Genomic DNA, 112,415 nt, shown 5'->3' with positions numbered 1-112,415 from the left:
CATCAACTTCAATCATTAGTGGGTTAGATATTGGCTCAATAAATAGGGCGCGTGTATTGTCGTTAATATTTTGAGCTACTTCTTCATAATTTAGAAAATCAACGTATTTAAAGCGAATGCCATATTGTTGTTCATAAAAATCAAATAATCTAAACGTGCCACCGTATAAATCAAATGAAACTAAAATCTCATCGCCTGGTTTGAAAATATTACAAACGAGTTGAATTGCTGCCATGCCACTTGATGTAGCAAATGATGCAAGCCCTCTCTCTAATTTGGCAAATGATTCTTCGAAGGCTGTACGTGTTGGATTTTTAGTACGTGTGTAATCATAACCTGTTGATTGTCCTAAGTGTGGGTGTTGATAAGCCGTTGCTAAATAGATAGGGTTAGCTAACGCACCAGTATGATCTTCCGTCAATGCGATTTGAGCAAGTTCTGTATTTTTCATCATCGATAACCTCCTTGTAAAATAAAAAAGCTTCCGTCCTTTAAACCCGAATAAATCGGATGTAAAGGACGAAAGCTTGCTTCGTGGTACCACCTTAATTTGTTATTTTATTGCTAAAATAACCTTATCCAGTACGCTATTTGTTAAATAGAAATTGTGAATTGGAATGTGTTCGAGAAGTAAAAATCGTATAAAAAAAGCTCACCTTATAATGTATAAAATGAGTATTAACGAAATTGACGACGTAGCGAATGATTCCAGTACGGCATTTAACAAATGTTAATACTGTAGCGCTATAACGGGCGCGCCCGGTGACACCTCATATTGGCATCAACACTCAAAGGCCATTTTCAAACTTTCTTTCTGTGTCTTCTTTCAGCAAATGAAGACTCTCTGTGTCAGTAGTGTAAGTTCTACTTTCCTTATTACTGTGTTTGTTGCGTATGAATTTCTTAAGTGATATTTCATAGATTACACATTATAAAAAGCTTTGTCAACAACTTTTCTGAAAATTATGATTAAACAAAATAATCTAACTATAACAAAACGTGATTGAATGCTTTATTGACGATACTTATATTACTTGTTCTACAGTTATAATTTACTTAAAATAAAATGAAGACATTTTATAAAGTAGGTGATGAACATCGTAAAGTCTGCAGATGAAAGACTACAGCTAGATGATGGTTCTGCAATACAACAAATAGCGACCGATCAAATTAAACCGAATCCATATCAACCTCGAAAAACATTTGATGATGATAAACTTGATGATTTATCGCGTTCGATTCAACAACATGGCATTTTACAACCTATCGTATTACGTACAACAATAACTGGTTATCATATCGTAGTTGGGGAAAGACGTTTTCGTGCAGCAAAACGTGCTGAACTGACGCAAGTGCCAGCAATTGTAAAGTCATTATCTGATGAAGATATGATGGAACTGGCTATTATTGAAAATTTACAACGTGAGGATTTGAATGTAATAGAAGAAGCCGAAAGTTATAGGAAACTTATGGATGATTTGCAACTAACACAACAACAAGTGGCACAGCGATTAAGTAAATCACGACCTTACATTGCTAATATGTTACGTTTACTTCATTTACCATCAACGGTTATGCGCATGATTCAACAGGGGGAATTGTCGGGAGCCCATGGTCGCACGTTATTAGCATTAAAAAGCACTGCTGAAATTACAAAATTAGCTAAACGTGCACATCGTGAAGCATGGAGTGTTAGATATTTAGAACAATATATAAGCGACAATAAATCACCGCGAGAAAATCATAAACAACAAGATACGAACACGAAACCTAAGTTTATAAAGCAACAAGAACGACAATTGAAAGAACAATATGGAACAAACGTCGCCATAACTACTAAGAAAAATAAAGGACAAATCACATTTGAATTTACTTCAGAAGCGGAATTTAAAAGATTAGTACAGCAACTCAATGACAAATACAAAAATTAACGCGTAATCAAAATTCGCTCAATGTTGATTAACAAGATCATTTTATAGCGGGAGATAGACCATTAAAAGATGGTCTATTTTTATGTTAAGTAACACTTTTTGTACTAAGGTAGAAATATGTTGTAGTTGAAAAGTCGAATGGACGGAAAATAAAAAGTGACAAGGATTATAGTAGGTCCTTGCCACCGAAATATAAATTGAATTTTAGTATAACTTCTAGCTAGTTATATAGTCGCCACCGTTAATGTGTATGACTTGGCCAGTAATATATGAACTATCTGCGTCACTTGCTAAAAATACATAGGCAGGTGCTAATTCGGCTGGTTGGCCACGACGGCCCATCGGTGTTTCGCCACCTTGGTTTTCTACTTTGTCTTCTGAAAAAGTAGCAGGAATGAGTGGTGTATATATTGGGCCTGGCGCCACTGCATTCACACGAATTCCTTTTTCATTTAAACTAGTAGCGATGGAACGAGTGAAGGAAACGATTGCGCCTTTTGTAGCAGAATAATCAATTAAATGTCCTGATCCACGATAAGCCGTTACACTCGTAGTGTTAACAATTGCATCACCTTTAGAAAGGTGTGGTTCTGCTGCTTGAGTTAGGAACATCATACCGAAAATATTCGTTTCAAAAGTCTCTTTAATTTGTTCTGGTGTTATATCCGCAAAACTATCTTGTGGGAATTGTACGCCACCATTGTTAACTAGAATATTTAATTGACCAAAATCGGCTACGACATCTTTGACTAATTGTTGTGAGTCTTCGACTTTTTTTAAGTCATGGGCATAAGCTTTTGCTCGTACACCTAAAGATTTGACACGTTCTACGACATTTTGGGCATCTTCATGTTCGTCATAGTAACCTATCGCAATATTAGCGCCTTCCTTAGCGAATAATATTGCCACAGCGCGTCCAATGCCTGAATCGCCACCTGTAACGAGCGCCACTTTACCTTTTAATTTGCCACCTGCAGCATAATCATCTAGTTCTGTAATAGGTTTTGGTTTCATATCTTTTTCAATACCGGGTTGTCTATCTTGTGTATATCCTTTTATTTGTTTATGAAAATCTAATAAATTCACACATATTCCTCCTTAAAGATATCGCTAAAATTGACGGGGTTCATTTATATGTTAGTCATTAATCTAACTGACTTTGTTATGGGTAACATAGGAAGCTCTTCCATAATGTATTATTGCCGTTAAAAATATATTTAAACAAATAATATTTTGGGATACTTAATAATTTTTATGTTTTTGAAAAAGGTTGCTTCTATAACAGTGCAAGTTTAAAGATAAAGGGAAAAACGCTTATATATTGATTTTATGGCATTTTAAGACGTCTAGGTCACTGAGGTTACTAAGAGGGAAGTCTGACCTGTAAAAGTATATGACGTTAAATAAGCCCGTTATCAATAAAAGATACTGGGCTTATAGTGAATATATTAAGTTGAAAGTATGCAAAATTTGATATTAGGAAAATTAAAATAATAACGTTAACTTAATAAAATAATAAGATAAATAAGGGAATGAGAATCGAACTTAGGATTGCCGTTAAAATCATGCCGATTGAACTATAGGCACCAGATTCGAAATCATATTCTAATGCTTTAGCCGTTCCAAATCCATGTGCAGCATTACCATAGGATAAACCTCTGGCAATAGATGATTTGAATTTCGCAAGGCTGATTAAATATTCGCCTGCCATACTACCTAATAACCCCGTAGCCATAATAAACAATACAGTTAACGTTTCGTTGCCGCCTAATTGCTCTGATACTTGAATACCTACGGCAGCGGTGATAGATCTTGGTAACATGGTAATAATAGTTAATTTAGAAAATCCTAATATCTTTAAAGCGCCATATACGATAAAAAAGTTAATACAGACAGCCGTAAGTACACTGGTGAAAATGACTGGGGCATGTTTCATAATCTTATGGCGATGTTGGTATAATGGCATAGCTAAACTGACGACAGAACAACTTAATAAGTAATTAATCCATTTACCACCAAGCATGTAATCATCATAGTTTTGTCCAAATAATAGCAGCACAATAATTATAAATAGCGCTGTTATTAAAGCGGGATTGAGTAATGGGTTTCTAACACGAGCTTGTAGTTTTGTGGATAAAAAGAAAACGACAATCGTTAGAATAATCATTAATATAGTTTTCAACAGTATCATTTCGTATATTCATCTCCATCCTCAGTTTTGGCAATCATTTTCTCTGCAATATAACCAGAAATTAAAGCGACACAACAAGTACCAACAACAATTACAATGATAAATGCCACGAATTTTATGCTTATGACAGACCCGATATTCATTGCCCCTACGACAGAAGGTACGAAGTAAAAAATCATAGTGGAAAGTAAGAAACTTGCTGCCCCTTCAACGATGCGAACTGGAATAATTTTAAATTGTAATAGTAAGAAAAATAAAATCAATCCAACGATGCTGCTCGCTATAGGGATATGTAGTGCTTTTTGGATAACGTTACCTATGTATGTAATAACAATAATGAGTATAAATTGTAATAAGATAATTAGCGCTCTTTGTATATATTTCATAAACAACCCTCCTACAAGACGTGCGCTATTTTAAGTAAATTATTATTTAATGATAGCAAAGATTAGAAAGTAGTAGTGGCTTTACGCATTAGAAAATTCAAAATTTTTCAACTTTTAAACCTCGAATTATTTCCATGGAAATGTTTTAAGCAATTTGTAAAGCTATAGGGATTGTATGTTAACGTAGTGGTAATAATTGGTAATGGAGGCTGTTGTTAAAGTGGATAATTTTATCGCAATTAGTGCGCTCGCCTATGGCATTCTCTTTAGTGTATGCTTTTTATATCTAAAAAGTAACGCATCTGAGCGCCTGAGTGAAGGGAAAAGAGAAACAATTTGGACGTACTTACTTGCAGTAACAAGTCTAATATTAGTAATATTTGCTGTTATAGCTATAGCTGATATTTTTGGATGGATAAAAAATGGTCAACCGCTATTATTGTTTGGCATTGCGATGTTTCAACTTTGTAGTATTGAAACTGACTATGGTAAATATAAATTTAGATTTGTTTATTTGTTAATAGGACTATTAATACTTGTAGGTAATTTATTGCTTGTAGTAATTTAACCCTCATTACTTGGTTGTGCCAAGTATGAGGGCTTTTTTATGAATTATGAATTGTTGCCATACGTTCATTGAATGTGTTGAAGGAAATTTTATTTTTAGAGAACAAAGCAAATTGGACGTACAATTGCTCATTCTTAGTAAGTTTGCGGTCATATATTTGCGCAACACGTTGTTGTTCATTTACTAAAGGTTTTACAATGTTATGTCTGTTACTAAATGCGTCATAATACCGTACGCCAAAAATACGTTGTGATTTAGCATTGATATGAATACCGTCAGGATTAGCTTGTAGGCCTATGCCAGTAGCATAGTAACAATTAGACAAACTCGTGCAAATTTCTTCGAATATTTTATTGAGTTCAGCATATTCAGGTGCAGACTTTCCAAACCCCGTTTTGCCTAAATAATCACCTAGTCCACCGATAACAAATGGTAATGTTTCGTTGTGGAGTTCATTGCGAAAATGATATATCAAAGTAATAAGCTTATCTTTATATTGCTTAAAGTTACCGTTGTTACTATCAGATTCACCTTGATGCCATAAAATACCAATTATTTCACTTGTTTCCATAGCGAATTTCGCCTCAGAAATAGCATGTCTCGTTAGAGGCTGGTTGGTAGACCAATCTTCTATTGAAGTTCCACCGTCTGCACAGGGAATCAAGCCCAATGTTTCGTTTGGATGTGCTGCAATCCATTCCGCTGCAAATGATGCAGAAGGACCTACGCCGGCTACTGAACGATCACTATGTATAGGCTCATCCATAAATTGCCAACGTCCGTTTTTAAGTACTTTAATATTTTCGTTTATAATCGGTTCTACATCATCTAAGAAGCCTCTGCCAGCCATATTGGATTGACCTATTAATAAAATAGATTTCATTTGTCTGAACTCCTTTCGTGAACGTCAAAATTTGTTGATTAATAGCGTATATTATACGCAAATTATAAATTTAAATAAAGTTTATTTATTGTGTCATTATACATTATGTAAACATAACTCTTGAATTATTTATAAAGAGTAATATAATGAAATTGTAACGTGAAGAAATTGCTTTTAACTTCTTAAACGAAGTAGGTGAGCCACATAGAAATGCAAAAGAAAGAACAAGCATTTGCGAATCTTGTACGTTCCTATCGTAAAAAGCATGTCGGTAAAGGTCCTGAAAAAGTTGAAGTAACTTTTAAAGGAAGTTGGGCAATTGCTTATATGACGGGGGCTTTAAGTAAAGTCGATAACTTTTACTTAAAAGACGAACGTAATGAAGAGATGTTACGTTATGCACGTACAGAAGTAATCAAACAATTATATGCCGAGATAAATCCAGATGATATGGAAGAACTTGTCGGCGCAAAATTTATTAAATTATTTACAGATGTTGATTTAGCTGACGATGAAGTTGTATCAATATTTGTTTTCGATAAATCAATAGAATAAGCTAGCTGGTGTAAGGTACCTGGTGCTGTTTGCTATCTACGCTTTGAATAGAACACTATTCAAGGAGGTGGTATGTGCAAACGGCGTCAGGTATTTTTTAATGCGCGATTTTTTACGCATTAAACGTAAACGTTATAAGTGCTCTAGAATAAAAAAATAATTTATAGGAGTGAAGATAATGAAAATAGTAGCATTATTCCCAGAATCAGTTGAAGGAGAAGAAAACCAAATCCTTAACACGAAAAAAGCGATTGGTTTAAAACCATTTTTAGAAGAAAAAGGACATGAATTAGTTATATTAGCAGATAACGAAGCAGATTTAGATAAACACTTAGCAGATATGGATGTAGTGATCAGTGCACCATTCTATCCAGCATATATGACAAGAGAACGTATTGAAAAAGCACCTAACTTAAAATTAGCAATCACAGCTGGGGTAGGTTCTGACCACGTTGATTTACAAGCAGCAGGTGAACACAATGTTGGTGTTGTTGAAGTAACTGGTAGTAATACAGTAAGTGTTGCTGAACACGCAGTAATGGACTTGCTTATTTTATTACGTAACTATGAAGAAGGTCATAGACAATCTGAAGCAGGTGAATGGAACCTTTCTAAAGTAGGAAATGACGCAAGAGAACTACAAAATAAAACAATTGGTATCTTTGGCTTTGGTAGAATTGGACAACTTGTCGCAGAACGTTTAGCACCATTTAACGTTACAATTCAGCACTATGATCCAATAAACCAAAAAGATAATGAACATTCTAAGTTTGTAGAATTTGAACAACTTGTAGCCACAAGTGACGCTATTACAATTCATGCACCACTAACTCCAGATACAGATGATTTATTCAATTATAACGTTTTAAGTAAAATGAAAGACGGTAGCTATTTAGTAAACACAGCACGCGGTAAAATTGTTAATACAGATGACTTAGTAGAACTATTAGAAGCTAAACATATCCAAGGTTATGCAGGAGATGTGTGGTTCCCTCAACCAGCACAAGCTGATCATCCATGGAGAACAATGCCAAGAAATGCTATGACTGTGCACTATTCAGGTATGACGCTAGAAGCACAACAACGTATTGAAGATGGCGTGAAAGATATCTTAAGTCGTTTCTTCAATAACGAACCATTCCAAGATAAAGACATTATCGTAGATGGTGGCCAAATCACTAGTAAAAGTTATAAAACTAAATAACATATAGAAAATAAAATGCCCGGCAAAGCTATGCTTTGTCGGGTTATTTTTTAGCTTAACGCCAAATTGCCATCTTTCATATGATATATCATATCGCAGTACGTTGTGAGGCGTTCGTCATGCGTAACGATAATACATGTCTTATCACGTTTCTTAGTTTGTTCTTGTAGAATTTTCATGACTTCCATTGCATTTTCAGTATCAAGCGAAGCGGTTGGCTCGTCCGCTAATATAATTGATGGATTAGTATAAAGTGCTTTGGCAATCGCCACGCGTTGTTTTTGACCGCCAGAAATTGCATTAGGTAATTTGTTTTGAATATCTGATAACCCTAATTGTGATAATAATTCTTGCAATGCTTGGTCGGACATGACATCTTTTTTACGCTTTTTCAATAACTTAAATTGTTGTTTCACGGTTAAGAATGGAACTAAATTCGTTGCTTGTAAAATAAAACCAATTTCGCTCATTCGTGTCTGTGCTAGTTGCTTTTGTTTCATCGTCGACAAGGCTGTATCATTGATATAAACTTCGCCTGATGTCGGTGTTTGTAGTGCACCTGCTATCGTTAAAAAGGTACTTTTACCAGAACCTGAAGGACCTACAATTGCCACTAACTGCCCCTTATCAAACTTTAAATTTGTTGGCTTCACTGCTTCTATAATGTGATTACCATCTTTAAAATCTTTCGTCACGTTTTTAAAAGTTAACATTTCATTCACCTCTCTAGCCTATTGCTTGCAATGGATCGATTTTTCTAATGGTTAAGACGGAAAATAGACTTCCTAGCATGGATATGATGATTAGGACTACACCGAAAATGAGTAACGTCGCATAATTAAAGACTATCGGTACCGCACTTGGTAAGAATAGACTCGTTAATAACGTTAATGCTAATCCAATAACGGTTCCGATTAACGATAGTATAAAGGTTTGCGATAACACGACTTTTGCTAAATAACCATTTGTAAAACCTTGGGCTTTTAAGACGCCGAACAAATTAATTTTTTGTAAGGTCATGACGTATAAAAAGATACCAATTACTGTTGCTGAAATGATAAATAAAAATGAAATCATAAAGTTTAATGTTAAATTTTGAGCCTTATAGCCAGGTAAATTTTCTACAAATTTGTTAATACCAACGGCTTCTAATTTATTGTCTAATGATTTATTTTTCCAATGTTTATCTTTTACTACAACGGCATTCGTTTTGTCTTTAGTTAACATAGGATTCACTTTGGCAATCGTATTATTATTCGTAAATAATACTGGCGAAGCGTTATATTTTGCGCTACTACTAAATCCTACAATTTTTAATGTTTCGTCAGATTGAGAAAGTGATAGTTTATCTCCTAAATGAAATCCTTTATCTTTTAATGTTTCGTCTGCCACGACTTCATTATCTTTCTTAAACTTATGTCCAGCTATCAATTGTGGCATTAAAAATGAATTTTTTGTTACGCCAAAAAGCAATGCATTTTCTTCATTTTTACTGTTAGAAACAATAACGCCGCTTTGTTTGAGTGAAGCTTGTTTTTTATAGTCATTTGGGACTTTATTTAAATTGAAGTTAGATTGCTCGACGGTTTGGTTAGCGTCTTTTTTAAGTATGATAGCATCGGCATGCCATTTATCAATGCCTTCTCTATTCATGTTAATTAACCCATTTGCTAAACCAGATAGTAAAAAAAGCAAATAACTAATCATGATTAACACGCCGATAATTAGGCTGAATTTTAACTTATTACGCTTTATTTCGTTCCAGGCTAAAAACATGTATATTCCTCCAAAAAAATCTCTTAATTTAACTTAGTGTCTATTGTAGCACTTTAAAAATAATATATATATCATGCTATATACTTTGAAACTCAAAATTGTTCTATTAAAAAAACGGTACTTAGTTGTACCGTTACTTTTAATGATTTATGAGATTGTGTGCATTATCATAAAAGAATTTTTGGCGTTGCTCGTTCGTTAATAGCGATGAACTTTCTAAATCATCGTTTAATAACTTAACGACATTATCTGTCGTATAGGGTGCATCTGCGCCATAAACAATTTTATTTTCATCTACCATAGTTAAAAGTGTAGGTAATTGATGAGGTAAAACTTTACCAGCCAAATCAAAATATAAAGAATGGAGCACTTGGTTTAAATCGTCAGGTTGCGTCTCGACATCAAACATTTTATTACCCATATCTACACGTTGTGCAATAACAGGTAAAAGTGCGCCACTATGAGGGACAATCCATTTAATATTTGGGAACCGACTGAAAACATTATTTTGATTCATAAAAATGATAGTTCTTGTTGTATCAAAGAAAAACTCCATCAATGGTGTTAAGACTTCTTCCTTTATCGTGTCGTTAAGTGGTTTAGGTTCATTTGGGTGGATAGCAACTGTAGCATGACGTTGATTTAATTTAGCTAAAATCTCATCTAAATGAGCATCGCCTAAATAAATTCCTCGTGCGTTTGTCGGTAATGTGAACCCTTGAGCCTTTTGCTCATCTAAAGCATAATCTATCATTTTAATACTATCTTCAACTAACGGTAGCGGTAATGAGGCGAAAAAGCCAATTTTATCGTGATAATCTTTGGCTAAATGCGCACCATAATTATTAACCTCTTCCGTTAGTCTAAGCATTTCTACGTCAGGAGCGGCACTTAAATGAGGACTAGAAATGGAAAGTATACCGTAATCAATATCTGTCTCCTTCATTAATGATAAATAATTATCTATTGAAAAAGCTGGTGTGGGTACGCCGTCTCCTTTACCATCAAAATAATCATCTAAAAATTGTGCGAAACCTGGTGAAATGTAGTGAGAATGCATATCTATTTTATTCAAAATTAACAGCTTCTTTCTATTTAAGTGAATGTGAATGATAAGTTAACCAATCATCTAAGCGTTGATAGAATGTTTGAAGTGAATCAGGGCGATCAATACCTTGTAATTCGTGATTCACTTCATATCCTAAGTAATTAAGACAGTAAGATAGACAAGCATAACTAGAACGATAGGGTTCAAAGTCGTGTTGAGAAAGTGTAATACTTGTTGGAAATACAGGTGTCAGACTGTCTTGTTCATAAACACATTCCATATGTTGGATATACCAAGTATTTGTTGTTTTGGTTAAACAATATATGATTTTTGCATCAGAATTTAATTGCATTTGTACACCTTGTATTGGAACGCGTGTTTGAATCGTTGCTTGCATAATTGCTACCGCACGTTCGTCATTAATCCAAATTTGTGAATTATGGATTTGGTGTGGGGCATAACGGTTCATAGCTTTTGAAGATTCGATAAATGCTTCACCACTACCATTAAACCATGAAATATTAACATGAGAATTATTTGCAAAGCACTGACGCATACTCTCCCATAAACTATTATCTCGACTAAAGCGTTCGAAAGTTATGAGTTCTTGAATGTCTGCTTTAGCTAATAAACTTTCCGTTGTATAAGGATGATTACGTTCAAAAAGCATCAGTCGACCTCCCTATGTCCACGTATTTAGTAGTACTTCTGCAAAGCCATCTGGTTTTTGAACATAGCCTAGATGACCGCCGGGAATGTCTAAAAGTCGAATGCCAGTTTCTTCGTTAATATAAAAGTTTACATCTTGTGGAAATGAACCTTTTGAATCTGTACCGTTAAATAGTACTGTTTTATCTTTATATTGTGCTAAGTCTGATAATTTAATATCTGAATGTGTATACTGTCTTATTTCGTATTCAACCCAAAACATCATACGTTCATATTGAACTTTTTGATCCTCGTCATTTTCTGATACGGGTTGTGACATGCTTTTGGCATCTAATGGTGCGATGTTTAATGTTTTACCAAAATATTGCATCGCTTTTTGTAGGCCTTCAGTTAAAGCCATATTTACGATCTCGTCATTTTTTTCTTTCCAATAGTTACTGTCGGGTAAAAATGTATTGATAGGCGGTTCGTGAAAAGCAATTTCTTTTACGACGTCAGGATGTTCTTTTAACACATGCATAGCGACAATTGCGCCTGAACTTGAACCTAAAACATAGACTGGTTCAGCGCTTAATTGTTGTGCGAGTGTTGCAACATCTTGGGCGTCTCTTTTAACACGATAGTCACTATCAGGGTTACTTGCTACTTCAGGTAGTGGTTTTGTTAATTCGCTTTTACCATAATCTCTTCTATCTATTGCGACAACTGTGAAATGTTCTTTTAGTCGTTCGGCTAATGGTAAAAAGATGTCACCCGTTCCATTTGCGCCTGGAATCAGTATTAGAACAGGGCCTTTTCCGACTTTATGGTAGCGAAGATTAGCCCCCGGTAAGTCTAATGTATACATATAAATACCTCCATTTTAATTTTATTTAAGCTTTAATAAACGTTCTGCGTTTTTATAATTTATTTTATCCTGTTCTTCGGCAGTTAATCCTAGTTCGTTTAAAAATGTGCCTAAATTTTCGGGTTGGACATAAGGGTAGTCGGCAGCGTATAAAATGTGGTCAATGCCAACTGCATTTTTAACCATATCGAATTGTGGTTTCGTCAACATACCACTTGGTGTGATATAAAAGTTGTTTTTAAAATAATAACTTGGCTTATTATTTAAATGGGGTGCGTGAATAATATCGTCCATACGTTCATAGAAAAATGGTGTAAATTCGCCCCAATGACCGATAATCATAGACAAATTAGGGTGACGATCGAATAAACCACTTAACACAAGGCGCATGGCATGAATACCAACGTCGATGTGCCAACCATAACCGAAACTAGCAAATGTAGCGGCGGTAGCATCTGAATAATTATCGCTTTGATAATAAGCTTGATATGCGTCATCACTTATTGGCGCGGGATGTAAATAAATTGGAACTTCTAGTTGTTCTGCCGTTTCAAAAATAACCTCAAATTCAGGGTTGTCTAAGAACTTACCTTGCGGATGCCCGAAAATAAGTGCGCCTTTAAAATCGAGTTCATTAATACAACGTTTTAATTCAGTAGCTGCTGCTTCTGGTTCATTGATTGGTAACGTTGCAAAGCCTAAGAAGCGGTTTGGATATGCGTCGATATATTGTTTTAAACGGTCATTAGCATATTGGCATAACTCGACCGCTTTATCTCCAGAGAGTAGGGAAGGTGAACCATTGCCATAAGATAAAACTTGCATTTGTACATCTTGTTCATTCATAAAATTAATGCGTTGCTCATGATGACTTAATTCATCTTCGTTCGTAAATCCAGTTTCTTTTTCTAATGCTTCTAACATAGCTTTCAATGGCACGCCATTCGGGGATGGTTTTAATGCCTCTCCCATTTGTTGTTGCACTTCTTTTAAGACAAAATGTTCTTCAAAAGTAATACTGTTCATTTAGCTTCGCCTCCATTATTTTTCCACGAAATATATCTTTGAATTAGGTAAAAGTTATTACCAAGGCATTGGGCCATTACCATCGATAAATGTACCAGTTGGACCATCTTTATCGATGGTTGCTAGTTTAACGATAGGTTTGATGCCCTCAGTTGCTGGCTTAGCATTGTTACTTGCATCTCCAACTAAATCAGTGTTCGTGGATCCTGGATCTGCGGCGTTAACTTGCATGTGTGTTAAGTCATTAGCATATTGAACAGTTAACATTGTCACTGCAGATTTAGATGAGCAATAAGCAAGTGAATTTACTTTTGATTCATCTTTGCTAGCGTCTGTTACCATGCCAAATGAACCTAAACCACTGCTTACGTTGACGATGACAGGTTGGTCTGACTTTTCAAGTAAAGGAATGAAATGATTCGTCACGCGGACTAAACCAAATACATTCGTGTTATAAACCTCTTCCATATCATTAGCTGTAATATCACGAGGTTTTGTAAAACCACCGGAAATCCCAGCATTATTAATTAATACATCTAAGCGGCCTTCTTGCTGTTTGATTGTAGCAACGGCGTTATTCACAGAATTATCGTCGGTAACATCTAACACAACATAATCAACACCAAGTTGTTGTGCAGCTTGTTGACCACGTTGTTCATTACGTGAACCAATATATACTTTATGTCCTTGTTCTTTTAAGACGCGTGCGGTTTCAAAACCTAATCCTTTGTTACCACCTGTTATTAAAGTGATTTTCATAATTATTCCTCCTAATTGTGATCGAAAAATATTGTGACAAGTTGATCACGTATTTGTTTATTTGTTAAACCGCGACCATCGTGTTGAAATTCATAATTTTGTGTAGACAATGTATTTAACAAAGCGTCTACTTTAAATTTAGCTAACATTTCATCTAAGTCATGTCCTACTAATGGTAAATAGTAATTAAAAAGAGTTTGATAAATATCAGTTTCTTTAAAACTCCATTTTTTTGTGGTATTTTCAACACAACTTAATATCGCTTGATTGGCCAATTTGAAGTTCAGGAAAAGGTCGATTGAGTGAATGAATATTTCTCTTTTGGAAGCTTCAACTTGGGCAATACGTTGCATGTCTTCAATTAATAAATAGAAATCAGTATGGGTTATTTGATAACACAATGACCCTTTGTCGCCGAAATGGCGATAGAGCGTCCCGATTCCCATTCCTAAAGCATTAGCGATTTGATTCATACTTACCTGTGTTACCCCATAGGTTTGGAATAATTCGTGTGCTTTTCTTTCGATTCTTTGTTTATTGTTTTGGGCATCTTTCCTCATTAGTGCACCATCCTCGTTTTATTAATCACAGAAATGGATACGTCTCCGATTATTATAAAAATAAATTATTTTAGACACAATAAATTTAAACCGACGATGATTACGAGGAGTTATTAATGGTTATAACAATAACCATGCTATAATGAAACATGAAAAAATATAGTAGAGGTTTGTAATCCTTAGCATAATGAAAGTGTGGCTATCCCGCTATAACTATGGAGGTAAATAATAAATGACAAAAAGTATACTTGTTATTGGAGCGACTGGAAAGCAAGGCTATGCAGTAGTTCAACAATTACTAGATGAAGGTTGGCATGTACGTGCTTTAACGCGTAATGCAAATAATGAAAAGTTATCAGCATTAAATCACACTAATTTAGAAATTTTTGAAGGCGATTTAAGTAATAAAGAAGCATTAGAACAAGCAATGGCAGGGCAATACGGAGTTTATAGCGTTCAACCTATTATTAAAGATGACGTTGAAGAAGAATTACGACAAGGTAAAAGTATTATAGAGACGGCAAAACAGCAAAATATAGACTATGTTGTATATAGTACGGCTGGCGGTGTAAACCGTAATCGTAAGGGCCCGCATTTTGAGGCATTAGCTGAAATTGAAAATACGTTAGCATCATCATCATTAAATTATACAATTATTAAACCGTCATTTTTTATGGATAATTTTTTAAGAATTACGACTGTCGAAGAAGGTCGTATTTATATACCAGAATTTATTTCGCCAGATATTAAATTCGCAATGATTTCAACTGAGGATATAGCTAAAATAGCCGTAAATATTTTTAATGACGCACCACAATATAATCATCAAGCAATCGAAATAGCATCTGACGAATTATCATTAAATGAAGTGATAGAAATATTCTCATCTGCTACTTCTAAACCAGCAATGATACAAGGTTCATTTACAAGTGGGACGGCAGAAAGATCATGGTTAGAAGATAAAGGATACGAGGTTAATTTTGACCAAATGGATCAACTTAACCCGGGACGATTACATTTAAATGATTGGATATTGAAACAACAATTTTAACGTCAAAATAATTTTTAGATATATGGCTTTGGTGCATATCAAAGACTCAGACTGTCGACAAAGTCACTGGCTTTGTTGGCATTTTTTTATACATGTTTTGCTTTGGCTAAGGTTGCTTCTAAAATCACTATAACCATTTTGCGGAGTAGTATAACTTATATTCTAAATCATACTAAAAAAGAGATTAAACAACGTATTTACATTGCTTAATCTCTTGAATATAGTTCAATAGCACATGTGCAAAGAACTTTTTAATTGGTCTTTGAAGTCAAAATATTACAGCGTTTTGTGCCTTGGGTAATTTACCATCATTCGTACTTAAGCTTTAGCGTCTATGACACATCTAAAGCCCATGTTGCCAGTAGAGCTATCAGGTGTATTGGAAGAACGTGCCGCAACCCGATAACGATTACAATAAGAACGGTGACATAGATAAGAACCTCCACGAACGACTTTACTATCACCACTTTGAGGTCCTTTTGGATTTACTTTACCGCCTTTTTTATGAAGGTTCGTAGTAAACCAGTCACTACACCATTCCCATACATTTCCTGCAACATTATAAAGACCGTATCCATTTTCTGGAAATGATTTTACTGGTGCTGTACCTAAATAACCATCATCTAGTGTATTTACCTTTGGAAATTGTCCTTGCCAAATATTACACATGTGTTTGTCATTTGGCAGCAACTCGTCACCCCACGGATATTTCTTCTGGCTTAAGCCACCTCTTGCAGCATACTCCCATTCTGCTTCAGTCGGTAACCGTTTGCCTGCCCATTCACAATAAGCATTCGCATCATTCCATGAAATATGTACCACAGGATGCTCCATGCGATTGTTAATAGTAGTTCCTTGACCTTCTGGTTGATACCAGTACGCATTTGGAACGACACACCACCAAGGCGTTTGTGGCAGACGTTGAGGTACTTTATTCATTATATTGGAAGATAATAACTGATAAAATACAAAGGACCAACCATATTTTTCAGCGTCAGTTTTATAACCCGTGTCATCAACAAAAGCTTTAAATTGTGCATTAGTAACTGCACATGCATCTATATAAAAAGCGTTTAATTCAACTTTACGGATAGGGCCTTCACCATCAGATTTAAAACCTTCTTTACTATTCGTGCCCATTAGAAAGTTACCAGCTGGAATCAATACCATCGATTCCGTGGAACCATAATGTGTTGCCTTTTTTTCAGTAAACTGCACAGATTCAGAACCTTTTGAACTATCAAATTTTCTATTAGGTGTACAACAATCTTTAGCCACTTGAAATTCATCTTCCTTTATAATTAAATTTATCTATTGTACCAACCAGTTGGATTTTTTTTAGTGATAGGATGCAAATAATGATTATCTTTAGGATATAACATATCATCCATCGTGTTTCTATTTTTATATGTTGCATTCGAATAGGTACTTCTTAAAATGTCTTGAAGTAGGTCCATTTTTAATTCTTGTTTTATTTGTTTATAGTTGTCATCATTGAACAGATTATTTAATTCATTCGGATCATTCGTTAAGTCATAAAGTTCGCCATCATCTTCTTGGAAAGTATAATTCACAAGTTTATATGATTTATTACGTATCATTGTTAAATAATTGTCTTCACATATAATATGTTTACGATGTGGCTCACCGTTAGCGTCATAAAGTTTATTTAAAAATGAATGTCCATCTAAATACTCAGGGACCTTAATGCCAACAGACTCAAGTATTGTGGGTCCAATATCAATTAATGATATAAGATCGTCATTTTTTGAAAGTTGTTCTTTTCTAGTATCCCATACAATTAATGGCACTTTCACTGCGGCATCATACATCAACCATTTATATGGTAATTTATGGTCACCAAGCATGTCCCCATGATCAGATGTGAAAATAACGATAGCATTATCTAAATAACCTTTTGCTTCCAAATCTTCCATTATTTCTCCAATTTTTTCATCTATAGTACTAATTTTTGCGAAATAGTGACGTCTTAAATGCTGAATATCTTTTTCAGAAGCATTAGCCATATCGACTTGTGCATCGCCATCAGCTCTTCTGAAATATTCTTGATGGGCATAATGTTGCGGCGGCTTTTCAGATAGTTCATCTTCTTTCCAGACTGCATCGGGCATTTTTTTATCTGCATAGTGGTCTAATTGTCTTGGTAATGGATCGTACACTTCATGTGGGCCGGTAAAGCCAATTTGTAAGAATACGGGTTGCGTTTGTTTATGTCTGTTAATCCAAGCTAAAGCCGAATTACCGATAAACACATCTGAGTGTAAATGTTCCGCTAACTCCCAAGGAACCCCTTGATATTTAGACATCCAGTCAGGATCAGTTAATTGTTGATTTAGTGGTCTTTCCGTGTCATAAAAAGATAAATAGCGTCCCCATTCATCCTCTCGACCATCGGCTTTAGCCAATTCATTTTGTGGATTTTCTACTACAAAACGTTCATGGAAGCCCATGCTATCGTAGGTAGGCGCCACATGCATTTTCCCTATGTTTACACAATGATAACCATTTTCTGCCAAGTCATGTACCCATGAACGTTGATGCCCCCATGAGTTAAACAAGTTATAAACACCCGTGTTATGAGGATACATTCCAGTAAATATGGCTGCTCGGCTTGGCACACAAGTTGCCCCAGGGCAAAAAGACTGTTCAAAAGTAGTGCCATTTTTGACAAGTTGATCCATATTTGGTGTATGCATCTGTTCGAAACCTAATTCTGATATAGTATCAAAACGTTGTTGGTCAGTCATTATCATTATGATATTAGGTTGCGTTTGGTCGTTATTAGTCATAAAAAATTCCCCTTTATCTAATCAATTTAATTGATACTTTTGTATATTTAACAATGTAATCGTAATATAAAAATCTACAATCTTCACTTACTCTCAACTTTTTCATTCGCTATGTCTTCATCCCATTTTCCACCATTATTCCAATAAGCTTGTATTTCTTCAAATGTGCGTCCGTTTGTTTCGGGAGCTAATTTAAATACAAAAATCCAAGAAATAATTGCGAGAATACCAAAAATAAGGAAAATCACTTGGCCGCCAAAATTTTCAAACATTGTTAAGAAGAACATAGATACAATTAAATTAGCGACAAGGTTTGCAGTTAACATTAATGAAGAGCCGATTGAACGCAAACGTGATGGTAACGTTTCAGATGCGTAAACCCACACAAGTGAACCAAATCCAAATGAATATCCAACTCTAAATAGGAAAATAATAATTACAGATAAGTACATCATCCAAGATGAAATAAAGCCTATTAAGAAAAGTAATGCTAAGACAATATTAGCAATAATCATAAAACTAATACCCATCAGTAATGATTTTCTACGTCCCCACTTATCTATAATAAGAGATGACGTCACTTCCGCAATTAAGGCAATCAATTGGGTAATACCAGTTATTAAAATACCATTTGAAAAACTAGCAAATCCAACCTTTTGGAAGATGATAGGTCCATAATAAACAATAGCATTTATACCAGTTATTTGAACAAAGATACCCAATCCTAAGATGAATATTGTTCCTTTAATATATTTAGTCTTAAATAACTCTGAAAATTTACCACTTTCATTTTGGTGTACTTCTTGATCAATTTTTGCCAATTCACTTTGTACTTTTTCAGGTGCTTCTAATTTTTGTAACGTTTTAATGCCTCTTTCTCTATGCCCTTTCATGATATACCATGTTGGTGTATCTGGAAATCGTAAGATAGCTATGACTAGTACAAAAGCTATAATTGCAGAAACGCCAAGCATTGCACGCCAATTTCCAGTTTGTGAAAAATAAAGATTTATAAATGATGCTAATGAAATACCAATTGTAGTAGCAATTTGGAACGTAACTAACATAGCACCTCTAATTTTATATGGTGATATTTCTGCGATGAAAACTGGAGCAACTACGATAGTAACCCCTATTGATAAACCAAGAATAAAACGTACGACGATTAAAAACCACACATTAGGTGGGAAAGCACTAAGTATTGCAAGAATTACGAAAGCCGCTGATACAAAAATCATGGTATTTTTTCTACCAATTTTATTTGATAATTTCCCGCCAAACATTGCTCCCAAAATAGAACCTGCAACCACAGCAGAGCTTACTAACTCAGCCATTCTAGTGGACAATCCCATCTCTTGTTTTAAATACGGTAATGCACCACTTATATTACCTGTATCGTAGCCGTAGACTGCCCCTAATGCAGCTACAGTGATTGCTATAAATATAGCATAGTGACTATTATATTTATTTGTTTTGTTATCTTTCAAAAAAACACTTCCTTTAAGTATAATCCATTATATAAAGCGCTTACATTAACTTTAAAAAATATATACATTGACTACGTCAATGTATGGTAGGAGTCAACATTTCAATACATGGGTTAGATAAAGAACATTTTTATTCCCATAATAATTAAAACCACAGATAATAATTTCATAATTAAATTTTCTGGAATTTTCTTTGCAATATAGAGTCCTATATTTGCACCTATGGAAATACCAATTCCACCAATAATGATAATAATCCAATTGATATTACCTTCAATAATTTGAGTGGTTGCACCGACTGTCGTATATATTAGTAATGAATATACGGAAGTAGAAGCAGCTTGTTTCGGTGACATTTTAAATATATAAATTAAAATTGGAACGATCAGCCATCCACCGCCAATACCCAAATAATTTGATAAGATACCCATCATAAATCCTAGCGATATATACCAATATTTGTAACTGGATTTTTCAACATATGTTGTACGTATATTGGGATTTTTGGATTTTTTGGAAATGCTTTTAACTAATAGAAAAACACCCATTCCTGCCAAAAGTATTGAAAAGCTTAGATAAAAAAATCAGAATGATAGTTTTTTAAAAGATATGACCCTATAAATGTGCCCGGTATAGCACTAATTCCCATTATTGTGCCTTCTTTAAAGGCAATATTGTGTTGTTTAAAATAACCTAATGTACCAATTAAGGAGTTAACAACAACGATCACTAACCCTGAACCTGCTGCTATTTCAGGTGAAACTTTAAATAATATCAATAAAAATGGTACAAATATAAATCCGCCACCAGCTCCAATGATTGTTCCATAAGCTCCGGCAAAAATACTAATGCATAGCATAAAAATGATAGCGCTTAAACTCACTATTCTCCCTCCTTTTGCTTACTATAATTTTTGCACGAGATAGCGTGATACTCAAATTCTGATTGTGTATAGGCTATTACTAAATGGAATACCTATAATAGAGATGAGATGTGGTAAAATTTAAATAATAATATGGGGGTTTATTATGGATATTAATAATTTGAAAGTATTTTGTGACATTGCTGAAAATGTAAGCTTTACTGAAACGGCACAAAAGCATTTCATTTCACAATCAGCTGTAACAAAGCAAATTAGAAAATTAGAAGACTTTTATAGGAGTACATTTTTTTACAGAAATAGCGGAGTTACTACATTAACAGAGGCTGGCAGTATATTTTATCCATACGCCAAAGAATTAGTGAGGCTCAATGATTTAGCGTATGATGAAATCCAAATGCAAAATAGTCAAAAAAGCCCAGTATTAACTGTAGGTGCTAGCTTTACAATCGGTGAGTATTCTTTACCTAATTTAGTCATTGAATTAAAAAAACAACATCCTAATGTACAGATAAATTTAAAAATTGGTAATACACCAACCATCATAAAAAAATTAGAACATAATGAAATTGATATTGCATTGGTAGAAAGTGAATTTGACCAAAAGAATTTTAGCGTATTTAACTTTGAAAAAGATATTATAGTACCTGTTTGTTCCAACAAAAATGACTTAAGTAAATTGGAAAAAGTTACTGTAAATGATCTTTATAAAGAGCAAATGATTGTACGAGAATCAGGATCAGGTATGAGAACAGCAATAGATAATCATTTAAACCAATATGAATTTTTAGAGAAAAGTAAAGTGATGGAATTAGGCAGTATTCAAGCGATTAAGAGTGCTATAGAAGCTGATTTGGGAATTAGCTTTTTGCCAAAAATTTCAATACAAAAAGAATTAAAATTGGATACTTTAAAAATTATAAATGTCGAAGAACTAAATATTTCAAGAGACTTTTGGTGTGTTCAAAAGCCGACACGCTTTAAAAAAAGAATCGTCATAGAGTTTTTAAATTTATTAAAACAGTCTAGTTAATTTAACGCTAATTAGACAAGTGTGATACGTATGCCACACTTTAAATGACTTGAAAATTTATTGAAAAGCTTTCAACCTTTATCTAGTTAAAATTTCAGTCGGTTACGACATTTATATTTACCGTGACGTCTCTATATTCTATGACTTTGGTATATACCAAAGTCTTTTTTTATTTTAATAGTTGGTTGCGTGAGAGTGCACTCTAAGGTTTATGGTTGAACCATAACATTAAAGGAGGTTTCACGTATGGGGAAATTTAATAATCTTAATGGAAAAGTTATCGTTATTTCAGGTGGCGCAAAAAATTTAGGGGGCTTATTAAGCACTACTTATGCTGAACAAGGAGCTAGATTAGTCATTCATCATCACGATGATAACTCTTTGGATGAAGCTAAAAGTACATTGGCTAAAGTGCAGCAAGTCGGCGGGGAGGCTACGCTCTTTAAAGGTGACCTAACAAAGATAGAAAATATTAAAGCACTATTTCAACATGCAGAATCTACTTTCGGTAAAGTGGATATCGCAGTTAATACTGTAGGCAAAGTATTGAAAAAACCAATAGCAGATGTTTCTGAAGAAGATTTTGATCAAATGCAAGATATTAACGCCAAAGTGGCTTACTTTTTTATCAAATACGCAGAGCAGCATATGAATGAAAACGGTAAGATTATTACTTTAGCGACATCATTACTTGCAGCATACACTGGTTTTTATAGTACGTATGCCGGTGAAAAAGCGCCCGTGGAACATTATACAAGAGCAGCTTCAAAAGAATTTATGGATAGAGGCATTTCCGTTAATGCGGTAGCGCCTGGCCCAATGGACACACCATTCTTTTATCCTCAAGAAGAAGATGAGGCCGTAGCATTTCATAAATCTCAAGCACTCCATAATCAATTAACACAAATCGAAGACATTGTGCCAATCATTACATTCTTAACGTTGGACGGTTGGTGGATTAACGGTCAAACACTATTTGCTAATGGTGGTTATACGACACGCTAATCATCGCTATGTAGAAAACGACAGTATAGAAAAATGTGAGTTATAGGAAGTTGAAATATGGACTTTCTATAGCTCCTTTTATGTCTTAGCTCGTTGAAGAAGGGTATGAATAAAAGTATTATCACGTATAGTAGGAGGGGATTTTATGCGTGTAAAACAAGTAGCAGAAAATTTAGGGATTAGTGAACATACGATTCGCTATTATGATAAAGCAGGTCTTTTTCCTTTCGTTGCTCGCGACGATAATGGTTATAGAGATTTTTCAGAAGATGATTTATTTTGGATAGAATTTATCAAATGTATGCGTCAAACACACATGCCTGTATCACAATTAAAAGAAGTAGCAGAATTATATGACCAAGGTAGTGCAACTAAGTCTCAGCGACAAGCAATATTTGCACGTCACAAAGAAAATTTATTGCATCAAAAAGCATTAATAGAAGAAGGTCTAGCTACATTGGAGAATAAATTTAAAATTTTAGAAAATGAATAACATCGAGAGGTGAAAACATGGAGAAGAAAGAAGTCAGTATGACGGAATTGTTTTTCGATTTGATTTTCGTCTATATTTTATCGACGATTAATCATACGATTGAAGGTCTATCACATAACTTAATGTCGCCAGAGGGTTTGGGTAAAAGTTTTATGCTATTCCTAGTATTTTATTCGATTTGGATTTATCGTACTTTGCTCGTGAATAGACTGTTTAATAAAAAGTGGTATCAATATTTGTTTGTTTTTGTAGACATGTTTTTAATAATTATATTATCGAAAGCAATTAATGGAGACTTTCAACATACATTTAAGCCATTTGTATTAACTTCAGCGCTTATATATTTCAGTATCATTATTCAATATTTTATAAATTATAAGTTGAGTGACTCTAAAGTAGATATACGGCTGGTAAAAGTATATACGACTGGTAAAAGTATATACGACTGGCTTATCACTGACTGTAATTATTGCGTTGATTTCTACTTTATTACCGTCACAAATTAACTTTTGGGTCTATTTTATCTGTATATTTATTGTGGCGGTTTATCCACTATTGTTCTATAAAGTTTCGGAAGAGAATGCCATTTTCTTTAATCATTTAACAGAACGTTTAAGTTTATTAATTATATTATTGTTTGGTGAAGGGCTTGTATTATTAATTCAAAATATTGAATTAAGCCATGTAAATATTACAGATGCATTATATTTTGTCTTTATCGTTATATTATTTGTGGTTTATACATTGCATTATAAATCCACTGATAAAAATACGCAGTCAAAGACAGGATTTATGACAATGTACTTGCATTTATTTTTAATTTATTCGCTAGACGTCATATTTTTATTGATGAATAAGATGTTAGCGGAGCATCATTTAAATACTGGAGAAATATATGGTTTTGTGATCTTTATTATTCTCTTCTTCGCTTTTGTTTTTGGCAATGTGACGGCCCACAAAACGAAGACGACGCATTAGTTAAACGCTATGAATTGCTAAGTATATGAATGATGTGTAATTATGAATATAAAATTTTGATAGTGTCATAACGTAGTCAATGCTAGGAGTGAAATAATGAAAACTGATATGCAAGCGATGGTTATTCACAAATATGGCAATCACCCCGTACAACAAGAAACTATGCCGTTACCGAGTATGAACCCTTATGAAGTTAGGGTGAAAATAAAAGCGGCCAGTATTAATCCAATAGATTATAAAATTCGCGATGGTGGCTTAAAATTATTATTAAAATTTCAATTTCCTTTAATCTTAGGGAATGACTTTTCTGGCGTCATTACTGAAGTAGGCAGTAAGGTAAAAAACTTTAAAGTCGGCGATGAAGTATACGGAAGACCAAGAAAAGAAAAAATAGGCACATTTGCTGAATATATTGCGATAGATGCCAGTGAGATTGCACTAAAACCAGAACAATTATCTTTTGAAGAAGCGGCGAGTATTCCGTTAGTAGGCTTAACTGCTTATCAAGCATTGAATGACATCATGCATTTGAAAGCTGGAAATAAAGTGTTGATTCAAGCAGGCGCTGGAGGTGTAGGAACCTTCGCAATTCAATTAGCCAAAGCAATGGGTCTATATGTTGCCACTACGGCAAGTGAGCGTGGTTATGAACTTGTAAAAGCATTAGGTGCTGACGAAGTAATTAATTATAAGGCCGAAGATTTCTCACAACGCTTAAGTAATTATGATGGCGTTTTTGATACGCTAGGTGGTGAAAGTTTAGATAAATCATTTGAAATATTAAAACCACATGGCACAATTGCTTCAGTTTCCGGTATTCCGACAATTAAATTGGCAAAACGTTTAAAACTGAATAAATTCAAACAATTATTATTACGCGTTGCCTCTGCCAAATTAGTAAAACGCGCTAAAAAGTATAATGTAAATTATGAATTTTTATTTATGCAGCCGAGCGGTGAACAGTTAAATATTATTAGTAACCTCATAAATGAAGGCAAAATTACGCCAATCATTGATAAAGTGTATGCATTTGAACAAACACAAGACGCGATAGCATATTCAAGTAGTGGTAAAGCTAAAGGCAAGATTATTATTTCTATGGATAAATAATGACTAAAGGTTTGTGATTAAAATGAAAAAATTATGATTGTTAATACAAGTTCAGATTTTTTTGGCGCACATTACAAGAAGACGGGACTTTGGTTAGGCGAATTGGTTCATTTTTATAATTATTTCAATGATAGCAACTATGAAATAGATCTATATAACATAAGTGGAGGCAATACGCCCATTGACCCCGTTAGTCTTAGCCCGGCAATGTTAGACAAAACTACAAAAGCGTATTATAAAGATTCAAACTTTATGAGTTTATTGCAATATGCCCAACCTATCAGTGAAGCCAATCCAAACGATTATGATTGTATCTACTTCACTGGTGGCCATGGAGTAATGTATGATTTTACGGATAATCAGTATATTCAAGAAGCAGTTAAACAGATTTACGATAATGGCGGTATTGTGGCAGCAGTTTGTCATGGTATTGCTGCATTAGTAAATGTTAAAAATGATAACGGTAGATTTTTCATCGATAATAGAGAAATAACAGGTTTTTCCAATACAGAAGAATTGCTAGCCAAACGTAACAAATACGTTCCTTACAAATTAGAAACAAAATTAAAAAGTCGTGGCGCTCAATATAGTAAAGCTACGTTGCCATTTAGACCTTACGTTAAAGTAAGTGACAGGTTAGTAACGGGTCAAAACCCACAATCTCCAAAACAAGTAGCACAAGCGATCGAAGCATTATGGGGTTAAGACTGAAGGTAGTCTGAAAATTGAATTATAAAGTAACCGCGCACACTGATTTAATATTTTTTGTGAATATAGTGCTTATGAAAATTTAATAACTTTATCTTGCTAAACCTCTTTCAAATACCATCTTATTTGAGGGAGGTTTTCATGTGTTCATTTAGATAATAAGTACAAAATAATTTGCTTTATCGTGATGTGAATTATTGCTATAATAGGCGAGTATGTTCAGATATAGATATTGCGTAGGCTACAATTCGAAGTGTTAAATTGTATATTTAAAGCTTAGGTTGGAGTTGTATAAAAAAATAACAATGTATAATGAACTTTTAGATTAGCAACGAGGAGGATATATTGTTGAATCAATTAAAATCAATTCTAGGTTCACTTATCGAACCTTTAACGAAACCCGAAACTTATCAGGCGCTCTTATCAAATCTAATTATGATTATCGTATACATCATCGTCGCGTTCATCGTAATACGCATTGCCAACAAAGTTATTGAACAATTCTTCAAAGTTCAAAATAAAGGCAGAAAAGCTAACAAGAAGCGTTCACAAACATTGGTTTCTCTCGTGCAAAACGTCGTGACGTATGTCGTTTGGTTTATCGTTGTAACAACGATTCTTAGCAGATTAGGTATTAAAGTTGAAGGCATAATTGCCAGCGCAGGCGTAGTCGGTTTAGCAGTTGGTTTTGGTGCTCAAACTGTCGTGAAAGATATCATTACAGGATTCTTTATTATCTTTGAAAATCAATTTGATGTAGGTGACTATGTTAAAATAAATAGTGGTGGTACTACAGTAGCAGAAGGTACCGTTAAATCAATTGGATTAAGATCAACACGCGTTAATACTATAAGTGGTGAGTTGACTGTCTTACCTAATGGTAGCATGGGCGAAATCACTAACTACTCAGTAACTAATGGTGCAGCAATCGTAGCAATACCTATTGCAGTTAGTGAAAATGTTGATAAAGTAGAAGAACAGTTAAAAGAATTATTCACTGCTATGCGTTCAAAATATTATTTATTTATTACTACGCCAGAATTTATAGGTGTTGATTCATTCACAAGAGATGAACTTATTTTACGTATTTCTGCCGAGACAATTCCAGGTGAAGGTGCATCGGGTGCACGTATATTACGCAGAGAGATTCAACATTTCTTTAACGTAAAAGGCATTGAGGTACCGCAGCCAACTATGGTACAAAACGATGCTAATAATCAGTAATTCATTGTAGCTCATGGTGGAGGTGTAAAGAATGACATCACAGTACAACCTTAATGATATTGTAGAGATGAAAAAACAACATGCATGTGGCACAAATCGTTTTAAAATTATTCGTATGGGCGCAGACATCCGTATAAAATGTGAAAATTGTCAGCGCAGTATTATGATTCCAAGACAGACATTCAATAAAAAATTAAAAAAAGTACTTGTATCTAATCAAGTAGCGGAAGATAAGGAGAATAACTAATGGCTTTAACAGCAGGTATCGTAGGTTTACCGAACGTAGGGAAGTCTACACTTTTTAATGCAATTACAAAAGCAGGTGCGCTAGCAGCAAACTATCCATTCGCGACAATCGATCCTAACGTAGGTATTGTTGAAGTACCAGATAGCAGATTAAATGTCTTAACAGATATGGTTCAACCGAAAAAGACCATCCCAACTACATTCGAGTTTACAGATATAGCGGGTATCGTAAAGGGTGCTTCTAAAGGGGAAGGTCTAGGTAATAAATTCCTTTCACATATTCGTGAAGTAGACGCAATTTGCCAAGTAGTGCGTGCGTTTGACGATGACAACGTAACACACGTATCTGGTCGCGTTAATCCTATTGAAGACATCGAAGTTATCAATATGGAACTTGTATTAGCAGACTTAGAATCTGTAGAAAAACGTTTGCCTAAGGTAGAAAAAATGGCACGACAAAAAGATAAAGATGCGGTCAACGAAGTACGTATCTTAACAACAATTAAAGAAGCATTAGAAGAAGGTAAACCAGTGCGCAGTATCGAGTTTAATGATGAAGATCAAAAATTTGTAAACCAAGCGCAACTATTAACTTCTAAAGATATGTTATACATCGCTAACGTCGGTGAAGATGAAATCAACGATGACGAAAATGATAAAGTAAAAGCGATTCGTGAATATGCCGAAAAAGAAGATTCAGAAGTTATCGTGATAAGTGCTAAAATCGAAGAAGAAATTGCTGTCTTAGATGAAGACGATAAGGCAATGTTCTTAGAAGATTTAGGTATTGAAGAACCAGGTCTAAACCGTTTAATCCGTACAACATATGATTTATTAGGCTTAGCAACATACTTTACAGCTGGTGTCGAAGAAGTGCGTGCTTGGACATTTACAAAAGGTATGACTGCCCCACAATGTGCTGGTATTATTCACACTGACTTTGAACGTGGTTTTATACGTGCAGAGGTAACATCTTATGATGATTACGTAGAACACAATGGTGAGCACGGTGCTAAAGAAGCTGGTAAACAACGTTTAGAAGGTAAAGAATATATCATGAAAGACGGAGACGTCGTTCACTTTAGATTTAACGTGTAATATTATAAAGTTTGTTGAACACTTCCTTAAAATAAGGGAGTGTTTTTTTATGTTGTAAATAAAGTAATGTGAGCAGTAAAAATAAATGTTGTTTGCCTTAACTCAATTTTAGTTCCTAATATTAAAGGCGCTAACAGTTATAAAGCGATACGTTGAGGCACTTAGTTTCTATATATAATAATCCCTATAAAAAAGAAGGGAGCATAATATGTATAGAAAATTACGCAACAAAACTATCGCAAGCATATTAACTTTGGTTTTAACATTGTCAGCAGTTGGATACTTCGCCAACGAAGATCATCAATATATAAAAAGCGCAAATGTACAACAAATAAATGAGTACAATCCATTGTCTAACACCGCCGATGCGCGTGGCAAACGTAAACAAGGTGGCGAAATGAAAAATAAGGCGCGAAAAGGTAGTAAGTGGAAAGGTAAATCTAACCCGAGAAGTAATAATACTAAAAAGCATACACCGAGTAAAAAACATAAAGGTGGTAAAAAGACGAAAGGATCTAATAAAAAGAAAAGATAAGGAAGCGTTAAAATGAATCCAGTAATTTTTAAGTACGATAATATAACGCAGCAGATAGAAACGATGTTGCGTTCATTTCACAGTTGGTTAAAAGACTATTACATAACGACTAAGCCCGTTTTAGTAACCTTCACAAAGGACACACTTTATGTGAATGATTGCGTTGAAGACACAATCGTTTTCGAGGATAGTCACAAAATATTATATTCACTTAACGATATTGAAGACTACCGACTCCCGGAAAGTTATTACTCGAAAAGCATTACTGCCGATGACAACGTAGTATTAACGGTTTTATATGATATTTGTCGGGAGTTAGCCATTTTTTATATTGCAGATCGACGACAACAAAACTATGGTGAAATTGTACAGTTTGATAGAGATGAACAAACGATAGCATTTTTACAACAAATGATGATGTATCAATATTATTTTTTGAACTACAAACCAACAGAAAGTGCAATAACGATCAGCTACACACGCCAAGTAGATAAAAGTTTAAAAAAGACGTTAAAGCTTTGTACACAATATATAAAAGAACAATTTGATTTTCCCATGCCGGTCGATATTAAAATTTCAACAACCGACTATGATTTTGCAGGTCAATTTAGTGCACCACATTCACCTTTTGATAAGGCGCTGATAAAAGTAACGGCAAAAGATTTCCAATACTTATTAGGAGAATTGGGACGTTATGACGCCGAACTCAATATATGCCGTATATTGTTACATGAAGTCTTACATTATCAAATATGGGTGGAAAGCCAATGGTTTATAGATGTCGAAGCGGAAGAGCAACAAGTTGAAGAGCTTGAAGAAAAGCACATTAATCTATTTATAGATCGATATATGTAAAAAAAGACCAAGCCTTAGTAGACTTGGTCTTTGATAGTTATTATGAAATAAACCAGCTTGTATCTTTGTCTGGACTTGTATAGTTAGCATCAACATCTTGATCTAACTCAGGTGAATGATATTGATCAGTATATTGCCATAATGCATATTTTCGTGAAGGTTGTGTTTCATTATAGTTAGCTAACCAGAAACCATCATAAGTACTAACAGTGTTAGTTAAATTCTCTTCCATAAAGTTTTGGTAAGAATAAAGTAAAACCTTTTTATTACCTGCGAGGCCTTTCATTTCGTCGTACCAAGCATTTGTACTATCGTCGATGCTGCCAGAAGTTACTGAATTTTGTTCAAAGTCATTGATATAAAAGCTTGCTTTTGGTGCTCTGTTATGTAAAGTTTGTGCTTCATATCTTGCATCATCAGGGTTTTCATACATGCTGTAAGAATAAACACCAAATGGTAAATCGTATTTATCCAACAACTCAGAATTATGTTCGAGTGAAGTATCAATATTTTCAGAACCATATTGTGCACGAATAATAATAAAATCATAGTTGTCTTTTAACTTTTTAACTTGATCCGCAGTCAAGTCGCCTTGCCATTCTGAAATATCTAAAACGCGGTTGCCTTGTTGCGTTGTCCCTGCTTCAGTTTGTACTTTACTTTGATTATTTTTATCTGGATGTTTTTCTAAATATTGTTTATAACCATAACCCATTGTCCCTTTTTGAGCATTTGGTTGTTCAGCAGCATTTGCCGAATAAGATACTAACGCTGTACTTGCTAACGCACACGTTGCTACAATGCCTTTTTTCATTAACGAAACCATATATGTCTCCTTTAATCCACTAAGATTTATGTATTTTAATAATTTTAATTTTAATTAGAACCTATGCTAAAATAATTAAAGACTTTTATCAACTTTACTTATTAAAATATTTAAATTGCTCAACAAAGCATTTTAAATGTTTTTAATTAATGGAATTATTTAATTATGAGGCTACGTAAATGAGCCAGTTTTAACAATTCAAGAACGGTAAACGCATTGTAAAATGTAAAAGGTTATGCTATAATTCTTGATTGTGAGTAATGAAAATTATTCCTTGCCTATTGATTCTTAATAGGCCGTATAGTCCACAAGGAGGTGCAAAGATAAATGAGAACATATGAAGTTATGTATATCGTTCGTCCGAATATCGAAGAAGATGCTAAAAAAGCAGTTGTTGAACGTTTCAACGGCATTTTAGCTTCAAGAGGTTCAGAAGTACTTGAAGCTAAAGACTGGGGTAAACGTCGCCTTGCATATGAAATCAATGATTTCACTGAAGGTTACTACAACATCGTTCGTATTCAAACAGAAGATAACGAAGCTACTGACGAGTTCCAACGTTTAGCTAAAATTAACGATGATATCATCCGTTACATCGTTATCCGTGAAGACGAAGATAAGACAAGAAAATAATTGGGGGCGCTTAAATGATAAACAGAGTTGTTTTAGTAGGTCGTTTAACTAAGGATCCAGAATACAGAACAACACCCTCAGGCGTGAGCGTTGCGACGTTTACCTTAGCGGTGAATCGTACGTTTACCAATGCGCAAGGGGAACGCGAAGCTGATTTCATTAACTGCGTCGTTTTTAGAAAACAAGCAGAAAATGTTAATAACTACTTATCAAAAGGTAGTTTAGCTGGCGTTGACGGTCGCTTACAATCACGTAGCTATGAAAACCAAGAAGGACGTCGTATTTTTGTTACAGAAGTTGTTTGTGATAGCGTTCAATTCCTTGAACCTAAAAACCAAAACAACCAACGCCAAAACCAATCTGGAGGCAACGACTTCCAAGATTACGGTCAAAGCTTTGGTGGTCAACAATCTGGACAAAACACGTCACGTAATAACAACAATTCATCAAACAATAATCAATCAGACAACCCATTCGCTAATGCGAACGGCCCTATTGATATTAGTGATGATGACTTACCATTCTAATTATTAGTGCATAGTTAAACACTATTTTGAGAGAGTTAGGATAAACAATACAATCAATGAACGTATTATAAAAAATCTAATTTGAAGGAGGCAGTTAACCATGGCAGGTGGACCAAGAAGAGGCGGACGTCGTCGTAAAAAAGTTTGTTACTTTACAGCAAACGGAATTACACACATCGACTATAAAGACACAGAATTATTAAAACGTTTTATTTCTGAACGTGGTAAAATTTTACCTCGTCGTGTAACAGGTACTTCAGCTAAATATCAACGTATGTTGACAATCGCTATCAAACGTTCTCGTCATATGGCATTATTACCATATGTTAAAGAAGAACAATAATAGATATTGTATCTGTACAAACCCCGTAGGCTTAGGCCTACGGGGTTATTTTTGTGGGTTTGATGTTGGAAAGTTAGCAAAGTGCGAGAATTTGAGAGGATTTGGGGATAAAAAATGTTGAAGTATAAAAATTAAAGAGGATCGTGAAATGCGACATCACAAGATGAAATAATGAATCATCACCTCTCTATTTAAAATAGCTTATGTAAATAGCAAGGATTACACATATTGCGGCACCAATAGCTTGTACAATAAAAATTGAATAGAAAGTGCTTTTTCTCATTAATTTTAATTTGTTACCTTTAGCTTTTCTATTATTATCCCAACGAAATATTGCTGCCCAAAAATAAGCGTAAATAGGTATAGCAATGATTCCAACTATAATAGCAACTGGTAAACTCATAAAAGTCTCCTTTTTTATATTAGAATATCATAAACATAATTTATTTTTAACAACATTATGTAATTGAAATAGGTGAATGGGATGAAGATGAGGAGCCGTTGGTTGATTTGAAATTAAAATATACTTAGTTTAATGATTACCTATTAGTAGAAGTATTATGGGGTATTTTTTTATGTTAAAATTTACATAATGGAACAATTGTTATAAAGCTTGTTGAAAAGGAGAAAATTTATGAAAACAATTTGGAAACACTTATTGAATTTTGTTTATTTCTTTTTAACCTATTTCTGTTTTCTATTTTTGTTTGAATTAATTTTTGGTGAAAATGATATTTTCTTTCGAACATTACTTTCAGCTTTTATATTTGCATTTATAATGACATTCTTCTGTCTTTTTATAAAAGGTTTTTTAAGAGAGATAACCGTTAATAAAGCAATGATGTTAAACATAAGAATTATGGAGGTGTAAATATTAAAGATAAATTTTTCAAAGCAATTAAAGATGTTATTATTATTATTTTGATTATTTTCTTAGTAGCAACGGTGTTAGATTATATGGATTTAAATATTAGTTTAAATAAATATTGGAGTAAGCTTGGGAATTTAGGTTTAATAAATATTTATGAAAATAATAATTTAAATGGTTTGCTAACGTTAGGTTTTATATTAGCTGGATTATCTTTTATTTATGATATGTTTTTTAAGAAAGCGACTAAAAATTCTAAACAAAAATAAGATAAGTTTAATTAGCTTTAATGGAATATTTAGATTAAATTTGCAAATGCTAGAAAGAAGTAGCTTGTAGAATTCCAAAACAATCAGATAACTTACCATCTCTAAACGGTAGAGTGAGTTTAATAGTTACGGATATATAAATGATAGTGCTCTACTTTAAATTACCAGGAGAAGTCTATGTTGACTATTGAAAAAGGTTTCATTTCAAGAACATTAAAAATATTCTTGTTTAGTATAGGTATAATGATTTTAACTGTTGCAATTACATATAGTATTGATATAAATATGAAAGAAGTCATTAAAAGTATAGATAACGGTATACCTGGATCTGTTAAGAGCTCTTCGGGACTAGAAAGAGTTTTTGAGTATATTGTGAATAACGGAATTGTGGTTCCGTTACAGATGTTTATACTTTCATTAATACCAATTCAGTTTTTATATTTATTTAATTTAATATATAGTTCAATATTACCAGGAATTGTAATGGGTATTGCAATAAAAATTAATGTTTATAAAGCTATAATTATTATCGTACCTATATTACCTCATACTACATTAGAGATATTAGGATTTTGTATATTTGCTAGTGCACTGTATCAATTCAATAAATCAATAAGAATTAAGATTAGTGATATATTTAAAAAGGATAGCATTAAATCATTTTATATTGTATGCTGACCATAATAATTTTATATTTGAAAGGAAAAGTTTAGTTTCTGCTTTCACCAAAGATTTTTTAAAAGTTAGTAGTGAAAAAAATTTAGTTGAGAGTCATACTAGAGAAGAAAAGGTCTATCAATTTATGTACAATTATCAAATAGAAAATATTGAATATATTGATAGAGAAAGTAATTTATATAACGAATTTATTTGCCAACAACAAAAAAGAATTCATAAACGACTATTCAGATGTAATATTAAAATAAGGTTGTACTTTCGGATTTTGATAGGCGTATTTCTTATAACAACGCTATTTACGATATTTTTTTCGGATTTGTATTTATTATCAGTTGTAACAATTATTACTCACACTTTAATTTACATACTATGTATTGTTTTTTTGCGAAAATAAATTTTAAATTACATAGAGAAAATGATAAGGATAAAGGTAAGTTGATGAGGTACACACGAAGCTTAAAAAACACACATTTTTAATAATTAAACAATCTATCTTAAATTTATATTTAATAGATAAGCTAACAATGGCAAGTAGCAAATAATTAGCCACTAATCGTGATTTAAAAAATAAGTTGAATTACATACCATATTACATAATTCAACTTATCGGAAGTGGATATATTTCAAAAGATACAGATGGTATAACAGTAACGTCGCCTATCTCTCAGGCGTCAATTTGACGTAGAGAGGAGGTGTATTATTTTGTTAATCTTTTTCGTTCACATCGTTGCGCCAGTCATCAGTGGCTGTGCCATCGCGTATTTTACTTATTGGCTTAGTAAGCGCGATAAATAATTAAACAGGCGACAATAGCCAACACCATAAAAATCCCTTCACTAAGGACATAGTGAGGGAATCGGTGTATTATTGCTAATCTTTTTCGTTAAATGTATTATAACATCATAGTGCTTAGAAATGCAAAATAGTGATTTTGAAATACGTTTATGTAGATATGTTGAGGTTTGTTATGTTATATATATTTTCTACAAATTTTACAGATGATCAAATTTATACTTTTTTAAATGGAAAGAAAAAATAATCAATTATAGGAGAAGTTTAAATGATTATAGGATCACAAGTTACAGAACATAGTTTTTTGTACGACCACGGTGTTGAGTTATTTGGAGCAATAGTTACTCTACTAGCATTTTTATTAACTTTTGCCAATATTAAAAGAACTGATGAAAGGTTAGAACAAGATGAGAAAAAAAGGAATATAAAAACTTTAAAAATGATTGATTTAGCTACACATAAAGAGAGAATGAGTATTCAACAATGGGCATCTATATTTAGAAAGGAAGGGAATGTTGCTACTCAAGAAAAATATAATATATTGTTTTCAAATTATAATATGAATTTTGAAACAGAGAATAAAAAAGCATTTATAGTAGGCGCAATAGCTAATAAATACCAAATTCGTGACTTAGAAGTTGAACTAACACATTATTTAGAAATAATTAAAGATAATTTAAACAATAATCATGTGAATTTAAGTTTGCAATCGTTAGAAAGAGTTAATGAGAAAATAAGTTATTTGAACGAGGCAATTAATTATAGCAAATGGTTTGGTGATACAGAAGTAATTTGTAATATAATTATTGCAGACACAAGGCTTCCAATTGAATCTCAAAGTGAAATAGAAAAAACATATAAGGAATATAAAAACTTTAATAACTTATTAGAAGCTTCAAGTAAAGATTTAATAGATTAAATTAGTGAAATCTACAATTCAAAGATTATAGTAAGCTATATATTGAATTGAGATTACAAAAAGGAGTAGATAAAATGGACATTTTGAGTCGTTACATCGAAGAATTAGATAAAGCAAATGAATATGTGAGCAATAATAAATATAGTTTGAATATGAGTGATACAGAAAAAGTTTATTATAATGCGGCAATTAGAAGTATAAGGGGAGATATAAAACAAACAAATAAATACATGTTACAGAATTTAGATGAGTTATCAAAAGAGGATATTAAGGAGATTTTACAAAAGATAGTTGAAATTGAAAGTAAATTTTCTTAACTGTATATTATGTACAGTTAAACTATCTATAAAATAGGCATTATGTAAACAAAGGATTGGTTAAAAGTGGAAGATTTATTTTTTAAAGATGAAGATGTAATTAAAGTGATTAATGAAGTAGAGATTTATATTACAAAAGATTTAAATAATAGCCAGGACATACAAAAACTCAAAGAAAATCATCTTTTTTTAGCTATTTATGACATAGCCCACACTTTCTATCTTAACTATATCGACATAAATAATTGTGTGACTATAAGTAGTGCTAGAACTTTATCTAGGAAACTATATGAGTTATTACTTTATTTAAAATATATATTAGAAACAGACAGTGAATCAAGAAAAAGGGCAGAAAGATATTTTTCGTATAATGAATACGAAAAGGTTAGAGTATTAGTGTCAAATGCAAAAGATGGAGGTTTTAGTCAACAAGATATAATAAATTTAGAAAGCAAGTTGACTAATTTAAAGAAATTGTTCATAAAAACTTTTAGTAATTCAAAAATAAAAGTAAATAAAGTAAACGATATAAAAAAATGGTACATGGAAAAAGGTACAAGTAATAAAAAAATAGGTAATATTGAATTGCTATCAAAGTATTTAAACATGGATTATTATTATCAACATATATATAGAAGTTTTTCATCAGATGTTCATTCTATTGGTAATGAAAAAAATAAAACTATCTATATACTTGCAACAAATCTTTATATTAGTAATAGAGAAATAGAGGGATTTTATCAAGAATCTTCTTTATCTAGCGAAATAGAATTATCTTCATTTACAAATTATATTGTATCTAGATTCATTGAATTATGCTGTGACTTTACTAATAAAAAGGAATTGTGGTCTGGTTATAAGCAAAAGTTTGAAGAATACTATAATAATAAATGGAATTATAAACAAATTACAAATGACTAATTAGAGCACACCCTAATGACACAAAATCAAGAGGCAGTTACAAGTACCTTTAATAGTGTAATTAGTGTGTATTAATTATTATGAATTTTGTATCTTCCATTAACTCTATAGCTTTACATATATTAACTTCTGTACTAAATGCATCATAATGATAAACTTGAACTTATTTTCTTATAAATTTTTTCCATAAAAGTTAATTTTCAATGCAATATTACCTTTCTTAGTGTCTGTTTTTTAATTTTTAAGTGTTTGTAATAATTTAGATACTAAAGATTTTACGATTTGAAAAGATTTTGATATTAAAGTTTTAATTACTTTATAAATATAATTAACTATTTTAGATAAGTAAGCTATCATATAATACAGTAAAATTAATAAAACCAACATTGATAAAAGAAGAAGGATTAAAAAGGCTATATTAGGATAACTGTGAGAAATTTGACTAAATCCAACAAAGAAATACCAAAGCGCTATTGGTAAAGACGATACCGCAAGGAGAATAGATTCAGTCCAAATAATTTGCCTATCTTTAAAATATTTCTTTTCTCTAGTATCATTTTTATCTTCCAACCACTTTTCATCAACTTCTTGGTAAAATGAAAAAATTTTAAACATGGGTATAATAATCATATTTACTAATAATGGTGCAATAATAGTAAGACTTGTTTTAACAATACTTGTTGATTGATATACAAAAAAATACATACTTAAAGGAAAGATCATACAAACAATAAAAGAAATCATTGCAAACCAACCACTTGTAATGTTGAGCCTACCGTTTGTAATTACTTTTCTTAATTTATCAATAATACTATCTATTTTTTTATCAATGACTTTATACATCTAATTTTAACTCCTAATAATTTTCTTTCTCTTTTATAACACGGTATACAGTAGAACGACTTACCCCTGTTTGTTCAGTAATCTCTTCATCAGTAAATTTTTGTTCATCATATAAGAATTTGATTTCTCTTTTTTTAATCTGGCAATGAAGGTCTTCCGCCTTTTCGCCCTCTTGCTCGTGCTGCTTCTATACCTTTCTTCGTACGCTCACTTAATAAGTTAGTTTCAAGTTCCGAAAATGCACTCATCATTGTAAAGAACATCTTATCAATCGCATCTTTAGTCGATACATTCATATCTATAATATGTAAATCAATGTTGTTTTCATCTAGCCACTGTGATAACTAGATTAATTGTTTTGTTGTACGTCCAAGACGATCTAGTTTATAAATAACTAGGACATTTCCTTCACGTTAATAATCCAAACACTTATCGAGTTCTGTTCTTTTAGTTTTACGCCCACTTGCTTTCTCACTAAAGATACGTTCACAACAATATTTCTCAAGTGTATCAATTTGTCCATCAAGACTTTAATCCTGTGTTGATACACGCGCATAACCAATTTTAGCCATTTGAATAACACCTTTTCTAATCATTTTACGGGTACTTATTCTCGATGCAAATAAACACGTCTTTCATAGTCTAAAAACTCATATTTTTCAATATTTATGATACATTGATTATAACACAAGTTTAAAGAGTTAAATATCCAAGCAAATCCCCTTGATATTTAGTTAAGAGGATTTGTGTCAAAAACGAATATTTAATAAACATTCGTTTTTACAATAATTGTAAGGTTTAAAAATATTAGTATAATTAGCGATAATTCGTGAAGATGGTAACAGATATATTTTGAATCACAATAAACATACACTACATATTAAAGTAAATGAATTTTATTTATTTATCATCTAATTTATCAATGGGGGTTAATAATGAAAAAAATAAATAATGAATTATTTTTAATAGAATTAAGCATTTCTGATTTGAAAGAATACTATTATTGGAAATATATAGATCCATTACAAAATGCAAAAAAATGGAACGGCCCTTATATCGAAGAGGATGCCTATACATTTAATGAATTCAAAGAAAATTATATTAAGAACCAAAAAATTTATGAAAATGTATTATCGCCTTTAGCTATAAAGTATAACAATGAATTTATTGGTGTGGTAACAGCTTACTGGAAGGATATGAGCTCCAGATGGTTAGAGTGTGGTATCGTTATATATAAAAGTACTGAGTGGGAGAAGGGTATAGGCTCTCAAATATTTAGTGAATGGGTTAATTATCTATTCGCTAAAACTGATGCTAATAGAATAGGTATAACTACATGGTCTGGAAATATTAGAATGATGAAAATTGCTAGTAAGATAGGAATGATAGAAGAATCACGCATACGTAAGGGGAGGTTAGTTAGAGGGGAATATTACGATGCTATACAAATGGGTATCCTAAGGGAAGAGTGGCGAATATCTTAAATATTCGCCACTCTTGTTATGAATTTTAAAATATATATTGATAACAAGCTTGCACACTCATTAAGAAAAATATAACAACATCATTTATATAATTACCTATTATTAAATAAATGGATGCTATAGCAGAAGATAATTGTACACTTATACTAGCTAAAGCTGGATAAGAAGCTGTGTAATTTTCTTCCATTATCAAAATAAAAGGGAAATGGTGTTATTTGTATCGTGCTATTGATACAGATGGTCATACACTAGATATTTGGTTACGCAAAAAGCGAGATAATTACTCAGCATATGCGTTTATAAAACGCCTCGTTAAACAGTTTGGCAAACTTCAAATGGTGATTACAGATCAAGCACCTTCAACGAAGGTAGCAATGGCTAAAATAATTAAAGCATTTAAACTTAATCCTAATTGCCATTATATAGTTAATTTACAGAAAATTAACTATATTACAATATTTATTCAAAACTAGTGTTTTAAACTTAATGTGTAGCATAATAATACATATTAAAGGAGTTATTAATTTATGAAAATCTTCAATAGGTTAGCAACTATTTCTGTAGCAAGTGCAATTGTGGCGGGTACGGTATTTGGGAGTGCACAACCAACTTATGCATCAGGTGGAGGACAAGCTTCAAATCAAAATGATGAAGTTTCATATATGGGAAATACTAAAAATCCTAAAAATGTGATTTTCCTTGTGGGCGATGGTATGGGACCTTCATATAACTCTGCATACCGTTATTTTGCAGATAATCCCGAAACAAAAGAAATGGACAAAACAGCCTTCGATGATTATTTAGTAGGTAACCAACGTACAAATCCAGATGATCATAAAGAAAATGTAACGGATTCAGCTGCAGGAGCAACTGCTTTTAGTTCTGGTCATAAAACATATAATGGTGCGATTGGTGTTGATGGAAATAAAAAGGATACTAAAACTGTTTTAGAACAAGCCAAAGAAAATGGTAAGTCAACTGGACTTGTTTCTACTGCTGAACTTACGGATGCTACACCAGCAGCTTATGCGGCACATGTGGATGATCGTGATAAAAAAGATGAAATTGCGAAACAATTTTATAATGATAAAATAAATGGCCAACACAAAGTGGATGTACTACTTGGTGGCGGTGCTGAATATTTCGGAAAAGAGAACGGTAACCTCACAAATAAATTCAAAAAAGATGGTTATGACATTGTGAAGAATAAATCACAAATGCAAAATTCTAATAGCAAGCAAATACTAGGTTTATTTGCAGATAATGATATGCCTTTACAAATTGATGCACCAAAACAAAATCCAAAACTTGTTGATATGACAGATACTGCTGTTAATAAATTGAAACAAAATGATAAAGGATTTTTCTTAATGGTAGAGGGTGCTTCAATTGATAAATCAGGTCATCCTAATGATGTTACTGGCGTAATGTCTGAAATGCAAGGCTTTGAAAAAGCATTTGACCATGCAATGCAATACGCTAAAGAAAATCCAGATACTCTAGTCGTTGCGACTGCTGACCATTCAACAGGTGGTTTATCTATTGCTAAGGGTAAAGATTATGTTTGGAATCCAGATGCGATTCACTCAATGAAACATTCTGGTTCTTATATGACAAAGCAAATTGCTAGTGGTAAAGACGCTGCAAAAGTTATTAAAGATGGTTATGGATTTGATATAAAACAAAATCAAATTGATAAAATTAATAAAGAAGCTAAAAAATTAAAAGATCTCGATGAAGATGACAAAAAATATGAAGATCAATTACAAAAACTTCAAGATGCAGTACAAAAACCAATTAACGATAAGTCTAATACTGGATGGACAACGAATGGTCATACTGGTGAAGATGTAAATACTTATGCATTTGGTCCAGGTAGTGAACGCTTCCGAGGTAACATTGATAATACAGATAATGCCAAAAACATCTTTGATTTTTTCAAAAATGATCAATCATCTTAATTAAATTTCATAACTAAGAAAACAAATAAAACACTTTCTCTAAGTTCACATTACAATGTAATCATTAGGGAAAGTGTTTTTGTTCGCTTTTAAAGTCGATTTCATTAAATCTGTTAAAAAGCAAATGAATATCAATATGGGTACACCCTAAATAAAATAGTTACATTAAACTTTTTCAAAATACTAATAAAAAATAGTATAATTTTACAGTTTGGTACATCTAAACCAAGTATATTAAAAACACCTCACAACTTAATGAGAGGTGCACAACGGTTTTATTAAAAATGTTGAAACACTTTATTTTTTCAACATTTTCAAAAACTCTAATGAAAAAGAGTAGGCATCTCCTGGCCAACGAGAGGAAATATAATGACGGTCTTTAACCACAAATCCTCTATTTAGATTTTCATAAGAATCTCTTAGTAATCCCATATTTCCTTTTTTGAAATTTTTTTTATTCGTTAATGCATTAATAACTTCATCTTGAACTGTTTGTGTATAGGTTCGATAATAATCTCCGACTCGATTCTTTGTTAAGTAATAAGCCATTAACTCTTGTCTCTTTAATAGCCCTGTTGTTTTATAATCTGAAATAATTGATTGATCCGTGACAAATTGCCCCAACTGGTTTTTTTTCTTCAAAAAAAGAACGAACTTTATCTTGTAAAACAGTAGACTCTAAATAATCTTTCATTCCAGAGTCATGGCCTCCAGGTAAAATAAGCCCATCAAACATTGTTACATCAATATTTTCATATTTAATTGGATTATTAAATTGACGATTTTGTAACATATCATTATAAGTATTTATAGCGTCTTTACTAGCTATTAAGGCCCATTTTAAAGATCCCAATCCCTCTCCTGTTAACATTCTATTATCAGCTCTACCATTTTTACCATTTGGTGTAGCAAAAATAACTTGGATATTGTTCATTATTAGAATTGACCAGGGAATGGCTACTTCAGTTGGATCAAAATCTGTATTTGGAATCGGTATAAGAACTTTCATCAGTTTATCCCTTCTTTTATCATTAACAGAATTATGTGATATCACTTTCCTGTGATTCTTACATATGTTAAACCACTAATTAAGATCTTCATAGCCAGATTTATAGTAAACAAACTATTCAAATAGTTTTTATATTTTTAATTCACGTTTGATAAAATTTAAACTAGCTTCATGCAAATCCTCTAACGCTTCTTTCTCAATAGGGAAATGAGAGCCGTTCCGTAATATAACTTTTTTTACTTTCACTTTTGAAATATTATCTAAAACTAAATCACTTAAATGTAGTGGACTCCATTTATCTTTTTCTGGTTGTGTCAATAAAATCGGACATATATTAAAATCTTTAGGCTCTATATCAGGTTGATAATTCATATAACTATGAATAAATTTCATTGTTACACTAATACCAGCAGAAGTTTCATCTTTTAACAAAACATCCAAACAACGTTTATTATTAACTGAAGCCCACATTTTTGAAGAGGTGCTCAATTTCATTTTCCTTCTACCTAATCCAATTTTGGTTTGTATACCTGCAAGTGGCACTCCAATTTTAGCCCAAAATGCATTATTAGTTGTTTCTAAACGAACTTGACTTTTACGTTGATCTAGAAATGTCATACCAATAATACCTTTAACTTTCTTATTTTTGGATGCCACGTGATAAGTTTCCATTCCACCTGCAGAAAGACCATATAAAAATATCGGACGGTTGTCTTTTTCTAGTTCAGCATCAATTAGGTCACTGCCACACTGTACCCAATCATCATAAGAAATAGTCATTTGAGGATTTACCTTTGTCACTCCATATGTCGGCATATCAACTGAAATAGTTTCGAATCCTTCTTTCGCCATTGGTCCAGCAAAAATCATTGATATTTGTCGAGCATTACTACCTACTCCATGAAAACAAATGATTTTTGCCTTTGCATTTTTATTACGAAATGTATCAAGATGGATTTTATTTTCTTTCCAATTCCATATTTCTTCATTTGGCTCATAATCACTTGTAAAATGAAGTTCTTTAGGTAAAAATGTTTGAAAATCTTTCCAAGCTTGTTGATTTTGATAAGTTGTCATATTTACCTCCAATTGAATTTTTATAATATATTTGTTAGGAATATATTAACAATCAGAAATATAAGACTCATTAACATTTGATAATAGATTAGAGTTCTTTCCGAATTCTACTCAATGATTCTTTTGTAATTCCAAGGTAAGAAGAGATAATGTATTGGGGGATTCGATCTTCTAAATGTGAGTAGTTCTTTTTAAAATCTAAATAACGTTGTGATGCATCTAGGCACTGGAAATTATATTCTCTTTTCATTTTGTACATAATTATATTTTCTAAAAACTCACTATAAGCTTTTGCTGTTTCTTTATAAGAAAGTAAAATGTTTTTAAAATCATTTCCTTTAAAACGAAGACAATGCAAATCTTCTAATGCTTCAAAAACCTCAAAACTACTCGATTGAAATAATGATTCTCCCATCATGTAGTCATTTTCAGATATTAAAAGTTTAGTAATATCATTTCCTTTAATATCAATATAATAACTTCGAGCCAGACCTTTTAAAATAAGATAAACAAAATCAAGCTTATCATCCAAATTTAATATAACTGAGTTTTTAGAAAATGAAACTTCTTCTGCTATATTTGTAATCTCATTAATAACTTGTGAATTAATATTTTCAACATCTTTCATAGCGTGACTAATAATTTTTTTCTTTTCTTTGAAACTCATCTTATCCCTCATTTTGAGACCCTAATTTATTTAGTTAACATAATAGACCTTTATCAGAACTACACAAACATCTTCTGTAAAAAACCTCTCTTACGTTCTTTCAATTACTCAATTTTTCTTCCATTTCCTAAATTCCCAGATACTCATGTTTTGCAATTTGTTCAATTCTTCTTTAGCATTCTCAAGCCTATTTGAAAGTATTTCATATTCTTCTTTCAAATCTTCGTGTTTATAACCTAATTCATTATACTCATTCTGTAAATCAGTATAAGCAAGCTGTGTTTCACTTGCTTCATTGTCATTATCTATAAAATGTAAGTGTTAGCTTATTTCCGATTTTTACGTTTGATAATGTACATACCTACTAGAATGCCTAATGGTATGCCTAAAAATGGTGTAGTTATGATGCTAACAAGGATAATTGAAATTACTAATACAGTAATGTTATAAGTGTTCATTTCTAAATTTAAAAATTCATTGTATTTATTTCTTATGAAAACTTTTACCTTATTGTTGTCATCTCTGCTAAACAATTCTCTTAGTTTCAAAGTTGAACCTCCTCATGAAGTGATTGTCATTAATTAAAACGTGCCATTTTAATGCTATCATGCTTCATTGAGAGGTTTGATAATTGCTAGCAACTAGTAAATTATTTACTTGAAAAAGTAAAAGTTACTGAAAAATTATTAATATGAAGAGATTTAAAATTATTTATAAATCCATTCACTTATGATTTCACCAACTTTTTCTGGATTATCGATGTATATATCGTGGCCTGAATTCTCTACTAATTTATAATTTAAATTACATTCATTTTCTATGATATTTATTTTATACTCTTCGATTTCTTTAGATTGGTTTTCAGGTAAAAGAATTAATGTATCTGTACTATTCAACATTTTTAAATAACTACGTTTGAGTTGTCTTCTTAATTTTAATAAATTAATAGTTGCATCTATATTGACTGATAGACAATATTTTTGTTTGTTTAAATTAAAAATCATTTTTGCAACGCTAGCTCTTTTTATATTTTTTGACCAAAACATATAATCTTCTTTTTCATTTAATAGATATTCATCTAAGCTGCTGTATTCTGAAGAATCAACAAAATTTATTAAGTCTGCTATTTCATTTTTTAAACTATATTCGAAATCATCTAAATTCACAATACCGCCGTCTAATAAGATGATTTTTTTAATATATGATATATGGTGTTTCAATAGTAATACTATATCAGCCCCTAATGAATGCCCCATAAGAATAAAATCTTCTTTTATGTCAATTTTACTATCAAACCATTCTAGTAAGTCTGAAATATTATTAACTTCAACATCGTATTCTCCACCTATGCCGGGTAAATCGATTTGCTTTAAATCGATATTTTTAAGGTTCGCTTCTAAGTCTTTTGTAAATAATTTATTACTTCCTAAACCGCCTAAAAAATAAATTGTTTTCAGTTTAATCACCTCGATCTATGAAATATGATAATTGTTCTGCTATGAAACAATATTTTTAAATACATCAGAACATAAAACAGAACTTTAAAATCATCATCTTAGAGGTTAAATGCGTTTCTTCTCGTCATATAATATACCTACACCGTAACCGCTCGTTGAAACTTCGTAATCAAATTTAATAATTTCAATATAAGGATTTTCTTCCAAAAACTCATTCACTTTTTTATTCAAACCTTTTTCTGTCATAGTGTTAAAACAAACAAATTTCATAGTGTACCTCCTTAGTTATTTATGATCTTTCAATTGCTTATTATGCATTATATATGTATAAAGCAATAAAGTAGTCAGCGAAGTAAAAATAATTAATGAACATATTGATAAACTGATTGCTATTAAATTATTTTTCGTCACTATAGTATGTATAGACATTATTATGAAAAATATAAATATTGGTAATGATGACACAAGTGGTGCTTTGTTGTTATTATTTCCTCGGAAATTATTATCTTCCAAATATGAGCCTCCTTAGTAATAAAAGTTAAACGTTCAAAAACTTTTAATTATCATAACAATAACATATTGTTCTTTTATAAAAGTAATCACTTTGTTCTTACATTAACCTAATCGCATTTAAACAATCATTTAATTAAAAAATCTCATTTAATAAGCCTCCAAAAAGTATTGTTATTCATACAGCAGTGTCTTTATTTATAGTGTATAGTTAGTTAAGGTAATCAGGGAAATGTGAAAAATTAAGTTGGCAGTCCCAATTCAAAATATACTTTGCCAGCAACCTTCCTCCTCTTTTGTGCCTTAAAATATGATTAAGAATGGAGAAAGTCGGATGACAAATAGCGATGTAACTAAATATAAATCTTTATCATTATTTAAAAAAACGTTCCCTTATATACCAAATGAAGCAATTGAAATAGAAATATGGAACACAGAATATGAAGCTATGAATCTCTATATGAACGGTAAATATTATAAGAGCAGATTGGCTAAGAAAACACCGAAGAAAGCAGGGTATTTTGTGGCGATATGGCATAAAAACCCAGAGAATAAAAACGTACCATTTAAATATGAAGAATCTCCCGATATATTGGTCATTAATGTCATTGATAACAATCATAAAGGACAATTTAAATTTCCTAAAGACATGTTGCGCAACAAAGGTATAGTACAATCTCAAAATTATAAAGGTAAGATGGCTTTGCGTGTTTATCCAGATTGGGAGCAACAATTAAACAAAACTGCTTTAGCAACACAGAAATGGCAAAGCAAGTACTTTGAAGATTTGTCTGACGATGATTGATATTCATACACCAGTGACTTTAATTATGGTGCAGAGTTCGTTAAGATAAACATGGAAATGTAAAAACACAATTGGGTTGGTAGTCCCAATGCAAAGTATACTTTGTCAGTAACCTTCCTCCTCAGGTCGTCCATCATTTCTGAATAAATTTTTGAGGAGGGCGACATCATGGAGCTATCAATATTCCATAATGGCCAATTTTTCGTTGCACTTGTTGAGTATAAGACAGAAGGGAAGTCTAAATTTATTAAATATACTTTCGGTACAGAACCAGATGATGAACAAATATTAATTTTTATTCATCAGAAGTTGTTGCCGTTGCTAAATGCTACGCAAACGACGGTAAATACTAAAGTAAGGAAGAATAAAGTTAACCCTAAACGTTTACAAAGACAAGTGGCTAAAGCGCAAAAAGCACCCAAAGATATAACTAAGGCGCAGTTGGCGATTAAGGAAGAACAACAACTGCACAAGAAACAGCGCAAAAAATTGAATAAGGCTAAAAAAGATGCCTTTATAGCTCGAAAACGCAAGCTTAAGCGTCAAAAAGCGAAAGCCAAACATAAAGGTAAATAACAAAAGCGTCTAGCATTTCTGCTAGACGTTTTTTAATTGGGATATTAATTCGTCCAAATTATTTATAAAAGGTATGTTACTAGTTGGCATAGCTTGGTGATTTGCTTTATATATTGCATGCATATCAGCATTTTTAGCAGCTTGATAATCGTTTTCGAAGTTATCACCGACAAATAAACATTCATGCATTGCGAAACCGAGTTGTTTTGCGGCTTTTTCAAAAATTAAGGGATTTGGTTTTTTAATATTTTCTTGCTCTGATATTAAAATAGTATCCATATATGTATCCAGTTTTAGTGCATTGATATTATGCAGTTGAAAAGGAAACTTGCCATTCGTGATTATCCCTAATTTATAATTATTTGCTGTTAATTCGTCTAATGTTTCGTATAAATATGGAAAAGGGACACAATAATCACAAAAAGTAGTTATATAGTCTTCTAAAAGTTCATCCTTTGTTAGCCCTCGAATATTAAAATATTCAATTAACGCCGCATAAACTTTATCTTTCCACACGTATCCATTGTTATCAAAATCCATAAACTTACTTTTAAATTCAGCTTTTGATACAGGGGTTAAATAATCAATGTATCGGTCATATTGTGCGTCAGTAAAACTCTCTAGAGATGCTTGCCTATTCAATAACGTTTGATCCAAATCGAAAATGATTGCTTTAATCATATGCCCTCCTAATTTTTAGGTTTAGTTTATTATGTACGTGTTAAGATTGAAAATTAAGTTCAAAAGCAATATAACTCAAATTAATTTATACAGAGAAAGGTTTTAAATTAGTTTATTATTATAATTTTAAGATAACCGAGTTGTAAAAATTAAATAAATATTTTATATTATATATAAGGTTCAGAATTGTAGTCTTTGGCTACAAATACAAAATGCTCAAGATGCATCATTATCCTCGATTAAAACTTACATTAAAAATAAAAACACCAGGAGATACAACATGAAAACAATTAAATCACTTTCTTTCTATTCAACTATTATGCTTCCATACATATTATCAAGCCTATTGCTTTTTTTCACTTTTATGTCTAAAGATACTTATATTGCTAAGGAAACTGACACGGTCAAAGCGATGTTAGGTTTGGATACGAACGCATTTAATATTGTGATGATATTAACTTTGACGATTTCAAATTTAATAATTTTTTTTGTCGTATTTTACATACTAAAATTGTTTATTTTCTTATTTGATAGAGCAAAAGTTACGCACAATAAGCACTTATTTTTCTCATTACTGATTGGATATACAGTGACTAACCTCTGCGCATTAATCATAAATGACTTCTTAAATTTGTCTATAGACAGTGTTGGTAAATATACGCCATTCATAGATTTAATCATTTTTACAGGTCTATATTATTACTTCAGTAAATTAAAGAAGATAACCACTATTTTATTTATGATTAAACTCTTAATAGGTTTGCCAGGGGTGTTAGTATGATTAAAAATTTTAAAAAGGTTGTTAAATCGTCACAAGGTAAATGGATTTTAGTCAGTGCACTTATTTCAGTGTTATTAATTTATTTTGCAGTCAACAAACTAAATACTTTGAATCATTCGAGTAAAGGTCAAGATTATAAAACGTACCGTGTTGAAAAGGTAAAGGCGCTTAAATTGCAAGGTAAGGCGAGTCCGAAGTTAATCAAAACATATAATAATAACAGTCAAATTGGTACATTTATAAGTACAAGCGTTACAGATGGGCAAAAAGTTAAACAGGGAGAACCATTAATAAACTATAATATTTCCCAAAGTAAACGCCAACAGCTCGTACAAAAAGTAGAAGAAGCACAGGAAAAAGTGAATGATGATTATGAAAATATCAATATAGAACCGCATAATAATGATTTGCAAAAGAAATTAACGCAAGATCAAGTAGCGTTAAGTGAAGCGAAACAACAGTTAAACCAACATGATAAACAAGTGAACGACAGTATTTATGCGGCTTTCGATGGCAAAATAGATATTCAAAATAATAGCAATTTAGCCGATGGTCAACCGATACTCCAACTCGTCTCAAACGAAGCTCAAATTAAATCTAAAGTTTCCGAATTTGATTTGGAATCAATTAAAGAGGGAGACAAAGTAGATATAAAAGTTACCAATAATGGTAAAAAAGGTAAAGGTGAGATTAAAAAAATTGCTGAGACACCTAAGAGTTATGAACTAAAAGCAAGTGAGCCTGTTGCTTCAAGTCCGGCAAATGATGACAAAGATGCTACAACGTCACATGAGAATCCTGTCGATGCGGACCGTCAGGGAGAAAATGATGCAGAAGTGTCAAAATATACGGTGATAATAGATAATATAGATATTCCATTACGTGCAGGCTACTCTATAGATATTAAAGTGCCTTTAGAGGCAATTAAATTACCAAGCGCAGTATTAACAAAAGATAATCGTGTATTTGTAGTGACTAAAGATAGCAAAGTAGAAAAACGTGAAATTACTATAGATAAAATGAATGGAGAAATTTTTGTAAAAAAAGGATTGAAATCGGGTGATAAGCTAATAGTAAATCCTAAAAAGACACTAAATGATGGGGACAAAGTTGAGGTGTCTTCATGATACAACTTGTAGATATTAATCGTCATTTTAAAAATGGTAACGAAGAAATTCATATTTTAAAAGATATTAATTTTCACATAACAGAAGGGGAATTTATCGCTATCATGGGGCCTTCAGGCTCTGGTAAGAGTACCCTTATTAATATTTTAGGATTTGTAGATCGTGGTTATGAAGGTGAATATCTTTTTAACGGAGAAAATTTCAAAAATACTTCGGATAATCACCTAGCCAAAATAAGAAATAAAACTGTTGGCTTTGTATTTCAAAATTTCAAACTGATTCAAAATAATACTATTTTGGAAAATGTCAGTATACCTCTTGTTTATGTTGGTTTAAGTGCTCAAGCGCGCAAAAGCCGTGTCATACGAACATTAAACGATGTAGGGTTGTATGATAAGGAAAACCTAGTCCCTAATAAATTATCGGGAGGTCAGCAACAACGTGTAGCGATTGCGCGTGCAATTATTAATAATCCTAAATTTATTATTGCCGACGAACCTACGGGTGCGTTAGATTCCGAAACTTCTAAAGATATTATTGAATTATTTATCAAATTAAATAAATCGCATAAAACAACGATAATTTTAGTTACGCATGACCGTAAAGTTGCTGATAGAGCGGACCGTATTATTCACATTCTAGATGGTCGCATCCAAAGAGAAGAGGCGGTTGAATGAAAAATATATCTAATATTATTATGACTTCGATTAAAGCAATTTTAAAAAATAAGCGACGTAATATTTTTACGATGATAGGTATTATTATCGGTATTTCGGCAGTTATTACTATTATGTCGTTAGGTAATGGCTTTAAAAAGACAGCCACTGATGAATTTTCAAAATCTGGTATCAGTAAAGATTCGGCACTTATTGAGTATTTGACTGAAAGTGGAGAAGCGGCGCAGAAAAATCCATTTAGCCAGCAAGATATTGATATAGCGAAACAAGTAGATGGTGTTACTGAGGCAAAAATTAAAATTGATGATAATCAAAGTTACAATGTAAAAGCGACAAATATTATGAATAAAGCGGAACCGCTTTTAGATTTAAGTGTTGCCACGAAGAAGAAAATAGAAAAAACAAAACAAGGTAAAGGATTCAGTACACTCGATAATAGTTTGAGGAAAAAGGTTGTTGTGGTCAATGATGAAATTGCACATGGCACTTTTGAAGAAAATGCTATAGGACAAACGTTATATATAGATGGACAAGGATTTGAAATTGTCGGCATTGCTAACGACCCATTACATACCGCCAATGTATTTATGCCAACAAAAACATTTGAACGCTATATGGATAACTTAGCGCAAGACTATCCTGGATTACAATTAACATTAGCAGAAGGCGTGCAGAAAAAACATACGGCTAAGAAAGTTGCCGATGAATTAAACAAAAAAGGTAGTGGCATAGGTGAAGGTAAATATAGCTATGAAGACAATGAAAAGATTTTAAAAGAGATCACACAAATATTTAATAGTATTACTTATTTTGTAGCGGCAGTCGCAGGCATTTCGCTATTTATCGCAGGCATAGGCGTGATGAATGTTATGTATATTTCAGTTAGTGAACGTACAGAAGAAATTGCTATACGCCGTGCTTTTGGCGCAAAAGCGCGAGACATAGAATTTCAGTTTTTAATAGAAAGTATAATTCTCTGTGTGATGGGTGGCTTAATAGGTCTCGCTTTAGGTATAGCGATTGCTGAAATTGTTGCAGCTGTGACCCCAGATTATATTCAGAGTGTCGTCAGTCTAACCTCTGTATTGATTGCAGTGGGTGTTTCGACATTTATCGGCGTTATTTTCGGATGGGTGCCAGCACGTTCAGCGGCTAACAAAGAACTCATAGACATTATTAAATAGCAATATTTATTGTAGTAAACAATCCCCTTAATCTATATTAAGGGGATTTTGTAATATAATGAGAGTATTAATAGAATATAAAATTTAGTATGTAGTCATTTTATAAAATAATGATGTATAAAACAGGAGGATTAATTATGAAAGATAGATTGTTTAATTGTCCGGTTGAAGCGATTATAAGTTTAATTGGAGGCAAGTATAAACCTATTATTTTGTGGTATTTACTAGATGATACGTTAAGATTTAATGAATTACAAAAACGTTTACCACAAGCAACACCTAAAATGTTAAGTCAGCAATTGAAAGAGTTACAACAAGAGGGTTTTATTGAAAAAGTTATTTATCCAGAAGTACCTCCAAAAACAGAATATTACATTACAGAATATGGCAAAACGCTGGAAACGATTTTAAATGAAATGTGCAATTGGGGCGAAACATATATGGGCGATTATATCGTAAAAAATGAAGATCAATAATTCGGTATAGTTACTTTTTTGATAGTAACTTACAATAAAGTGCATTCTTCTCAAGAAAATAGGTCGGTGATATGCTTATTTCGAATTTAAAAAGAGGAGAGATAGTATGTTACATGAGATTAACTGGCCACAAAAATGGCTGCCAGGCATGACTGATAATTTCGCTTCCAATGAAATTATAGTGAAAGGCTTAGTGTTTGAAAATGTTATAGAAAACCTTATTGATACTTCAAAATGGGAGCAATATTATGCTAATAGTAGTGACATAAATATGTATAATCAAACATCACCCAAGTTACAACAAGATACACGGTTCAAATTTAAAACTTTTGGTTTTGATATAGAAGCGGAAATGGAAGAACTTGATATCGATGAAAATGTAGCTCGCATCGCTTGGCATGGTTGGAACAACGAAACAGGAGACAATTTTTTAGACGTCTATCACGCATGGCTTATAGAAAAATTACCGCAAAACAGATTGAGAATTTTAACACAAGAATCCCAAATTGGCGCACCTGCCCAAGCAATGGCACAAGATGAGAGTCATCCAATGATTAATGGACATCAAGATTGGTTAGACTGCCTAGCAAAATTTTCAAAATAACTAATGTTGCCCTCTACAATTCAGTTGTGGAGGGTTCTTTTATACTTGCGAAGTGCTACGCTATTGGATGTGTTTAATGTCTTTAGAAGTGAATATACATTTTTATACATAACAATTGTGAAATAAAAATTAAAACTTAAAATATTTAAGGAATATTCAGAATATTATTGTTGAGAATAAATTAAAATAGTAATATGATATACATATTGTTTTTTTAGGATGTTTTATAAGTATTGCTATGAAAAATAGTAGCTACTCTATAAATGTATTGAATATTTACATACCGATTGAATACATCAGCGGTATTAGTATATTTTAATTCCAACTATTTCCATACGAATAGTTTTATTTAAAGTTTGATAATGTGTCTAACTTCTCTAATATGTGGATGAAGTTTTTTTATTTTAAAAATAATGGAATTAAAGCCATTTTCGTAGAGTGAGAATAATCGTATGAACTAAAGACAATACATAATTACTACAGTTTTATTATTTAGGAGAGAGTGAAAAGAAATGGAAGATCATGAATTACAACGTAAAATGACCAATCGACACATTCAGTTGATTGCTATTGGAGGAGCAATCGGTACAGGATTGTTTTTGGGGGCAGGTAAAAGTATTTCTTTAGCTGGTCCCTCAATTTTATTAGTATATATCATCATTGGATTTTTCTTATTTATTATGATGAGAGCATTGGGAGAGTTATTATTATCAAATAGTGACTATAATTCATTTACTGATATTGCAGAACATTATTTAGGTCATTTATTTGGATTTTTGACGGGGTGGACGTATTGGTTTTGTTGGGTCGCAACAGGAATAGCCGATATCACGGCGGCAGCCAAATATATTCAATATTGGTTTCCAGATATCCCTTCATATATATCAGCAATTGGGACGGTACTGATTTTATTAATTTTAAATTTAATGACAGTACGACTATTTGGAGAAGTTGAGTTTTGGTTTGCATTGATTAAAATTATTGCCATAGGTTTACTGATAATTATTGGTTTATGGTTAATCTTTACTGGTTTTAAATCTAGCACAGGTATCCAATCAGGTTTCCATAATTTATATACACATGGTGGGCCTTTCCCAAATGGGGCAATGGGCTTCTTATTGGCATTCCAAATGGCTGTTTTTAGTTTTGTGGGTATTGAACTTGTCGGTGTGACTTCACGTGAGACCAAAGATCCTGAAAAGAACTTACCAAAAGCGGTAAATTCATTGGGGTATCGTATTTTAATATTTTACGTGCTTAGTTTATTAATCATTATGAGCATTACACCATGGAACAAGGTGTCTGCAACAGAAAGTCCATTCGTTAATTTATTTGTCTTAGCAGGCATACCTGCAGCGGCAGGGATCGTGAACTTTGTGGTGTTAACATCAGCAGCAAGTGCTGCGAATAGTGGATTATTTAGTAATAGTAGAATGGTCTACGGTTTAGGTAGTACTGGCCATGCACCCAAAATACTTGGAAGAATAAATAAGCGAGGCGTACCATATCCAGCATTGATATTTTCTGGGGTCGTGCTCTTTTTCTCAGCAATACTAAATTACTTTATACCAGATGAAGTATTTACATTAGTGACCACACTAGCAACGATTTTCTTTATTTTTATCTGGTCTATTATTTTAATTTGTTATATTAAATATCGAAAAGAAAACGCAGAATTACACAAAAAATCAATTTTCAAAAATCCATTCGGCATTATCGGTTCATATGCTGCATTAGCATTTTTCGTCTTCGTTTTAGTCATGTTACTATTTGCTGACGATACACGTATCGCATTATTTTATTCACCATTATGGATTATTTTATTATTAGTTGGTTATTACTTTAATCAGAAGAAAATTAATAAGTGACCTTTGAACAACAAATATAGAAAATAATAAGCCCAACCACTGACTTTTACAGTGATTGGGCTTTTAATGTATCTATAAAATATACTTATGTAATTTGTTATCACTAATCTATTATAAGTACTTAAGTGAAAATCATAATGACCATTGTAATACCAGCCATCGCATTATTAATCATGTGAACCATCATGCTGTCTTTAATATTTTTACGTCGGTTATATGCCATATAAAAGCACAGTCCCATAACCATGTACATAATGAAACTTATCACATTTGTTGAAGCATGTAGCGATGAAAATATGAGTGAAGATACAATAAGAGGTAATAGAAAAGCTGTCTTTTTGAATATTGTTTCTTTAAAAATACCTCTAAAAAGTAATTCTTCTAAATACGGTGCGACAAAAATAATTATAATTAAGAAAAACAATAAGGCAATAACGGTTGAAATGTTAATATGCTGTAATTCTTTTAGCTGCTGCATCAGAATTTTATCATTTTCAGAGGAAGATTTATTGTAGATGGCTTTCATAAGCGCCGCAAAAATAACTACAGCTATACGTATACCTATAAACCACGAAATATTGATTAAAATATCTCTTAAGTTCATTTGATGTTGGTTTTGTTCATAGCTTCGCTTTTGGTAATACCATCTGAAAAGCCACATCACTAATATGGTGAAAATAATGCCAATGATAGTTATGACAATGACTTTCCACACATCTTCATTATTAGATGCTAAATAAATAATTGAACCAGCAAACATCGTTGGTGACGATACAAGTATCATAAGTCCTATAAAAATTAAAACATTAACTACTCGATTTCCTTTAGGCCTGATACTGTTTACCTGTTCCATAAATCCACGTCCCTTCTTACAAATGTTAAAAATTCACGTTATAAAATCATATTAACACTTCTTAAAGTCAGCTCAACCCATTTTGTAATTTAAGTCATCTAAACTATTAATAAATTTAACTAATGAGGGAATTGTATTTGCGTGTGGTAAGATTGAGGAAAGTTTAAAATTAAAATAAACTACTAAGTGTTTTTATCACCAAGGAAAATAAGATCAGCGGCTTCAATGAATTAGAATCCTAGCAAGAAATATAAAAATAATAATTTTAACTATTGAGGTGTTTTAATATGGGCAATTTAAAAATGAATGAAAATAACAAACTTGAATTTGGATTATATTCGTTAGGCGATCATTTACTTAATCCGCATAATGGTGAAAAGGTAAGCTATGAACAGCGTATTCATGAACTTATAGAAGCGAGTCAACTTGCTGAACAAGCTGGCTTAGATGTTTTTGCGGTAGGCGAAAGTCATCAGGAACACTTTACAACGCAAGCGCACACGGTTGTTTTAGGTGCCATTGCACAAGCTACTAATAAAATTAAAGTTTCAAGTTCGTCTTCAATTATAAGTGCTGCTGATCCTGTAAGAGTGTTTGAAGATTTTGCAACGATTGACTTAATTTCCAGTGGACGTGCAGAAATTGTTGCAGGTAGAGCATCACGTACAGGGATTTTTGATTTATTTGGCATAGATTTAAGAGATTACGATGAACTATACGAAGAAAAATTAAATTTACTATTAGAATTAAATAAAAATGACAGAATTACTTGGTCGGGTAAACATAGACCAGAATTAAGAAACATGAAGATTTTCCCAAGACCTGTCGATGATAATCTACCTATTTGGAGAGCAGTTGGTGGCCCTCCTGCGAGTGCAATCAAAGCTGGACGTCAAGGCGTTCCAATGATGATTACCACGTTGGGTGGCCCAGCGATGAATTTTAAAGATTCTGTAGATCAATATCGTATGACTGCGGAAGAAGCTGGTTTCGATACATCTCCTGAGTGTTTACCAGTAGCAACGGCAAGTTTGTTTTATACGGCTGAAACATCACAACAAGCTATGAGAGAATATTATCCTCATCTTAATACAGGTATGTCATTTATTCGCGGTGTCGGTTATCCAAAACAACAATTTGCAGCAGCGACTAACGAAAAGGAAGCGTTAATGGTGGGCAGTCCTCAACAAATCATCGAAAAATTACTGTACCAGCATGAATTATACGGTCATCAACGATTTATGGCACAAATTGATTTTGGTGGCGTGCCATTCGACAAAATTATGAAAAATATCGAATTGATTGGTAATGAAATTATACCAGCGGTTAACAAACATTTATCTAAATAGGGGTGTAATACAATGAAAATAGCTTTATTATCTGGCTCACCAATTGGTACAAAAACTAGAGTTGCAATAGATAGATTACAACAAGCGCTCGTTGAGCAAGACGAAAATCATGAGATTACATTATTAGATTTAAGAGATCTTAATATCCAACAACCGGATGGCCGTAATTATTTAGATACTGAGGGAGATACATTACATCTAACTACCACATTAATGGAAGCGGATATTATCTTTATTGGATTTCCTGTATTTCAAGCTGCCATTCCAGGTGCGTTAAAAAATGTTTTTGATTTATTGCCCGTTAATGCATTTAGAAACAAAATAGCTGGATTAATTGTCACTGCAGGTTCATCAAAGCATTATTTAATTCCTGAATTACAATTAAAACCGATTTTAGGGTATATGAAGGCCCATGTGATGCAAACATATGTATTTATTGAAGAAAGTGACTTTTCTAACAAACAAATTGTTAATGACGATGTACACTTTAGAATTACGACATTAGCCCAAGACACACTACGCATGGCAAGAGTATATAATCAAATACTCCAAGAAGAAGACGACCAATACGATTTTTAGGTAGTAGGATATTAAAATAACAAAAGCTTAAACGTTTAGATATAGACGTTTAGGCTTTTTAGTGTTCTAATGACGCAATTACTGGGAATAACATATAAAAATTATGTATTTGCTAAAGAGACAATAAAAGAAGGTGTATATTTTGACTAAAAGCAAATTAAGAATTGTTTTTAATATTTTATTAGCTATATGGATTTTAGGATACGGTGTTATATATCTTTTTACAGATATTATAGATGCTAAGTGGTCTCTTATATTCGTATTTGGTTTAGTTATTATTGGCGTCACAAGAAGTGTGAAAACCGATGACTCAAAAGATAATGAGTCCAGATGAACGAAGAATAAAAATGATTGATAAATTAAATTTTAAGAAGAATGAGGGATTTAATTTGAAACTGCTTAAATTAGCAATTGGTATTGTATTATTAGTTCTAAGTAATATTTCAGTGTTTTTAACCATAATTATACCTAAATTCAAAATAGATATTGGAACATGGTTGTTTAATATATTTTCGTTAAATTATTTTGGTTATTATTCTGTAATTTTGTTAATAGCCTGCCTAACATTGTATTTTCTTTTCTTTGAAGAGAAGGACAACACCATTATACGACGTTTACAATTTTCTTTAACAATCATTTTTGTGATTTCATTAGCGACGAATATTATTTTTAGATAAAAGTAACATTTAGGATTTCATAAATGTAAATAAAGAAAGTAGGATTTCAAAATGAGATGCTACTTTCTTTATTTTTAACTTACGAATGGTACTTAATTAATGCATGACTGTTATTAAAAATTAATAATAGAATAATCACTAAAGTATAAAAATTGGTCGCAATTTAAGTTTTTATTTGTTTATTGATACCTCTTATGATTAACTTAATAAAGTAACAACATCTACTAGAGTGAGTAAGATGGACATTGATATTTCAATGGAATAACTTATGCTATAATCAAGCTATATGACTAATAAAAAAATAATGCGTTTTTAACAACTCAAGACATATTGATTCGCTTTTAATACGCATGTAAATCAGTTGATAAAATTTTTAGTACGTAAATTCTCTAAATTTTTTGAAATAACTGTCAGTGGAAGCCAAGTATCTCTACGAGCTAGGCTCGGAATTAATGTTTGATAACGTAATAAATAAAATTATTTGTATAAGCTGCAAGTCAGTTTGAAAGTTTCAACGTAGAAAAGGAGTGAGTAATAGCAGTGGTAAATAAAAAAGATTATAAAGATGCAATGAACATGTTAAAAGCAACAAGTCGTACATTTTATATCCCTATTACTTTTTTAGAAAAGGATTTAAAGGATGCAGTCGCTTCAGCGTATTTAATATTACGTGCAGTTGATGAGATTGAAGATCATCCAGATATAAGTAATGACGTGAAATATACGGTGTTATTACAAATAAGTGAATTATTTAAACAACCATTTGATGAAAATGCGTATGCGTCTATCATTGCACCGATAAAAGATATCTTACCTGATGTATCAATTCGTTTAGGTGATTGGATTAAAGTATGTCCTGAAGCAGCATTACCTGCCGTAATGGAGCATTCTAGTGAAACAGCTTATGGTATGTCTAAATGGTCTAAATTAAATTGGGAGATTCACACACGTGAAGATTTAGATGAATATACATACTATGTTGCAGGCTTGGTAGGCGTCATGTTGTCTGACCTATGGAGCATTTATGGTAATGAGCAAACGGACAGAGATTTAGCAATTGGTTATGGCCGTGGTTTACAAGCTGTAAATATATTACGTAATGAACAAGAAGATTTAGACGAACGAAAAGTAAGTTTCGTACCGGATGATTGGTCGCGTGATGACTTATTTGAATATGCAGAGGCTAATTTAGCCAAAGCTGATGAGTACATTAAAGCGGTTAAGAAAAGAAGTATAAAAATGTTTTGTCGTTTACCTTTAGTATTGGCGCATAAAACATTAAAAGCCATGAAATCAGGTCGCGAAAAAGTATCGCGTGAAGAAGTTGAACAATCTGTAAAAGAAGTTCAAGACGAAGCATAAATTGAATATTAGACTAGAAGAACCAAATGTTAACAGCATTTGGTTTTTCTTTTATAGCTATTTGAAATACTTTTATAGTCATAATTATAATGCTAAGGTGTAAATATATAATTAAATATTTGGAATTATGAACTTAATTACAGGGAGATAATTATGAATAAACAACAATTACAACAACAAATCGAACAAGTATATCTCGATATTTTAATTGAATTGAATTTAGAAAAGGTAGACACTTATTTTGCGCCCGATTATGTCCAAGTAACAGATCATATAACAACAGATATTAATGAATTTAAAGCGCATTTAGAAAAACTGAAAGCCGTAGTAAAAAGTTTAACAATTGAAACTTTTAAAGATATGTTGATAGATGAAGAAAAACAAACTGTATTTTTAAGATATGATGTCATCGTTGAGAAAAAGGACAATAGTATAGGCAACATTGAAGTTTATGCGGTATTTACGTTTAACGATGATGGTAAGGTAATAGCTTGTAACGAGCTCACTAAAGAATATGATGAACAAGTAAAAGGACTAGGTAGTATTTAATAAAAAGGAAATGAGATGGTGCTATGAAAATAACTAATATTAGGTTGCTAACAAATGATTTTGAAAATATGTTCAATTTTTACCACGACATTTTAAAGGCGACGTGCGTTTTTGGCAACAAACAGGGTAATTACGCAGATTTTGATTTCGCAGGTGTTTACTTGTCGTTGTTCGATAAACAGTTAATGGTAGAAGCACTCAAACTTGATGACCAATTAGGAAATGAGCATTATAATACCCAAATGATAATTATTGAAGCGGATAATCTTGAAAAGTTATATAACCAATTAAAAAATGACGTTAACGTATTAGATGAACCAACAGAACAACAAGAATGGGGCATCAAATGTTTCCATGTGACCGATCCAGACAATAATATTATTGAATTTTATGAGGGATTATAGAATTAACAAAAATACTAAAATTGAATTCCAAATTATTGCAAGCTTGGGGTGAAATGATTGATTCAAAGTTTAAATCTCAAAGGATGATTAGATGAGCGTCTTTACAAGGTTGTTTAATAATGAGGACCTGCAACAGATAGACAATTTGCTAATGTTATATGAACAGTTAGGCTACCCGACCACTAAAGATGAATTGCTTGAACGTTTAACAAAATTAAACAGCCACGAGGATTATTTTATGTTGCTGCTAATCAATGAAAAAGGTGACATTATTGGTTTTAGTGGTATGTGTCGCATGATGAATTTTGAAAAGCCTGGTCATTATTTACGCATTTTAGCTTTCGTTATAAACAGCAATTATCGCAAACAGGGTAATGGCGAATTATTACTTAATGAGTCAGAACAGTTAGCTAATAAGTTAAACTGTGAGGCATTAGCGTTAAATAGTGGCAATCGAGAGGAACGCGTAAATGCGCATGCGTTTTATCAAGCGAATGGTTTTAATAAAAAATCTTCAGGGTTTGTAAAGAATTTATAACAAGATAACTACTTTAATTAGACTTGTACTAAGTTAGTTTAAAGCAGTTATCTTTTTTTAAATCTTAATTACTTTATTCTAGAAATTATACTGCGCGCTTACTTTTTTATTGGAAATGTTTTTATAAATTGTCATGTTTAGCACCTCACTTTATTAATTTTATTATAACAACCATATATTTCGATGAGCATGGAACTATGGTTAAGAAAGTGAATTTTATAAATAAGCTAGTAAGCATTATAAAGAATAGTTATAATACAAGTAATTATGCAATGTTAATAACAATTTACAAGGGGTGCTTCACATGTCTATTGAAACATTTTGGAATGAATTTATAACTAAATATCCTGAATATAAAGACGCTAAATATACTGCATGGGCATTTGGCGTTGATCAAGATTTTTTAGCTGACTTAGTAAGCCGAGGTATTAAGACATCAACAACGAGTGCATATAGTCTTTATGAATTAGATAATGAACCACTGCCTCAAACAGAGGATTTGAGCGTAGTGCTAAATAGTAAAGAGCAACCGATATGTGTGATACAAACGACTGAAATTTATGCTACAAAATTTAAAAATGTGACAGAAACGCATGCCTATAATGAAGGTGAAGGGGACAGAAGTCTTGCCTATTGGAGAGACGCACATTTAGCGTTCTTTAATGAAGAATTTAAGGAACATAATTTAACATTTTCTGAAGAAGAGATTGTGTTATGTGAAGAATTTGAATGTTTATATGTTAAAGGTGAATAGTATGTTGTATTTATTAAGACATTGTCAGGCAATGGGACAAAATGAAGATGCGCCATTAACCGAATCTGGTCACCGAAAAGCTGAATCTCTAATACCTATATTAGAACAACTTCAAATTAACAAAATTTATTCAAGTCCTATGATAAGGGCAGTTAAGACGGTAGAGCCTTTTGCATTATCTATGTATAAAGAGGTGATTACAGATAAACGATTAGCTGAACGTGTACTAACTACTGAAACATTAGATTCATTTTTGCCCGAATTAGAAAAAACTTTTAATGACTATGATTTAAAGTTACAAGGTGGAGAAAGTAGTCGAGAAGCTGAACAAAGAGCAATTAGCCTGTTAAATGAGATAGATTTAACTGAAAATGTACTGCTTGTTAGTCACGGCAATTTAATTGCTTTGATATTAAATTATTTTGAAAAATTCTCCTTCACAGATTGGAAAACACTAGAAAATCCTGATTTAAGGGTAATAAAAAATGATGGAAGTATTTCAAAAATTGAACTAGGTGATAGTTATGGAGATTAGACAATTTGTAACCGAAGATGCGCATGAAGTAGCAGAATTAATTAAAAGAACGTTAAAAACTACAAACGCATTATACGAACCAGAAGATATTATTAAAAAGGCAATCGCTGATATAACGCCACAAAAGATAGTGGAGAGGGCTAGTTTTACTCATTTCTATTTATTAATAGATGAAGCAAAAATTATTGGCACTGGTGCTATTGGACCGTACTGGGGTAGTCACACGGAAAGCAGTCTATTTACAGTATTTGTAGATCCACTCTATCAAAGGAGAGGTATCGGTAATTTAATAATTGAAACGTTAGAAAACGACTCATATTTTCAACGTGCCAAAAGAGTAGAGATTCCAGCATCAATAACTGCCGTTAATTTTTACCTTAAACATGGCTATAGATATAAAAATGATATAGATGAACCTGATTCGGAAGGTCTTGTTAGACTTGAAAAGTATTAATAAAAATCACTCACAGTTTTAATAACATGTGGGTGGTTTTTTGTAAGTAGCGAAATTGAAATTAAATTATTACATTATCAATACACGCAAATGGAGATTTTTTGCATTTTTAGAAAATCCATTTCAGAAAAAATTCATCTGTTGTGCAACGCCTAATAAATGCCGTCACTACGCAATATATAGCTTTATAAAATTTTATACTTTTAATGAATAACATAAATTTAAATATATTTTTACATGATTTAAGTTGAAGTTTTGAGAATATTGTGTAATATTGTAATCAGAAAGTAATATTTTGTAATAAAGAAAAGGGGAGATTCAATATGAATAGAGCAACAAAAACAATTGTAGCAACTACAGTAACTTTTGGCACTTTATTTGGAGTAGGAACTGCCTCTGGAGTATCAGCACAAAATAGCGTAGCACATGCAGCAACAACACCTTATTATAGTTATCACGGATATGCTGGAAATGATTCTAGCTTCTTATTAAATAAGCAATTTATGAATGGTATTAAATATAATAATGTAACGTTTAATGGTGTTAAGATTAGTAATACATCAAGTGGAAGTGGCGCTACATTTACTAAGTATGACCAAACTTTTAACGGCGACAAAAATGCTAAAAAAACAAACGTAGTGCAATTTAAAGTTAAAGACCAGTTAACTGTAAAACAATTGAAAGGTGCGTATGGTTCTGATCTTAAAAAAGTAAGAGCACTAGGTAATAATGAGGCAGCATATGAATACGCGCCTAAATCACCTGGTCTAAGTGTTAGTTTTGATGTTAATGATAATAAAGTATCTGAAGTAACAATCATGTACGGTGGAGCTGGCGGTGGCGGTTGATCTAAAATTAACCAACAATCACCCAATCAAACTTTGAATTAAAAGTTAAATAATATATAGTAGCACTCTCTACTTGGTGTAGGGAGTGCTATTTAGTTATAAATACAATTAAAGACTTGTAAAAATAATCATTATTAAAGCAATATAATATTAAAATAACCACACTCAATCTTTGAGTGTGGTTTCTTTATGTCTTTATAAAAGCCTAAGGAAAACTTAAAAATAGATTATTATCCGTGAATTGTAAATCGTGTTCGAAATCTCCGACAGTTTCAAGATTTCTTGTATTGTCAGCGTCTGTAATAGCACCACGCATATCATTACCTAGAAAACTACCTACTAGTATTAAAATTAAATATCCACTGCATAAAATTAAAATTGTCCCAAGATAAATACCTACAGCCAATCTAACCGGTTTACTCATGTCTACCTCCCTCATTTAGCACCTTATATATTTTGATTTAATTCAAAAGTAACACAGCAGTTTTAATTCAATGTAAAGCAAGCGTAAAATTATATTTCATTTTAGATATAAGTAGAAAATTAAATGTTACGTAATTAAGATTAAATAAATATAAATAGTTAATATTGAATATAATTTAAATGTAAATATGACTTTAGATTATATTTACAAAAAATTTATATGTTTAAAACTAGCTAAATAACTGAATGATAGTATGTCGTTAATAGGATAAAAAATGAAAGTATACGTTGATTATGGGTTTGTATATTCGTAAATCAACGTAAATGATTTTATTTGTTTCTATAACGTAAAACTCTAAACAGCTTGATGAAGAGAGGGTCATAAATTGTTACTTATCATACTTTGCGTGGTGTTAATCATGTGGTTAGGCGTAGTAGAAAAAAAGAAACACTCTCGCCGCTTAAAAAAAATTCCAATACGTATAAATATCAATGGTATTAGAGGTAAATCAACTATTACGAGGCTTATTTATAGCATTTTGCGTGAAGATCAATACAAAGTTATTGGTAAAACTACCGGAACAGATGCACGTATGTTGTACTGGTTTACTTCACGAGAATATCCAGTATATAGAAAACCTCAAGGTGCGAATATTGGTGAACAAAGGGACATTGTTCGAAAAGTTGTGAAACAAAGAGCCAATGCATTAGTTAATGAATGTATGGCAGTAAATCCAGATTATCAAATTACATTCCAAAAGGATTTAGTTAAAGCCAATATCGGCGTCATCGTTAATGTTATGGAAGACCATATGGATGTTTTAGGTCCGACATTAAAAGATGTGGCCCAATCCTTTACAGCAACGATCCCTTATAAAGGGCATCTTATCGTAATGAAAGATGAGTATACGTCATATTTTGCCAAGGTGGCGAAAAGACGAAAAACTAAACTTATCGTTGTTGATAAAGATAAAGTGCCAGAACAATATTTAAGAAAATTTGATTACTTAGTGTTCCCGGATAATGTTGCTATTGCTTTAGGTGTGGCAGAGGCTTTAGGGATTGATAATGAAATAGCACTGCAAGGCATGTTAAATGCACCGCCTGATTCGGGTGCTGTAGAAATTAAATATTTCAATGCGAATAATACGACGAATGTTTATGTAAATGCATTCGCAGCAAATGAAACGAAATCGTCTAAGGCTATTTTAAACAAAGTAGAGTCTTACAATTATCCATATCAAAAGAAAATTATCATATTAAATTGTCGTGCGGATAGGGTGGATAGAACAAAAATGTTTGCTGAAGATTTTATCGAAGACGTAGACTTCGACACCTTAATTTGTACAGGTAAAAGTACACAAATGGTTACAGAGGTCATGAAACGAAATCCTAATAAAAAATATCTCAACTTTGAAAATAGTGATATTAGAGAAATTGAAGATAGTGTATATGCAGAATGTAAAAATGCTTTAGTGTTCTGTGTAGGTAATATTCATGGCCCAGGAAAAAAAATAGCGCAGTTTATAGAAGGGATAAATTAATATGGTAGGTTCAGAATTATATTTATCATTATTTGTAGGTGTTGTATTAAGTCTCATATTTGCAGAAAAATTTGGCATTACGCCAGCAGGTATGGTTGTACCAGGATATTTAGCTTTAATTTTTGATCAACCAGTAATGCTATTATCTGTATTGATAATTAGCTGTATTACATATTTTATAGTCAACCATGGTATCAGTAAATACGTTATTTTGTATGGACGACGAAAGTTTGCTGCCATGATATTAACAGGAATGGTATTAAAATTCTTCTTTGATTTAATATATCCATTAACCCCATTTGAAATGGTTGAAATGTCAGGAATTGGTATTGTAATTCCAGGAATTATAGCGAATACAATTCAAAAGCAAGGTGTGATTATTACACTATCCACATGTATGCTACTAACTTGTATAACATACGCTATTTTATTCTTTTATAGTTTCATTAACTAGTTAGGAGTTTGTAAATATGAGGAAACCACAAAGATTTACAATTGCAGAACGGGTGCTCAAATGGTCGAAATTGCATAAAAGATATAATTCCATACTTATATTTATCATATTAATTATAGCTTTAGTTCTGATAGTCTTGAGTGTAAAATCGCAAAAAAATGTTCCAGTAGAAGCGGTAAGTAAACAAGACAATGCAATTAATTTAACTTATTTAGGTAATATTAGTATGAATTCAGATATAAGAAAAAACGGCCTTAACGATACTTTTGGAGCCATCAAAAATATCTTGAAAGGAAGTGATTATTCAACAGCAAGTCTACATGTATCTAAATTTTCGGATGATAAAAATACGAATATAAAAGAAAATATCTCAAACCTTATGTATTTGAAAAAATTAAATATTAAGACTTTGAATTTAATTAATAGTTCTGTTGATAACATTCAAGCGAGAGATTTACAAAAAGATGTTGAAGGGAAAGTTGGATATAACTTTCTTACTGGTAATGGTTCAAACCCTATAAATAGTAAAACAGTTCAACAAAACGTAAAAGGTAAAAAAATAGCAACCGTTGATTTTACAGATGTTGAATCTGATTATTCAGATCCTCTGAAAAATACAACATCAATTAGTTTGCAGCCAAAAATATTTATGCCATTAATAAAAAAATTAAAAGAACGTAACGATATGGTCGTTGTAAATGTTGATTGGGGTATCCCAGATGAAAAACATGTAACAACGCGACAAGAAAAATACGCACATGCGTTATCAGACGCAGGGGCAGACGTGATAGTTGGTCATAACACGGTATTGCAAAAAATAGAAAAATATAAACATACAAACATATTTTACAGTTTAGGTAATGTGACATCTGAGAATTTCTTGTCTAAAAATAAACAAGGAATGACGGTACAACAAAAATGGGATGGTAAAAAATCCGAATTTCTCGTGACGCCGATTAAATCTCAAGGTGGAAAAATTACGAAATCAACACCAAGTAAGATAGAAGAAATTAAATTATTGAATAATATTAAAAGTGATTCAGTGAAATTGAAAAAAGTGAAGGGAGGTTATCAATATGAATCTTAAAAAACACTGGTTCTCCATTACAGTTGTATCAATTATCCTTATCATTTTCTTACTAATTTCTTTTGTTAAAACAAATGAAGATACAGATAAATATGAAGACTATGAACTTAAAGTAGAAAATCAACATTATTTATCTAAAGGAGTAAGTTAATATGAGTATTTATAATAAGAAAACGCTCATCGTTATATTACTCCTCACAATTATTGCTTCAATTTTCTTTTTCTTTATTACTAAGAAAGATAATTATAATAAAGATGATTTATATGAAAATAAAATTGTGAATCATGATCAATCTAATGCTAGTAAAAAATACGGTGTAGCATCTAATAATCAAATCGCAACAAAAGTAGGTAATCGAATATTAAAACAAGGTGGTAATGCTATTGATGCATCTGTTGGTGTATCATATGCATTAGCTATAACAGAGCCACACTCCTCAGGTCTTGGTGGCGGAGGCGCTATGCTTTATTACGATGGTAAAGCAGGAAGCGCCCCAAAACAATGGCAATATAAAGACATTTCATCATACAGTTATAAAAATAAAGATCAAACCGGCACGCCTGGTTTTGTTAGAGGTATGCATGATGTACATAAAGCTGGCGGTAAAATGTCAGAAAAAGAGATTTTAAATGATGTAATTCCTCTAGCAGAAGATGGATTTGAAGTGGATTCTGAGTTAGAGCGAAGTTTGAAACTTTATGGCTCTGATGTCGATAGAAATTCACCATTCTTTGAAGGCAGTAAAACGAAACGTGAGGGTGATGTGATTAAACAACCAGCTCTTGCTAAGACGCTTAAAGGTATACGTGATAAAGGACCAGATTATTTTTATGATACTGTGGGTAAAAAAATATCTAAACAAATGGATAATAAGCTTACAGAAAAAGACTTTAAAGGCTATCGCACAGAAGCCAAAGAGCCTGTGAGTACAGAGTATATGGGCAATAAAGTCTATTCAGCGTCTAACCCTCTTGGTGGTACGCTTATGTTGCAAGGTTTAAAAGTAGATGAAGCAACCGAACAGGGTGATACTTCTAATAATAGGCTTGGATTTATCACGGGCATATTAAAATCTAGAGCGTTGATGTACCGTAATAGAGATATAGTTAATGGTACCGATCAAGATTTTGATGAGTATCTCTCTCAAGATTATTTATTAGGAAAATTAAATGAATTAAATATGAATAGTAATTTCAATACAAATAATGTTGATAATACAAGTACTACGCATTTTGTCGTTGTAGATAAAGACGGTCATTTGACGAGTACGACGAATACATTATCTAGTTTCTTTGGTTCAGGTAAATATATGAAACAAGGATTCTATATGAACAATTCACTATCCAACTTTTCTAATGACCCAGCAAGTCCTAACTATAAAGGTAAGCATAAAGAACCGAGATCCTTTACTGCACCTACAATAGTTGTCGGACCAGATTATTACATGGGTATCGGTACACCAGGTGGTAATAAGATACCAACAACATTGAATGAAGTACTGATTGATTACTTAAGAGGTAATGGTACGTTACAAGATTCTATCGATAAACCACGTTTTTACAATGATGGTGGAACGATTTTCTATGAAAATGCAACAAGTAAAGAGGATATTAATATTTTCAAAAGTTTAGGATTTGGTGTCGAAGAAAAACGAAACGATCCAAACTTCGGTAGTGTACAAGCTGCACTATATAATGAAAAAGAAAAATCAGTTGAGATTGGTCAAGATGTTGGTAACCGTTAATAAAGAAGACAAATTTATACAATAATTAATAACCCTTCACAAATAACACTGCTAAGTGAATTTTGTGAAGGGTTTTTTTGTATTTGATATATTGCGAGATTAACTTATGACTATTGTGATGATAAAAATGAAGTTTTATTTAATTTCGTAATGTGTAAATTCTGACTTTAGTAAACTAAAGACATAGCTGTCTGAGTACTGCCCATTTAGTTTTTCATTTTGGCGAATGATGCCTTCTTGTTGAAAACCTAATTTTTTAGGAATGTTTTGGCTTTTAACATTTTTTACTGCAGCGCTTATTTCCACGCGATTTAACTTTAATTCTTCAAAACAATAATTAACTAAATATTGAGTGCACTTAGTCATAATGCCATATTGTTGATAATCTTCGGCTAAGTAATAACCGATAGAAGTCTTTTCATTTAATGAATCTATATAATGCAGGCCAATCACTCCCACGAGTTGATTATTGTACCAAATGCCACAATGAAAACCATCGCTGTTAGCAAATTGTTGGAGCGCTGATTTAATGAATTTTTTACTGTCTGAACTAGATTGTGTATATTTCACAAATGGTAACCATTCACCTAAATATGCTCTATTAGTTGATACTATAGCAAATAGCGCTTCTGCATCTCTTTCTTCTAATATTTTTAAACTTAAATTTTCAGTTATGGGTGTTTTGAACATGAACTTCACTCCTCATATAAACGTTGTTTAATTGTTGTCTGCTACTATTCCTACTTGAACATCCTTGCCTGAGCTTATAGCTAGTGTAGTGCCATGAGCTATTTCAGAATTATATAACCATCTTTTTTGACCACCAGTATCTTCTTTATAACCTAAACGTACAGTAGAAGTAATGATATTTGAAGCGGATAAATATGAAAGTAAATCTCTGTCACTGTGATTTTGTGTAGCAACAATATGAATATAACGCTGTTTATTTTCAGACCAAGAGACATGGTCTTTTAAAAAACTTAAATGATTCGCATACCCATCGCTATGAACCCAACTAATTATTAGTGTTACATCATTAAATGTAAAATCGAAAGTTTCGGGATGGAGATAATCATAATGTTTAAAATGCACATTACTTTGTGCTAATAAAAGTGAGTCATAATTGTCTTTATTTCTAGAAAGTAAGTAAATATCTTCGTTGAAGTTATCGGCAACCCAACGACTCGTGTTTGTTAACATACCAGATCCACCAACAATAATAATAGACATAACACCAACCCCTTATTATTTTAACCTTCATTATACAGTATCGTTCATGAAATAAAAGCACCAAACATTTGGCAAAAAAATGCTGAATGCTTGGTGCATAGTTATTATTTTTCTGGTGGTGTACATCCACCTACAGTACAAGTCGTCCCATCTGGTTTTTCGTAACCAATAACGTCTCCGTTACCAGGCGCTTGGTACCATGTGTCTCCATCTTTATCCTTAACACCATTCACGTTGACGCCACTTTTTAATTGTTTTTCAACTTGTGATTTGGTTAAAGGGCCATTTTGTTGATTTTGCTGGCCTTGCGTCTGTTGACTTGCTTGATTTTGAGTAGCTTGCGCTTGTTGATTTGAGTTAGTTTGGGTCTGTTGATTCACTTGGTCTTGTTGTGATGGCGCTTGCTGTTGGTTAGTGTTTTGTTGTGAATTTTGCTGAGTTTGAGCTTGGTCATTATTAGTATTTTGGTTATCATTATTTGAAACAGCTTGCTCATTACTGTCGTTACTAGCTTGATTTTCATTGCTGTTCATATCATTATTTTTCTTGTCATCAGATTGAGTATCGTCAGACTTGTTATCATTCTTCTTTTTATCTTTAGATTTCTTTGCGCTATCTTTTTTATCTTCCTTTGATGATTTTGTTTCTTTTTTATTATCTTTGCTGTCGCTATTGTCATTACTACATGCCCCTAAAACTAAAAAACTTACTAGTAATAAAAATAAAACCTTTTTCATTTATTGTCCCCCTAGTTTTTAATTAATAAATTTATTATATTATACATAAACATTGTGGGCAATTAAAATATGCAACTAATACTTCTTAAAAATAAAAATAATGCTACATTGGTTAAAAATAGGGAATGTAATTTTTATTAAGAATATTTATATGACTAAAAGTATTGTAATTAAATAAATGATATTAAGAGGTGATCTTCTATTGATTGAATATGAATGGCAACATTTAAAGCCAAGTAATAGAAAAGACCCGGATAAGCTATTGGATATTTTGCATCCGAATTTTAAGGAATTTGGTAAGTCTGGAAAAGTGTTTTATAAAAATGACATCAACAATATGGTTTTAAATAGTGATGACTTTACAATTAATAATTTTGAAGTTTATGTCCTTGGGGATGATGCGCGGTTATGTACGTATGAACTTGTAAATAATACATGTGGGATAATTAGCAATAGAAGTTCTGTGTGGCAATTTTATAATGGTGACTGGTTATTGTTGTTTCATCAAGGGACTGAAAAATATTAGGTGGCTTAAAGTTAAAGGCACTTATAAAATGAAATAGTGATTACCAAGTGCCCCTATGTTTTATAGAAATTTTAATGCACTGATTTATATAAAAGGGGATATGAGTTGTGATTTTAACTGTTCAATTATTTAATATTTAAAGGTGATATGTTACAGTTATTAATCCTACTACTGTCTCCTGAATAAAATGATAAGGAGAATTTTATGTTGAATGTTATATCCGCAATTGGACAAATAGGTACATTTATAATGGCATTGTTCTATTTTATTTCTGTATCATTGCAACTATATCAAATGAAAATAGCGTTTATACCTGCGCTCGGCTTCAATCAAATTTTAATAAAAAGAAGCGGCAAGGGCCTAACTTTGCACAACACTGCCGTAAATAGAGATGGCAATAGGCAAGAAGACTTTTTACAACTCTACAATTTAGGTGGCGGTGCTGCTAAACAAATTACTATTGAAATTTATATAGCAGGTAATGATGATGTATTAGAACGAAAATTTGTTAGTATATTACCAAGCAAAGAAGGCTATTTGTTACCTATTAACAAAGATGTCTTTAAAGAGATTGAAGAAACAATAGAAAATAATGGTTATGAATCTAATTTAAAATTAAAACTGACTTATAAACACAATGTAAGTAGAAAGACTCAAGAGCTATATTTAAATGGTAAAATTGATGTCTTTAACTCTTATGACGATGAGTCAATATATGAGTTGCAATTTATCAACGTAGATAAATAACGTTGATAGCATAAAAAGCATGTGACGTTGCGCAGTATATTAAAGTGCGACATCACATGCTTTTTATTTTGAACTTAACTGATAATTTTTACTTATTGGAAAATATATTTTGTGAAACTAATTAATATTATAAAAAGATTTACAAAATAAATTGTTCGGCATATAATTTTAATAGCATGCCTTAGGGCATGTAAGATTATACGAGATGGGTTCTCAACATGCTCTAAGGTATATTGAGAATGTTAACTCCCGTTATAGTCTCAGAAGGCCCCTATGATTAGGGGTCTTTTTTTATTGCTGTGTATTGATAGCATTTAGGAAATGAGTAACTATTGCTTCATTCGACTGATAATTATCTATAAATGTGTGGTGGCCAGCATCGTCGAACACATATAGTGAGGTATTAGGCATATGCGCAAAATAATTTAGTTGGTCACGATAACCTACGATATTATCTCTTTTACCCAGTACTAGTGTAATGGTGGTGCGGTTAGAAATATTGAATTTTGATTCACAAGATAGTTTATAGTGTGTGTTATCTTCTCTGTGAAGATAATCGAGAAATTCTGGATCTGCTTGGTGTAAGCCAGGTGCAATTTGGGCCATATACTTTTGCCATGTTTGATTATTTATGCGTGTATTGATGTCTAAATAGTTTTGGTAGTCTTCATCTGGATTATCAGTAGTTATTTTTTGTTCTATAATATTTTCATTTTCTTCGAGTATTCTATCATCGTTTTGAGCGTAAATGACTGGTGCATTTAGATGGGCACCTATGACACTATCTTGCATACGGTGCATGAGCCCTAAACATAAGTATCCTCCATAAGAATGCCCAAATAATATAAGTTGGTTAGTAATGTCTAACTCATGAATAAACGTAAGTAAGGCATCTAACATATCATCTGAATTATTAATGCCCGTATCGCTTGAACGACCCATTCCAGGTAAATCTATATAAACTCTGTAATAATCGTTACTGTTTTGGAAAATGGGCTCGTAAACTTGCTCCATACTATCTTTGTTAAGACTATTGCCATGAATAAATAATATAGGAGTACCACTACCGTAAGCCTTATAATTTATATTGTTTTTTGACATTGCCATGTTATTTGCCTCCTATAGATTGTATCTTTCTTTCAACATACCAAGATAACTATACTTTGTAAAAATATGTGTACTTTTTCATGTGAGTATGGAAATTTGAAAGTAAGCATCATGATATTTCGGGGTGACAATAAAATATACATATAAAATTTTTAAAACAAAATTATTTTTACTTTAAATCTACATAAAAAACTAATGAAAAAGCGTTGCAATATAAAAATTTTAATATATACTATTTTTTAGAGGCCAGTATTAAGTTTTTCTTTGTACTAGGTCCATTTGCAAACACAAATACTCAATTAAATGGTAAGTACTTTATGTACTTACCGCTATTTTTATAAATTAAATTTAATCACTGACATATATGAATAGTATAGATATTAATTTATTATTTTAGACGGTAAGTAGTATCTAAAATTTGAAAATACAGAGTTGATATCTTTTTGAGAGGAAGTCTTGTGGCATGTTATTACACCTGAAAGCAATTTTAAAAAGTATATTTACAGCGGTCATAATATTTCTATTATTTATAGCGGTTTGTGGTATAGATGCCATTCTTGGATCTGTAATTGTAGCATTAATCGCATTCATCATAGGTTATGCTTCTTTCTTGTATGAACAATACAAAAATAAAAGGACTAAGTAATAATCTATCCTCGATTATATTGCTCATAACGAAGTAAGTTATGAAAAACATATTCCGGGTATTTATTATAGTAAGAGTATTTATCCGGTATTATATAATAAGGAGAGGAATCGATATGTGGTATGTAGCAATATTATTAATTATCGTAGGTATTGTGTTCTTAGTTTTAGGTAAAAGAACCTCTCGTCATCGCTTAGGAAGAAAACAAAGCTTCATTAGTTTAGGTACCGTATTTTTAATTTTTGGTGTAGTCGATATTGTCGGTTTAATTATTAACGCACTTATATAATAGATTAGCACAAATTTAAGACCTCCCGTAGTCTAGAACGGGAGGTCATTTTTATTATTGTACTTCTTTTACGGCAAAGTAATTTTGTTCCGGATCAGCAAAATTAAACACTCTACCCATAGGTAATGTCATGACTTCACCAGTTTCAACACCGTTTTCTTGTAGTGATTCACGTAACGAATCGAAATTTGTGGTAGCAAAGATTAATGATGGTGTAGCCGTGCTAACACCCATATCCATCGCATCTACTTTTTCTTTATCTTGTAAAACAATTAAAGTTTGTGCATCTTCTGATGGTGCTAATTTAACAACGCGCATGTCCATCTCAGTTGTATCTTCTACAACAGTGAAAGAAAGGTGTGTTGTCCAAAAATCTATCACTTTATCATGATTATTTACATATATCATTACTTCATCTAATCTATTTAACATTGTTTTCACCTCAAAAGACTATTTTTATAAAGTATAATAGAGAAATGATAAAAAAGCATACTATAACTATTGTTAGTTTAAAGAAGATTGTTGAAGGCAATAATTAAACATATGATTTGATGGAAAAGGGGAATTACATATGGACATTATTACTAAAATGGAAATTGTTGCGCCAACTTCAACGGTATTTGAAGCATTTGTGGATCCTAAGGAAATCGGTGGCTTCTGGTTTTCATCAAGTTCAAAACGTTGGGAAACTGGTAAGAATATAGTATTACGTTACGATGAATATGATGCAGAAGTTGAAATTAAAGTTAAAGCAGTTATACCTAATGAAAATATTGAATTTCAGTGGGGAGATAAGACGGTGACAATAAATTTCGAATCATATGATGATAAAACGTTAGTAACGACAAAAGAAAGTGCTTTTGATTCATCCGAAATTGAGCGTATGCTCGGCCAAAAAGAAGGTTGGGTTTATATGTTAAGTTGTCTAAAAGCTTATATTGAGCATGGTGTGCAAATTAGAGCAGGATTACAATAAATTTTTGGTGGTGTCTTAACAATGAAAATAATAGCAACAAGTATATTTGTAGAAGATCAAGCGCGCGCACAACAATTTTATACAGAAATATTAGGCTTCGAACTTAAACATAATATAGATATGGGTGGCCCTAAATGGCTCACTGTAAAAGAAAATAATTCTACTAATCCAGTAGAGATTGTATTAGAGCCGAACGATAATCCTATCGCTAAAGATTATCAAACACGTCTTTTTAATGAAGGCATACCAGCTACAATGTTTGCTACTGAAAATTTAAAAAAAGAGTACGAATTGTTAAAAGCGCGAGGTGTCCGCTTTACCCAAGAACCATACGCTATGGGTGACATCAAACTGGCCATATTTGATGATACTTGTGGCAATTTAATTCAATTAATTGAACAATAGTAAGGGTGTGGTGAAAATATTGCGTGAGAGAATTGAAAAAGAACGACAATCAGGATTTATTTCCATATTTTTTAGTCTTATTTTCGCATGTGTTTTTAGTCTAATGTTTACCCCCCTTATAGGTATACCTGTGGCAATAGTAAGCGGGTTTTTTATCCATTTTGCTGATAAAGATGAAGATTAATTGTCTAACAAAACTTAATATTTTATACCAAATTCTTATTCTAAGTGCTTCTTGAATAAGAATTTTTTTATTTAATTAATAGTATGAGTGAAAATTTTTTCTCTGTAAAAATTGGCCCTCATTGTATTATAAGCTTTTCAAATTCCTTTTTTATTATAATTGTTTGTAAATTTTATTAAAATTTAAATTGAAACGCTTTCATTTTTGGATTATAATAGCCTTAATTATGAAAGGGATGATATTAAGTGAATGCAAACAAATATTTAATTTTTATTTTGGGAGCTTTAGGCGGATTATTATATGGTTATGATAATGGTGTTATTTCTGGCGCATTATTATTTATTCACCATGATATTCCACTAAGTGAATCTATGAAAGGTCTAGTTGTGTCATCAATGCTATTTGGCGCAATAATCGGTGCTGGTAGTAGTGGCCCGCTATCCGACAAAATAGGAAGAAGACGTCTAGTATTGATTATTGCGATAGTATTTATCGTAGGCACATTGATATTATCATTTGCACAAAACATTGAAATGTTAATATTAGGACGTTTAATTATTGGTTTAGCAGTAGGTGGTTCAATGGCTACTGTTCCTGTCTATTTATCTGAAATGGCACCTACACAATTCCGTGGTTCTCTTGGATCACTTAACCAATTGATGATTACGATTGGTATTTTAGCAGCTTACTTAGTTAACTATGCTTTTGCAGACATGGAAGCTTGGCGTTGGATGGTTGGTTTAGCCGTAGTACCTTCAGTTATCTTATTAATTGGTATTGCGTTTATGCCTGAAAGTCCTAGATGGTTGTTAGAGCATAAAGGGGAAAGTGCCGCAAGAAAAGTAATGAAAATTACATTTAATGATCAAGAAATAGAGAAAGAGATTAAAGAAATGAAAGAAATCTCAGCTATTTCTGAATCAACATGGACGATATTAAAATCTCCATGGATTAGACCAACATTAATTATTGGTTGTGTTTTTGCTTTATTTCAACAAATAGTCGGTATTAATGCGATTATTTTCTATGCACCAACAATTTTAAACAAAGCGGGCTTAGGAGAAGCAACTTCAATTTTAGGTACAGTTGGTATTGGTCTGATTAACGTGCTTGTTACGGTAGTAGCAGTATTTGTAGTAGACAAAGTAGGACGTAAGAAAATGTTGGTGACTGGTAATATTGGGATGGTCGCTTCATTAGTAATTATGGCGGTACTTATTTGGACAATTGGTATTACTTCATCTTCATGGATTATTATCATTTGCTTATCACTATTTATCGTATTCTTTGGTTTAACTTGGGGACCAATTTTGTGGGTTATGTTACCCGAAATGTTCCCAATGCGTGCGCGTGGTGCGGCTACTGGTGTAGCAACATTAGTGCTAAACGTTGGTACAATTATTGTTGCACAGTTATTCCCAATGCTTAATGGTGCATTAAGTACAGAATGGGTCTTCTTAATATTCGCAGTTATTGGCGTCTTAGCTATGATTTTTGTTATTAAATTCTTACCAGAAACAAGAGGTCGTAGTTTAGAAGAAATTGAATATGATTTAAGAGAGAGAACTGGCGCTAAACCAGAAAAAACACAAAGTATATAATGATTTTTAAAGCGTACAAATTATAGGGATTTGTACGCTTTTCTATTTATTGAACTTATTAGTTAAATATAGTTGCTCTTAATAGACAATTTTATATCTATAATTCACAATGTTATTAAGCACTAATAAAGTGGTAATTTAGAAATAACATAGCAAACTGAAAAAGAACAAAGGTGAGGATAAGATGATTTTAGATAATGTGAATCCAAACGATTTATTTCCAACTGAGAAGAAAGGACCATCAGTACTTGGAGATATAGAATATAATGTTAAAGGTGAACAACGTTTATATAAAGGAGCTTACATAGCTACAAATGAACGATTGATTTTAAATGTTGATATGGATGGACAATTTTATTATAGAAATATTGGATATAACGAAATTAAATCTATTTCTCATGATGAACAAGCGATCAATTTGAGTTTTGAAATTGGTGACTTCCCAATTAAAAACATTGAAAAAGGCGATGTAGAAACATTTACGTCTTATGTACAACAACAAGTGAACTAGAGAATGATTGAAAAAGAAGCTCACAGCTAATTGCATGCATTAGTTGTGAGCTCTTTTAGTTATATAAACTTCTAAAATGTATGGCTTAATGTTATACATAATCAAGCTCTAACTCGTGAACTTGGTGAGTTAACATTGTGTTTAGTGGCGTAGAGATATTCAGGTCTTTCCCATATTTAGCAATTTGACCGTTAAGGAAATCAATTTCTGTCAAACGGCCTTTGTGCAAATCTTGATGCATTGAAGGGTAGTGTAACCCTTGTGTAGATTCAGGATAAGCAGCTTCTATCTTGTGAACCATATCATCTGTTTTGATATCAACGTTACGCGCATTAGCTACAGCTACAATTTCTTCTATTAATGGTTGAATCATATCTCTAGCTCGATCGTATGCACCTAATTCGCCAATGCGTTTATCTAAGATCGTACATAAAGGGTTAAGTACACTATTTAAAGTAGCCTTTGACCATATAGAAATAAAGACATTATCACTGATAACTGAATTTAATCCAGCTTTATTAAATATGTTATTTATTTCTTCAGTTCGATAATCGGCTTCGCCATCGGCACGTTGCAATTCTATTGTACCTGACCCTTCTAATAAAAGTTGTCCAGGACCTCTTAATCCAGCAGTCCACATTGTCACTGCTAAAAATATTTGAGATTTTGGTACTACTTCTGCGAAACGTTCGTCATGTCCTAACCCGTTCATCATAGTTAATATCGCTGTCGATGCTTTGATGGCATCTCTATCATATAACGCATTAATCATTGCTGAAGCGTCCATTGCTTTAGTTAAAATAATAAGTAAATCATACTGTTCATTTACTTCAGAAGGCTTTTTAGCAGTGATACTTACATTATAAGTGGATGTTTCCGTTTTAATTTCTAGACCATCGTCATTAATTTTTTTGATATGTTCATCCCAATAGTCGATGAGCGTTACATTGTAACCTGCTTCTTTTATTTGTGTTCCGATGCGGCCGCCCATAGCACCGGCACCAGCGATTGCGATATTATACATGAAAACACATCCTTATAAAAAAATAATCGTTAGTTCTTTGCATAAGACTAATAAATAACCCGCTATATAAATTTTTAGTCTTATATATTTTGCTATATAGAATTATTTTATCATTTTATCAGTATAAATTTGCAATTATCAGACTTTTTACTTATCAAATTACTGAAATAGGCGTACAATTTAGACGTATGATTAAAAGTTAAGGTACTATGTTCATGTTTAAGATGATTTTAAAATAAGATGTGATATATATTTTAATTTCAAAAGGAGAGTAATTATGAAGAAATCAGATTTAGTTGCACCAGAACGGTATAATATTGTTGAAGAAATTGAAAAATATGCCGTTGATACGTCGAAACAGGCGATAGCTTATGAAGATGAAAAGGGTAATACAGATAGTATTACTTATGCTAATTTAATAAAAAATGCCAATAAAATCGGACACGTATTTTCGAATCATGGGTTACAAAAAGGGGATAAAGTTTTAATAATGATGCCTCGTAGCATTATTACGTATGAAATTTATACTGCTGCATTAAAATTAGGTTTAGTTATTATTCCTAGTTCTGAAATGCTTAGAACTAAAGACTTACAACATAGAATTACACATGGAGATGTAGCTGCTGTAGTAGTAATTAATGAGGGCGTTAATGAATTTAAAGATATAGCAGAATATGATAATTTAACGAAATTTATCGTCGGTGGACATGAAGACGATTGGATTAATATTGAAGACGAACAGCAACAAGCAAGCGATGAATTAGATATTGTCGCAACGCATAGAGATGATATTGCGCTATTGTCTTATACATCAGGTACGACTGCTAAACCGAAAGCCGTTGTTCATACACATGGCTGGGGTTATGCACACATGCAAACAGCACCTAAATATTGGTTAAGCGTGAACGAAGGTGACACAGCTTGGGCTACTGCTGCGCCAGGTTGGCAAAAATGGATTTGGAGTCCATACCTATCTATCATGGGTTCAGGCGCTAAAGCCTTAGTTTATCAAGGTAAATTTGATGCTAAAAAATATTTAGAATTATTACAAAGATACGAAGTGAATGTGTTATGTTGTACTCCGACAGAATATCGATTAATGGCTAAATTACCTAATTTGAAAGATTATGATTTATCTCATCTTCATAGTGCAGTTTCTGCAGGAGAACCTTTAAACCAAGAAGTAATAGAAAAATTCCAACAAAATTTTGATTTAACTGTAAGAGATGGTTATGGTCAAACAGAGAATACGCTATTAATTGGTTCGCTTAAAGATGCTGAAACTCGTCCAGGTTCAATGGGTAAAGCTATTTTAGGCGACCAAGTTGCAATCATCGATGAGGATGGTAATGAAGTTGAACCAGGTGTCACAGGTGATATTGCTGTCTGGTTAGACTCACCAGCACTCTTTAAGGGTTATTATAAAGATGAAGAACGTACGACAGACTCCAAACGTGGACAATTTTATGTCACAGGCGATCGTGCACGTATCGATGAAGACGGCTATTTCTGGTTCCAAGGTAGAAGTGATGACATTATTATTAGTTCAGGGTATACAATTGGACCATTCGAAGTAGAAGACTCACTCATTGGGCATCCTTCTGTAAAAGAATGTGCTGTCGTTGCTAGTCCTGATGATATTCGTGGTAACGTAGTTAAAGCTTTCGTTATTCTACAAGACGATGTAGAAGGAAATGACGCGCTAGTAAAAGAGTTGCAAAACTTTGTTAAACAAGATGTTGCACCATACAAATATCCGCGAAAAATAGAATTTGTTGATGATTTACCTAAGACAAATTCTGGTAAAATTAGACGTGTAGAATTACGTGAAGCAGAAATCGAAAAATATAATAAATAAGTAAAGAAGATGGCACCGAAATAAAGGTGCTATCTTTTTTTATAAACAAGGTAGTTGAATATTACAAGTTACAGTTATATAATAAAATTAATCTCAATTGAATTGTACTTAATTTGATTGAGGTAAATAAAATATACTGATAAGTATATACAAATAGAGGTGCGTATAGATGTCTAAAGTATTATATGCAACAAATATGATTAGCAATGGCGGTCGTGATGGTCGTGTGTTTAGCCCTGATAATACGTTCGTACAAAATTTAGCTACTCCAAAAGAAATGGGAGGTAATGCTACTACTGCTGAAACTAACCCAGAACAACTATTTGCAGCAGGCTATAGCGCTTGTTTTAATAGTGCGTTGTCTTTAATATTGCAAAAAAGTGGTGTTACAGATGCTAACCCAGAAGTTGAAGCATCTATTGAACTAATCGTAGATGAAGCGGACAATGGAGTTAAATTAGGTGGCACTTTAACAGTGACATTAGAAAATATGTCACAAGAAGATGCAGAAGCATATGTAGAAAAAGCACATAATTATTGCCCTTACTCAAAAGCAACTAAAGGTAATATTGATATATCATTAGAAGTGCATGCACAATAATTTTTAAAGAGGAATAATATAGTAACTACACAGTCTAAAGTTGCTATGATTATTCCTTTTTTGTTAAACGATATATACGGGGCGTAGTTCATTAAAATGGCTCAACGTTGATTTACATGCATTTTTAATAAACTAAAGAAGCATATCATTCTAATGGATTTATAATGTAGTGTTAGGTAAAAAACATCATAAACGTGGTACAAATAGAAAAATGAGTAGATCAAATATGCGAGGTTGCATGTATACATTTAATAGCGACGACTACGTATACGACTTTTTATAAGAGGGTAGGATAGGTATTTATCAAAAGGAACAATTAAAAAATGAGTACACTGTCGATTAAACGGAACAGATGCACTCATTTCAGGTTGGATGCTTGATATTTACAATGAATAATTTCTCACGTCCTTGAAGTCATAGTTTTTAATAATAGTACAACCTAATGGATGAAAGCCATTATCTACATGTTCATTAATTTCTTCTAAGACGTTTAATATTTCATATTCAGGTGTTGATACATCAAACGTGTATTTAAATAAATGTTCTTTGTCTGATAACACAGTTGCGACTAATTCTTCGTTTTCCATTTTATAGCCTAATAATTGCATAATCATCTTCACCTTTCTTTATATATATTATTGTCTGGAATCTATAATTCTCAACTCTAAATTAGAATTATTCTAATTAACTACTAGTATACATTAAAATTAGTAAAATGTAGAGTGTTTTAACCTAGATAATTGAAAAAATTTTAATTTAAGATGCTCCAGCATTTATAAAATACTATGGTTGACCATTGTATAGAGATTTGATATAGTTCAATTAATTTAATAAAAGCTTTCTAGGGTTCCGTAACTTTATAGTTAGACTGGTCCGAGAGAAAGCGACATGTTTATTGCATGTTACACGGAAGGATAAAAGCCTGGGAGATAGTTTAGTTACTATCTTCCGGGCTTTTTTATTTATTAGGAGGTATAAAAATGAATTGGTTAAAAATTGTTATAGCAGCACTGTTTGAAGTTGGATGGGTCATAGGTTTAACACATGCATCTAATCTTATGGAATGGTTTGGTACGGTAATAGCTATTTTTCTAAGTTTCTATTTATTAATACAAGCGTCGAAAATGTTACCAGTAGGAACGACGTATGCGATATTTGTTGGCCTCGGTACTACGGGTGTTACTTTATGTGATTTCTTTGTTTTTGGACAACCATTAAATATGGGGAAAATAGTGTTGATATTTACGTTACTGGCTGGCGTGGTCGGACTAAAACTTGCTACTACGAGTGAGAGAGGAGCATAAATTATGGATTGGATTTTATTAATTATTGCAGGTGTTTTTGAGATGCTAGGCGTAGCATCATTGAATGCTTATACTCATAATAATAAATTAATATCATTGCTATATATGATTGTTAATTTCACACTTAGTTTTATTTGTTTAGCTATAGCGATGATGACGTTGCCAATGAGTACAGCATATGCAGTGTGGACTGGTATCGGTGCAGTTGGTGGGGCAGTGATAGGTATGTTGTTTTATAAAGAATCAAAAAATTTGTTACGTATATTATGTATCGTGGTAATTTTAGCAAGTACAATTGGTTTGAAATTATTGAGTTAAAAAAAGAGCGACACGAAAGTGTCGCTCTTTAAGAGTAATATGTTCATGAATATAAAAGACTAGTAGTTATTATTAACTACATACTTAATATAGCATATGATGCTTTGTTGTTTCAAATGTTCCACTTTAAATATTAGACCTCAATACTAAATATATTGGAATAGAAAACTAAGGCCGAGAAATAATTTTTACTCAGCCTTAGTTTGTTAGTTTTCACTGTTTAATTTAAGTGAAAAAGTTTACTGTGTTTCAAAGATTTAGACTAAGGTCGAAAATAACCTTCGTCTGTTATTAATACTTTGACGCCTCGGTATATATTTTTAATTGTATACCAAATTGTGATCACTACGAGTACGATAGCTATAACGATCATTACAACTGATTGCCAAGTTGATTGGTAAGATAATGCACTTGCACCAAGGCTTGCACTAATTATTAAAATAAACGGGCATAGATAAGTAATCATATGGTAAATCAAAGATTTTGCTGCATGTGATGATGTAGGTTTGTCTGACAATATCCATACAATAATAGGTAAGATGAGTGGTGCGAAAAATATACTGAAGTAACATAGAGCTGCAAGAACTTTACCGCTTTGAACATTATTATCTTGAGAAGTTTTGTAATCCATTTATTTCACCTCACAATGAGTGTATCAAATAAGATATGAAGTATATAGGTTATTTACTTAATATGACAACATTGTTAGGCAGTTAATCGGGGATGTATAACATAAAAAAAGACCTTATAACTAAGGTCTTTAAAATGATTATTCTGCACATAACGTTGTTATGGCACTCGCGATGATAACCATCGTAGTTAAAATTAAAACAACTACAAGAAGTGGCACTGGAGTAGTGAATATAACGATGAGTGTCAGAAATAATGCCGGTACAGCAAAAAGAATTTGCCATATCGTTGAAATGATACGCGTTGCTTTATACTTAAAAACACCCAGCAGAAGAGCGGGTAAGAAGATACAAATAGAAAAGCCTAAAGCTATCCATATTTCAACCGGTCGCTCGAAGTTGTATGACTTGCCAAAGACCCAGACTAAAATTTGAACTTCATTTTCGTTATTTCAATGGCATTAGGTTTACGTTTAGAGCCTACGCCTCCACCCTCTATAAAATTATATTCAATCTTGCTTATTGTTGAGCTCAACATTGTCTCTTTATCTTCATCAGACATGTTGCTCCAGCCTTTGAGTATTAAATTTCTAGCTGTTTTGATTTGATCACTATTTGTTTCTTTTTTCTTTTCAGCTATTAGCTGTTTGTTGTGCTGGTCGAGTAGCTCATCAGTTTCTTTGATTAGTTCCTCAAACTCCTCATCACTCATTAAATCCTTAGCCCACGCTTGCTGGTATTTCTTCCTTTGCTGTTTTATCTTTTCTACGTCGATAATACTCTCATTCGGCTTTTCTGTTGGTTTGTCCTCATAGGCTTCTAGATCACTATGTTTTATATAGTTTAAAAAGGCATGTTCAACCTCACTGAAAATCACGTTGACACTTCTCGCAGATTTATCAGCTTTACAACGAGCACAACTATAATGTGAATACTGAAAAACCTCGCCGTTCTTTTTCTTACGTTTAGTTATAGCAAGTGTTAGACGTTGCCCGCATTGGTGGCAAGACAATAGGCCTCTGAACACAGACGTGTGTTTAAGTCCACGTGAGTGCTTACGTGTGGAAATGGTAGACACTATTACCTCATAGTCTGATTGGCTTATAATAGGCTCGTGTGAGTTCTCTATGAATACATCACTGATTTGTGTATGGCCTCGAGTTACAGGGGCGACTAGAATATCCTTAACTTTACTTTTATTCCATGAGTCGCTTTGAGGTGGCCTGTATTTAGAGTTGTTTAGTTCGACAGCGACAGCACGTAAACTCACGCCAGCTTTTACCCTTTCAGCCATATACTCAACTACTTTGCGATTTTCATTAGGGTAGAGTTTGCCGTCAATTTTATCGTAATAGAACGGCACAGGTGCTGTATAATTACCTTTTTCAGCAGACATTTTACGCCCTTGAGATGTTCTTTCAGCAATGGTGGAACGCTCCCACTCAGCCATGGCACCGACCAGCGTTATAAAGAGTTTACCAATAGCGCTTGTAGTGTCAAATACCTCTGTAGCACTTCTGAACTTAACATTATGTTTTTCAAATATATCTAATAAGCTCATAAGGTCACGAACAGAGCGAGTAAGCCTATCTAATTTGTAGACAAGTATTAAATCGAACTCATCTAGTCTACTTATTAGGTTTTGCAGGCCTGCTCTGTCTGTACTTCCTGCTGACTTTCCTGCGTCGACAAATAGCTCGTATTTATCCCAATCATTTATCTCGCAGTACGATTTTAAGCGCTTCTCTTGCCCCTCGATAGAATAGCCTTCATTCGCCTGTTCTAGTGTTGATACACGGGTGTATATTGCAACTTTAGTCATGTTTTACCTCCCCGTATTTACTCATGGATTCAGCAAAAGCTTTTAACTCTTCTTTAGCTGTAAAATGTGATTTTTCATTAGAAACACTATGAATGAATACACCTTTATTTGTTTTTACTTTATATTCAGTAAAAAATTCATACCTATATACTTCTAATACTTTCATACTTTGTTATTACACCCCTAAAAATAGTAAAAATAATAAGGACAGTAATTTCGCTGTCCTCTATAAGCCAGACTTATAAATATCTAGTCATTTTATCCACTCCCAAATGAACAACTATGACTATGCATCTTCGAGCAAAACTTAACTCGAAAATTCCCTTAAAAAATTAATATAGCTGTCAGATTTTCTGTGACGATATTTAGTAAGATAAGTTTCAAGACCTAACTCAATATGTCTTTCTAATATACGCATAGATACCTTTACAGCACTAAAACTGATATTGAATTTATTGGCAATCTCATATGAGCTTTTCCCTTTATACTCATATCTTTTGTGCAATGGAAACAACAAACCACTTGCGAATACATCAGCCTCATATTCCTCTCGAGAATAAGAAACGGTGTTCGTAGCACTTTCATAAATTGACTTGCCTGTATGGTTGAGTTTGATGTGACCATACTCGTGAGCTAAAGTGAAACGTTGACGCTTTATGTTTTTAAGTGCGTTGTAGACAATTACAGACTTATCGCCCTTTTTAAAATGGAAAGCCTCATCTGTTTGTCCTATTTCAAATACCTCGCATCTTTTTATATTAGTCATCCGTGCAAACTCGCCAAAGGTAAATAATTCTACATATGGGTCAGCCTTGATTAGACTATTGATTTCTACAGGGAAACCTACATCACTAATTAGCTGATGAGCGTTCTCAACGGCAAACATAAAGGATTGACTTTCTTCATAATTCAACTGTAAAACCCCTTAATCCTTATTATCTTTTGTCATATCTTCCCAATTTTCAAAGAAAGCCTCAAAAACTTTAATAGCTTTCTTCCTATCTTCCTCACTCATATTTTGCGCAGCTCTTTGCATAATGCGTATATCTTCTGTCATTTCTGGGTCAGTAGTTTTGGCATTGTCATCAGCTAGAAACTCCAATGAAACATCGAAGTATTTTGCTACCTTTTTTAAATTTTCAACACTTGGGCTACTTTTAGCCCAGCGTTTAATTTGCCCGTTTGAAATTCCAGTTTCACGCTCTAAATGAGCAATCGAAATACCTCTTTCGCTACAAAGTTTTTTTATTTTCTCGTATAAGTTCAAATTTTTTGCTCCTTTTGAAGCACCGTCACACTAGTGTTTAGCGTAAATGCTAAAAAATAATTAGAGAAAAATCTAAATTTACTGTTGCATTATAGCTAATTCTCTAATATAGTATGACATGTGCTAATTAATTAGCTAACAAAAAACCAGCAATTGATAATGAAGTTCGCCAAAACCTTTGATTTATCTTTTTGCTATTTTAGTTAGCCTTTAGCATGGATATAAGACAGTTAAACTTACTAAAAAACTTGATTTGTTTGTAGGGAGTAGTCTGTCTTATTAGCTAATTTCCACATTTTTAATATTAGCATATTAGCTAATTTCCGTAAATAGGAAATTAGTAGATAATTAGCAAATTATCTAAGGGGGGTTCAAATGGAAGATTTTGGGGCGCATGTTCGCAGTGAGTTAGAAAAACGAAACATATCTCAACGAGAGCTTGCAAAGGATTTAGATATTTCAGCGCCGTACTTGAGTGACATTCTGAATAACCACAGAAATGCGCCACTTCAAAAGCGTAAAATACTTACGTATTTGAAAAAGACGAGAAACCTAAATGCTAAGGAGGAAAAATAATGCAAAAGGAAAAGAAGCCTGAGGATTATGTACCTCCTCAAGTAGTTCAATACTGGTACGACTTTATGAAAACGAGAGGTGTTATCTAATGAAACAAACAGTCAAAACATTCTACTCGATTGTGTTATCAGTTGTTATTGGCACAGCCTCAGTAGTGTTGACAGACATATTTGTAGGTTTAGTCATAGCGACAGCAATTGGTTTGTTAACTGAAATCACATTCTCTGAAATGGAACACAAAAAAGGCCTCACTCTCGCCAACGAGTAAGACCTAGAGAACTTAAAAAATTATGAATAACTAAAGTATAAAACAAAATGGGAGGAATTACAACATGGCATTAGAAGATGTATTATTGCAAATTGCAGACCAGCTCAAAGAGTCTAACAGACTTAAACGCGAACAGACTAAAGCATTTGAGGGTTATAGCTTAAATGATAATTATCAAGCAGATAAAGAAGAAACACCAGCAGAAGAAACAAGCAAAGAAAATGAACAGCCAGCTCATGCTGAAAGCTCTAAAGAAGATGAGCCAAAATCAACAGAATTAAACAGCATTGACGATGTACCCGATGAAGCAACAATGAAAAGAGAAGTTGCCAAAATCATTAAAGGTAACAACAACGACAATAAGTTAAAACTTAAAGAGAAGATAAAAGAAACAGGAGCTAAAAAGGTCACAGACATTCAGCCTGAACACCGTCAAGCCATTATTGATTATGTGAAAGAGTTAGAAAATGAGTAACCTTGATCACTCAGCAAGAGCTCACGCCAAGCTAAGCGCAAGTGGAGCTAAGCAATGGCTGAATTGCCCTCCCAGCATTAAAGCAAGCGCGGGTGTGGTTGATACTACGACAGAGTTCGCTCAAGAGGGGACATTCGCTCATGAACTATCAGAGTTGTATTTCAGTAACTTATATGAAGATTTAAGCGACAGTGACTTTGAAAAGCAATTCGAGGAACGTAAGCAAAGCGAATACTACTCAGAAGAGCTGAGAGAACACGTTGAGCAGTACGTCAATGTCGTTGAGGAAACAATCAACGAGGCTAAAGCTCAAGACGAGCCCATATTGTTTTTTGAACACAGGCTCGACCTGACAAGATATGTACCCGAGTCATTCGGCACGGGCGACGTTGTTATCTATTACAACGGCACTGTTGAGGTCATAGACCTTAAATTCGGTAAAGGCGTCGAAGTGTCAGCGCTGAACAATCCACAATTGAGATTGTACGGGCTAGGAGCCTATGAGCTACTCAAAGACTTTGAGGATATACACACAATCAAAATGAAAATTGTACAGCCGAGATTGAACGACATATCAAGTGAAACAGTAGACGCTGATGACCTCATAGAATGGGGGCTTAACACAGTTAAACCTCAAGCGCTCAAAGCCTACAACGGACAAGGCGAGTTTAAAGCTGGTAGCCATTGTCGATTTTGTAAGATACGCCACTCATGCAGAGCAAGAGCCGAGGCAAACAACGTAAAGCAAGACGACATGAACGCACCAGCAACGCTAAGCGATGACGAGCTTGCTGAATTACTTCACAAATTGCCTGAAATAAAACGCTGGGCAAAAGACGTTGAAGAATATTGCAGAGAGCAAGCCTTTGAGAACAATCGCAATTTTAACGGCTGGAAAGTCGTAGAGGGCAGAGCAAGCCGTAAATATGTCGATGACGGTCAGGTTTACGAGCGACTTAAAGCACATTACGACCCTCAAGAAGTAACAGAAACTAAAGTATTAAGTATTTCAAAACTAGAGAAGCAACTCGGCAAAAAGAAAGTGACTGAGTTACTTAGCGATTTAGTAGAGAAGCCACAGGGCAAGCCTACGCTAGTAACTGAGGACGACAAACGAGAAGCTATTCAAAATAGCGCAGAAAATGACTTTACAGTCTTTATTGAACATTAAATCTAAAAATCAGAACTATATTATAAATCAAATTTAAAGGAGTTTTTCACAATGGCAGAACAATTAAAAACACGAGTAATGATTTACGCAAGAGCGAGCTACGCACATATATTTGAGCCTCAAGCAATGAACGAGGGAGACGAGCCAAAATACAATGTGAGCTTAATTATCGACAAGAACGACGAGAAATCACTTAACAGCATTAAGAAAGCAGTAGAGAACGCTAAGCAGAACGGCAAAGAGAAGTTCGGAGGCAAGATACCAGCTAACCTTACAACACCTTTACGTGACGGCGACACAGATCGTGAGGACGATGAAGCATATCAAAACGCTTATTTCTTAAATGCTAAAACGAAACGTAAACCTCAAGTATTAGATATGGACGGACAACGCACAGACGACTCTGACGAGGTTTACAGTGGTTGCTACATTCGAGTAACAGTCAACTTCTACCCTTATGCAGTATCAGGCAGTAAAGGCATTGCATGTGGATTAGGTAACATCATGAAAGCAAAAGACGGCGAGCCATTAAGTGGTGGAGGCGCTAAAGCTGAGGACGAGTTCGCTGATTTTATCGACTTTGACGCTGACCTTGATGACATGTTCGACTAATAAGCCATTAAGGGAGGCCACAGAATGACAGTAATGCACATTGATATTGAGACCTATTCAAGTTATGACATAAGAAAAACGGGCGCTTATCGCTATACCGAGGCGCCTGACTTTGAAATATTAATCATCGCATTTTCAATCGACGGTGGCGAAGTAAGAGCCATAGATATGTACGACAAAGACGACAAACGATATAAGCAGTTCAAATGGCATTTATTAGACCCTGAGGTCGAAAAGCGAGCATTTAACGCCAATTTCGAGCGTGTGTGCTTAGCCAAACACTTCAATACAACAATGCCAGCTGACGAGTGGGTTTGTGACATGGTCGACGCAACAAGGGTCGGCCTACCAGCCTCACTTGAGAAATGTGCAGAGGTGCTTGAAGTAGAAGCTCAAAAAGACAAATCAGGTAAAGCATTAATAAGATACTTTTCAGTGCCTTGTAAGCCAACAAAAGTAAATGGTGGCCGTACTCGTAACCTACCTGAACACGACACAGAGAAATGGGAGCAGTTCATTTCGTATTGCGTTAAAGACGTTGAGGCTGAAATGGCAATCGGCGACGAAATCGCAGACTTTGAGGTGTTGCCTAGTGAGCAGTTGCTATGGACGATAGACCAGCACATCAATGACAGAGGTGTTCATATCGACGAGCAACTAATGCTGGGAGCTTATGAGTTAGACAAAATAAGCAAATCATCATTACAAGAACAGGCTAAGAGGCTGACAGGCCTCGACAACCCAAACAGTCAACAACAGCTAGTGGGCTGGTTTAACGAACAGGGTGTTGAATTAGACAACTTGCGTAAGGCGACAGTTGACGAATACCTAGAAAAAACGACAGGTAGAGCGCACAAAATGTTAGAGCTACGCCAGCAAATGAGCAAAACCAGCGTTAAGAAATACGACAAGATGTATAACATGGCATGCAATGACAACCGTATTAGAGGCATGTTCCAGTTTTACGGTGCAGGTACAGGACGTTGGGCAGGGCGTGGCGTACAAATGCAAAACCTCACTAAGCACAAGATGACAGATGAAGAACTCGACATCGCTCGTGAGGCAATAAAAAAGCAAGATTTTGAATGGTTAGACCTTATGCTCGATTACGAGTACCAAGACATATTGAGCCAACTTGTTAGAACGACATTTACAGCTCAGGACGGCTACAAGTTAGCTGTTAGTGACTTCTCAGCCATTGAGGCACGTGTCATCGCATGGCTTGCAGGCGAACAATGGCGCCTTGATGTGTTCGACACTCACGGCAAGATATACGAGGCGTCAGCGTCTCAAATGTTCGGTGTACCTGTTGAGAGCATAGGCAAAGGCGACCCACTCAGACAAAAAGGCAAAGTGGCCGAGCTGGCGCTGGGCTATCAAGGAGGCGCAGGCGCCCTCAAATCAATGGGAGCCCTAGACATGGGCATTGAAGAGGACGAGCTCAAGCCTCTTGTCGATAGCTGGCGTAAAGCCAACCCAAACATCAAAAAGTTTTGGTATAACTGTCAGAAATCAGCTATTGGCGTACTAGAGGACGGCGAGCCTCGATACACAAACGGCCTTAAATTCTATTTAAAACAAAAGCACTTACTCATAGAGCTATCAAGTGGCAGAACATTGGTCTATAGAAATGCAGAACTAGCTAATAATAGTTGGGGCGCAACCGTCATAGCGTTTAGAGGCTTAGACCTCAACCGAAAATGGACGACAGTTAAAACCTACGGAGGCAAACTCGTCGAGAACATCGTACAGGCCACAGCTCGTGACGCATTAGGCGTTTCAATGGAACGACTAGAGGCAGAGGGCTACAAGATAGTGGCACATGTACACGATGAAATCATTCTCGAAGTGCCTGACGACGGCCACGACCATTTGAAAGATATAGAAGATATTATGAGCCAGCCTGTTGTATGGGCTGACGGTTTAAATCTAGATAGTGACGGCTTTGTTAGTCCGTTCTATATGAAAGACTAAAGGAGGAAAATCATGGGCGCACTAGATAACGTGAGCGAATGGGGCGAATATAAAGTCCCTGTTAAGCTCACGATTGAATATGAAACTGAAATTACTGTAACAGCAAACAACAGCGATGACATCGCAGACAAAGCTGATGAATATATAAGCGAATACTATGACGACATGGCGAGTGAGGTCATGGCGATGACTGGTAAATCAAGATTAAAAGACTGGGAGGAGCATTTCTAATGAAGTTCAGAACATTACAGACACAGGACGGCACATTTGAGCTGACAGATGAACAAGTCCAAAACATTTGGAGCAGAAAACTGACACTAGGACAGATACAAAAGCGACTTGATGACGGCTGGGGACTGATTGAGTCAATCGAGCTAAACAAAAACTATTACATGTATGAGGGCGATATTTGCCTCAGATACGCAGACGCAACAAGAGTGTTATACATTCCGTTGTATGTGATTGAGCGCATTGGCATACACTACAACGACACGAGACGCTTATTCAACAATCTCAGTGAGGGCAAAAGCTTTAGAAACGCAGTATCTAATATGCAGGGAGGCATTTTCGACAGAAAACTTTCAAGAGAATTAGAGGCTGTAGACGAAACGGAAATACTCAAAGACAAGCAACTAGCACGTATGCGCAGTAAGGCAAGAAAGCATGAAAGAAAACGTCTAGCAAAAGCAGAAATGGCAAAGCAACGTGACATGGAGCGCAGACCTCACATGTACGACGGCACGCCACAGCAACATACTTTCGGCGAATATGCGCAGTATCTATTAAGTAGCTACAAATTCAAATGTTCTGAGGTGGTTAAATAATGGCATTGATTAAAGACTTAAATATCGGCGACCTTGTTTCATTTGAGTACCCTATTATGTCAGGCGAAGAGGTAATAGGAGAAATCACTGAGCTATATTACGACGTGATGAAAGCGACCGTGTACGACGGCATAGACACTTATCACATCGACAACGCCCTAGACATTACAATCATAAACCCAGCTGAGACTGTGAGAGAACAACACTATCAGAGCCACAGAGACAATGGCATAGACCTTATAGACTTTTGGCATATGCAAATGTCCGAGGAGGAGTTCCAAGGCGCTATGAAGTCACAAATAAGCAAATACGCTGTACGTTTAGGTCGTAAAGACGACAAGGTCAAAGAGTTGAACAAAATTATTGATTATGCAGAACGTTACAAAGAGAAGTTACAGCAGGAGGGCAAATAATGACAAAACTTATTTATCTAGCTGGCGACATGTTGAGCCACGGCCAGCAATTACGCAGAGCTTACGAGAAGTCAGCATTTAAACGATTAGACTATGAGGTCTATAATCCTCAGGACGATAAGAGTATCAACGATAAATCAAGCGCAGATCAGCAAGGGCTGGCCGAGCGTATCGTCACAAATGACACGTCAGGCATTGAGCAAGCTGACATTATCGTATTGGATTATTTGCCACATGCACAAGGGACAATATGTGAGCTGGGCTACATTCAGAAGTTAAAACGTGAAAAGCCTGAACTTAAGGTCTATGTGCACTGTACGGACATGAGACAAGGCACAGGCCACATTCCTGATGAGCAGGACAGAGCAGAGTTCTCAATTAACCAATACGTCTACGGCGTTATCTTAGAAGTGACTGAGGGCAGAGGCGTTCAGGATTTCGAGGGAATCAGGCAGACGTTAGAAAATGACACACCATTCACGAATAGCATACTGTTCAATATGAAACGCATTGAGCGTGAGCTAGAGGCCAAAGGGCTGGACTTCATAGAAAGCCACAGCATTGAAAGAGGCATTGAGGGCGAACGTCACGAATTAGGGTTTGTTGACGGCTCAGAAATAAGTTTCTTTGTAGGAGTTGATAAGTAATGAATACACAAGAAATCGCCAACCACCTAGAAAAGGTGCTCAGTGAAGCTAATGAGATTATAGAACGTAACAAAGCACTAGAACTGGAAAATAGAGAGCTTAGAGACTTAATAGACAACCAGCAGGACAAGCTCCAAAGCATTTATGAAGAGACGGCCAAAGCGCAGTACAACTCTACTTTATGGCGTAAACGCTTCGAGGCTATGGAGGGCTTCATCGCATTTAAACTCGAAATCACGCCAGCAAGTTCGCAATATCGCAACGTAGCAATTAAGCTCCGAGAGCAGTTAGCTAAAGGACTACATGAATACTATTAAACAGGCCTTAGCGCAAAGATGCGTCAAGGTATCAATAATCAGGAGGGCAAACACAATGACAAATGAACTAATTGACTTAACAAAGAAAATCGAGCAATGGGCTGAGGACAGAAACCTACACACAGCCGACCCAATCAAACAATTCGACAAGCTGGTTGAAGAGTTCGGCGAATTAGTCAAAGGTATCAACAAGCAAGACTTAGACGTGATTAAGGACAGTATCGGCGACATGTTTGTCGTGCTTGTCATCATGAGTAAGCAAACAGACAACTCAATGGTTAGATTGCTAGAAGAGGCAAGCGTCGAGACATTAAGACCTAAACACAGCACAGTCGGCTACATTTTAAATTTATCAGACTTAGGCGACTTACTCAGCGACAGAATTTCGTTTATTATGCCTCAGGTTTACGAGTTAAATACTGACCTTGTGCAGACTTGTGGCGAGTATGGCCTCGACTTCACTCATTGCGTAGCGCTTGCTTACGATGAGATTAAAGACCGTAAAGGCAAGATGATAGACGGCAAATTCGTAAAAGAGGCTGACTTGTAATGTCAATATTCACGGTTGTAATTAACGCTTTACTGTTAGTAGCTATATTTTGGTTGATATACAGAGAGGCTCGAGACAGATATAAAAACACCAGACGAGTGAACGTGCATATAGATGAAACAAATCAAGTAGCATTTATTGCACCTCGGCCAAAAGCAAGTGACAGAGATATAAACCTAATAGCTAACCAGCTAAGAGGCTTATACAAAACAGTCTTGGTATTTGAAAATGATGTGAACCTAAGAGGATTGAAAAGAGGGGGCAAATAATGAAAAATTACACAGTGCAAGAATTAGAAGATAGCCTCGAGCTATCAAGACATTACGATGTTAAAGTTGACGGCGATGCAATTCTAAAAGACAACAAAGACATACTTGAAGTCATAGAGCTATTTGAGGCAATAGAGGACTACCTAGTTATTAAGCCCAACGATTTCGCTGACCATGAGCACATAGAAATAGATTAGAGAGGAGTTTATCAATGCACGAATTAGACAATGTGACGCCACTTGAGTATTTAAAACATGACGGACAGGTCACATATGCGCATGCAACGAGCAGGAAATCAAACTACTGGAAGAATAGCGACAAATCATGGGGCGATTTTCTAAATAAGCTATCAAACACGACACGCACACAAGAGTCGATTGATGAATACAACCGAATGAAAAAAGATGAACAATCAGAGGTTAAAGACGTAGGAGGCTTTGTTGGTGGTTACCTCAAAGAGGGCAAACGCCGTAAAGGCTACGTGATGAATAGATCAATGCTGACGCTAGACATCGACTTTGCAGATGAGAACATGCACGAAATTATTGACCTGTTCTTTGATAGAGCATATGCCCTCTATTCAACGCATAAACATAGACCTACAAACCCACGTTTGCGCTTAGTAGTTCCGTTAAAACGTCATGTAGACGGCGACGAATATGAGGCTGTAGCTCGTAGAGTTGCTGAGTCTATCGGTATTGATTACTTTGACGACACGACCTATGAGCCTCATAGACTGATGTACTGGCCGAGTACCAGCGCAGACGCTGAATATTACTTCACATATGCTGATGAGCCGTTCCTAGACCCTGACGAGGTGCTCAATACTTACAAAGATTGGAAAGACCCTCTTGAATGGCCTTATTCAGAACGTGAGAGCGCTAGCTACAACAGACTTGCAGACAAGCAGGGCGACCCTCATGAGAAGCCAGGTCTTGTCGGTGCGTTCTGTAGAGCTTATGACATACAAGACGTGATTGAGCACTTCTTATCAGATGTATACGAGCGCTATGATGACACACGCTTTACCTACATAGGAGGGTCAACAGCTGGTGGTTTAGTCACTTATGAAAATGGTAAGTTCGCTTACTCTCATCATGGTACAGACCCAGCAGGTGGCGAGCTATGCAACAGCTTCGACTTATTGCGTATACACAAGTTCGGATTGCAAGACGAAGATATTCCCGAGTACACGCCAATTACACGCTTGCCGTCCTATAATGCTATGCAAAACCTCGCACAGAATGACTCAGAGGTTAAAATCAACATGATAGCAGAACGTTTTGAGGACGCTGAGAACGAGTTCAGCGAATACATTGATAAGGAAGCGAAAAAAGACAAGTACAAATGGGCGACACAACTTGAAGTCGATAAGTCAGGGAGCGTGTTAGCCACGACGACCAATATTGGCCTTATATTGCGCAATGACGACAACTTGAAAGGCAAGATTGCCTATGATGAGTTCAACACGCGTATGTGCATTAAAGGCATTACACCGTGGAGCTCTGAGGACATAATAGCCTATTGGCGAGACAAAGACGACGCAGGTCTAAGAAACTACTTAGAAAAAGAGCATGGCATATACAACAGAGCCAAAACAGACGACGCCGTCAATGAGATAGCCTTAGAAAATGCGTTCCACCCTGTCAGAGAATACCTTGACCAGCTTGAGTGGGACGGCGTAGAGCGTTTAGACACGTTATTCATTGACTACTTAGGCGCAGACGACTCAGAGCTTAACAGAGCTGTGACGAGAAAAGCGTTCACGGCTGGTGTGGCTCGTATCTATCAACCTGGTGTGAAGTTCGATTACATGACGACCCTATATGGTAAGCAGGGACACGGCAAATCAACGCTACTGAGCTATATGGGTGGCGATTGGTTTAGTGACAGCCTCTCAGAAGTGACGGGCAAAGGCGCCTATGAAGCCTTGCAGGGCAAGTGGCTTATTGAAATGGCCGAACTATCAGCAACTAAGAAAGCTGAGGTCGAGGCGATTAAGCACTTCATCAGTAAGCAGGTTGATTCATTCCGTGTGGCGTATGGCCGACACAATGAAGATTTCCCACGTCAATGTGTGTTCTTTGGTACGACGAACAACTCTGATTTCCTACGTGACGACACAGGAGGGCGTCGTTTTTGGACGATTTCAATTGATAAAAACAACGCACGTAAGGACGTGCAGGAGCTTAGAGACAGCGCCCTAGTGGCGCAGATGTGGGCAGAAGCCAAACACCGATACAATAATAATGAGGCTTTATACCTACCAGCAAACCTAGAGGCTGAAATGAACGACAGACAAGCGACACATACCGAAGATGACTACCTAGAGGGCATTATAGAGGCGTTCATCAACACGAAAATACCAGCATGCTGGCGTGATTTGGACGTAGACACGAAACGTCAATATATCCAATCAGGCAATGAGGACATCTTACCTAAAGAAGCCAATGACGCTGAATGGGAGTACAGAGACAGAGTCAGCCCTGTTGAAGTGTGGTGCGAGTGCCTCGGTAATGACCGTAGTAAGTTCCCAAAAGCCGAACAATTTAGAATAAAATCGGCAATTAAGAGCATGAAAGGCTGGGAGCCATATACGCAAGCAGTTCGAGGACGACTCAAATTTGGTAAAGGATACGACTTACAAAAAGCATATGTAAGAGTTGAAAAATAGCAAAAAGTATCCAGCGTATCCCAGTATCCACTTACTTTAAAACTTTTAAAAATGGCTGTTAGGGACTTTGAGTATCCAAGTATCCAGGTATCCACTCTTTCGCAAACTTTTAAAAGCGTCTGTTAAGAGCTAAAATGTGTAAATTTACAGTATCCCAAGTATCCACCCATTTGGATACTTGGGATACGGGTGTAAAATTACCCGGTATCCACCGTATCCCAAAAATTTTAAGTGGATACTCGGGTGGATACGGCTCAATCCCTTACCACTACTGGGCTCAAAGTGGAGAGTATCCAAGTATCCATAAAATACCCTACTGACTTCAAAAGTAGTGTATAGGGAGTATATAGTATATACGGGGTATCCATAACACGCCCTTATAAAAAGATGAGCCAAAAATTTCGGTTTTGGGATACGATAGTAATATTACACTTCTTAGGAGTTTAGATATGAGAGAAAATAAAATTGAGCAACACTTAAAAAATGAAATAGAAAAAATGAATGGTATGTGTTTGAAATTTACATCTTCAATTCGAGGAGTACCTGACCGAATTATTTTACTTCCTGAAAACCGAATATATTTTGTGGAGTTAAAAAATGAAAAGGGTCGACTATCTAAAACACAAAAATATGTGCATAAGCAATTTAAGAAATTAGGCGTTCATGTCTATGTGCCATATTCAAAAAGTGAAGTAGATAAGTTCATAGATGAGGTGTGCAAAAATGGCAATTGATTTCAAGCCTTATGATTATCAGGCGTATGCAATTAAGAAGATAATCGACAACCCGAAGTATGGTCTTTTTCTTGATATGGGCTTAGGCAAGACAGTCTCAACGCTCACAGCCATAGAGCAACTGAAATATGATTACCTCGAAGTAGACAAAGTGCTTGTGATAGCTCCTAAGCGTGTAGCAGAGGACACATGGGCGCAGGAAGTTGAAAAGTGGTCGCATTTAACACATTTAGAGGTGTCGCTCGTGCTGGGCACACCTAAACAAAGAGAGCAAGCGTTGGAACGAGACGCTGACATATACGTAACGAATAAAGAGAATACGAAATATATTTGTGAAAAGTACCGAAAAGATTGGCCGTTCGACATGCTGGTAATTGATGAGCTGTCGACCTTTAAGAACTCAAAGAGTCAGAGGTTTAAAATACTCAAAAAGCAAATGCCTTTAGTCAGTCGATTTGTAGGCCTTACAGGAACACCGAGCCCAAATAACTTAATGGATATATGGGCTCAGGTCTACTTAATAGACGCAGGTGAGCGCCTAGGTAAGACCAAAACGAAATTTAGGCAAGATTACTTCTATCCAACGCACCAGCTTTCAGACAACGTGTTCAATTGGGAATTGAAAGACGGTGCCAAAGATGAGATATACAACAAGATAAGTGACATCACTGTCAGCATGGAAAGTAAGGACTACTTAAAAATGCCTGAACGAGTCAACACAGTTCATGAAGTTAAGCTGAGCAAAAAAGAACGAGAGCTCTATAACCAGCTCAAGTATGACATGGTTATAGAGGACGACACAGACGACAACAAAGACATTGTGGCGTTAAGTAGTGCCACTTTAAACCAAAAACTATTGCAGATGTCTAACGGCGCTGTATACACGGCTGACGGCACATATAAGCCTATTCATGATAGAAAGTTAGAAAAGCTAGACGAAATCATCGAAGAGGCACAAGGCAAGCCCGTGCTCGTGTTCTATAACTTCAAGCATGATAAAGAGCGATTATTAGAACGATACGAGCAAGCTGAGACCCTAGACAGCGAGGACTATATGAAACGCTGGAACAATGGCGATATTCAGTTGCTACTCGCCCACCCAGCAAGTGCTGGGCACGGTTTAAACCTACAGTATGGTGGATCAATCGTTGCATGGTTTGGGCTAACATGGAATTTAGAATACTACGAACAAGCAAACGCTAGATTATATAGACAAGGCCAAAAAGACACAACTGTCATTCATCACATCATGACAGAGATCACAGTCGACCAAGACGTGTACAGAGGTCTCAAGAATAAAAAGCTCGGACAGAGCGAACTCATGCAAGCAGTAAGAGCACATATAGAGTAAGAGCACATATAGAGTAGGAGGGTGCATATGAAATTAAGTACAAAGATATTAGAGATAATTATTTATATTATTTTTACGCTGATTATCTTAGGTTTAAGTGCGCTGCTATTAGGCTTGATGATGTTAGGTATTAAAGACTTATACACATTGATATTTTAGGAGGCTGGACAATGCAGGAATTGAAAAAGGTAGACTATGCAAAGTTAGAGGACTATATCGAGAACTTAGACAAGTACCGTGAAGAGTTGAAGTTCAGAGAGTATGAAATTATGAGCAACCACGAGCCTGATAATCCCGACGGTGGTAAGGCAAATTACATAAGCAACCCTGTAGAGCAACAATTCATGAAATGCAACGCAGACGCTAAATATCGACGCTTACAAGACATTGTGGGAGGCACAGAGCGCTATTTAGAGACATGCGATAGTGAAACCATAGAGATATATAGGCTCAAGTTTTGGGATAAGCCAATAGAATGTAACACGTGGAACGCTATCGCTGATAGATATTACACAAGTCATTCAGGTATGCGCCGATTTAAAACAGCTCAATTAGAAAAATTAGCAAAATTTATTGGATATGTTTAAATTTGGTTTTTTTACCTATAGAAAACCAGAAAAAACCCTAGTAATATGATAGTATGTTGTTATTGACTAGATAACAGCAATCGCTTTTGTTGGACGATTAATTTTTGGGCATATTAGTTCACTACTCCTTTACTAAATAGACCATGATTTACATTCTTATTTCTCCTTTCAAGTCGGCTGAGAGCAACTCAGTCGGCTATTTTTATGTTAAAATTAAGGTATAAAATACAAGGGGGAAATAAATATTGAACAGTAAAGATTGGCAAAATAAGTTGAGTGAAAAATTTGGTAGTTTCTCTAAATTTAACGAGCAATTTAAAGATATTAATAGATATAGTAAACCGAATCCAAATTATCTTGAAAACTCAATGATTAATTCAAGCGAGTTAATGGAAAATATTAAAGAGTTTAATGCAGAAAAAGTAAAGAAAGAATATGAGGCCATTGAAAGAGACAAAAAACAAACCAGCTATTTAGAAAATATATCAAAAAATACTGATTTTATAGTAAATCAATTTAAAAATACAGCAATAAATTTGGAAATACTTAATACAGTATTAGAAAACAAAAATATAAAATTAGAATATATAAGAAAGGATGTAGAAGAAAATAAGAACGTTCAATTTGAGATATATGAACTATTAGCCAAAGAGAGCATTTCTAATGAAAAAGAACGCTTAGAAACTACAGAAAAACTTTTAACTCAATTAAAAGACCCACTTAAATCTATAGATGTATCAGCAAGTATTACTACTATTATAAGTTTGATACTAAATTTAATGAGTTAATTGATTTAGCACCCACTGAGGTGCTTTTTTAATACACAAATCTAACAAGCAATTAGCATAATGAGGTGGTAATATCCGATGAACGAGAGACAGAAAAGATTCGCAGATGAATACATAAGAACAGCCAATAAATACCAATCAGCAGTAAGAGCTGGTTACAGCGAAAAGTACGCTAAAACCAACGCACACAAGCTACTAGAGAATACGAGTGTTAAAAATTATGTTGAAGCCCGATTTGAAGAATTGAAAAAGCAGGCAATCGCCGAACAAGATGAAGTCCTCCAATTCCTCACATCAGTCATGAGAGGCGAAGAGGTAGACGAGGAAAATATCGTCGTGCCTAAAGGCGACTTTTTATCAGACGTAGAGAAGCATACAAAACGGGCAGACACAGCACAGCGCATTAAGTCAGCTGAGCTATTAGGTAAACGCTATGCAATCTTTACAGATAAGCAGGAAATCACACAACGCAATATCGAGTTGAATATTGGGGCGTATGACGATGACGACAGCGACGATTAACCTTAACATCACAAACCCAGCAAAGGTGTTTAACAAAAACATATACAGCATACTGACTGATTACAGCCATTTCACTGAGGTGCATTACGGTGGAGGCTCCTCAGGCAAGTCACATGGCGTTGTGCAGAAAGTGGTACTAAAAGCCTTACAGGATTGGAAGTATTCACGAAAGATATTGTGGCTCAGAAAAGTCGGTGCAACGATTGCTGATAGTTTATTCCAAGACGTCAAAGGTTGCCTTGTTGATTTCAAGATGTGGGACTTTTGCGAATGGAACAAAACAGACAACCGTATCACGTTGCCTAATGGCGCTGTGTTCTTATTCAAGGGCATGGATAATAGCGAGAAAATCAAGTCAATCAAGGGCATAAGTGACGTTGTCATGGAAGAGGCCTCAGAGTTTCACTTGAACGACTACACACAGCTCACTTTAAGGCTGAGAGAGAAGAAACATAAGCAGAAACAAATATTTCTAATGTTTAACCCTGTGAGTAAACTCAATTGGGTTTATAAGTATTTCTTTACTGGCGAGCCTCACAGGAACACTTTAATTAGGCAATCAAGCTATAAAGATAATAAGTTTCTTGATGATGTGACTCGTCAGAACTTAGAAGATTTGGCAAATAGAAACCCAGCTTATTACAAGATTTACGCATTAGGCGAATTTGCTACACTCGATAAGCTGGTATTCCCTAAATACGACACTGACATACTGAATAAAGACGATTTAAGGCACTTGCCGTCGTTCTTTGGCCTTGACTACGGCTATATCAACGACCCGAGTGCTTTTATTCATGTGAAGCTAGATAAGAAGCACAAGAAGCTATATATCTTAGGGGAATACGTCAAAACAGGCATGATGAACGATGAGCTGGCCAATGTCATTAAGCAGTTAGGCTATGGCAAGGAACGCATAACAGCAGACAGCGCAGAAAAGAAATCAATCGCAGAAATGAAGCGAGAGGGCGTTGAGCGCATTAAGCCGTCAATGAAAGGTGCAGACAGCATAATAGCTGGCATACAGTTCATAAGCCAGTTTGACATTATTGTCGATGAGCGTTGCTACAAGACGATTGAGGAGCTAGACAATTACACGTGGAAAAAGGACAAGCATACAGACGAGTATTACAACGAGCCTGTTGATACCTATAACCACTGTATCGACGCACTCAGATACGCCGTAGAAGAGCTCATGATTAAGAACAGGGAAGAGAAAAAAGATACAAAAGAGCTAAGACGAATAAAACAATTATTCTAGGAGGTGCGCCATTGAGTAGCCACTACCATATAACGAACAAGCAAAACTTACATACGAAATTCAGCCAATCAGCCAATGAGGACTTACTCGCATTGAGCGTTGATGAGATTATAGAGGACTTTACAAAGCTACAAGGCTTAGTCAACACACATAAGACCGAGCAGGCGCCACGCCTTAATGTGTTAGAGCAGTATTTCTTGAGTGATAACACAGGTATATTAAAAGGCGAGCGACGTAAGGACAAAGAGAAAGCAGACCACAGAGCTGTACACAACTTCGCTAAATACATATCACAATTTATTGTCGGATACCTAACAGGTAATCCGATTTCATTCCAGCATGACGATGAGCGCACTCAGGAGGCCATACATGAGCTTAACAAGATAAATGACGGCGACGCAGTAAACAGCGATTTAGCCTTGAATTTAAGCATATATGGCCGTGCCTATGAGATTGTGTTCAGAGACGAGGACAATCAAGACAGATTTATTGCCTTAGACCCTAAGAACACGTTCGTGGTATATAACCATGATATTGATAAGAAGACTATTGCAGGCGTTCGCTATTATGACTCAATAGACGCTGAGGGCATTAAGACAAATCACGTTGATCTGTACACAGCAACCCACATACACAGCTTTGTTATCCGTGAAGGCAAGCTGAACAATGTAGAGAGCATAGAGCACCACTACAACGATGTACCTATTGTTGAATACTTGAATAACAAATTTAAGCAAGGCGACTTCGAGAACGTATTGAGTCTTATAGACCTGTACGACTCAGCAGAGTCAGATACAGCAAACTATATGACTGATACGAACGACGCAATGCTTGCTGTCATTGGTAACGTTGAAATGGACGGCGAGGACGCTAGATCGTTCAAAGAGGCCAACATGATACACGTTAAGCCTGAAATGAACGCAAACGGCAGTGAGGGCAATGCAGATGCTAAGTACATATACAAGCAATATGACGTGAACGGCTCAGAGGCTTATAAGACAAGACTTCAAAATGATATACATAAGTTCACGAATACACCTGACATGACTGACGAGAGCTTCTCAGGCACACAATCAGGCGAGGCTATGAAGTACAAGCTATTTGGCTTAGAGCAGGTCAGAGCAACAAAAGAGCGTTTGTTTAAAAAAGGGTTGATAAAGCGATACAAATTGCTATTCAATAACCTAAATATCTTAGGCACTAAGACGCATAACTACAAAGAGATAGACATTGCCTTTACGCCTAACTTGCCTAAATCAATGAAAGATAATGTGGAAATCGTCAATCAGTTAGCTGGTACGGTATCAGAGAAAACAAGACTTGGCTTACTAGACTTCATTGACGACCCTGACGCAGAGCTTGAGCGTATCCAACAAGAAGAAGACGAGCAACTCGAGCGTTCAGACAACCGAGAGTATGCTTTCAGCCAACAAGACGAAACAGTGGAAGAGTGATATAGATGACTAATAGTCAGGAATATTGGCGAAAACGTGCTGAAGAGGCAATGAGACAAGAGGCTAAATCAGATAACGAAGTTGCAAAAGAGATGCAAAGTATTATCGATGTGATGAATGATGAGATAAGTGATGCGATACACGCCTTTTATGCTAAGTATGCTAAATCTGAAGGTTTAACGTTTGAAGATGCAAAGAAGAAAATTGATCGTACAGACATTCGCAAATTAGAGAACAAAGCGAAACAATATGTTAAAAATAAAGACTTTAGCGATAAAGCAAATGCTGAATTAAAGCAATACAACACTAAGATGTATGTTAGTCGTGAACGCATGATACAAATGCAATTAGGCTTACTTGTCACTTATGCATACGCACAACTTGAGTCTCAGATGTATAACTATATGGAAAGCGCCCTATATCGAGAAATGCAACGTCAGGCTGGTTTGATAGGTGCAACAGTTCAAATTACACAAGAGAAACTACAAGCTGTTATCAACACACCATTTGAGAACGTTGAATGGAGCAAGCGCATATGGCGTGATATGGAACACACACGTCAGACAGTTCAAAAAGCAGTTAAGCATAATTTGCTGAGAGGCAGGCACCCTAAAGAATTTGTTTCTGAGATTAGAAAGCAATCTAAGGCAACAAGCTATCAAGCTAAACGTCTACTCATCACAGAAACAGCTAGAGTGCAAACAGAGGCACAGCGATTAAATTATATTGCGACTTTAGGTGAAAATGCTGAATATGAATTTTTAGCGTTTCTGGATGATAGAACAACGCAAATTTGTCGTAAGCATAACAAGAATGTATACAAAGTAGCAGATATGCAAGTAGGCGTTAATGCACCACCCATGCATCCCAACTGTAGAAGTTTTACAGTGCCGCATGTAGGGGATTGGAGAGAGACATTTTTCAAAAAACGTGAAGGCAAATATAACTTTGACGGTATAGAGATAGAGGTGGATTAAATGAAAGCTATTGAATGTATACGCTCGATTGCTGAAAGCCTGTATGGCATACACAAGGAGCTTATCAAGCTCAACAACACGCACCCAGTCAACAGAGCTGAGGGCAAAGACAAAGAAGAAAAACCGAAGAACACTAGGGAGTTAGACCCTAGTAAGTTTATGTAAAGCTACTTCCCAATTGCTGGGAGGTGGCTTTTTTGTTTGTCCAAAACGTGCTGACGACGTTAAAAGCATGTATGGAATTAAGAGCCGACGGGCTATAAATGGAGGTAATGCAATGAGTAAAAAATTGAAATTAAATTTACAACATTTCGCAGAGGGCGAGGGCGACCCAGCAGAAAATAATACAACAACGGCTGAAAACGACGACCCTGAGCAAAATGAGGACTTTAAGCAAGAAGAAAAGACGTTCACACAAGAAGAGGTCGACCAAATCTTAAAAGACCGTGTGGCACGTGAAAAGAAAAAAGCTGACGAGAAAGCCAAAGAGGCTGAGAAGTTAGCGAAAATGAACAAAGACCAAAAAGATGAGTACGAACGTGAGCAAATGCAAAAAGAGCTTGACGCCTACAAGGCTAAAGAGGCTCGAGACGAAATGAAAAAGCATGCGAGCGATGTATTCAAGCAAAACGAAATAAATGCTACAGACGACTTGCTTGAGATTGTCACAGCTGATACAGCAGAGCAAACACAAGCCAACGTTCAAGCATTTAACGACATCTTAAACAATAGGGTTAAAGAGCAGGTACAAGCTAAATTGTATCAAGGCACACCAAAGAATTATTCAAGTGGTAGTGCAGGCGTGACAAGAGAGTCAATCCTTAACATCAAAGATGATTCAGCACGCCAACAGGCAATCGCACAGAATAGACATTTATTCTAATTAAAAAATACGGAGGTTTTACATAATGGCAGTAGAAAATAACTTAATTGATGTAGAGGCATTGGGCGAAGCTAAGTCGATTGACTTCGCAAACAAAATGGGAGAACGCTTAAACAAATTATTTGAGGCGTTAGGTATCACAAACAAAATTCCGATGAACGTAGGGTCAGCATTAAAGCAATATCGTTTCAATGTGATTGAGTCAGAGGCGCCAAACGGCAACGTTGAAGAGGGCGAAATCATTCCATTAACAAAAGTTGAGCGTGAGCTTGTGAACATCACAGAGCTTGAGTTCCGTAAGTTCCGTAAATCAACATCAGCTGAGGCTATCCAGTCACACGGATACGACTTAGCAATCAACCGTACAGACGCAGAGCTTATTCGCTATGTACAAAAGAAATTTAGAACAGATTTCTTTAAAACTATTGATGACGCTGTAAACAATTCAGACCGTACAAACACAGAAGCGTTATCAGGTAAGAACTTACAAGGTGCGTTATCTCGTGGCCGTGCTAACTTATCAGTATTGCTAGACGACGAAGTGACACCAATTGCATTAGTAAACCCTAATGACGTTGCAGGCCACTTAGCAGATGGTTTCATTAACTCAAACGGCTCTCAATTCGGATTAAACTTATTGACACCATATGTAGGTGTGCAAGTTATCGAATTTGCTGACGTACCTCAAGGCACTGTATACATGACTACAGCAGAAAACTTAAACGTTGCATATGCAAACCCACAAGGCGAAATGAGCAGAGCGTTCAACTTTGCCTCAGACCAAACAGGCTTTGTAGGTGTTATCCATGATATTCAACCTCAACGTTTAACAGCAGATACAGTATATGCGTCAGCTATTTCTATGTTCCCTGAAAACGTGGACGCAGTTGTTGCAGTATCAATCGATAAGTCAACTGATGACACTACAGCAGATAGTGGCTCAACATCAGAAACAGTTTAATAATAGGGGGTTACTAACTTATGAAAGTTCAATATAAAGTAGTCCGACCTTTTATTGATAAGCATACAAGGAAGCGCTATAAGGTTGGAGACATTTACGAGTGTTCCCTAGAACGCTTTAAATCTTTATTTTTTAAAGATAATGCCTACAATGAGCAGTATATTGTGTTGGACGTACTCAACAATGCCAAAAAGGCTGAATTATTAGAAGTAGCTAAAGAACACAGTATTGATGTATCAGAAGATAATACAAAGGCTGAAATATTAAAAGCATTGGAGGGGTAATAAATGGATTACCTTGAAAGTGTAAAGCTTCTTATAGGCTTGAATGATGACAAGCAAGACAAACAGTTAAAGAAAATTATAGATGTGACGGAACGACGTTTAATAACAATGCTACCCAAAGACATTAAGGAAGTACCCGACTCGTTAAGTTGGATTGTCGAAGAGGTAGCAGTTAAGCGTTACAACCGTATAGGGGCTGAGGGCATGAGTTCAGAAAGCATTGACGGGCGTTCTACCAAGTTCCAAGAGAACGACTTTGACGAATACTTGTCAATCATTGAGGACGAGTTCCCTAAATACTCTAGCAGAACAGGCACAGTGACGTTCTATTGAGATATGAAGATAGAGCAACCCTTATCAAAGAGGGTGCAAAACGCTATGACCCTGATACAGGGAATTACACAACCCCTGAACAACACATCTATAACGCTGTGCCTTGTAACAAGTCGCCACTCTCAGCTGAACGTACGGCTGTAGAGTTCGGCGAGGTTACGAGAGACATAAGTATCGTAAGACTAAACAATCGCTTTGACGAGGCTGTGACACACGCCTATGTGAGTGGTGTAAAGTACGTCGTCATTAGGACTGTTAGGTACAGACGAGACACAGTGTTCTATGTCGAAGAGGTCAACTAATGGCTAAAGTGACAGGCATTAATGCGCTCATCAGCAAATTAGGCCATATGCACAGCGATATAGACGACGATGTCGATGAGATACTAAGGCGAAATGCCAAAGAGTTCAGAGCAGAAACTGTGACAGAAGCACGCCGAGTCATGGTAAAAGGCTATTGGACGGGCAACCTAGCCCGTATGGTCGAAGATGCTAGAAGAGGTCAAATGAGCTACGTCATCACTTCAAATGCGCATTATTCAGGCTTTCTTGAATATGGTACTCGATACATGGAACCTGAAACGTTTATGCGTCAGGTGTATCAAAAATTTTCATCACAAATCAGAGCAGATTTAGAGCGATTACTTGAATAAGGAGGGTAGCAATGGCTAAACAGTCAGCAAGATTTGAATTATTTAATTATCTATTTAAGGCTTTCAGCAATACAGGCGTCCCAGTTGTTCGGCTAAAAGAGTTAGAGCAGGAATTGCCTTATCCATTTATTGTGCTTGAAACAGTTGAGGACAGTATCGACGTTTTAAGTTTTGATAATTACGGGGGCGATCCAGCAGTCAGAGCTCACATTTGGAATATAGAGGACGACCTAGCGAGCACAGATGAGCTATACATAAAGACACAAGAAATTTTATTCAATGCTGAAATGCTCCCCTCTTATCGAGTGACGCTTGAGAACATAGACATCAACGACACAACAGACACAACAACTAATCAAACATTACAACATATTATTATCGACGCTAGTTATAGAGCGTCATAAGGCAGGCCTTTAGGGCTTGTCTTTTATTTTTAACTAATAGGAGGCAATACCATATGGCAATAAAACAAGGTACAGACGAATTGGCTTTAATTCGTAAATTAGGCGACGCAACAGAGGCAAATAAGATTATGTGGATTACAGAGTTAGAACGTGAAACTGAAAGAGACTCAGACAGCGAGGCTACAGTTGACGGCTCTGTAAATTCGGGGGGCTCATTAGAGTCAACAGTCACAGTTACATCATACATGGACGCTAAAGATGAATTGAGTGACGAAATTGAGGACGCTACAGAGGAGTCTATGCCTTATGAGTTATGGGTCATCAATAAGAAAGTGAAAAACAGTGAAGGTAAATATAAAGCTGAATACCGTCAAGGTCACTGGAATAGCATTACTCGTACAAACGAAGCTGACTCTATTGCAGAGTTCGAGACTGAGTTCGGCGTATACGGCAAAAAACAACGTGGTTATGCTTCACTACCAAAAGTTGTAGAAGAGAACAAAGTAGCGTATGGCTTCCACGACACAACAGCAGACGACCCAGCAGACGACGGGTTAGCTGAGGCTGATGAAAACATTCCACAACCTGATGAAGGCGCTACAGATGACTCAGAAACTACGGAAACAGTTTAATTACAGTTGAGGGTGTAACAGCCCTCATTTTTATTTAAGACTAATACAAACAAGCGAGGTTATTTTATTATGGAAATTCAATTCAAAGGCAAAACATTAGAACTATCATTCGGCTTTAAGGCTTTATCACTAATTGATAAACGTTTAGGCATGGAAATCGAGCAAATGAGTATCGGGCAAGGATTAAGCCTATTAGTTCCAAACTTAGCACAAGGCAACCCAATCGCTATTGGCGAGGTTATCTTATCAGCTACAGCACATCACAAGAAAGCGCCTAAAGAGGAGGACTTAGACGATATTCTTGACGATATTGCAGTTAACCAAGGTTTTGAAGCGTTTGGCGAAGATGTTATCAAGGAGTTGGGAAAGCGACCTACAACCCAAAACCTAGTACCCGACGAGTACAAACCGAAGAGCAAGAACAAAGCAGAGAAGTAAACGAAGATGACGAGCCACTCACATATGATCGTGTTGTCGTTATGTGTATGAGTGAGCTCGGTATTTACGACTTATCATACATAGAGAAAATGACGTTATGTGAGTTTAACTATCGCATGTACGCGCTTGAGTACGAAAGGCTCAAAGAAGAATACGACCTGTATAAGCTAGCCTTTGCTATCAGAGACGCTGAGGCAACTAAGCAGGTAGGTACAGGCAAGAACAAAAAAGAAGAGTATCTGTTCAACTCTGTAAACGACATACTCGACTATGAAAAGAACGTTAAGCGATTAAATAAAGGCGAGCCAATAGAGCTTGAAATCCTTGATAAGAATAAAGATGATAATAAACCGTCGCTTGATGTCTTAAAACAAATAAGAAACCATAATAAAAAATAAGGAGGGTTAAAGCGTGGCAAAATCTGAATATAAGATTAGCACCTCCATTGACGCTGATACGTCGAAGTTTAAAAGGCAGATTGAAAGAGCGAAACAAGTTGCTAGAGACTTCAAACGTACAGCAGAAAGCATGAAAGACGCTAAAATAGGCGCCAATACAGCTGAGTTCAGAACTAAGATAAAACAGGCTAAGTCTGAAATGAACAGCTTTAGCAGAATGAGAGCAAAGTCCACACTAGATGTGAACAGCTCGGGTGCTATATCAGCCATAGAGCGATTTAAAGCAATGTTACGTTCCATACCCAACAAACATCGCACCCGACTTACCATAGACAGTCGAAGTGCTCTAAACGGGGCACGTGCTGTCGTGCGTGCGATAGATAACTACGGCAATGCTTTGGACGGTTTAGCGACTAGAATTAGAACAGTTGGGACAGTCGTAAGTAACGTGTTCAAAGGCTCTATGCTTTCCAGTGTAACAATGCTAGTGCCAGCAGTTGCTTCGCTAGTACCAGCGCTTATGGCTGTACTCAATGCAGTCAAAGCAGTCGGTGGTGGCGCTGTTGGTATGGTTGGCGCATTTGCTACAGCTGGTGCTGGTGTCGTTGGTTTTGGTGCTATGGCAATGTCAGCACTGAAAATGGTTGAGGACGGAACGTTGTCAGTTACGAGTGAAGTGCAGAACTATCAATCAGCTGTCGACAACCTCAAATCAGCATGGCAAGGCGTTGTGGCACAAAATCAATCAGAGATATTTAACACATTATCAAATGCAGTCAACACAGCAAGAGTGGCTCTAAGTGGCTTGACGCCATTTTTAAGTGGTGTAGCTCAAGGCATGGAAAAAGCCAGTCAGGCAACTCTGAAATGGGCTAAAGAGTCACAAACAGCCTCAGACTTCTTTGATATGATGGGCTCAACAGGCGTTAAAGTGTTTAACAAAATGATGAGCGCAGTGGGCAACTTCGGCTCAGGCTTTGTTGCTCTCATAACTAAACTTGCACCACTTACTGAGTGGGTTGCTCAAGGTTTCGAGAACATGGGCAAATCATTCAATAAATGGGCAAACAGCGTTGAGGGTAGCACAGCCATACAAGACTTTATCAACTTCACAAAAACAAACTTGCCTTTAATTGGCGAGATATTCAGCTCAACGTTTAAAGGTATTTTTAATCTGATGAAAGCATTTGCACCTAACTCGCAAATCATCTTTGAGAGTCTTGCCCAAATGGCAAACCGTTTCGAGCAGTGGAGTGCTACGATTGCAGAGTCCGACGGCTTCCAGCAATTCATTGACTACGTTCAAACAAACGGACCAGTCCTAATAAGCCTAATAGGCAATATCATTAACTTGATTGTCAATTTAGCAGTAGGCATGGCGCCACTTGCCTCAGCAGTGCTTAATTTAGCAGACGCTTTCACTGAGTGGCTTGCTAACCTTACAGAGGCACACCCAGTTATTGGGGCAATATTAGGGGTGTTAGTCACATTAGGTGGCGCATTTATGGCTTTAATCCCCTCAATACTAGCTGTTACAAACGGAATATTGCCATTGATAGCCCAATTTACAGGCTTTCTTGGCGTGGGCGAAATGGTTATGTCAGCCCTTTCAGCAATAGGTACAGCGTTTGCTGGCCTTTCAGCACCTATACTAGGCATTATAGCTGTGATAGGTGCAGTCATCGGCGTAATGGTTGCATTGTGGAATAGTTCACAAACAGTCAGAACAGCCATGATTGACGCATGGAGCGCTATTTCTCAAGCAGTCATGCAAGCTGTTCAAGCCATTATTCAATTTGTATCTCAATTGATTACGAGAATACAAACAATTGTAGCGCCGTTAGTACCAATTTTCCAAAACACATGGAATCAAATTGTTGCTGTTGTTGAAACTGCTATAAACGTGATAAGACCTATCGTTGAGCAAGCGTGGAATACCCTTAAAGCCACTACACAGGTTGTGTGGGAGCTTATTAAAATGGTAATCACGGTAGCAATGGAAACAATAGTCGGCACGATAACAGCCTTACTACAGGCCTTATCAGGCGACTGGTCGGGGGCTTGGCAGACAATCCAATCATCAGGACAGGCTATTTGGCAGGCCATAGTTACAGCATGTCAGAATATCTTTAATATCTTGAAAACTTGGCTGGCTAATCTTTGGAACAGCATTACTCAAAACGCCATTACAGCGTGGAACGCCTTACAAGGTGTAGCCTCATCAGTTTGGCAGTCCATAGTAAATGCTATCCAATC

General features: G+C 34.4%; 142 protein-coding genes, 3 pseudogenes, 1 riboswitch and 1 other annotated feature (2 of these 147 running past the window's edge). Of the genes and pseudogenes, 101 read left to right on the top strand and 44 right to left on the bottom strand.

Annotation, left to right across the window (positions count from 1 at the left end):
• Window positions 1-451, bottom strand: the beginning of a protein-coding gene (locus tag ISP08_RS12650) for a PLP-dependent transferase (protein ID WP_195719357.1). It extends 653 nt beyond the left edge of the window; 451 of the gene's 1,104 nt are visible here — the first part of the coding sequence; it begins with the start codon at window positions 449-451; its stop codon lies off the left edge, out of view.
• A 61-nt stretch (window positions 452-512) separates the two neighbouring features.
• Window positions 513-889: a binding site (T-box leader), on the bottom strand.
• A 202-nt stretch (window positions 890-1,091) separates the two neighbouring features.
• Here ISP08_RS12650 and ISP08_RS12645 point away from each other — a divergent pair.
• Window positions 1,092-1,931 carry a ParB/RepB/Spo0J family partition protein gene (locus tag ISP08_RS12645; RefSeq protein WP_229294139.1) on the top strand — a complete coding sequence of 280 codons (840 nt, stop codon included), beginning with the start codon at window positions 1,092-1,094 and terminating at the stop codon, window positions 1,929-1,931.
• Between the two features lie 216 nt (window positions 1,932-2,147).
• On the opposite strand, the gene ISP08_RS12640 is transcribed toward ISP08_RS12645, so the two are convergent.
• From ISP08_RS12640 to ISP08_RS12630, 3 genes are all read right to left on the bottom strand, one after another.
• Window positions 2,148-3,017 (bottom strand): SDR family oxidoreductase, encoded by an 870-nt coding sequence (locus ISP08_RS12640; RefSeq protein ID WP_195718877.1) that lies wholly within the window; start codon window positions 3,015-3,017, stop codon window positions 2,148-2,150.
• Window positions 3,018-3,435: 418 nt separating this feature from the next.
• On the bottom strand, window positions 3,436-4,122 hold the full coding sequence (locus ISP08_RS12635; RefSeq protein ID WP_048794348.1) for an LrgB family protein: 687 nt from the start codon (window positions 4,120-4,122) through the stop codon (window positions 3,436-3,438).
• Complete coding sequence (locus ISP08_RS12630) at window positions 4,119-4,508, bottom strand: CidA/LrgA family protein (protein WP_048794347.1); 390 nt, start codon at window positions 4,506-4,508, stop codon at window positions 4,119-4,121. Before ISP08_RS12630 ends, ISP08_RS12635 begins: the two co-directional genes overlap by 4 nt.
• Window positions 4,509-4,728: 220 nt before the next feature.
• Between ISP08_RS12630 and ISP08_RS12625 the strand changes: the two genes are divergently transcribed.
• Window positions 4,729-5,076 (top strand): hypothetical protein, encoded by a 348-nt coding sequence (locus ISP08_RS12625; protein WP_195718876.1) that lies wholly within the window; start codon window positions 4,729-4,731, stop codon window positions 5,074-5,076.
• A 37-nt stretch (window positions 5,077-5,113) separates the two neighbouring features.
• On the opposite strand, the gene ISP08_RS12620 is transcribed toward ISP08_RS12625, so the two are convergent.
• The gene (locus tag ISP08_RS12620) at window positions 5,114-5,959 is read right to left on the bottom strand and encodes a sialate O-acetylesterase (RefSeq protein ID WP_195718875.1); all 846 of its coding nucleotides are present in this window, start codon (window positions 5,957-5,959) and stop codon (window positions 5,114-5,116) included.
• Between the two features lie 210 nt (window positions 5,960-6,169).
• Here ISP08_RS12620 and ISP08_RS12615 point away from each other — a divergent pair, with 210 nt between their 5' ends.
• Together ISP08_RS12615 and ISP08_RS12610 are read left to right on the top strand one after the other, a co-directional pair.
• Entirely contained in the window at window positions 6,170-6,514 is a 345-nt protein-coding gene (locus ISP08_RS12615; RefSeq protein ID WP_152906125.1) for a Na-translocating system protein MpsC family protein, read from the top strand.
• A gap of 178 nt (window positions 6,515-6,692) precedes the next feature.
• Complete coding sequence (locus ISP08_RS12610; RefSeq protein WP_195718874.1) at window positions 6,693-7,718, top strand: NAD-dependent formate dehydrogenase; 1,026 nt, start codon at window positions 6,693-6,695, stop codon at window positions 7,716-7,718.
• Between the two features lie 50 nt (window positions 7,719-7,768).
• Here the strand turns inward: ISP08_RS12610 and ISP08_RS12605 are convergent, their stop codons facing one another.
• The 8 genes from ISP08_RS12605 to ISP08_RS12570 all read right to left on the bottom strand — a co-directional run bounded on the left by ISP08_RS12605 (window position 7,769) and on the right by ISP08_RS12570 (window position 14,403).
• Complete coding sequence (locus ISP08_RS12605; RefSeq protein ID WP_195718873.1) at window positions 7,769-8,431, bottom strand: ABC transporter ATP-binding protein; 663 nt, start codon at window positions 8,429-8,431, stop codon at window positions 7,769-7,771.
• A gap of 13 nt (window positions 8,432-8,444) precedes the next feature.
• Complete coding sequence (locus ISP08_RS12600; protein WP_195718872.1) at window positions 8,445-9,494, bottom strand: ABC transporter permease; 1,050 nt, start codon at window positions 9,492-9,494, stop codon at window positions 8,445-8,447.
• A gap of 139 nt (window positions 9,495-9,633) precedes the next feature.
• Entirely contained in the window at window positions 9,634-10,569 is a 936-nt protein-coding gene (locus tag ISP08_RS12595; protein WP_195718871.1) for an amidohydrolase family protein, read from the bottom strand.
• 16 nt (window positions 10,570-10,585) lie between these two features.
• Window positions 10,586-11,212: a nuclear transport factor 2 family protein gene (locus ISP08_RS12590; protein ID WP_195718870.1), complete on the bottom strand. Its 627-nt coding sequence runs from the start codon at window positions 11,210-11,212 to the stop codon at window positions 10,586-10,588.
• A 12-nt stretch (window positions 11,213-11,224) separates the two neighbouring features.
• Window positions 11,225-12,058: an alpha/beta hydrolase gene (locus ISP08_RS12585; protein ID WP_195718869.1), complete on the bottom strand. Its 834-nt coding sequence runs from the start codon at window positions 12,056-12,058 to the stop codon at window positions 11,225-11,227.
• A 21-nt stretch (window positions 12,059-12,079) separates the two neighbouring features.
• Window positions 12,080-13,084 (bottom strand): amidohydrolase family protein, encoded by a 1,005-nt coding sequence (locus ISP08_RS12580; protein ID WP_195718868.1) that lies wholly within the window; start codon window positions 13,082-13,084, stop codon window positions 12,080-12,082.
• 57 nt (window positions 13,085-13,141) lie between these two features.
• Complete coding sequence (locus tag ISP08_RS12575; protein ID WP_195719355.1) at window positions 13,142-13,846, bottom strand: SDR family NAD(P)-dependent oxidoreductase; 705 nt, start codon at window positions 13,844-13,846, stop codon at window positions 13,142-13,144.
• 8 nt (window positions 13,847-13,854) lie between these two features.
• The gene (locus ISP08_RS12570; RefSeq protein ID WP_195718867.1) at window positions 13,855-14,403 is read right to left on the bottom strand and encodes a TetR/AcrR family transcriptional regulator; all 549 of its coding nucleotides are present in this window, start codon (window positions 14,401-14,403) and stop codon (window positions 13,855-13,857) included.
• Window positions 14,404-14,635: 232 nt separating this feature from the next.
• On the opposite strand from ISP08_RS12570, the gene ISP08_RS12565 reads away from it, so the two are divergent.
• Window positions 14,636-15,454, top strand: coding sequence for an NmrA/HSCARG family protein (locus ISP08_RS12565; RefSeq protein WP_195718866.1), 819 nt, complete (start codon window positions 14,636-14,638; stop codon window positions 15,452-15,454).
• Between the two features lie 318 nt (window positions 15,455-15,772).
• Here the strand turns inward: ISP08_RS12565 and ISP08_RS12560 are convergent, their stop codons facing one another.
• The 4 genes and pseudogenes from ISP08_RS12560 to ISP08_RS13000 all read right to left on the bottom strand — a co-directional run bounded on the left by ISP08_RS12560 (window position 15,773) and on the right by ISP08_RS13000 (window position 20,610).
• Window positions 15,773-16,753 carry a formylglycine-generating enzyme family protein gene (locus ISP08_RS12560; RefSeq protein ID WP_459213915.1) on the bottom strand — a complete coding sequence of 327 codons (981 nt, stop codon included), beginning with the start codon at window positions 16,751-16,753 and terminating at the stop codon, window positions 15,773-15,775.
• An 8-nt stretch (window positions 16,754-16,761) separates the two neighbouring features.
• Window positions 16,762-18,264, bottom strand: coding sequence for a sulfatase family protein (locus ISP08_RS12555; RefSeq protein WP_195718865.1), 1,503 nt, complete (start codon window positions 18,262-18,264; stop codon window positions 16,762-16,764).
• Between the two features lie 83 nt (window positions 18,265-18,347).
• On the bottom strand, window positions 18,348-19,751 hold the full coding sequence (locus tag ISP08_RS12550) for a sugar porter family MFS transporter (protein WP_195718864.1): 1,404 nt from the start codon (window positions 19,749-19,751) through the stop codon (window positions 18,348-18,350).
• 113 nt (window positions 19,752-19,864) lie between these two features.
• Window positions 19,865-20,610: pseudogene (locus tag ISP08_RS13000) on the bottom strand (sulfite exporter TauE/SafE family protein).
• 169 nt (window positions 20,611-20,779) lie between these two features.
• On the opposite strand from ISP08_RS13000, the gene ISP08_RS12540 reads away from it, so the two are divergent.
• The 12 genes from ISP08_RS12540 (at window position 20,780) to ISP08_RS12490 (ending at window position 29,916) form a co-directional block, all read left to right on the top strand.
• On the top strand, window positions 20,780-21,664 hold the full coding sequence (locus ISP08_RS12540) for a LysR family transcriptional regulator (protein WP_195718863.1): 885 nt from the start codon (window positions 20,780-20,782) through the stop codon (window positions 21,662-21,664).
• Window positions 21,665-21,910: 246 nt separating this feature from the next.
• Window positions 21,911-22,669, top strand: a complete 759-nt coding sequence (locus ISP08_RS12535) for an SDR family oxidoreductase (RefSeq protein WP_195718862.1) — start codon at window positions 21,911-21,913, stop codon at window positions 22,667-22,669.
• A gap of 145 nt (window positions 22,670-22,814) precedes the next feature.
• Window positions 22,815-23,162, top strand: coding sequence for a MerR family transcriptional regulator (locus ISP08_RS12530; protein ID WP_195718861.1), 348 nt, complete (start codon window positions 22,815-22,817; stop codon window positions 23,160-23,162).
• 17 nt (window positions 23,163-23,179) lie between these two features.
• The gene (locus tag ISP08_RS12915) at window positions 23,180-23,668 is read left to right on the top strand and encodes a low temperature requirement protein A (protein WP_229294137.1); all 489 of its coding nucleotides are present in this window, start codon (window positions 23,180-23,182) and stop codon (window positions 23,666-23,668) included.
• Window positions 23,637-24,140 carry a low temperature requirement protein A gene (locus ISP08_RS12910; protein ID WP_229294136.1) on the top strand — a complete coding sequence of 168 codons (504 nt, stop codon included), beginning with the start codon at window positions 23,637-23,639 and terminating at the stop codon, window positions 24,138-24,140. Before ISP08_RS12915 ends, ISP08_RS12910 begins: the two co-directional genes overlap by 32 nt.
• Window positions 24,141-24,248: 108 nt before the next feature.
• Window positions 24,249-25,250 (top strand): NADP-dependent oxidoreductase, encoded by a 1,002-nt coding sequence (locus ISP08_RS12520; protein WP_195719353.1) that lies wholly within the window; start codon window positions 24,249-24,251, stop codon window positions 25,248-25,250.
• Between the two features lie 33 nt (window positions 25,251-25,283).
• A complete protein-coding gene (locus ISP08_RS12515) occupies window positions 25,284-25,955 on the top strand; it encodes a type 1 glutamine amidotransferase domain-containing protein (RefSeq protein WP_195718860.1) in 672 nt (223 codons plus the stop codon).
• A gap of 351 nt (window positions 25,956-26,306) precedes the next feature.
• Window positions 26,307-27,182: a mechanosensitive ion channel family protein gene (locus ISP08_RS12510; RefSeq protein ID WP_195718859.1), complete on the top strand. Its 876-nt coding sequence runs from the start codon at window positions 26,307-26,309 to the stop codon at window positions 27,180-27,182.
• Window positions 27,183-27,213: 31 nt separating this feature from the next.
• On the top strand, window positions 27,214-27,429 hold the full coding sequence (locus tag ISP08_RS12505) for a DUF951 domain-containing protein (RefSeq protein WP_048793683.1): 216 nt from the start codon (window positions 27,214-27,216) through the stop codon (window positions 27,427-27,429).
• Window positions 27,429-28,526 carry a redox-regulated ATPase YchF gene (ychF, locus tag ISP08_RS12500; RefSeq protein ID WP_195718858.1) on the top strand — a complete coding sequence of 366 codons (1,098 nt, stop codon included), beginning with the start codon at window positions 27,429-27,431 and terminating at the stop codon, window positions 28,524-28,526. The genes ISP08_RS12505 and ychF overlap by 1 nt, the downstream gene beginning before the upstream one ends.
• 208 nt (window positions 28,527-28,734) lie before the next feature.
• The gene (locus tag ISP08_RS12495) at window positions 28,735-29,061 is read left to right on the top strand and encodes a hypothetical protein (protein ID WP_195718857.1); all 327 of its coding nucleotides are present in this window, start codon (window positions 28,735-28,737) and stop codon (window positions 29,059-29,061) included.
• Window positions 29,062-29,073: 12 nt separating this feature from the next.
• Window positions 29,074-29,916, top strand: a complete 843-nt coding sequence (locus tag ISP08_RS12490) for a hypothetical protein (protein ID WP_195718856.1) — start codon at window positions 29,074-29,076, stop codon at window positions 29,914-29,916.
• Between the two features lie 40 nt (window positions 29,917-29,956).
• Here the strand turns inward: ISP08_RS12490 and ISP08_RS12485 are convergent, their stop codons facing one another.
• A complete protein-coding gene (locus tag ISP08_RS12485) occupies window positions 29,957-30,742 on the bottom strand; it encodes a GH25 family lysozyme (protein WP_195718855.1) in 786 nt (261 codons plus the stop codon).
• 327 nt (window positions 30,743-31,069) lie between these two features.
• On the opposite strand from ISP08_RS12485, the gene rpsF reads away from it, so the two are divergent.
• From rpsF to rpsR, 3 genes are all read left to right on the top strand, one after another.
• The gene (gene rpsF, locus ISP08_RS12480; RefSeq protein WP_048793678.1) at window positions 31,070-31,375 is read left to right on the top strand and encodes a 30S ribosomal protein S6; all 306 of its coding nucleotides are present in this window, start codon (window positions 31,070-31,072) and stop codon (window positions 31,373-31,375) included.
• Between the two features lie 14 nt (window positions 31,376-31,389).
• Window positions 31,390-31,902 carry a single-stranded DNA-binding protein gene (gene ssb, locus ISP08_RS12475; RefSeq protein ID WP_048793677.1) on the top strand — a complete coding sequence of 171 codons (513 nt, stop codon included), beginning with the start codon at window positions 31,390-31,392 and terminating at the stop codon, window positions 31,900-31,902.
• Between the two features lie 100 nt (window positions 31,903-32,002).
• Window positions 32,003-32,245 (top strand): 30S ribosomal protein S18, encoded by a 243-nt coding sequence (rpsR, locus tag ISP08_RS12470; RefSeq protein ID WP_048793676.1) that lies wholly within the window; start codon window positions 32,003-32,005, stop codon window positions 32,243-32,245.
• A gap of 187 nt (window positions 32,246-32,432) precedes the next feature.
• Here rpsR and ISP08_RS12465 read toward each other — a convergent pair whose 3' ends face one another.
• Window positions 32,433-32,648, bottom strand: a complete 216-nt coding sequence (locus ISP08_RS12465; RefSeq protein WP_195718854.1) for a hypothetical protein — start codon at window positions 32,646-32,648, stop codon at window positions 32,433-32,435.
• Window positions 32,649-33,202: 554 nt separating this feature from the next.
• Between ISP08_RS12465 and ISP08_RS12460 the strand changes: the two genes are divergently transcribed.
• The 6 genes from ISP08_RS12460 (at window position 33,203) to ISP08_RS12435 (ending at window position 37,009) form a co-directional block, all read left to right on the top strand.
• On the top strand, window positions 33,203-33,382 hold the full coding sequence (locus ISP08_RS12460; RefSeq protein ID WP_195718853.1) for a hypothetical protein: 180 nt from the start codon (window positions 33,203-33,205) through the stop codon (window positions 33,380-33,382).
• Window positions 33,383-33,559: 177 nt separating this feature from the next.
• Window positions 33,560-34,060: a stage II sporulation protein M gene (locus tag ISP08_RS12455; RefSeq protein ID WP_196931168.1), complete on the top strand. Its 501-nt coding sequence runs from the start codon at window positions 33,560-33,562 to the stop codon at window positions 34,058-34,060.
• Between the two features lie 702 nt (window positions 34,061-34,762).
• Window positions 34,763-34,855, top strand: coding sequence for a type I toxin-antitoxin system Fst family toxin (locus ISP08_RS12450; protein ID WP_107579558.1), 93 nt, complete (start codon window positions 34,763-34,765; stop codon window positions 34,853-34,855).
• 265 nt (window positions 34,856-35,120) lie between these two features.
• Entirely contained in the window at window positions 35,121-35,771 is a 651-nt protein-coding gene (locus tag ISP08_RS12445; RefSeq protein ID WP_195718851.1) for a hypothetical protein, read from the top strand.
• Between the two features lie 74 nt (window positions 35,772-35,845).
• Window positions 35,846-36,088, top strand: coding sequence for a hypothetical protein (locus ISP08_RS12440; protein WP_195718850.1), 243 nt, complete (start codon window positions 35,846-35,848; stop codon window positions 36,086-36,088).
• 66 nt (window positions 36,089-36,154) lie between these two features.
• Window positions 36,155-37,009 (top strand): DUF5677 domain-containing protein, encoded by an 855-nt coding sequence (locus ISP08_RS12435; RefSeq protein WP_195718849.1) that lies wholly within the window; start codon window positions 36,155-36,157, stop codon window positions 37,007-37,009.
• A gap of 234 nt (window positions 37,010-37,243) precedes the next feature.
• Here the strand turns inward: ISP08_RS12435 and ISP08_RS12430 are convergent, their stop codons facing one another.
• Entirely contained in the window at window positions 37,244-37,852 is a 609-nt protein-coding gene (locus ISP08_RS12430; RefSeq protein ID WP_195718848.1) for a hypothetical protein, read from the bottom strand.
• A 13-nt stretch (window positions 37,853-37,865) separates the two neighbouring features.
• A pseudogene (locus tag ISP08_RS12425) lies at window positions 37,866-38,367 on the bottom strand (recombinase family protein).
• Between the two features lie 420 nt (window positions 38,368-38,787).
• Between ISP08_RS12425 and ISP08_RS12420 the strand changes: the two are divergent.
• The 3 genes and pseudogenes from ISP08_RS12420 (at window position 38,788) to ISP08_RS12405 (ending at window position 41,297) form a co-directional block, all read left to right on the top strand.
• Window positions 38,788-39,336, top strand: a complete 549-nt coding sequence (locus ISP08_RS12420; RefSeq protein WP_195718847.1) for a GNAT family N-acetyltransferase — start codon at window positions 38,788-38,790, stop codon at window positions 39,334-39,336.
• A 188-nt stretch (window positions 39,337-39,524) separates the two neighbouring features.
• A pseudogene (locus ISP08_RS12410) lies at window positions 39,525-39,770 on the top strand (DDE-type integrase/transposase/recombinase); the annotation flags it as partial.
• Window positions 39,771-39,863: 93 nt separating this feature from the next.
• Complete coding sequence (locus ISP08_RS12405; RefSeq protein WP_195718846.1) at window positions 39,864-41,297, top strand: alkaline phosphatase; 1,434 nt, start codon at window positions 39,864-39,866, stop codon at window positions 41,295-41,297.
• A gap of 297 nt (window positions 41,298-41,594) precedes the next feature.
• Here the strand turns inward: ISP08_RS12405 and ISP08_RS12400 are convergent, their stop codons facing one another.
• The 8 genes from ISP08_RS12400 to ISP08_RS12365 all read right to left on the bottom strand — a co-directional run bounded on the left by ISP08_RS12400 (window position 41,595) and on the right by ISP08_RS12365 (window position 46,020).
• Window positions 41,595-41,846, bottom strand: a complete 252-nt coding sequence (locus ISP08_RS12400) for a hypothetical protein (protein ID WP_196931166.1) — start codon at window positions 41,844-41,846, stop codon at window positions 41,595-41,597.
• Between the two features lie 31 nt (window positions 41,847-41,877).
• The gene (locus tag ISP08_RS12395) at window positions 41,878-42,306 is read right to left on the bottom strand and encodes a type 1 glutamine amidotransferase domain-containing protein (RefSeq protein WP_196931165.1); all 429 of its coding nucleotides are present in this window, start codon (window positions 42,304-42,306) and stop codon (window positions 41,878-41,880) included.
• A gap of 129 nt (window positions 42,307-42,435) precedes the next feature.
• Window positions 42,436-43,383, bottom strand: a complete 948-nt coding sequence (locus ISP08_RS12390; RefSeq protein ID WP_195718845.1) for an alpha/beta fold hydrolase — start codon at window positions 43,381-43,383, stop codon at window positions 42,436-42,438.
• A gap of 88 nt (window positions 43,384-43,471) precedes the next feature.
• Entirely contained in the window at window positions 43,472-44,050 is a 579-nt protein-coding gene (locus ISP08_RS12385; protein WP_195718844.1) for a Crp/Fnr family transcriptional regulator, read from the bottom strand.
• A gap of 326 nt (window positions 44,051-44,376) precedes the next feature.
• The gene (locus tag ISP08_RS12380; RefSeq protein ID WP_195718843.1) at window positions 44,377-44,598 is read right to left on the bottom strand and encodes a VraH family peptide resistance protein; all 222 of its coding nucleotides are present in this window, start codon (window positions 44,596-44,598) and stop codon (window positions 44,377-44,379) included.
• 159 nt (window positions 44,599-44,757) lie between these two features.
• A complete protein-coding gene (locus tag ISP08_RS12375; RefSeq protein ID WP_195718842.1) occupies window positions 44,758-45,516 on the bottom strand; it encodes an alpha/beta hydrolase family protein in 759 nt (252 codons plus the stop codon).
• Window positions 45,517-45,612: 96 nt separating this feature from the next.
• The gene (locus ISP08_RS12370; protein ID WP_195718841.1) at window positions 45,613-45,777 is read right to left on the bottom strand and encodes a hypothetical protein; all 165 of its coding nucleotides are present in this window, start codon (window positions 45,775-45,777) and stop codon (window positions 45,613-45,615) included.
• Between the two features lie 15 nt (window positions 45,778-45,792).
• Complete coding sequence (locus tag ISP08_RS12365) at window positions 45,793-46,020, bottom strand: hypothetical protein (RefSeq protein ID WP_195718840.1); 228 nt, start codon at window positions 46,018-46,020, stop codon at window positions 45,793-45,795.
• Window positions 46,021-46,351: 331 nt separating this feature from the next.
• Here ISP08_RS12365 and ISP08_RS12360 point away from each other — a divergent pair, with 331 nt between their 5' ends.
• Window positions 46,352-46,822, top strand: a complete 471-nt coding sequence (locus tag ISP08_RS12360; RefSeq protein ID WP_195718839.1) for a MepB family protein — start codon at window positions 46,352-46,354, stop codon at window positions 46,820-46,822.
• A gap of 168 nt (window positions 46,823-46,990) precedes the next feature.
• Complete coding sequence (locus tag ISP08_RS12355) at window positions 46,991-47,398, top strand: YjdF family protein (RefSeq protein ID WP_195718838.1); 408 nt, start codon at window positions 46,991-46,993, stop codon at window positions 47,396-47,398.
• A 21-nt stretch (window positions 47,399-47,419) separates the two neighbouring features.
• Here ISP08_RS12355 and ISP08_RS12350 read toward each other — a convergent pair whose 3' ends face one another.
• Window positions 47,420-48,079 carry an HAD family hydrolase gene (locus ISP08_RS12350; protein WP_195718837.1) on the bottom strand — a complete coding sequence of 220 codons (660 nt, stop codon included), beginning with the start codon at window positions 48,077-48,079 and terminating at the stop codon, window positions 47,420-47,422.
• 280 nt (window positions 48,080-48,359) lie between these two features.
• Here ISP08_RS12350 and ISP08_RS12345 point away from each other — a divergent pair, with 280 nt between their 5' ends.
• The 7 genes from ISP08_RS12345 (at window position 48,360) to ISP08_RS12315 (ending at window position 54,796) form a co-directional block, all read left to right on the top strand.
• Window positions 48,360-48,860, top strand: a complete 501-nt coding sequence (locus ISP08_RS12345) for a hypothetical protein (protein WP_195718836.1) — start codon at window positions 48,360-48,362, stop codon at window positions 48,858-48,860.
• The gene (locus tag ISP08_RS12340) at window positions 48,857-49,987 is read left to right on the top strand and encodes an efflux RND transporter periplasmic adaptor subunit (protein WP_195718835.1); all 1,131 of its coding nucleotides are present in this window, start codon (window positions 48,857-48,859) and stop codon (window positions 49,985-49,987) included. The genes ISP08_RS12345 and ISP08_RS12340 overlap by 4 nt, the downstream gene beginning before the upstream one ends.
• The gene (locus ISP08_RS12335) at window positions 49,984-50,664 is read left to right on the top strand and encodes an ABC transporter ATP-binding protein (RefSeq protein WP_195718834.1); all 681 of its coding nucleotides are present in this window, start codon (window positions 49,984-49,986) and stop codon (window positions 50,662-50,664) included. The genes ISP08_RS12340 and ISP08_RS12335 overlap by 4 nt, the downstream gene beginning before the upstream one ends.
• Window positions 50,661-51,848: an ABC transporter permease gene (locus ISP08_RS12330; RefSeq protein WP_195718833.1), complete on the top strand. Its 1,188-nt coding sequence runs from the start codon at window positions 50,661-50,663 to the stop codon at window positions 51,846-51,848. The genes ISP08_RS12335 and ISP08_RS12330 overlap by 4 nt, the downstream gene beginning before the upstream one ends.
• A gap of 137 nt (window positions 51,849-51,985) precedes the next feature.
• Window positions 51,986-52,324 carry a winged helix-turn-helix transcriptional regulator gene (locus tag ISP08_RS12325; protein WP_195718832.1) on the top strand — a complete coding sequence of 113 codons (339 nt, stop codon included), beginning with the start codon at window positions 51,986-51,988 and terminating at the stop codon, window positions 52,322-52,324.
• A 106-nt stretch (window positions 52,325-52,430) separates the two neighbouring features.
• A complete protein-coding gene (locus ISP08_RS12320; protein ID WP_195718831.1) occupies window positions 52,431-52,928 on the top strand; it encodes an SRPBCC family protein in 498 nt (165 codons plus the stop codon).
• A 512-nt stretch (window positions 52,929-53,440) separates the two neighbouring features.
• On the top strand, window positions 53,441-54,796 hold the full coding sequence (locus tag ISP08_RS12315; RefSeq protein ID WP_195718830.1) for an amino acid permease: 1,356 nt from the start codon (window positions 53,441-53,443) through the stop codon (window positions 54,794-54,796).
• Window positions 54,797-54,917: 121 nt separating this feature from the next.
• Here ISP08_RS12315 and ISP08_RS12310 read toward each other — a convergent pair whose 3' ends face one another.
• On the bottom strand, window positions 54,918-55,649 hold the full coding sequence (locus ISP08_RS12310; protein WP_195718829.1) for a CPBP family intramembrane glutamic endopeptidase: 732 nt from the start codon (window positions 55,647-55,649) through the stop codon (window positions 54,918-54,920).
• A 287-nt stretch (window positions 55,650-55,936) separates the two neighbouring features.
• Here ISP08_RS12310 and ISP08_RS12305 point away from each other — a divergent pair, with 287 nt between their 5' ends.
• From ISP08_RS12305 to isaB, 12 genes are all read left to right on the top strand, one after another.
• Window positions 55,937-56,998 (top strand): LLM class flavin-dependent oxidoreductase, encoded by a 1,062-nt coding sequence (locus ISP08_RS12305; RefSeq protein WP_195718828.1) that lies wholly within the window; start codon window positions 55,937-55,939, stop codon window positions 56,996-56,998.
• Window positions 56,999-57,010: 12 nt separating this feature from the next.
• A complete protein-coding gene (locus ISP08_RS12300) occupies window positions 57,011-57,577 on the top strand; it encodes an NADPH-dependent FMN reductase (protein ID WP_195718827.1) in 567 nt (188 codons plus the stop codon).
• 142 nt (window positions 57,578-57,719) lie between these two features.
• Window positions 57,720-57,911 carry a hypothetical protein gene (locus ISP08_RS12295; protein WP_195718826.1) on the top strand — a complete coding sequence of 64 codons (192 nt, stop codon included), beginning with the start codon at window positions 57,720-57,722 and terminating at the stop codon, window positions 57,909-57,911.
• Window positions 57,883-58,254: a hypothetical protein gene (locus ISP08_RS12290; protein ID WP_195718825.1), complete on the top strand. Its 372-nt coding sequence runs from the start codon at window positions 57,883-57,885 to the stop codon at window positions 58,252-58,254. Before ISP08_RS12295 ends, ISP08_RS12290 begins: the two co-directional genes overlap by 29 nt.
• 540 nt (window positions 58,255-58,794) lie before the next feature.
• Window positions 58,795-59,616, top strand: coding sequence for a squalene/phytoene synthase family protein (locus tag ISP08_RS12285; protein ID WP_411847785.1), 822 nt, complete (start codon window positions 58,795-58,797; stop codon window positions 59,614-59,616).
• Between the two features lie 153 nt (window positions 59,617-59,769).
• Complete coding sequence (locus ISP08_RS12280; protein WP_195718824.1) at window positions 59,770-60,165, top strand: nuclear transport factor 2 family protein; 396 nt, start codon at window positions 59,770-59,772, stop codon at window positions 60,163-60,165.
• Window positions 60,166-60,188: 23 nt separating this feature from the next.
• Window positions 60,189-60,569 carry a VOC family protein gene (locus ISP08_RS12275; protein WP_195718823.1) on the top strand — a complete coding sequence of 127 codons (381 nt, stop codon included), beginning with the start codon at window positions 60,189-60,191 and terminating at the stop codon, window positions 60,567-60,569.
• A gap of 91 nt (window positions 60,570-60,660) precedes the next feature.
• Window positions 60,661-61,107 (top strand): GNAT family N-acetyltransferase, encoded by a 447-nt coding sequence (locus ISP08_RS12270; RefSeq protein WP_195718822.1) that lies wholly within the window; start codon window positions 60,661-60,663, stop codon window positions 61,105-61,107.
• Between the two features lie 304 nt (window positions 61,108-61,411).
• Complete coding sequence (locus ISP08_RS12265) at window positions 61,412-61,861, top strand: ASCH domain-containing protein (RefSeq protein WP_195718821.1); 450 nt, start codon at window positions 61,412-61,414, stop codon at window positions 61,859-61,861.
• A 1-nt stretch (window position 61,862) separates the two neighbouring features.
• On the top strand, window positions 61,863-62,396 hold the full coding sequence (locus ISP08_RS12260; protein WP_195719351.1) for a histidine phosphatase family protein: 534 nt from the start codon (window positions 61,863-61,865) through the stop codon (window positions 62,394-62,396).
• Window positions 62,386-62,850: a GNAT family N-acetyltransferase gene (locus ISP08_RS12255; RefSeq protein WP_195718820.1), complete on the top strand. Its 465-nt coding sequence runs from the start codon at window positions 62,386-62,388 to the stop codon at window positions 62,848-62,850. Before ISP08_RS12260 ends, ISP08_RS12255 begins: the two co-directional genes overlap by 11 nt.
• A 323-nt stretch (window positions 62,851-63,173) precedes the next feature.
• Window positions 63,174-63,698 (top strand): immunodominant staphylococcal antigen IsaB family protein, encoded by a 525-nt coding sequence (gene isaB, locus ISP08_RS12250; RefSeq protein ID WP_195718819.1) that lies wholly within the window; start codon window positions 63,174-63,176, stop codon window positions 63,696-63,698.
• A 205-nt stretch (window positions 63,699-63,903) separates the two neighbouring features.
• Here isaB and ISP08_RS12245 read toward each other — a convergent pair whose 3' ends face one another.
• Window positions 63,904-64,122 carry a hypothetical protein gene (locus ISP08_RS12245; RefSeq protein WP_048794528.1) on the bottom strand — a complete coding sequence of 73 codons (219 nt, stop codon included), beginning with the start codon at window positions 64,120-64,122 and terminating at the stop codon, window positions 63,904-63,906.
• 385 nt (window positions 64,123-64,507) lie between these two features.
• Between ISP08_RS12245 and pgsB the strand changes: the two genes are divergently transcribed.
• From pgsB to ISP08_RS12220, 5 genes are read left to right on the top strand one after another with little or no spacing between them, the layout of a single operon-like run.
• A complete protein-coding gene (pgsB, locus tag ISP08_RS12240; protein ID WP_195718818.1) occupies window positions 64,508-65,665 on the top strand; it encodes a poly-gamma-glutamate synthase PgsB in 1,158 nt (385 codons plus the stop codon).
• Window position 65,666: 1 nt separating this feature from the next.
• On the top strand, window positions 65,667-66,119 hold the full coding sequence (gene pgsC / locus ISP08_RS12235) for a poly-gamma-glutamate biosynthesis protein PgsC (RefSeq protein WP_195718817.1): 453 nt from the start codon (window positions 65,667-65,669) through the stop codon (window positions 66,117-66,119).
• 16 nt (window positions 66,120-66,135) lie between these two features.
• Window positions 66,136-67,206, top strand: a complete 1,071-nt coding sequence (locus tag ISP08_RS12230) for a CapA family protein (RefSeq protein ID WP_048794525.1) — start codon at window positions 66,136-66,138, stop codon at window positions 67,204-67,206.
• Entirely contained in the window at window positions 67,196-67,357 is a 162-nt protein-coding gene (locus ISP08_RS12225) for a hypothetical protein (RefSeq protein WP_193391006.1), read from the top strand. The genes ISP08_RS12230 and ISP08_RS12225 overlap by 11 nt, the downstream gene beginning before the upstream one ends.
• Before the next feature lies 1 nt (window position 67,358).
• Entirely contained in the window at window positions 67,359-68,951 is a 1,593-nt protein-coding gene (locus ISP08_RS12220; protein ID WP_195718816.1) for a gamma-glutamyltransferase, read from the top strand.
• A gap of 135 nt (window positions 68,952-69,086) precedes the next feature.
• Here ISP08_RS12220 and ISP08_RS12215 read toward each other — a convergent pair whose 3' ends face one another.
• The 3 genes from ISP08_RS12215 to ISP08_RS12205 all read right to left on the bottom strand — a co-directional run bounded on the left by ISP08_RS12215 (window position 69,087) and on the right by ISP08_RS12205 (window position 70,918).
• Window positions 69,087-69,641 carry a GNAT family N-acetyltransferase gene (locus tag ISP08_RS12215; RefSeq protein ID WP_195718815.1) on the bottom strand — a complete coding sequence of 185 codons (555 nt, stop codon included), beginning with the start codon at window positions 69,639-69,641 and terminating at the stop codon, window positions 69,087-69,089.
• Window positions 69,642-69,668: 27 nt separating this feature from the next.
• Entirely contained in the window at window positions 69,669-70,181 is a 513-nt protein-coding gene (locus ISP08_RS12210) for a Rossmann-fold NAD(P)-binding domain-containing protein (protein ID WP_195718814.1), read from the bottom strand.
• 104 nt (window positions 70,182-70,285) lie between these two features.
• Window positions 70,286-70,918 carry a hypothetical protein gene (locus ISP08_RS12205; protein ID WP_195718813.1) on the bottom strand — a complete coding sequence of 211 codons (633 nt, stop codon included), beginning with the start codon at window positions 70,916-70,918 and terminating at the stop codon, window positions 70,286-70,288.
• Between the two features lie 202 nt (window positions 70,919-71,120).
• Between ISP08_RS12205 and ISP08_RS12200 the strand changes: the two genes are divergently transcribed.
• Together ISP08_RS12200 and ISP08_RS12195 are read left to right on the top strand one after the other, a co-directional pair.
• The gene (locus ISP08_RS12200; RefSeq protein ID WP_195718812.1) at window positions 71,121-71,444 is read left to right on the top strand and encodes a nuclear transport factor 2 family protein; all 324 of its coding nucleotides are present in this window, start codon (window positions 71,121-71,123) and stop codon (window positions 71,442-71,444) included.
• A gap of 204 nt (window positions 71,445-71,648) precedes the next feature.
• A complete protein-coding gene (locus ISP08_RS12195) occupies window positions 71,649-72,191 on the top strand; it encodes a hypothetical protein (RefSeq protein WP_048794519.1) in 543 nt (180 codons plus the stop codon).
• A gap of 291 nt (window positions 72,192-72,482) precedes the next feature.
• Here the strand turns inward: ISP08_RS12195 and ISP08_RS12190 are convergent, their stop codons facing one another.
• The gene (locus ISP08_RS12190; protein WP_195718811.1) at window positions 72,483-73,298 is read right to left on the bottom strand and encodes an alpha/beta fold hydrolase; all 816 of its coding nucleotides are present in this window, start codon (window positions 73,296-73,298) and stop codon (window positions 72,483-72,485) included.
• A gap of 463 nt (window positions 73,299-73,761) precedes the next feature.
• On the opposite strand from ISP08_RS12190, the gene ISP08_RS12185 reads away from it, so the two are divergent.
• Window positions 73,762-73,944, top strand: coding sequence for a hypothetical protein (locus ISP08_RS12185; protein WP_195718810.1), 183 nt, complete (start codon window positions 73,762-73,764; stop codon window positions 73,942-73,944).
• A 115-nt stretch (window positions 73,945-74,059) separates the two neighbouring features.
• Window positions 74,060-74,233 carry a hypothetical protein gene (locus ISP08_RS12180; RefSeq protein ID WP_193391005.1) on the top strand — a complete coding sequence of 58 codons (174 nt, stop codon included), beginning with the start codon at window positions 74,060-74,062 and terminating at the stop codon, window positions 74,231-74,233.
• Window positions 74,234-74,287: 54 nt separating this feature from the next.
• Here ISP08_RS12180 and ISP08_RS12175 read toward each other — a convergent pair whose 3' ends face one another.
• The gene (locus tag ISP08_RS12175) at window positions 74,288-74,665 is read right to left on the bottom strand and encodes a VOC family protein (protein ID WP_195718809.1); all 378 of its coding nucleotides are present in this window, start codon (window positions 74,663-74,665) and stop codon (window positions 74,288-74,290) included.
• 139 nt (window positions 74,666-74,804) lie between these two features.
• Between ISP08_RS12175 and ISP08_RS12170 the strand changes: the two genes are divergently transcribed.
• From ISP08_RS12170 to ISP08_RS12155, 4 genes are all read left to right on the top strand, one after another.
• Window positions 74,805-75,209: an SRPBCC domain-containing protein gene (locus ISP08_RS12170; protein WP_195718808.1), complete on the top strand. Its 405-nt coding sequence runs from the start codon at window positions 74,805-74,807 to the stop codon at window positions 75,207-75,209.
• A 21-nt stretch (window positions 75,210-75,230) separates the two neighbouring features.
• Window positions 75,231-75,614, top strand: coding sequence for a VOC family protein (locus tag ISP08_RS12165; protein WP_195718807.1), 384 nt, complete (start codon window positions 75,231-75,233; stop codon window positions 75,612-75,614).
• Window positions 75,615-76,043: 429 nt separating this feature from the next.
• The gene (gene glcP / locus ISP08_RS12160; protein ID WP_048794513.1) at window positions 76,044-77,399 is read left to right on the top strand and encodes a glucose transporter GlcP; all 1,356 of its coding nucleotides are present in this window, start codon (window positions 76,044-76,046) and stop codon (window positions 77,397-77,399) included.
• A gap of 184 nt (window positions 77,400-77,583) precedes the next feature.
• Window positions 77,584-77,910: a PH domain-containing protein gene (locus tag ISP08_RS12155; RefSeq protein ID WP_195718806.1), complete on the top strand. Its 327-nt coding sequence runs from the start codon at window positions 77,584-77,586 to the stop codon at window positions 77,908-77,910.
• Window positions 77,911-78,001: 91 nt separating this feature from the next.
• On the opposite strand, the gene ISP08_RS12150 is transcribed toward ISP08_RS12155, so the two are convergent.
• The gene (locus ISP08_RS12150) at window positions 78,002-78,934 is read right to left on the bottom strand and encodes a ketopantoate reductase family protein (RefSeq protein ID WP_195718805.1); all 933 of its coding nucleotides are present in this window, start codon (window positions 78,932-78,934) and stop codon (window positions 78,002-78,004) included.
• Window positions 78,935-79,211: 277 nt separating this feature from the next.
• Between ISP08_RS12150 and mbcS the strand changes: the two genes are divergently transcribed.
• Together mbcS and ISP08_RS12140 are read left to right on the top strand one after the other, a co-directional pair.
• On the top strand, window positions 79,212-80,792 hold the full coding sequence (gene mbcS / locus ISP08_RS12145; RefSeq protein ID WP_195718804.1) for an acyl-CoA synthetase MbcS: 1,581 nt from the start codon (window positions 79,212-79,214) through the stop codon (window positions 80,790-80,792).
• A 169-nt stretch (window positions 80,793-80,961) separates the two neighbouring features.
• Window positions 80,962-81,393, top strand: coding sequence for an organic hydroperoxide resistance protein (locus tag ISP08_RS12140; RefSeq protein WP_195718803.1), 432 nt, complete (start codon window positions 80,962-80,964; stop codon window positions 81,391-81,393).
• Between the two features lie 383 nt (window positions 81,394-81,776).
• Here the strand turns inward: ISP08_RS12140 and ISP08_RS12135 are convergent, their stop codons facing one another.
• Window positions 81,777-82,001, bottom strand: a complete 225-nt coding sequence (locus ISP08_RS12135) for a hypothetical protein (RefSeq protein ID WP_048794508.1) — start codon at window positions 81,999-82,001, stop codon at window positions 81,777-81,779.
• A gap of 222 nt (window positions 82,002-82,223) precedes the next feature.
• A riboswitch (guanidine-I (ykkC/yxkD leader) is annotated at window positions 82,224-82,324 on the top strand.
• Window positions 82,325-82,373: 49 nt separating this feature from the next.
• Between ISP08_RS12135 and ISP08_RS12130 the strand changes: the two genes are divergently transcribed.
• The gene (locus tag ISP08_RS12130) at window positions 82,374-82,697 is read left to right on the top strand and encodes a DMT family transporter (RefSeq protein WP_195718802.1); all 324 of its coding nucleotides are present in this window, start codon (window positions 82,374-82,376) and stop codon (window positions 82,695-82,697) included.
• A 3-nt stretch (window positions 82,698-82,700) separates the two neighbouring features.
• Entirely contained in the window at window positions 82,701-83,015 is a 315-nt protein-coding gene (locus ISP08_RS12125; RefSeq protein WP_229294135.1) for a DMT family transporter, read from the top strand.
• A gap of 262 nt (window positions 83,016-83,277) precedes the next feature.
• Here ISP08_RS12125 and ISP08_RS12120 read toward each other — a convergent pair whose 3' ends face one another.
• From ISP08_RS12120 to ISP08_RS12100, 5 genes are all read right to left on the bottom strand, one after another.
• Window positions 83,278-83,646 carry a magnetosome magnetite crystal formation protein family gene (locus ISP08_RS12120; RefSeq protein ID WP_195718801.1) on the bottom strand — a complete coding sequence of 123 codons (369 nt, stop codon included), beginning with the start codon at window positions 83,644-83,646 and terminating at the stop codon, window positions 83,278-83,280.
• Between the two features lie 422 nt (window positions 83,647-84,068).
• On the bottom strand, window positions 84,069-85,466 hold the full coding sequence (locus ISP08_RS12115; protein ID WP_195718800.1) for a recombinase family protein: 1,398 nt from the start codon (window positions 85,464-85,466) through the stop codon (window positions 84,069-84,071).
• On the bottom strand, window positions 85,459-85,632 hold the full coding sequence (locus ISP08_RS12110; RefSeq protein WP_195718799.1) for a hypothetical protein: 174 nt from the start codon (window positions 85,630-85,632) through the stop codon (window positions 85,459-85,461). Before ISP08_RS12110 ends, ISP08_RS12115 begins: the two co-directional genes overlap by 8 nt.
• 141 nt (window positions 85,633-85,773) lie before the next feature.
• A complete protein-coding gene (locus tag ISP08_RS12105) occupies window positions 85,774-86,379 on the bottom strand; it encodes an ImmA/IrrE family metallo-endopeptidase (RefSeq protein ID WP_195718798.1) in 606 nt (201 codons plus the stop codon).
• Between the two features lie 12 nt (window positions 86,380-86,391).
• The gene (locus ISP08_RS12100; RefSeq protein WP_195718797.1) at window positions 86,392-86,733 is read right to left on the bottom strand and encodes a helix-turn-helix domain-containing protein; all 342 of its coding nucleotides are present in this window, start codon (window positions 86,731-86,733) and stop codon (window positions 86,392-86,394) included.
• Between the two features lie 375 nt (window positions 86,734-87,108).
• Between ISP08_RS12100 and ISP08_RS12095 the strand changes: the two genes are divergently transcribed.
• From ISP08_RS12095 to ISP08_RS11935, 34 genes are all read left to right on the top strand, one after another.
• Window positions 87,109-87,309, top strand: coding sequence for a helix-turn-helix domain-containing protein (locus ISP08_RS12095; RefSeq protein ID WP_195718796.1), 201 nt, complete (start codon window positions 87,109-87,111; stop codon window positions 87,307-87,309).
• An 88-nt stretch (window positions 87,310-87,397) separates the two neighbouring features.
• On the top strand, window positions 87,398-87,577 hold the full coding sequence (locus ISP08_RS12090) for a hypothetical protein (RefSeq protein WP_195718795.1): 180 nt from the start codon (window positions 87,398-87,400) through the stop codon (window positions 87,575-87,577).
• A gap of 64 nt (window positions 87,578-87,641) precedes the next feature.
• Complete coding sequence (locus ISP08_RS12085; protein WP_195718794.1) at window positions 87,642-88,052, top strand: hypothetical protein; 411 nt, start codon at window positions 87,642-87,644, stop codon at window positions 88,050-88,052.
• Window positions 88,045-89,223, top strand: coding sequence for a DUF2800 domain-containing protein (locus ISP08_RS12080; protein WP_195718793.1), 1,179 nt, complete (start codon window positions 88,045-88,047; stop codon window positions 89,221-89,223). The genes ISP08_RS12085 and ISP08_RS12080 overlap by 8 nt, the downstream gene beginning before the upstream one ends.
• A 51-nt stretch (window positions 89,224-89,274) precedes the next feature.
• Entirely contained in the window at window positions 89,275-89,835 is a 561-nt protein-coding gene (locus ISP08_RS12075; RefSeq protein WP_195718792.1) for a DUF2815 family protein, read from the top strand.
• Between the two features lie 24 nt (window positions 89,836-89,859).
• Window positions 89,860-91,809, top strand: a complete 1,950-nt coding sequence (locus ISP08_RS12070) for a DNA polymerase (protein ID WP_195718791.1) — start codon at window positions 89,860-89,862, stop codon at window positions 91,807-91,809.
• Window positions 91,810-91,821: 12 nt separating this feature from the next.
• Complete coding sequence (locus ISP08_RS12065) at window positions 91,822-92,040, top strand: hypothetical protein (protein WP_195718790.1); 219 nt, start codon at window positions 91,822-91,824, stop codon at window positions 92,038-92,040.
• A gap of 227 nt (window positions 92,041-92,267) precedes the next feature.
• Window positions 92,268-92,633 carry an SA1788 family PVL leukocidin-associated protein gene (locus tag ISP08_RS12060; RefSeq protein WP_196931164.1) on the top strand — a complete coding sequence of 122 codons (366 nt, stop codon included), beginning with the start codon at window positions 92,268-92,270 and terminating at the stop codon, window positions 92,631-92,633.
• Window positions 92,633-93,046, top strand: a complete 414-nt coding sequence (locus ISP08_RS12055; RefSeq protein ID WP_195718788.1) for a DUF3310 domain-containing protein — start codon at window positions 92,633-92,635, stop codon at window positions 93,044-93,046. Before ISP08_RS12060 ends, ISP08_RS12055 begins: the two co-directional genes overlap by 1 nt.
• Window positions 93,046-93,693, top strand: a complete 648-nt coding sequence (locus ISP08_RS12050; RefSeq protein ID WP_195718787.1) for a nucleoside 2-deoxyribosyltransferase — start codon at window positions 93,046-93,048, stop codon at window positions 93,691-93,693. The genes ISP08_RS12055 and ISP08_RS12050 overlap by 1 nt, the downstream gene beginning before the upstream one ends.
• The gene (locus ISP08_RS12045) at window positions 93,693-94,010 is read left to right on the top strand and encodes a hypothetical protein (RefSeq protein WP_195718786.1); all 318 of its coding nucleotides are present in this window, start codon (window positions 93,693-93,695) and stop codon (window positions 94,008-94,010) included. The genes ISP08_RS12050 and ISP08_RS12045 overlap by 1 nt, the downstream gene beginning before the upstream one ends.
• A gap of 55 nt (window positions 94,011-94,065) precedes the next feature.
• Window positions 94,066-94,560 carry a MazG-like family protein gene (locus ISP08_RS12040; RefSeq protein ID WP_195718785.1) on the top strand — a complete coding sequence of 165 codons (495 nt, stop codon included), beginning with the start codon at window positions 94,066-94,068 and terminating at the stop codon, window positions 94,558-94,560.
• A 268-nt stretch (window positions 94,561-94,828) separates the two neighbouring features.
• Window positions 94,829-95,026 (top strand): hypothetical protein, encoded by a 198-nt coding sequence (locus ISP08_RS12035; protein ID WP_195718783.1) that lies wholly within the window; start codon window positions 94,829-94,831, stop codon window positions 95,024-95,026.
• 14 nt (window positions 95,027-95,040) lie between these two features.
• Window positions 95,041-97,503: a virulence-associated E family protein gene (locus ISP08_RS12030; RefSeq protein WP_195718782.1), complete on the top strand. Its 2,463-nt coding sequence runs from the start codon at window positions 95,041-95,043 to the stop codon at window positions 97,501-97,503.
• Between the two features lie 449 nt (window positions 97,504-97,952).
• Window positions 97,953-98,237 (top strand): VRR-NUC domain-containing protein, encoded by a 285-nt coding sequence (locus ISP08_RS12025; protein ID WP_195718781.1) that lies wholly within the window; start codon window positions 97,953-97,955, stop codon window positions 98,235-98,237.
• Entirely contained in the window at window positions 98,227-99,588 is a 1,362-nt protein-coding gene (locus tag ISP08_RS12020) for a DEAD/DEAH box helicase (protein WP_195718780.1), read from the top strand. Before ISP08_RS12025 ends, ISP08_RS12020 begins: the two co-directional genes overlap by 11 nt.
• A 27-nt stretch (window positions 99,589-99,615) precedes the next feature.
• Window positions 99,616-99,747, top strand: coding sequence for a hypothetical protein (locus ISP08_RS12965; RefSeq protein WP_267904787.1), 132 nt, complete (start codon window positions 99,616-99,618; stop codon window positions 99,745-99,747).
• Window positions 99,748-99,758: 11 nt separating this feature from the next.
• Window positions 99,759-100,175: a transcriptional regulator gene (locus ISP08_RS12015; RefSeq protein WP_195718779.1), complete on the top strand. Its 417-nt coding sequence runs from the start codon at window positions 99,759-99,761 to the stop codon at window positions 100,173-100,175.
• A gap of 245 nt (window positions 100,176-100,420) precedes the next feature.
• Entirely contained in the window at window positions 100,421-100,963 is a 543-nt protein-coding gene (locus ISP08_RS12010) for a hypothetical protein (RefSeq protein ID WP_195718778.1), read from the top strand.
• Window positions 100,964-101,041: 78 nt separating this feature from the next.
• A complete protein-coding gene (locus tag ISP08_RS12005; protein ID WP_195718777.1) occupies window positions 101,042-101,485 on the top strand; it encodes a terminase small subunit in 444 nt (147 codons plus the stop codon).
• Window positions 101,466-102,743, top strand: a complete 1,278-nt coding sequence (locus ISP08_RS12000) for a PBSX family phage terminase large subunit (protein ID WP_195718776.1) — start codon at window positions 101,466-101,468, stop codon at window positions 102,741-102,743. The genes ISP08_RS12005 and ISP08_RS12000 overlap by 20 nt, the downstream gene beginning before the upstream one ends.
• 29 nt (window positions 102,744-102,772) lie before the next feature.
• Window positions 102,773-104,197 (top strand): phage portal protein, encoded by a 1,425-nt coding sequence (locus tag ISP08_RS11995; RefSeq protein ID WP_195719349.1) that lies wholly within the window; start codon window positions 102,773-102,775, stop codon window positions 104,195-104,197.
• A 5-nt stretch (window positions 104,198-104,202) separates the two neighbouring features.
• Window positions 104,203-105,174: a minor capsid protein gene (locus ISP08_RS11990; RefSeq protein WP_195718775.1), complete on the top strand. Its 972-nt coding sequence runs from the start codon at window positions 104,203-104,205 to the stop codon at window positions 105,172-105,174.
• Window positions 105,175-105,339 (top strand): hypothetical protein, encoded by a 165-nt coding sequence (locus ISP08_RS11985; protein WP_195718774.1) that lies wholly within the window; start codon window positions 105,175-105,177, stop codon window positions 105,337-105,339.
• A gap of 112 nt (window positions 105,340-105,451) precedes the next feature.
• Window positions 105,452-106,057, top strand: a complete 606-nt coding sequence (locus tag ISP08_RS11980) for a DUF4355 domain-containing protein (RefSeq protein ID WP_195718773.1) — start codon at window positions 105,452-105,454, stop codon at window positions 106,055-106,057.
• Between the two features lie 25 nt (window positions 106,058-106,082).
• Window positions 106,083-107,018 carry a capsid protein gene (locus ISP08_RS11975; protein WP_195718772.1) on the top strand — a complete coding sequence of 312 codons (936 nt, stop codon included), beginning with the start codon at window positions 106,083-106,085 and terminating at the stop codon, window positions 107,016-107,018.
• 20 nt (window positions 107,019-107,038) lie between these two features.
• Window positions 107,039-107,302, top strand: coding sequence for a hypothetical protein (locus tag ISP08_RS11970; RefSeq protein WP_195718771.1), 264 nt, complete (start codon window positions 107,039-107,041; stop codon window positions 107,300-107,302).
• Window positions 107,303-107,305: 3 nt separating this feature from the next.
• Window positions 107,306-107,635, top strand: coding sequence for a phage head-tail connector protein (locus ISP08_RS11965; RefSeq protein WP_195718770.1), 330 nt, complete (start codon window positions 107,306-107,308; stop codon window positions 107,633-107,635).
• Window positions 107,636-107,936: 301 nt separating this feature from the next.
• A complete protein-coding gene (locus ISP08_RS11960) occupies window positions 107,937-108,287 on the top strand; it encodes an HK97-gp10 family putative phage morphogenesis protein (RefSeq protein ID WP_195718769.1) in 351 nt (116 codons plus the stop codon).
• 11 nt (window positions 108,288-108,298) lie between these two features.
• Window positions 108,299-108,691 carry a hypothetical protein gene (locus ISP08_RS11955; protein ID WP_195718768.1) on the top strand — a complete coding sequence of 131 codons (393 nt, stop codon included), beginning with the start codon at window positions 108,299-108,301 and terminating at the stop codon, window positions 108,689-108,691.
• A 53-nt stretch (window positions 108,692-108,744) separates the two neighbouring features.
• On the top strand, window positions 108,745-109,323 hold the full coding sequence (locus ISP08_RS11950; protein ID WP_195718767.1) for a phage major tail protein, TP901-1 family: 579 nt from the start codon (window positions 108,745-108,747) through the stop codon (window positions 109,321-109,323).
• 69 nt (window positions 109,324-109,392) lie between these two features.
• On the top strand, window positions 109,393-109,761 hold the full coding sequence (locus tag ISP08_RS11945) for a tail assembly chaperone (RefSeq protein ID WP_195718766.1): 369 nt from the start codon (window positions 109,393-109,395) through the stop codon (window positions 109,759-109,761).
• 47 nt (window positions 109,762-109,808) lie between these two features.
• The gene (locus ISP08_RS11940; RefSeq protein ID WP_195718765.1) at window positions 109,809-110,159 is read left to right on the top strand and encodes a hypothetical protein; all 351 of its coding nucleotides are present in this window, start codon (window positions 109,809-109,811) and stop codon (window positions 110,157-110,159) included.
• 13 nt (window positions 110,160-110,172) lie between these two features.
• A protein-coding gene (locus tag ISP08_RS11935; RefSeq protein ID WP_195718764.1) for a phage tail protein crosses the window boundary here: on the top strand, window positions 110,173-112,415 show its 5' portion. The gene runs 1,186 nt beyond the window's last position; 2,243 of the gene's 3,429 nt are visible here — the first part of the coding sequence; the start codon lies at window positions 110,173-110,175; its stop codon lies off the right edge, out of view.

The sequence above is a fragment of the Staphylococcus lloydii genome, from assembly GCF_015775975.1.
In the GTDB taxonomy this organism is placed as follows: domain Bacteria; phylum Bacillota; class Bacilli; order Staphylococcales; family Staphylococcaceae; genus Staphylococcus; species Staphylococcus lloydii.
This window is presented reverse-complemented; position numbering and strand designations above follow the sequence as displayed.

Excerpts from the sequence above, each read along its gene's own strand:
- ISP08_RS12645 (WP_229294139.1), top strand. The coding sequence starts at position 1,092 with ATGAACATCGTAAAGTCTGCAGATGAAAGACTACAGCTAGATGATGGT.
- ISP08_RS12635 (WP_048794348.1), bottom strand. The coding sequence starts at position 4,122 with ATGATACTGTTGAAAACTATATTAATGATTATTCTAACGATTGTCGTT.
- ISP08_RS12630 (WP_048794347.1), bottom strand. The coding sequence starts at position 4,508 with ATGAAATATATACAAAGAGCGCTAATTATCTTATTACAATTTATACTC.
- ISP08_RS12620 (WP_195718875.1), bottom strand. The coding sequence starts at position 5,959 with ATGAAATCTATTTTATTAATAGGTCAATCCAATATGGCTGGCAGAGGC.
- ISP08_RS12615 (WP_152906125.1), top strand. The coding sequence starts at position 6,170 with ATGCAAAAGAAAGAACAAGCATTTGCGAATCTTGTACGTTCCTATCGT.
- ISP08_RS12610 (WP_195718874.1), top strand. The coding sequence starts at position 6,693 with ATGAAAATAGTAGCATTATTCCCAGAATCAGTTGAAGGAGAAGAAAAC.
- ISP08_RS12605 (WP_195718873.1), bottom strand. The coding sequence starts at position 8,431 with ATGTTAACTTTTAAAAACGTGACGAAAGATTTTAAAGATGGTAATCAC.
- ISP08_RS12600 (WP_195718872.1), bottom strand. The coding sequence starts at position 9,494 with ATGTTTTTAGCCTGGAACGAAATAAAGCGTAATAAGTTAAAATTCAGC.
- ISP08_RS12590 (WP_195718870.1), bottom strand. The coding sequence starts at position 11,212 with ATGCTTTTTGAACGTAATCATCCTTATACAACGGAAAGTTTATTAGCT.
- ISP08_RS12585 (WP_195718869.1), bottom strand. The coding sequence starts at position 12,058 with ATGTATACATTAGACTTACCGGGGGCTAATCTTCGCTACCATAAAGTC.
- ISP08_RS12580 (WP_195718868.1), bottom strand. The coding sequence starts at position 13,084 with ATGAACAGTATTACTTTTGAAGAACATTTTGTCTTAAAAGAAGTGCAA.
- ISP08_RS12570 (WP_195718867.1), bottom strand. The coding sequence starts at position 14,403 with ATGAGGAAAGATGCCCAAAACAATAAACAAAGAATCGAAAGAAAAGCA.
- ISP08_RS12565 (WP_195718866.1), top strand. The coding sequence starts at position 14,636 with ATGACAAAAAGTATACTTGTTATTGGAGCGACTGGAAAGCAAGGCTAT.
- ISP08_RS12555 (WP_195718865.1), bottom strand. The coding sequence starts at position 18,264 with ATGACTAATAACGACCAAACGCAACCTAATATCATAATGATAATGACT.
- ISP08_RS12540 (WP_195718863.1), top strand. The coding sequence starts at position 20,780 with ATGGATATTAATAATTTGAAAGTATTTTGTGACATTGCTGAAAATGTA.
- ISP08_RS12535 (WP_195718862.1), top strand. The coding sequence starts at position 21,911 with ATGGGGAAATTTAATAATCTTAATGGAAAAGTTATCGTTATTTCAGGT.
- ISP08_RS12530 (WP_195718861.1), top strand. The coding sequence starts at position 22,815 with ATGCGTGTAAAACAAGTAGCAGAAAATTTAGGGATTAGTGAACATACG.
- ISP08_RS12915 (WP_229294137.1), top strand. The coding sequence starts at position 23,180 with ATGGAGAAGAAAGAAGTCAGTATGACGGAATTGTTTTTCGATTTGATT.
- ISP08_RS12520 (WP_195719353.1), top strand. The coding sequence starts at position 24,249 with ATGCAAGCGATGGTTATTCACAAATATGGCAATCACCCCGTACAACAA.
- ISP08_RS12515 (WP_195718860.1), top strand. The coding sequence starts at position 25,284 with ATGATTGTTAATACAAGTTCAGATTTTTTTGGCGCACATTACAAGAAG.
- ISP08_RS12505 (WP_048793683.1), top strand. The coding sequence starts at position 27,214 with ATGACATCACAGTACAACCTTAATGATATTGTAGAGATGAAAAAACAA.
- ychF (WP_195718858.1), top strand. The coding sequence starts at position 27,429 with ATGGCTTTAACAGCAGGTATCGTAGGTTTACCGAACGTAGGGAAGTCT.
- ISP08_RS12495 (WP_195718857.1), top strand. The coding sequence starts at position 28,735 with ATGTATAGAAAATTACGCAACAAAACTATCGCAAGCATATTAACTTTG.
- ISP08_RS12490 (WP_195718856.1), top strand. The coding sequence starts at position 29,074 with ATGAATCCAGTAATTTTTAAGTACGATAATATAACGCAGCAGATAGAA.
- ISP08_RS12485 (WP_195718855.1), bottom strand. The coding sequence starts at position 30,742 with ATGGTTTCGTTAATGAAAAAAGGCATTGTAGCAACGTGTGCGTTAGCA.
- rpsF (WP_048793678.1), top strand. The coding sequence starts at position 31,070 with ATGAGAACATATGAAGTTATGTATATCGTTCGTCCGAATATCGAAGAA.
- ssb (WP_048793677.1), top strand. The coding sequence starts at position 31,390 with ATGATAAACAGAGTTGTTTTAGTAGGTCGTTTAACTAAGGATCCAGAA.
- rpsR (WP_048793676.1), top strand. The coding sequence starts at position 32,003 with ATGGCAGGTGGACCAAGAAGAGGCGGACGTCGTCGTAAAAAAGTTTGT.
- ISP08_RS12465 (WP_195718854.1), bottom strand. The coding sequence starts at position 32,648 with ATGAGTTTACCAGTTGCTATTATAGTTGGAATCATTGCTATACCTATT.
- ISP08_RS12460 (WP_195718853.1), top strand. The coding sequence starts at position 33,203 with ATGGATTTAAATATTAGTTTAAATAAATATTGGAGTAAGCTTGGGAAT.
- ISP08_RS12455 (WP_196931168.1), top strand. The coding sequence starts at position 33,560 with ATGTTGACTATTGAAAAAGGTTTCATTTCAAGAACATTAAAAATATTC.
- ISP08_RS12445 (WP_195718851.1), top strand. The coding sequence starts at position 35,121 with ATGATTATAGGATCACAAGTTACAGAACATAGTTTTTTGTACGACCAC.
- ISP08_RS12440 (WP_195718850.1), top strand. The coding sequence starts at position 35,846 with ATGGACATTTTGAGTCGTTACATCGAAGAATTAGATAAAGCAAATGAA.
- ISP08_RS12430 (WP_195718848.1), bottom strand. The coding sequence starts at position 37,852 with ATGTATAAAGTCATTGATAAAAAAATAGATAGTATTATTGATAAATTA.
- ISP08_RS12420 (WP_195718847.1), top strand. The coding sequence starts at position 38,788 with ATGAAAAAAATAAATAATGAATTATTTTTAATAGAATTAAGCATTTCT.
- ISP08_RS12405 (WP_195718846.1), top strand. The coding sequence starts at position 39,864 with ATGAAAATCTTCAATAGGTTAGCAACTATTTCTGTAGCAAGTGCAATT.
- ISP08_RS12400 (WP_196931166.1), bottom strand. The coding sequence starts at position 41,846 with ATGGCTTATTACTTAACAAAGAATCGAGTCGGAGATTATTATCGAACC.
- ISP08_RS12395 (WP_196931165.1), bottom strand. The coding sequence starts at position 42,306 with ATGAAAGTTCTTATACCGATTCCAAATACAGATTTTGATCCAACTGAA.
- ISP08_RS12390 (WP_195718845.1), bottom strand. The coding sequence starts at position 43,383 with ATGACAACTTATCAAAATCAACAAGCTTGGAAAGATTTTCAAACATTT.
- ISP08_RS12385 (WP_195718844.1), bottom strand. The coding sequence starts at position 44,050 with ATGAGTTTCAAAGAAAAGAAAAAAATTATTAGTCACGCTATGAAAGAT.
- ISP08_RS12370 (WP_195718841.1), bottom strand. The coding sequence starts at position 45,777 with ATGAAATTTGTTTGTTTTAACACTATGACAGAAAAAGGTTTGAATAAA.
- ISP08_RS12360 (WP_195718839.1), top strand. The coding sequence starts at position 46,352 with ATGACAAATAGCGATGTAACTAAATATAAATCTTTATCATTATTTAAA.
- ISP08_RS12355 (WP_195718838.1), top strand. The coding sequence starts at position 46,991 with ATGGAGCTATCAATATTCCATAATGGCCAATTTTTCGTTGCACTTGTT.
- ISP08_RS12350 (WP_195718837.1), bottom strand. The coding sequence starts at position 48,079 with ATGATTAAAGCAATCATTTTCGATTTGGATCAAACGTTATTGAATAGG.
- ISP08_RS12345 (WP_195718836.1), top strand. The coding sequence starts at position 48,360 with ATGAAAACAATTAAATCACTTTCTTTCTATTCAACTATTATGCTTCCA.
- ISP08_RS12340 (WP_195718835.1), top strand. The coding sequence starts at position 48,857 with ATGATTAAAAATTTTAAAAAGGTTGTTAAATCGTCACAAGGTAAATGG.
- ISP08_RS12335 (WP_195718834.1), top strand. The coding sequence starts at position 49,984 with ATGATACAACTTGTAGATATTAATCGTCATTTTAAAAATGGTAACGAA.
- ISP08_RS12330 (WP_195718833.1), top strand. The coding sequence starts at position 50,661 with ATGAAAAATATATCTAATATTATTATGACTTCGATTAAAGCAATTTTA.
- ISP08_RS12325 (WP_195718832.1), top strand. The coding sequence starts at position 51,986 with ATGAAAGATAGATTGTTTAATTGTCCGGTTGAAGCGATTATAAGTTTA.
- ISP08_RS12320 (WP_195718831.1), top strand. The coding sequence starts at position 52,431 with ATGTTACATGAGATTAACTGGCCACAAAAATGGCTGCCAGGCATGACT.
- ISP08_RS12315 (WP_195718830.1), top strand. The coding sequence starts at position 53,441 with ATGGAAGATCATGAATTACAACGTAAAATGACCAATCGACACATTCAG.
- ISP08_RS12310 (WP_195718829.1), bottom strand. The coding sequence starts at position 55,649 with ATGGAACAGGTAAACAGTATCAGGCCTAAAGGAAATCGAGTAGTTAAT.
- ISP08_RS12305 (WP_195718828.1), top strand. The coding sequence starts at position 55,937 with ATGGGCAATTTAAAAATGAATGAAAATAACAAACTTGAATTTGGATTA.
- ISP08_RS12300 (WP_195718827.1), top strand. The coding sequence starts at position 57,011 with ATGAAAATAGCTTTATTATCTGGCTCACCAATTGGTACAAAAACTAGA.
- ISP08_RS12290 (WP_195718825.1), top strand. The coding sequence starts at position 57,883 with ATGACTCAAAAGATAATGAGTCCAGATGAACGAAGAATAAAAATGATT.
- ISP08_RS12280 (WP_195718824.1), top strand. The coding sequence starts at position 59,770 with ATGAATAAACAACAATTACAACAACAAATCGAACAAGTATATCTCGAT.
- ISP08_RS12275 (WP_195718823.1), top strand. The coding sequence starts at position 60,189 with ATGAAAATAACTAATATTAGGTTGCTAACAAATGATTTTGAAAATATG.
- ISP08_RS12270 (WP_195718822.1), top strand. The coding sequence starts at position 60,661 with ATGAGCGTCTTTACAAGGTTGTTTAATAATGAGGACCTGCAACAGATA.
- ISP08_RS12265 (WP_195718821.1), top strand. The coding sequence starts at position 61,412 with ATGTCTATTGAAACATTTTGGAATGAATTTATAACTAAATATCCTGAA.
- ISP08_RS12260 (WP_195719351.1), top strand. The coding sequence starts at position 61,863 with ATGTTGTATTTATTAAGACATTGTCAGGCAATGGGACAAAATGAAGAT.
- ISP08_RS12255 (WP_195718820.1), top strand. The coding sequence starts at position 62,386 with ATGGAGATTAGACAATTTGTAACCGAAGATGCGCATGAAGTAGCAGAA.
- isaB (WP_195718819.1), top strand. The coding sequence starts at position 63,174 with ATGAATAGAGCAACAAAAACAATTGTAGCAACTACAGTAACTTTTGGC.
- ISP08_RS12245 (WP_048794528.1), bottom strand. The coding sequence starts at position 64,122 with ATGAGTAAACCGGTTAGATTGGCTGTAGGTATTTATCTTGGGACAATT.
- pgsC (WP_195718817.1), top strand. The coding sequence starts at position 65,667 with ATGGTAGGTTCAGAATTATATTTATCATTATTTGTAGGTGTTGTATTA.
- ISP08_RS12230 (WP_048794525.1), top strand. The coding sequence starts at position 66,136 with ATGAGGAAACCACAAAGATTTACAATTGCAGAACGGGTGCTCAAATGG.
- ISP08_RS12225 (WP_193391006.1), top strand. The coding sequence starts at position 67,196 with ATGAATCTTAAAAAACACTGGTTCTCCATTACAGTTGTATCAATTATC.
- ISP08_RS12220 (WP_195718816.1), top strand. The coding sequence starts at position 67,359 with ATGAGTATTTATAATAAGAAAACGCTCATCGTTATATTACTCCTCACA.
- ISP08_RS12215 (WP_195718815.1), bottom strand. The coding sequence starts at position 69,641 with ATGTTCAAAACACCCATAACTGAAAATTTAAGTTTAAAAATATTAGAA.
- ISP08_RS12210 (WP_195718814.1), bottom strand. The coding sequence starts at position 70,181 with ATGTCTATTATTATTGTTGGTGGATCTGGTATGTTAACAAACACGAGT.
- ISP08_RS12205 (WP_195718813.1), bottom strand. The coding sequence starts at position 70,918 with ATGAAAAAGGTTTTATTTTTATTACTAGTAAGTTTTTTAGTTTTAGGG.
- ISP08_RS12195 (WP_048794519.1), top strand. The coding sequence starts at position 71,649 with ATGTTGAATGTTATATCCGCAATTGGACAAATAGGTACATTTATAATG.
- ISP08_RS12190 (WP_195718811.1), bottom strand. The coding sequence starts at position 73,298 with ATGGCAATGTCAAAAAACAATATAAATTATAAGGCTTACGGTAGTGGT.
- ISP08_RS12185 (WP_195718810.1), top strand. The coding sequence starts at position 73,762 with ATGTTATTACACCTGAAAGCAATTTTAAAAAGTATATTTACAGCGGTC.
- ISP08_RS12180 (WP_193391005.1), top strand. The coding sequence starts at position 74,060 with ATGTGGTATGTAGCAATATTATTAATTATCGTAGGTATTGTGTTCTTA.
- ISP08_RS12175 (WP_195718809.1), bottom strand. The coding sequence starts at position 74,665 with ATGTTAAATAGATTAGATGAAGTAATGATATATGTAAATAATCATGAT.
- ISP08_RS12170 (WP_195718808.1), top strand. The coding sequence starts at position 74,805 with ATGGACATTATTACTAAAATGGAAATTGTTGCGCCAACTTCAACGGTA.
- ISP08_RS12165 (WP_195718807.1), top strand. The coding sequence starts at position 75,231 with ATGAAAATAATAGCAACAAGTATATTTGTAGAAGATCAAGCGCGCGCA.
- ISP08_RS12155 (WP_195718806.1), top strand. The coding sequence starts at position 77,584 with ATGATTTTAGATAATGTGAATCCAAACGATTTATTTCCAACTGAGAAG.
- ISP08_RS12150 (WP_195718805.1), bottom strand. The coding sequence starts at position 78,934 with ATGTATAATATCGCAATCGCTGGTGCCGGTGCTATGGGCGGCCGCATC.
- mbcS (WP_195718804.1), top strand. The coding sequence starts at position 79,212 with ATGAAGAAATCAGATTTAGTTGCACCAGAACGGTATAATATTGTTGAA.
- ISP08_RS12140 (WP_195718803.1), top strand. The coding sequence starts at position 80,962 with ATGTCTAAAGTATTATATGCAACAAATATGATTAGCAATGGCGGTCGT.
- ISP08_RS12135 (WP_048794508.1), bottom strand. The coding sequence starts at position 82,001 with ATGCAATTATTAGGCTATAAAATGGAAAACGAAGAATTAGTCGCAACT.
- ISP08_RS12130 (WP_195718802.1), top strand. The coding sequence starts at position 82,374 with ATGAATTGGTTAAAAATTGTTATAGCAGCACTGTTTGAAGTTGGATGG.
- ISP08_RS12125 (WP_229294135.1), top strand. The coding sequence starts at position 82,701 with ATGGATTGGATTTTATTAATTATTGCAGGTGTTTTTGAGATGCTAGGC.
- ISP08_RS12120 (WP_195718801.1), bottom strand. The coding sequence starts at position 83,646 with ATGGATTACAAAACTTCTCAAGATAATAATGTTCAAAGCGGTAAAGTT.
- ISP08_RS12115 (WP_195718800.1), bottom strand. The coding sequence starts at position 85,466 with ATGACTAAAGTTGCAATATACACCCGTGTATCAACACTAGAACAGGCG.
- ISP08_RS12110 (WP_195718799.1), bottom strand. The coding sequence starts at position 85,632 with ATGAAAGTATTAGAAGTATATAGGTATGAATTTTTTACTGAATATAAA.
- ISP08_RS12095 (WP_195718796.1), top strand. The coding sequence starts at position 87,109 with ATGGAAGATTTTGGGGCGCATGTTCGCAGTGAGTTAGAAAAACGAAAC.
- ISP08_RS12090 (WP_195718795.1), top strand. The coding sequence starts at position 87,398 with ATGAAACAAACAGTCAAAACATTCTACTCGATTGTGTTATCAGTTGTT.
- ISP08_RS12085 (WP_195718794.1), top strand. The coding sequence starts at position 87,642 with ATGGCATTAGAAGATGTATTATTGCAAATTGCAGACCAGCTCAAAGAG.
- ISP08_RS12080 (WP_195718793.1), top strand. The coding sequence starts at position 88,045 with ATGAGTAACCTTGATCACTCAGCAAGAGCTCACGCCAAGCTAAGCGCA.
- ISP08_RS12075 (WP_195718792.1), top strand. The coding sequence starts at position 89,275 with ATGGCAGAACAATTAAAAACACGAGTAATGATTTACGCAAGAGCGAGC.
- ISP08_RS12070 (WP_195718791.1), top strand. The coding sequence starts at position 89,860 with ATGACAGTAATGCACATTGATATTGAGACCTATTCAAGTTATGACATA.
- ISP08_RS12065 (WP_195718790.1), top strand. The coding sequence starts at position 91,822 with ATGGGCGCACTAGATAACGTGAGCGAATGGGGCGAATATAAAGTCCCT.
- ISP08_RS12055 (WP_195718788.1), top strand. The coding sequence starts at position 92,633 with ATGGCATTGATTAAAGACTTAAATATCGGCGACCTTGTTTCATTTGAG.
- ISP08_RS12050 (WP_195718787.1), top strand. The coding sequence starts at position 93,046 with ATGACAAAACTTATTTATCTAGCTGGCGACATGTTGAGCCACGGCCAG.
- ISP08_RS12045 (WP_195718786.1), top strand. The coding sequence starts at position 93,693 with ATGAATACACAAGAAATCGCCAACCACCTAGAAAAGGTGCTCAGTGAA.
- ISP08_RS12040 (WP_195718785.1), top strand. The coding sequence starts at position 94,066 with ATGACAAATGAACTAATTGACTTAACAAAGAAAATCGAGCAATGGGCT.
- ISP08_RS12035 (WP_195718783.1), top strand. The coding sequence starts at position 94,829 with ATGAAAAATTACACAGTGCAAGAATTAGAAGATAGCCTCGAGCTATCA.
- ISP08_RS12030 (WP_195718782.1), top strand. The coding sequence starts at position 95,041 with ATGCACGAATTAGACAATGTGACGCCACTTGAGTATTTAAAACATGAC.
- ISP08_RS12025 (WP_195718781.1), top strand. The coding sequence starts at position 97,953 with ATGAGAGAAAATAAAATTGAGCAACACTTAAAAAATGAAATAGAAAAA.
- ISP08_RS12020 (WP_195718780.1), top strand. The coding sequence starts at position 98,227 with ATGGCAATTGATTTCAAGCCTTATGATTATCAGGCGTATGCAATTAAG.
- ISP08_RS12965 (WP_267904787.1), top strand. The coding sequence starts at position 99,616 with ATGAAATTAAGTACAAAGATATTAGAGATAATTATTTATATTATTTTT.
- ISP08_RS12015 (WP_195718779.1), top strand. The coding sequence starts at position 99,759 with ATGCAGGAATTGAAAAAGGTAGACTATGCAAAGTTAGAGGACTATATC.
- ISP08_RS12005 (WP_195718777.1), top strand. The coding sequence starts at position 101,042 with ATGAACGAGAGACAGAAAAGATTCGCAGATGAATACATAAGAACAGCC.
- ISP08_RS12000 (WP_195718776.1), top strand. The coding sequence starts at position 101,466 with ATGACGACAGCGACGATTAACCTTAACATCACAAACCCAGCAAAGGTG.
- ISP08_RS11990 (WP_195718775.1), top strand. The coding sequence starts at position 104,203 with ATGACTAATAGTCAGGAATATTGGCGAAAACGTGCTGAAGAGGCAATG.
- ISP08_RS11985 (WP_195718774.1), top strand. The coding sequence starts at position 105,175 with ATGAAAGCTATTGAATGTATACGCTCGATTGCTGAAAGCCTGTATGGC.
- ISP08_RS11980 (WP_195718773.1), top strand. The coding sequence starts at position 105,452 with ATGAGTAAAAAATTGAAATTAAATTTACAACATTTCGCAGAGGGCGAG.
- ISP08_RS11975 (WP_195718772.1), top strand. The coding sequence starts at position 106,083 with ATGGCAGTAGAAAATAACTTAATTGATGTAGAGGCATTGGGCGAAGCT.
- ISP08_RS11970 (WP_195718771.1), top strand. The coding sequence starts at position 107,039 with ATGAAAGTTCAATATAAAGTAGTCCGACCTTTTATTGATAAGCATACA.
- ISP08_RS11965 (WP_195718770.1), top strand. The coding sequence starts at position 107,306 with ATGGATTACCTTGAAAGTGTAAAGCTTCTTATAGGCTTGAATGATGAC.
- ISP08_RS11960 (WP_195718769.1), top strand. The coding sequence starts at position 107,937 with ATGGCTAAAGTGACAGGCATTAATGCGCTCATCAGCAAATTAGGCCAT.
- ISP08_RS11955 (WP_195718768.1), top strand. The coding sequence starts at position 108,299 with ATGGCTAAACAGTCAGCAAGATTTGAATTATTTAATTATCTATTTAAG.
- ISP08_RS11950 (WP_195718767.1), top strand. The coding sequence starts at position 108,745 with ATGGCAATAAAACAAGGTACAGACGAATTGGCTTTAATTCGTAAATTA.
- ISP08_RS11945 (WP_195718766.1), top strand. The coding sequence starts at position 109,393 with ATGGAAATTCAATTCAAAGGCAAAACATTAGAACTATCATTCGGCTTT.
- ISP08_RS11940 (WP_195718765.1), top strand. The coding sequence starts at position 109,809 with ATGAGTGAGCTCGGTATTTACGACTTATCATACATAGAGAAAATGACG.